The organism is Nocardia grenadensis (genome assembly GCF_050942415.1).
Classification (GTDB): Bacteria; Actinomycetota; Actinomycetes; order Mycobacteriales; family Mycobacteriaceae; genus Nocardia; species Nocardia grenadensis.
In genome coordinates, this window is sequence record NZ_CP192054.1 from 2,060,003 (window position 1) to 2,173,517 (window position 113,515).

The 113,515-nt window shown below is 68.4% G+C and carries 106 protein-coding genes, 3 rRNA genes and 5 pseudogenes; 77 read left to right on the plus strand and 37 right to left on the minus strand.

The window, feature by feature from the left end:
• Window positions 1-113 precede the first annotated feature (113 nt).
• Window positions 114-455 carry a DUF1844 domain-containing protein gene (locus ACQPYS_RS09280; RefSeq protein WP_030523712.1) on the minus strand — a complete coding sequence of 114 codons (342 nt, stop codon included), beginning with the start codon at window positions 453-455 and terminating at the stop codon, window positions 114-116.
• Between the two features lie 9 nt (window positions 456-464).
• Window positions 465-1,013: a DinB family protein gene (locus ACQPYS_RS09285; protein WP_433492300.1), complete on the minus strand. Its 549-nt coding sequence runs from the start codon at window positions 1,011-1,013 to the stop codon at window positions 465-467.
• A 336-nt stretch (window positions 1,014-1,349) separates the two neighbouring features.
• Between ACQPYS_RS09285 and infC the strand changes: the two genes are divergently transcribed.
• From infC to ACQPYS_RS09325, 8 genes are all read left to right on the plus strand, one after another.
• A complete protein-coding gene (infC, locus tag ACQPYS_RS09290) occupies window positions 1,350-1,994 on the plus strand; it encodes a translation initiation factor IF-3 (protein ID WP_063036558.1) in 645 nt (214 codons plus the stop codon).
• A 143-nt stretch (window positions 1,995-2,137) separates the two neighbouring features.
• Window positions 2,138-2,332, plus strand: coding sequence for a 50S ribosomal protein L35 (gene rpmI / locus ACQPYS_RS09295; RefSeq protein ID WP_030523709.1), 195 nt, complete (start codon window positions 2,138-2,140; stop codon window positions 2,330-2,332).
• 113 nt (window positions 2,333-2,445) lie between these two features.
• Window positions 2,446-2,826 (plus strand): 50S ribosomal protein L20, encoded by a 381-nt coding sequence (gene rplT, locus ACQPYS_RS09300; protein ID WP_039823954.1) that lies wholly within the window; start codon window positions 2,446-2,448, stop codon window positions 2,824-2,826.
• 196 nt (window positions 2,827-3,022) lie between these two features.
• Window positions 3,023-3,367, plus strand: a complete 345-nt coding sequence (locus ACQPYS_RS09305) for an ArsR/SmtB family transcription factor (RefSeq protein WP_433492301.1) — start codon at window positions 3,023-3,025, stop codon at window positions 3,365-3,367.
• On the plus strand, window positions 3,357-3,830 hold the full coding sequence (locus ACQPYS_RS09310) for an SRPBCC domain-containing protein (protein WP_433492302.1): 474 nt from the start codon (window positions 3,357-3,359) through the stop codon (window positions 3,828-3,830). The genes ACQPYS_RS09305 and ACQPYS_RS09310 overlap by 11 nt, the downstream gene beginning before the upstream one ends.
• Complete coding sequence (locus tag ACQPYS_RS09315) at window positions 3,827-4,453, plus strand: dihydrofolate reductase family protein (RefSeq protein ID WP_433492303.1); 627 nt, start codon at window positions 3,827-3,829, stop codon at window positions 4,451-4,453. The genes ACQPYS_RS09310 and ACQPYS_RS09315 overlap by 4 nt, the downstream gene beginning before the upstream one ends.
• A gap of 120 nt (window positions 4,454-4,573) precedes the next feature.
• A complete protein-coding gene (locus tag ACQPYS_RS09320; protein ID WP_431941450.1) occupies window positions 4,574-4,759 on the plus strand; it encodes a hypothetical protein in 186 nt (61 codons plus the stop codon).
• 119 nt (window positions 4,760-4,878) lie between these two features.
• Window positions 4,879-5,706: a TrmH family RNA methyltransferase gene (locus ACQPYS_RS09325; RefSeq protein WP_063036391.1), complete on the plus strand. Its 828-nt coding sequence runs from the start codon at window positions 4,879-4,881 to the stop codon at window positions 5,704-5,706.
• Window positions 5,707-5,746: 40 nt separating this feature from the next.
• On the opposite strand, the gene ACQPYS_RS09330 is transcribed toward ACQPYS_RS09325, so the two are convergent.
• Window positions 5,747-6,289 (minus strand): TetR/AcrR family transcriptional regulator, encoded by a 543-nt coding sequence (locus tag ACQPYS_RS09330; protein ID WP_433492304.1) that lies wholly within the window; start codon window positions 6,287-6,289, stop codon window positions 5,747-5,749.
• Window positions 6,290-6,423: 134 nt separating this feature from the next.
• On the opposite strand from ACQPYS_RS09330, the gene ACQPYS_RS09335 reads away from it, so the two are divergent.
• Window positions 6,424-7,866 (plus strand): DHA2 family efflux MFS transporter permease subunit, encoded by a 1,443-nt coding sequence (locus ACQPYS_RS09335; protein WP_433493005.1) that lies wholly within the window; start codon window positions 6,424-6,426, stop codon window positions 7,864-7,866.
• A 78-nt stretch (window positions 7,867-7,944) separates the two neighbouring features.
• On the opposite strand, the gene ACQPYS_RS09340 is transcribed toward ACQPYS_RS09335, so the two are convergent.
• Complete coding sequence (locus ACQPYS_RS09340) at window positions 7,945-9,231, minus strand: glycosyltransferase 87 family protein (RefSeq protein ID WP_433492305.1); 1,287 nt, start codon at window positions 9,229-9,231, stop codon at window positions 7,945-7,947.
• Between the two features lie 168 nt (window positions 9,232-9,399).
• On the opposite strand from ACQPYS_RS09340, the gene pheS reads away from it, so the two are divergent.
• From pheS to ACQPYS_RS09360, 4 genes are all read left to right on the plus strand, one after another.
• A complete protein-coding gene (gene pheS, locus ACQPYS_RS09345) occupies window positions 9,400-10,473 on the plus strand; it encodes a phenylalanine--tRNA ligase subunit alpha (RefSeq protein ID WP_063036388.1) in 1,074 nt (357 codons plus the stop codon).
• Window positions 10,474-10,503: 30 nt separating this feature from the next.
• The gene (gene pheT / locus ACQPYS_RS09350; protein WP_433492306.1) at window positions 10,504-13,005 is read left to right on the plus strand and encodes a phenylalanine--tRNA ligase subunit beta; all 2,502 of its coding nucleotides are present in this window, start codon (window positions 10,504-10,506) and stop codon (window positions 13,003-13,005) included.
• A gap of 68 nt (window positions 13,006-13,073) precedes the next feature.
• A complete protein-coding gene (locus ACQPYS_RS09355; RefSeq protein WP_433492307.1) occupies window positions 13,074-13,586 on the plus strand; it encodes a hypothetical protein in 513 nt (170 codons plus the stop codon).
• Window positions 13,587-13,624: 38 nt separating this feature from the next.
• Window positions 13,625-14,665 (plus strand): hypothetical protein, encoded by a 1,041-nt coding sequence (locus ACQPYS_RS09360; protein ID WP_433492308.1) that lies wholly within the window; start codon window positions 13,625-13,627, stop codon window positions 14,663-14,665.
• A gap of 6 nt (window positions 14,666-14,671) precedes the next feature.
• Here the strand turns inward: ACQPYS_RS09360 and ACQPYS_RS09365 are convergent, their stop codons facing one another.
• Window positions 14,672-14,950, minus strand: a complete 279-nt coding sequence (locus ACQPYS_RS09365) for a hypothetical protein (protein WP_433492309.1) — start codon at window positions 14,948-14,950, stop codon at window positions 14,672-14,674.
• Window positions 14,934-18,326, minus strand: a complete 3,393-nt coding sequence (locus ACQPYS_RS09370; protein ID WP_433492310.1) for an FHA domain-containing protein — start codon at window positions 18,324-18,326, stop codon at window positions 14,934-14,936. Before ACQPYS_RS09370 ends, ACQPYS_RS09365 begins: the two co-directional genes overlap by 17 nt.
• Before the next feature lie 185 nt (window positions 18,327-18,511).
• Here ACQPYS_RS09370 and ACQPYS_RS09375 point away from each other — a divergent pair, with 185 nt between their 5' ends.
• Complete coding sequence (locus ACQPYS_RS09375; protein ID WP_433492311.1) at window positions 18,512-20,185, plus strand: hypothetical protein; 1,674 nt, start codon at window positions 18,512-18,514, stop codon at window positions 20,183-20,185.
• 207 nt (window positions 20,186-20,392) lie between these two features.
• On the opposite strand, the gene mscL is transcribed toward ACQPYS_RS09375, so the two are convergent.
• Entirely contained in the window at window positions 20,393-20,827 is a 435-nt protein-coding gene (mscL, locus tag ACQPYS_RS09380) for a large conductance mechanosensitive channel protein MscL (protein ID WP_063036381.1), read from the minus strand.
• Between the two features lie 246 nt (window positions 20,828-21,073).
• On the opposite strand from mscL, the gene ACQPYS_RS09385 reads away from it, so the two are divergent.
• From ACQPYS_RS09385 to ACQPYS_RS09405, 5 genes are all read left to right on the plus strand, one after another.
• Window positions 21,074-21,430 (plus strand): hypothetical protein, encoded by a 357-nt coding sequence (locus ACQPYS_RS09385; RefSeq protein WP_063036380.1) that lies wholly within the window; start codon window positions 21,074-21,076, stop codon window positions 21,428-21,430.
• Between the two features lie 264 nt (window positions 21,431-21,694).
• Window positions 21,695-22,852 (plus strand): Cmx/CmrA family chloramphenicol efflux MFS transporter, encoded by a 1,158-nt coding sequence (locus ACQPYS_RS09390; RefSeq protein ID WP_433492312.1) that lies wholly within the window; start codon window positions 21,695-21,697, stop codon window positions 22,850-22,852.
• A 324-nt stretch (window positions 22,853-23,176) separates the two neighbouring features.
• Entirely contained in the window at window positions 23,177-23,857 is a 681-nt protein-coding gene (locus ACQPYS_RS09395) for a hypothetical protein (RefSeq protein WP_433492313.1), read from the plus strand.
• A gap of 165 nt (window positions 23,858-24,022) precedes the next feature.
• The gene (gene ppc, locus ACQPYS_RS09400) at window positions 24,023-26,824 is read left to right on the plus strand and encodes a phosphoenolpyruvate carboxylase (RefSeq protein WP_433492314.1); all 2,802 of its coding nucleotides are present in this window, start codon (window positions 24,023-24,025) and stop codon (window positions 26,822-26,824) included.
• 93 nt (window positions 26,825-26,917) lie between these two features.
• Window positions 26,918-27,409, plus strand: a complete 492-nt coding sequence (locus tag ACQPYS_RS09405) for a pyridoxamine 5'-phosphate oxidase family protein (RefSeq protein ID WP_433492315.1) — start codon at window positions 26,918-26,920, stop codon at window positions 27,407-27,409.
• A 13-nt stretch (window positions 27,410-27,422) separates the two neighbouring features.
• Here ACQPYS_RS09405 and ACQPYS_RS09410 read toward each other — a convergent pair whose 3' ends face one another.
• Window positions 27,423-27,746 (minus strand): AzlD domain-containing protein, encoded by a 324-nt coding sequence (locus tag ACQPYS_RS09410; protein WP_063036375.1) that lies wholly within the window; start codon window positions 27,744-27,746, stop codon window positions 27,423-27,425.
• Window positions 27,743-28,435 carry an AzlC family ABC transporter permease gene (locus tag ACQPYS_RS09415; protein ID WP_433492316.1) on the minus strand — a complete coding sequence of 231 codons (693 nt, stop codon included), beginning with the start codon at window positions 28,433-28,435 and terminating at the stop codon, window positions 27,743-27,745. The genes ACQPYS_RS09410 and ACQPYS_RS09415 overlap by 4 nt, the downstream gene beginning before the upstream one ends.
• Here ACQPYS_RS09415 and ACQPYS_RS09420 point away from each other — a divergent pair.
• On the plus strand, window positions 28,434-29,063 hold the full coding sequence (locus tag ACQPYS_RS09420) for a helix-turn-helix domain-containing protein (protein WP_084481811.1): 630 nt from the start codon (window positions 28,434-28,436) through the stop codon (window positions 29,061-29,063). The two genes, ACQPYS_RS09415 and ACQPYS_RS09420, sit on opposite strands and share 2 nt — an antisense overlap.
• 30 nt (window positions 29,064-29,093) lie before the next feature.
• Here ACQPYS_RS09420 and ACQPYS_RS09425 read toward each other — a convergent pair whose 3' ends face one another.
• Window positions 29,094-29,894 carry a crotonase/enoyl-CoA hydratase family protein gene (locus ACQPYS_RS09425; RefSeq protein WP_433492317.1) on the minus strand — a complete coding sequence of 267 codons (801 nt, stop codon included), beginning with the start codon at window positions 29,892-29,894 and terminating at the stop codon, window positions 29,094-29,096.
• A 743-nt stretch (window positions 29,895-30,637) separates the two neighbouring features.
• On the opposite strand from ACQPYS_RS09425, the gene argC reads away from it, so the two are divergent.
• The 6 genes from argC to ACQPYS_RS09455 are packed head-to-tail and all read left to right on the plus strand — an operon-like array spanning window position 30,638 to window position 36,491.
• Window positions 30,638-31,708 carry an N-acetyl-gamma-glutamyl-phosphate reductase gene (argC, locus tag ACQPYS_RS09430; RefSeq protein WP_431941467.1) on the plus strand — a complete coding sequence of 357 codons (1,071 nt, stop codon included), beginning with the start codon at window positions 30,638-30,640 and terminating at the stop codon, window positions 31,706-31,708.
• Window positions 31,705-32,916, plus strand: a complete 1,212-nt coding sequence (gene argJ / locus ACQPYS_RS09435; RefSeq protein WP_431941468.1) for a bifunctional glutamate N-acetyltransferase/amino-acid acetyltransferase ArgJ — start codon at window positions 31,705-31,707, stop codon at window positions 32,914-32,916. The genes argC and argJ overlap by 4 nt, the downstream gene beginning before the upstream one ends.
• Window positions 32,913-33,827 (plus strand): acetylglutamate kinase, encoded by a 915-nt coding sequence (argB, locus tag ACQPYS_RS09440; protein WP_431941469.1) that lies wholly within the window; start codon window positions 32,913-32,915, stop codon window positions 33,825-33,827. The genes argJ and argB overlap by 4 nt, the downstream gene beginning before the upstream one ends.
• The gene (locus ACQPYS_RS09445) at window positions 33,824-35,023 is read left to right on the plus strand and encodes an acetylornithine transaminase (protein ID WP_063042616.1); all 1,200 of its coding nucleotides are present in this window, start codon (window positions 33,824-33,826) and stop codon (window positions 35,021-35,023) included. The genes argB and ACQPYS_RS09445 overlap by 4 nt, the downstream gene beginning before the upstream one ends.
• A complete protein-coding gene (argF, locus tag ACQPYS_RS09450) occupies window positions 35,020-35,985 on the plus strand; it encodes an ornithine carbamoyltransferase (RefSeq protein ID WP_433492318.1) in 966 nt (321 codons plus the stop codon). The genes ACQPYS_RS09445 and argF overlap by 4 nt, the downstream gene beginning before the upstream one ends.
• Complete coding sequence (locus tag ACQPYS_RS09455; protein ID WP_063042612.1) at window positions 35,982-36,491, plus strand: arginine repressor; 510 nt, start codon at window positions 35,982-35,984, stop codon at window positions 36,489-36,491. Before argF ends, ACQPYS_RS09455 begins: the two co-directional genes overlap by 4 nt.
• A 24-nt stretch (window positions 36,492-36,515) precedes the next feature.
• Here ACQPYS_RS09455 and ACQPYS_RS09460 read toward each other — a convergent pair whose 3' ends face one another.
• Together ACQPYS_RS09460 and ACQPYS_RS09465 are read right to left on the minus strand one after the other, a co-directional pair.
• Window positions 36,516-37,982: a serine/threonine-protein kinase gene (locus ACQPYS_RS09460; protein WP_433492319.1), complete on the minus strand. Its 1,467-nt coding sequence runs from the start codon at window positions 37,980-37,982 to the stop codon at window positions 36,516-36,518.
• Window positions 37,983-38,074: 92 nt separating this feature from the next.
• Window positions 38,075-38,221: a hypothetical protein gene (locus tag ACQPYS_RS09465; protein ID WP_169811993.1), complete on the minus strand. Its 147-nt coding sequence runs from the start codon at window positions 38,219-38,221 to the stop codon at window positions 38,075-38,077.
• Window positions 38,222-38,521: 300 nt separating this feature from the next.
• Here ACQPYS_RS09465 and ACQPYS_RS09470 point away from each other — a divergent pair, with 300 nt between their 5' ends.
• Both ACQPYS_RS09470 and argH read left to right on the plus strand, forming a co-directional pair.
• Window positions 38,522-39,724 (plus strand): argininosuccinate synthase, encoded by a 1,203-nt coding sequence (locus ACQPYS_RS09470; protein WP_431941472.1) that lies wholly within the window; start codon window positions 38,522-38,524, stop codon window positions 39,722-39,724.
• Window positions 39,725-39,763: 39 nt separating this feature from the next.
• Window positions 39,764-41,173: an argininosuccinate lyase gene (gene argH, locus ACQPYS_RS09475; protein ID WP_245664828.1), complete on the plus strand. Its 1,410-nt coding sequence runs from the start codon at window positions 39,764-39,766 to the stop codon at window positions 41,171-41,173.
• A gap of 528 nt (window positions 41,174-41,701) precedes the next feature.
• On the opposite strand, the gene idi is transcribed toward argH, so the two are convergent.
• Window positions 41,702-42,283: an isopentenyl-diphosphate Delta-isomerase gene (gene idi, locus ACQPYS_RS09480; protein WP_245664827.1), complete on the minus strand. Its 582-nt coding sequence runs from the start codon at window positions 42,281-42,283 to the stop codon at window positions 41,702-41,704.
• A 166-nt stretch (window positions 42,284-42,449) separates the two neighbouring features.
• Here idi and ACQPYS_RS09485 point away from each other — a divergent pair, with 166 nt between their 5' ends.
• Window positions 42,450-45,386: an AMP-binding protein gene (locus ACQPYS_RS09485; protein ID WP_433492320.1), complete on the plus strand. Its 2,937-nt coding sequence runs from the start codon at window positions 42,450-42,452 to the stop codon at window positions 45,384-45,386.
• 19 nt (window positions 45,387-45,405) lie between these two features.
• Here the strand turns inward: ACQPYS_RS09485 and rffA are convergent, their stop codons facing one another.
• Entirely contained in the window at window positions 45,406-46,542 is a 1,137-nt protein-coding gene (gene rffA, locus ACQPYS_RS09490) for a dTDP-4-amino-4,6-dideoxygalactose transaminase (RefSeq protein WP_063042602.1), read from the minus strand.
• A complete protein-coding gene (locus ACQPYS_RS09495) occupies window positions 46,539-47,693 on the minus strand; it encodes a glycosyltransferase (protein ID WP_084481809.1) in 1,155 nt (384 codons plus the stop codon). Before ACQPYS_RS09495 ends, rffA begins: the two co-directional genes overlap by 4 nt.
• Window positions 47,694-47,859: 166 nt before the next feature.
• On the opposite strand from ACQPYS_RS09495, the gene ACQPYS_RS09500 reads away from it, so the two are divergent.
• From ACQPYS_RS09500 to ACQPYS_RS09510, 3 genes are read left to right on the plus strand one after another with little or no spacing between them, the layout of a single operon-like run.
• Window positions 47,860-50,223, plus strand: coding sequence for a hypothetical protein (locus ACQPYS_RS09500; protein ID WP_433492321.1), 2,364 nt, complete (start codon window positions 47,860-47,862; stop codon window positions 50,221-50,223).
• A complete protein-coding gene (locus tag ACQPYS_RS09505; protein WP_431941477.1) occupies window positions 50,220-50,690 on the plus strand; it encodes a GtrA family protein in 471 nt (156 codons plus the stop codon). Before ACQPYS_RS09500 ends, ACQPYS_RS09505 begins: the two co-directional genes overlap by 4 nt.
• A 5-nt stretch (window positions 50,691-50,695) precedes the next feature.
• The gene (locus ACQPYS_RS09510; RefSeq protein ID WP_063042600.1) at window positions 50,696-50,926 is read left to right on the plus strand and encodes a Trm112 family protein; all 231 of its coding nucleotides are present in this window, start codon (window positions 50,696-50,698) and stop codon (window positions 50,924-50,926) included.
• 9 nt (window positions 50,927-50,935) lie between these two features.
• Here the strand turns inward: ACQPYS_RS09510 and ACQPYS_RS09515 are convergent, their stop codons facing one another.
• The 3 genes from ACQPYS_RS09515 to ACQPYS_RS09525 are packed head-to-tail and all read right to left on the minus strand — an operon-like array spanning window position 50,936 to window position 53,177.
• Window positions 50,936-51,580 (minus strand): TetR family transcriptional regulator, encoded by a 645-nt coding sequence (locus tag ACQPYS_RS09515; RefSeq protein ID WP_433492322.1) that lies wholly within the window; start codon window positions 51,578-51,580, stop codon window positions 50,936-50,938.
• The gene (locus tag ACQPYS_RS09520) at window positions 51,577-52,368 is read right to left on the minus strand and encodes an ABC transporter permease (protein ID WP_433493006.1); all 792 of its coding nucleotides are present in this window, start codon (window positions 52,366-52,368) and stop codon (window positions 51,577-51,579) included. Before ACQPYS_RS09520 ends, ACQPYS_RS09515 begins: the two co-directional genes overlap by 4 nt.
• 44 nt (window positions 52,369-52,412) lie before the next feature.
• Window positions 52,413-53,177 (minus strand): ABC transporter ATP-binding protein, encoded by a 765-nt coding sequence (locus tag ACQPYS_RS09525; RefSeq protein ID WP_433492323.1) that lies wholly within the window; start codon window positions 53,175-53,177, stop codon window positions 52,413-52,415.
• Window positions 53,178-53,312: 135 nt separating this feature from the next.
• Between ACQPYS_RS09525 and ACQPYS_RS09530 the strand changes: the two genes are divergently transcribed.
• The 6 genes and pseudogenes from ACQPYS_RS09530 to ACQPYS_RS09555 form a co-directional block, all read left to right on the plus strand.
• Window positions 53,313-53,942, plus strand: a complete 630-nt coding sequence (locus ACQPYS_RS09530; protein ID WP_433493007.1) for a DNA-3-methyladenine glycosylase — start codon at window positions 53,313-53,315, stop codon at window positions 53,940-53,942.
• Window positions 53,943-54,071: 129 nt separating this feature from the next.
• Window positions 54,072-55,361 carry a tyrosine--tRNA ligase gene (tyrS, locus tag ACQPYS_RS09535; RefSeq protein WP_433492324.1) on the plus strand — a complete coding sequence of 430 codons (1,290 nt, stop codon included), beginning with the start codon at window positions 54,072-54,074 and terminating at the stop codon, window positions 55,359-55,361.
• 528 nt (window positions 55,362-55,889) lie between these two features.
• Window positions 55,890-57,406, plus strand: a 16S ribosomal RNA gene (locus ACQPYS_RS09540).
• A gap of 328 nt (window positions 57,407-57,734) precedes the next feature.
• A 23S ribosomal RNA gene (locus tag ACQPYS_RS09545) occupies window positions 57,735-60,866 on the plus strand.
• Window positions 60,867-60,989: 123 nt separating this feature from the next.
• Window positions 60,990-61,106, plus strand: a 5S ribosomal RNA gene (gene rrf, locus ACQPYS_RS09550).
• The 16S, 23S and 5S rRNA genes sit together here, the layout of an rRNA operon.
• Before the next feature lie 672 nt (window positions 61,107-61,778).
• A pseudogene (locus tag ACQPYS_RS09555) lies at window positions 61,779-62,732 on the plus strand (tetratricopeptide repeat protein); the annotation flags it as partial.
• Between the two features lie 10 nt (window positions 62,733-62,742).
• Here the strand turns inward: ACQPYS_RS09555 and ACQPYS_RS09560 are convergent.
• The gene (locus ACQPYS_RS09560) at window positions 62,743-63,222 is read right to left on the minus strand and encodes a GyrI-like domain-containing protein (RefSeq protein WP_433492325.1); all 480 of its coding nucleotides are present in this window, start codon (window positions 63,220-63,222) and stop codon (window positions 62,743-62,745) included.
• A gap of 464 nt (window positions 63,223-63,686) precedes the next feature.
• Here ACQPYS_RS09560 and ACQPYS_RS09565 point away from each other — a divergent pair, with 464 nt between their 5' ends.
• The 5 genes from ACQPYS_RS09565 to recN are packed head-to-tail and all read left to right on the plus strand — an operon-like array spanning window position 63,687 to window position 68,422.
• Window positions 63,687-64,583: an HAD-IIA family hydrolase gene (locus tag ACQPYS_RS09565; protein ID WP_433492326.1), complete on the plus strand. Its 897-nt coding sequence runs from the start codon at window positions 63,687-63,689 to the stop codon at window positions 64,581-64,583.
• A gap of 13 nt (window positions 64,584-64,596) precedes the next feature.
• A complete protein-coding gene (locus tag ACQPYS_RS09570) occupies window positions 64,597-64,878 on the plus strand; it encodes a hypothetical protein (protein ID WP_063035891.1) in 282 nt (93 codons plus the stop codon).
• Window position 64,879: 1 nt separating this feature from the next.
• A complete protein-coding gene (locus tag ACQPYS_RS09575; protein WP_063035892.1) occupies window positions 64,880-65,701 on the plus strand; it encodes a TlyA family RNA methyltransferase in 822 nt (273 codons plus the stop codon).
• Window positions 65,698-66,672: an NAD kinase gene (locus tag ACQPYS_RS09580; protein ID WP_431941296.1), complete on the plus strand. Its 975-nt coding sequence runs from the start codon at window positions 65,698-65,700 to the stop codon at window positions 66,670-66,672. The genes ACQPYS_RS09575 and ACQPYS_RS09580 overlap by 4 nt, the downstream gene beginning before the upstream one ends.
• Window positions 66,650-68,422 (plus strand): DNA repair protein RecN, encoded by a 1,773-nt coding sequence (gene recN, locus ACQPYS_RS09585; protein ID WP_433492327.1) that lies wholly within the window; start codon window positions 66,650-66,652, stop codon window positions 68,420-68,422. The genes ACQPYS_RS09580 and recN overlap by 23 nt, the downstream gene beginning before the upstream one ends.
• Window positions 68,423-68,533: 111 nt before the next feature.
• On the opposite strand, the gene ACQPYS_RS09590 is transcribed toward recN, so the two are convergent.
• A complete protein-coding gene (locus ACQPYS_RS09590; protein ID WP_063035894.1) occupies window positions 68,534-68,953 on the minus strand; it encodes an SRPBCC family protein in 420 nt (139 codons plus the stop codon).
• A 167-nt stretch (window positions 68,954-69,120) separates the two neighbouring features.
• On the opposite strand from ACQPYS_RS09590, the gene steA reads away from it, so the two are divergent.
• The 14 genes from steA to ACQPYS_RS09660 all read left to right on the plus strand — a co-directional run bounded on the left by steA (window position 69,121) and on the right by ACQPYS_RS09660 (window position 84,301).
• Window positions 69,121-70,338, plus strand: coding sequence for a putative cytokinetic ring protein SteA (gene steA, locus ACQPYS_RS09595; protein WP_433492328.1), 1,218 nt, complete (start codon window positions 69,121-69,123; stop codon window positions 70,336-70,338).
• Window positions 70,339-70,581: 243 nt separating this feature from the next.
• Window positions 70,582-72,309 (plus strand): CTP synthase, encoded by a 1,728-nt coding sequence (locus ACQPYS_RS09600; protein WP_063035896.1) that lies wholly within the window; start codon window positions 70,582-70,584, stop codon window positions 72,307-72,309.
• The gene (locus ACQPYS_RS09605) at window positions 72,306-72,962 is read left to right on the plus strand and encodes an NUDIX domain-containing protein (RefSeq protein WP_063035897.1); all 657 of its coding nucleotides are present in this window, start codon (window positions 72,306-72,308) and stop codon (window positions 72,960-72,962) included. Before ACQPYS_RS09600 ends, ACQPYS_RS09605 begins: the two co-directional genes overlap by 4 nt.
• Before the next feature lie 13 nt (window positions 72,963-72,975).
• Window positions 72,976-73,917: a site-specific tyrosine recombinase XerD gene (gene xerD / locus ACQPYS_RS09610; protein WP_063035898.1), complete on the plus strand. Its 942-nt coding sequence runs from the start codon at window positions 72,976-72,978 to the stop codon at window positions 73,915-73,917.
• A gap of 262 nt (window positions 73,918-74,179) precedes the next feature.
• On the plus strand, window positions 74,180-75,055 hold the full coding sequence (locus ACQPYS_RS09615) for a ParA family protein (RefSeq protein WP_245664547.1): 876 nt from the start codon (window positions 74,180-74,182) through the stop codon (window positions 75,053-75,055).
• A gap of 29 nt (window positions 75,056-75,084) precedes the next feature.
• Complete coding sequence (locus ACQPYS_RS09620) at window positions 75,085-75,957, plus strand: segregation and condensation protein A (protein ID WP_063036298.1); 873 nt, start codon at window positions 75,085-75,087, stop codon at window positions 75,955-75,957.
• Window positions 75,958-76,105: 148 nt separating this feature from the next.
• Window positions 76,106-76,762 (plus strand): SMC-Scp complex subunit ScpB, encoded by a 657-nt coding sequence (gene scpB / locus ACQPYS_RS09625; RefSeq protein ID WP_433492329.1) that lies wholly within the window; start codon window positions 76,106-76,108, stop codon window positions 76,760-76,762.
• 9 nt (window positions 76,763-76,771) lie between these two features.
• Window positions 76,772-78,061, plus strand: coding sequence for a pseudouridine synthase (locus tag ACQPYS_RS09630; protein ID WP_084480611.1), 1,290 nt, complete (start codon window positions 76,772-76,774; stop codon window positions 78,059-78,061).
• Window positions 78,062-78,126: 65 nt separating this feature from the next.
• A complete protein-coding gene (gene cmk, locus ACQPYS_RS09635; RefSeq protein ID WP_063036299.1) occupies window positions 78,127-78,825 on the plus strand; it encodes a (d)CMP kinase in 699 nt (232 codons plus the stop codon).
• On the plus strand, window positions 78,822-80,249 hold the full coding sequence (gene der, locus ACQPYS_RS09640) for a ribosome biogenesis GTPase Der (protein ID WP_063035901.1): 1,428 nt from the start codon (window positions 78,822-78,824) through the stop codon (window positions 80,247-80,249). Before cmk ends, der begins: the two co-directional genes overlap by 4 nt.
• Before the next feature lie 539 nt (window positions 80,250-80,788).
• On the plus strand, window positions 80,789-81,667 hold the full coding sequence (locus tag ACQPYS_RS09645) for an alpha/beta hydrolase fold domain-containing protein (protein ID WP_433492330.1): 879 nt from the start codon (window positions 80,789-80,791) through the stop codon (window positions 81,665-81,667).
• A gap of 206 nt (window positions 81,668-81,873) precedes the next feature.
• Entirely contained in the window at window positions 81,874-83,241 is a 1,368-nt protein-coding gene (locus tag ACQPYS_RS09650) for a hypothetical protein (protein ID WP_431941288.1), read from the plus strand.
• A gap of 91 nt (window positions 83,242-83,332) precedes the next feature.
• Complete coding sequence (locus tag ACQPYS_RS09655) at window positions 83,333-83,827, plus strand: DUF1992 domain-containing protein (RefSeq protein ID WP_433492331.1); 495 nt, start codon at window positions 83,333-83,335, stop codon at window positions 83,825-83,827.
• A 45-nt stretch (window positions 83,828-83,872) separates the two neighbouring features.
• The gene (locus ACQPYS_RS09660; RefSeq protein ID WP_433492332.1) at window positions 83,873-84,301 is read left to right on the plus strand and encodes a nuclear transport factor 2 family protein; all 429 of its coding nucleotides are present in this window, start codon (window positions 83,873-83,875) and stop codon (window positions 84,299-84,301) included.
• Window positions 84,302-84,311: 10 nt separating this feature from the next.
• Here ACQPYS_RS09660 and ACQPYS_RS09665 read toward each other — a convergent pair whose 3' ends face one another.
• The 8 genes from ACQPYS_RS09665 to ACQPYS_RS09700 form a co-directional block, all read right to left on the minus strand.
• Window positions 84,312-85,067 (minus strand): metallophosphoesterase family protein, encoded by a 756-nt coding sequence (locus ACQPYS_RS09665; RefSeq protein WP_433492333.1) that lies wholly within the window; start codon window positions 85,065-85,067, stop codon window positions 84,312-84,314.
• A 23-nt stretch (window positions 85,068-85,090) separates the two neighbouring features.
• Window positions 85,091-85,369, minus strand: coding sequence for a BON domain-containing protein (locus tag ACQPYS_RS09670; protein ID WP_433492334.1), 279 nt, complete (start codon window positions 85,367-85,369; stop codon window positions 85,091-85,093).
• Window positions 85,370-85,954 carry a nucleotidyltransferase family protein gene (locus ACQPYS_RS09675; protein ID WP_063035908.1) on the minus strand — a complete coding sequence of 195 codons (585 nt, stop codon included), beginning with the start codon at window positions 85,952-85,954 and terminating at the stop codon, window positions 85,370-85,372.
• A 32-nt stretch (window positions 85,955-85,986) separates the two neighbouring features.
• Window positions 85,987-86,220 carry a DUF6480 family protein gene (locus tag ACQPYS_RS09680; RefSeq protein WP_433492335.1) on the minus strand — a complete coding sequence of 78 codons (234 nt, stop codon included), beginning with the start codon at window positions 86,218-86,220 and terminating at the stop codon, window positions 85,987-85,989.
• A 5-nt stretch (window positions 86,221-86,225) separates the two neighbouring features.
• Window positions 86,226-86,588, minus strand: a complete 363-nt coding sequence (locus ACQPYS_RS09685; RefSeq protein ID WP_433492336.1) for a CDGSH iron-sulfur domain-containing protein — start codon at window positions 86,586-86,588, stop codon at window positions 86,226-86,228.
• Window positions 86,569-87,228 (minus strand): HemK2/MTQ2 family protein methyltransferase, encoded by a 660-nt coding sequence (locus ACQPYS_RS09690; RefSeq protein ID WP_433492337.1) that lies wholly within the window; start codon window positions 87,226-87,228, stop codon window positions 86,569-86,571. Before ACQPYS_RS09690 ends, ACQPYS_RS09685 begins: the two co-directional genes overlap by 20 nt.
• Complete coding sequence (locus ACQPYS_RS09695) at window positions 87,225-88,235, minus strand: iron-containing redox enzyme family protein (RefSeq protein ID WP_433492338.1); 1,011 nt, start codon at window positions 88,233-88,235, stop codon at window positions 87,225-87,227. Before ACQPYS_RS09695 ends, ACQPYS_RS09690 begins: the two co-directional genes overlap by 4 nt.
• Before the next feature lie 62 nt (window positions 88,236-88,297).
• Window positions 88,298-88,906, minus strand: a complete 609-nt coding sequence (locus tag ACQPYS_RS09700) for a flavodoxin family protein (RefSeq protein WP_433492339.1) — start codon at window positions 88,904-88,906, stop codon at window positions 88,298-88,300.
• A gap of 394 nt (window positions 88,907-89,300) precedes the next feature.
• On the opposite strand from ACQPYS_RS09700, the gene ACQPYS_RS09705 reads away from it, so the two are divergent.
• From ACQPYS_RS09705 to ACQPYS_RS09720, 4 genes are all read left to right on the plus strand, one after another.
• Entirely contained in the window at window positions 89,301-89,633 is a 333-nt protein-coding gene (locus tag ACQPYS_RS09705; protein ID WP_433493008.1) for an STAS domain-containing protein, read from the plus strand.
• Window positions 89,634-89,722: 89 nt separating this feature from the next.
• The gene (locus ACQPYS_RS09710; protein WP_063035911.1) at window positions 89,723-90,394 is read left to right on the plus strand and encodes a PAS and ANTAR domain-containing protein; all 672 of its coding nucleotides are present in this window, start codon (window positions 89,723-89,725) and stop codon (window positions 90,392-90,394) included.
• Between the two features lie 173 nt (window positions 90,395-90,567).
• Window positions 90,568-91,008: an ATP-binding protein gene (locus ACQPYS_RS09715; RefSeq protein ID WP_063035912.1), complete on the plus strand. Its 441-nt coding sequence runs from the start codon at window positions 90,568-90,570 to the stop codon at window positions 91,006-91,008.
• Window positions 90,998-91,816 (plus strand): SigB/SigF/SigG family RNA polymerase sigma factor, encoded by an 819-nt coding sequence (locus ACQPYS_RS09720; RefSeq protein WP_063035913.1) that lies wholly within the window; start codon window positions 90,998-91,000, stop codon window positions 91,814-91,816. Before ACQPYS_RS09715 ends, ACQPYS_RS09720 begins: the two co-directional genes overlap by 11 nt.
• 33 nt (window positions 91,817-91,849) lie before the next feature.
• Here ACQPYS_RS09720 and ACQPYS_RS09725 read toward each other — a convergent pair whose 3' ends face one another.
• Window positions 91,850-92,389 (minus strand): mycothiol transferase, encoded by a 540-nt coding sequence (locus ACQPYS_RS09725; RefSeq protein WP_433492340.1) that lies wholly within the window; start codon window positions 92,387-92,389, stop codon window positions 91,850-91,852.
• A 176-nt stretch (window positions 92,390-92,565) separates the two neighbouring features.
• Between ACQPYS_RS09725 and ACQPYS_RS09730 the strand changes: the two genes are divergently transcribed.
• Window positions 92,566-93,045 carry a nuclear transport factor 2 family protein gene (locus ACQPYS_RS09730; RefSeq protein WP_063035915.1) on the plus strand — a complete coding sequence of 160 codons (480 nt, stop codon included), beginning with the start codon at window positions 92,566-92,568 and terminating at the stop codon, window positions 93,043-93,045.
• Window positions 93,046-93,051: 6 nt separating this feature from the next.
• On the opposite strand, the gene ACQPYS_RS09735 is transcribed toward ACQPYS_RS09730, so the two are convergent.
• Window positions 93,052-93,348 carry a hypothetical protein gene (locus ACQPYS_RS09735; protein WP_433492341.1) on the minus strand — a complete coding sequence of 99 codons (297 nt, stop codon included), beginning with the start codon at window positions 93,346-93,348 and terminating at the stop codon, window positions 93,052-93,054.
• A 22-nt stretch (window positions 93,349-93,370) separates the two neighbouring features.
• Here ACQPYS_RS09735 and ACQPYS_RS09740 point away from each other — a divergent pair, with 22 nt between their 5' ends.
• From ACQPYS_RS09740 to ACQPYS_RS09755, 4 genes are all read left to right on the plus strand, one after another.
• On the plus strand, window positions 93,371-93,517 hold the full coding sequence (locus tag ACQPYS_RS09740; protein WP_433492342.1) for a hypothetical protein: 147 nt from the start codon (window positions 93,371-93,373) through the stop codon (window positions 93,515-93,517).
• Window positions 93,518-93,703: 186 nt separating this feature from the next.
• Window positions 93,704-93,928: a hypothetical protein gene (locus ACQPYS_RS09745; RefSeq protein WP_063035918.1), complete on the plus strand. Its 225-nt coding sequence runs from the start codon at window positions 93,704-93,706 to the stop codon at window positions 93,926-93,928.
• On the plus strand, window positions 93,925-95,223 hold the full coding sequence (locus ACQPYS_RS09750; protein ID WP_063035919.1) for a hypothetical protein: 1,299 nt from the start codon (window positions 93,925-93,927) through the stop codon (window positions 95,221-95,223). Before ACQPYS_RS09745 ends, ACQPYS_RS09750 begins: the two co-directional genes overlap by 4 nt.
• 176 nt (window positions 95,224-95,399) lie before the next feature.
• Window positions 95,400-95,900, plus strand: coding sequence for a L,D-transpeptidase (locus ACQPYS_RS09755; protein ID WP_063035920.1), 501 nt, complete (start codon window positions 95,400-95,402; stop codon window positions 95,898-95,900).
• 237 nt (window positions 95,901-96,137) lie between these two features.
• Here the strand turns inward: ACQPYS_RS09755 and ACQPYS_RS09760 are convergent, their stop codons facing one another.
• Window positions 96,138-96,392 carry a hypothetical protein gene (locus ACQPYS_RS09760; RefSeq protein WP_084480618.1) on the minus strand — a complete coding sequence of 85 codons (255 nt, stop codon included), beginning with the start codon at window positions 96,390-96,392 and terminating at the stop codon, window positions 96,138-96,140.
• A gap of 10 nt (window positions 96,393-96,402) precedes the next feature.
• Window positions 96,403-98,133, minus strand: coding sequence for a sodium:solute symporter family protein (locus ACQPYS_RS09765; RefSeq protein WP_433492343.1), 1,731 nt, complete (start codon window positions 98,131-98,133; stop codon window positions 96,403-96,405).
• 366 nt (window positions 98,134-98,499) lie between these two features.
• Here ACQPYS_RS09765 and ACQPYS_RS09770 point away from each other — a divergent pair, with 366 nt between their 5' ends.
• Together ACQPYS_RS09770 and ACQPYS_RS09775 are read left to right on the plus strand one after the other, a co-directional pair.
• Window positions 98,500-100,815, plus strand: a complete 2,316-nt coding sequence (locus ACQPYS_RS09770) for a hypothetical protein (protein WP_433492344.1) — start codon at window positions 98,500-98,502, stop codon at window positions 100,813-100,815.
• 163 nt (window positions 100,816-100,978) lie between these two features.
• Entirely contained in the window at window positions 100,979-101,734 is a 756-nt protein-coding gene (locus ACQPYS_RS09775) for an SDR family oxidoreductase (protein WP_063035924.1), read from the plus strand.
• 12 nt (window positions 101,735-101,746) lie between these two features.
• Here the strand turns inward: ACQPYS_RS09775 and ACQPYS_RS09780 are convergent, their stop codons facing one another.
• Entirely contained in the window at window positions 101,747-102,199 is a 453-nt protein-coding gene (locus ACQPYS_RS09780; protein WP_063035925.1) for a MarR family winged helix-turn-helix transcriptional regulator, read from the minus strand.
• Window positions 102,200-102,208: 9 nt separating this feature from the next.
• Entirely contained in the window at window positions 102,209-102,844 is a 636-nt protein-coding gene (locus ACQPYS_RS09785; protein ID WP_433492345.1) for a type 1 glutamine amidotransferase family protein, read from the minus strand.
• A gap of 181 nt (window positions 102,845-103,025) precedes the next feature.
• Between ACQPYS_RS09785 and ACQPYS_RS09790 the strand changes: the two are divergent.
• Together ACQPYS_RS09790 and ACQPYS_RS09795 are read left to right on the plus strand one after the other, a co-directional pair.
• Window positions 103,026-103,395 (plus strand): annotated as a pseudogene (locus ACQPYS_RS09790) (cytochrome P450); the annotation flags it as partial.
• A 114-nt stretch (window positions 103,396-103,509) separates the two neighbouring features.
• On the plus strand, window positions 103,510-104,634 hold the full coding sequence (locus ACQPYS_RS09795) for a cytochrome P450 (protein WP_433493009.1): 1,125 nt from the start codon (window positions 103,510-103,512) through the stop codon (window positions 104,632-104,634).
• A gap of 136 nt (window positions 104,635-104,770) precedes the next feature.
• Here the strand turns inward: ACQPYS_RS09795 and ACQPYS_RS09800 are convergent, their stop codons facing one another.
• Window positions 104,771-105,349, minus strand: a complete 579-nt coding sequence (locus tag ACQPYS_RS09800) for a TetR/AcrR family transcriptional regulator (RefSeq protein WP_063035927.1) — start codon at window positions 105,347-105,349, stop codon at window positions 104,771-104,773.
• Between the two features lie 163 nt (window positions 105,350-105,512).
• Here ACQPYS_RS09800 and ACQPYS_RS09805 point away from each other — a divergent pair.
• Together ACQPYS_RS09805 and ACQPYS_RS09810 are read left to right on the plus strand one after the other, a co-directional pair.
• A pseudogene (locus ACQPYS_RS09805) lies at window positions 105,513-105,872 on the plus strand (class I SAM-dependent methyltransferase); the annotation flags it as partial.
• 469 nt (window positions 105,873-106,341) lie between these two features.
• Window positions 106,342-106,545, plus strand: a complete 204-nt coding sequence (locus ACQPYS_RS09810) for a zinc-ribbon domain-containing protein (protein WP_063035929.1) — start codon at window positions 106,342-106,344, stop codon at window positions 106,543-106,545.
• 235 nt (window positions 106,546-106,780) lie between these two features.
• Here ACQPYS_RS09810 and ACQPYS_RS09815 read toward each other — a convergent pair whose 3' ends face one another.
• Window positions 106,781-107,737 carry an endonuclease/exonuclease/phosphatase family protein gene (locus ACQPYS_RS09815; RefSeq protein WP_433493010.1) on the minus strand — a complete coding sequence of 319 codons (957 nt, stop codon included), beginning with the start codon at window positions 107,735-107,737 and terminating at the stop codon, window positions 106,781-106,783.
• Window positions 107,738-107,988: 251 nt separating this feature from the next.
• On the opposite strand from ACQPYS_RS09815, the gene ACQPYS_RS09820 reads away from it, so the two are divergent.
• The 5 genes and pseudogenes from ACQPYS_RS09820 to ACQPYS_RS09840 all read left to right on the plus strand — a co-directional run bounded on the left by ACQPYS_RS09820 (window position 107,989) and on the right by ACQPYS_RS09840 (window position 112,497).
• The gene (locus tag ACQPYS_RS09820) at window positions 107,989-108,498 is read left to right on the plus strand and encodes a DUF1772 domain-containing protein (RefSeq protein ID WP_063035932.1); all 510 of its coding nucleotides are present in this window, start codon (window positions 107,989-107,991) and stop codon (window positions 108,496-108,498) included.
• Window positions 108,499-108,832: 334 nt separating this feature from the next.
• A pseudogene (rox, locus tag ACQPYS_RS09825) lies at window positions 108,833-110,300 on the plus strand (rifampin monooxygenase).
• Between the two features lie 625 nt (window positions 110,301-110,925).
• Window positions 110,926-111,309, plus strand: a complete 384-nt coding sequence (locus ACQPYS_RS09830) for a DUF6924 domain-containing protein (protein ID WP_433493011.1) — start codon at window positions 110,926-110,928, stop codon at window positions 111,307-111,309.
• Complete coding sequence (locus ACQPYS_RS09835; RefSeq protein ID WP_433493012.1) at window positions 111,197-112,006, plus strand: alpha/beta fold hydrolase; 810 nt, start codon at window positions 111,197-111,199, stop codon at window positions 112,004-112,006. Before ACQPYS_RS09830 ends, ACQPYS_RS09835 begins: the two co-directional genes overlap by 113 nt.
• 92 nt (window positions 112,007-112,098) lie before the next feature.
• Window positions 112,099-112,497 (plus strand): hypothetical protein, encoded by a 399-nt coding sequence (locus ACQPYS_RS09840; protein WP_433492346.1) that lies wholly within the window; start codon window positions 112,099-112,101, stop codon window positions 112,495-112,497.
• Between the two features lie 75 nt (window positions 112,498-112,572).
• Here ACQPYS_RS09840 and ACQPYS_RS09845 read toward each other — a convergent pair.
• A pseudogene (locus ACQPYS_RS09845) lies at window positions 112,573-112,820 on the minus strand (short-chain dehydrogenase); the annotation flags it as partial.
• Window positions 112,821-113,515 lie beyond the last annotated feature (695 nt).

Here is a 113,515-nt window from a genome sequence, read left to right on the forward strand (position 1 = left end):
GTTTCGGGGCCCACGCCGCGGCGTGCGGCCGGATCGGCAGCGCGCGTGCCGCGAAGACGGGAGCTTCGTCACCGATCGTGTCGACGAGGTGGTGCCGGGCGCCGTGTTCGGGGTCAGTAGACGGGGCCGGTGTACTTTTCACCCGGGCCGGCGCCGGGTGCGTCGGGTACGGCCGAACTCTCCCGGAACGCCTTCTGCAGCGACTGCAGCCCCTCCCGTAACGGTCCCGCGTGCGGACCGAGGTATTCCACCGAGGCGGTGATCAGCCCGGCCAGCGCGGTGATCACCCGCCGGGCTTCGTCCATATCACGGCGCGGGCTGTTGTCCGGGTCGTCGTCGCCGAGCCCGAGTTTTTCCGCCGCCGAGCTCATCAGCATCACGGCGGCCCGGCTGATCACCTCCACAGCCGGGATCTCGGCCAGTTCGCGCACATCGCCTTCGGGCTGTTCGGTCATGGTCCCAGGCTAGAGAACCGCCGTCGGGGGCCGGTGCACCGGCCCGGCGGCGCGCAGCATGCGCAACTGGCCGATCTCGGTCACGTTCTTCATCAGTTCGGCGTCGACCCACGCGGCCAGGTGCGCGACGGTCAGCCCGGCCTCCGCCGGCCAGGGATAGGAAGTGGCGGCGTCGAGCTCCGTGTCGCCGGCGCGGTCGAGCACCGTGAGCCATTGCTCCCGCAAGGTGTGCAGACGGGCCAGTGCCGCGGCGATATCGCCCGCCCAGTACACCTCGGTGTGCTCGGGTACCGGCCTGCCCTCGGCGTGCGCGACGGCCGAACTCCACCACCAGTCGATATGCCAGGTGAGCCAGCCGATGGTCGGCACCGGCACGGGATCGGGTTCGGTCTCGGCGAAATCCGGTCGCCAGCGGCCGTCGGCGCCGCGGTGTACGGTCCAGCTCACCGCGGCGGATGTCCAGTGCGTATCGTCGTCGGTCAGGGCCTCGAAATGCAGCTGGGCCAACGACCAGACGAAGTCGAATTGCCAGCGCAGCAGGTTACGTCGGCTGCTCATGGCCGTCGAGCCTGGCAGGCCGCCGGCGGCGGGGCAAGCGGTTTACGGTCGGGGGTCCGGGACACGATTCGTCGGATCGGAACCTCGGCTGTTAGAATTTTCGGCGACGACCGCCCCGGTCCTGTCCGGGGCATGAAAGTGGAGCCCGACTCCCACCGTTGCCGGCGAGTGATCGCCTGGTCAAACGGTCCGGTCCTCCGCCCTTCCCGGGTGGGTTGGCGATACCGCTCCGGCGTGATCGCGGCGCAGGCGTGTATGTCCTGCGTGGACCGGTCGACATCGGGCCTCGTGGCGGTGAAATACCGCACCGGGGCCTTTGTGTTGAACAAGGGGTTCATTGCGAGCGGTCGTCGGACGACACCGCTAGACCTAGGAGGCCCCATCAGCACTGAGACCCGCATCAACGATCGCATCCGTGTTCCCGAGGTCCGGCTCATCGGACCCGGCGGTGAACAGGTTGGGATCGTGCGTGTTGAAGATGCACTACGCGTCGCCCTGGAAGCAGACCTCGACCTCGTGGAGGTCGCGCCGGACGCACGTCCGCCGGTCTGCAAGATCATGGACTACGGCAAGTTCAAGTACGAGACCGCGCAGAAGGCGCGCGAGTCCCGGAAGAACCAGGTCCAGACCGTGATCAAGGAACAGAAGCTGCGGCCCAAGATCGACGATCACGACTACGAGACCAAGAAGCGCAATGTGGTGCGCTTCCTCGAGGCGGGGTCGAAGGTCAAGGTCACCATCATGTTCCGGGGGCGCGAACAGTCCCGGCCCGAACTCGGATTCCGGCTGTTGCAACGGCTGGCCTCCGACGTGGCGGAATTGGGTTTCGTCGAGACCTCGGCCAAGCAGGACGGCCGCAACATGACGATGGTCCTCGCCCCACACAAGGGCGCGAAGACGCGGGCCAAGGCCGCCGAGGATTCGGTCCGGTCGCAGCCCGGCGGCGCGGCGCCGAATGCCGGTCGGCCGGTCGCGCAATAACAACGGCGTCTGCCGTGCACACTGCGGCGCGGTGCCGCACAGAACGCGGCGAACGCCGCAGCGGTATTGCGTCGAGCCCGCAATAACGCTGATCAGTACACCTGGTCCGCCCCTGCGCGGGCACGACACAGATTGAGGTTGCCATGCCGAAGATGAAGAGCCACAGCGGCGCTTCGAAGCGTTTCAAGGTGACCGGTAAGGGCAAGCTGCGCCGTCAGCAGGCCAACCGCCGGCACCTGCTCGAGCACAAGCCCACCCGCCGGACTCGTCGTCTGGACGGCACGGAGTCGGTCGCCGCGTCCGACGTCCGCCGTGTGAAGAAGCTGCTGGGTATCTGATCCCCTTCCCGGGACCGATACCGTCCGGTACCGCATCCGCGACCGGACGCCGAAGAACCGACCCACTCGGGTGCGCTCGACCGGGCACCCCCAAGATCGATTAGGACTGACCAGTGGCACGCGTCAAAAGGGCCGTCAACGCTCAGAAGAAGCGCCGTTCCATCCTCGAGGCCTCCAAGGGCTATCGCGGGCAGCGCTCGCGCCTGTACCGCAAGGCCAAGGAACAGCAGCTGCACTCGCTCACCTACGCCTACCGGGACCGCCGGGCCCGCAAGGGTGATTTCCGCAAGCTGTGGATCGCCCGGATCAACGCCGCGGCCCGCGCCAACGACATCACCTACAACCGTTTCGTGCAGGGCCTGAAGGCCGCCGGTGTGGAGGTCGACCGCAAGATCCTCGCCGAACTGGCCGTCTCCGATGCCGAGGCGTTCGCCGGCTTGGTCGCCGTCGCCAAGGCCGCGCTGCCCGAGGATGTCAACGCCCCGGCTGCCTGAGTCGTCGTTCGGGGTCCGGGCCGGTGTGCCCGACCCGCTGGTGTAGAAGGCCCCCTCCTTCCGAGGAGGGGGCCTTTCGCGTTTTCCGGGCTGCCGGTGGGGTCGGTGCGGTGGCGTCCGGCGCCGAGGGGTCCGCGGACTTCGGTGGCGTGGCCGGACTTGCGGTGGGCGGGGGCAGTCGCTAATACTTAGCCATATGGCAAAGTATTTGGAATCGCTGGACGGTGTGTTCGCCGCACTGTCGGACCCTTCGCGGCGCGCGGTGGTCCAGCGACTCGGCGCCGGTCCGGCCAGTGTCGGCGAACTGGCCCGGGATCTGCCGATCACCTTGCCGTCCTTCATGAAGCATCTGCGCGTGCTGGAGAACAGCGGGCTGATCCGGACGATCAAAACCGGACGGGTGCGCCGGTGCGAACTCGATCGCGACCGGTTCGCGCTGATCGACGGCTGGCTGGCCGAACAGCGGCAGGTGTGGGAAGCGCGCACGGATCGACTCGAACAATTCCTGCTGACAACCGAGGAGCCCACCGATGAATCCTGATCTCGACCTCTCCCTGCACCGGGTGATCCGCGCACCGCGTCGCAGCGTGTGGAACGCCTGGACCGACGCCGATGATCTCGCCCGCTGGTGGCTGCCCGCCCCGGCCCGCTGCCGCGTCGAACGGCTGGAGGTCCGCCCGGGCGGCGCCTTCGTGACCAGGATGAGCACCGACGACGGCGAATTCGTCCCGCATCTGGACGCCTGCTTCCTCGTGGCCGAGGAACGGGAACGCCTGGTCTTCACCACCGCGCTCGACAGCGGCTGGCGTCCGGCCACCGGGGAGATCGTGATGACCGCCGAGATCACCCTGCGGGATCATCCGGACGGTACCGATTATCACGTGCTGGTCCGGCACGCTGATCCGGCCACCCGGGCCCGGCACGAAGAACTCGGCTTCGAATACGGTTGGGGCACGGTCACCGGTCAGCTCGCCGAGCTCGTCGAGAGCGAGGTCCGGGCATGAAACTCGTCCTGACCGAGTTCCTCACCCTCGACGGCGTCGCGCAAGGGCCGGGCTCGCCCACCGAGGACAGCAGCGACGGTTTCGATCGGGGCGGCTGGCTGGTCCCGTATCTGGACGAGGTCTTCGTCCGGCGGACCTCCGAATGGCTCGACGCCGCCGACGGGTTGCTGTTCGGCCGTCGCACCTACCAGGCTTTCGCCCGGGACTGGCCCGCCATCACCGATCCCGGCGACCCGTTCGCGGAGCGGATGAACACCCTGCCCAAATATGTGGTCTCCGACACCCTGTCCGACGCGGAGTGGAACCCGACCATCGTGCTACCGGGTGATCCGGTCGCCACGGTCGCGGAACTCTTGCGCCGGCCCGGCCGGGAACTACAGATCCACGGCAGCTCCCGGTTAAGTGACGCCCTGCTCGCCGCCGGTCTGGTCGATACCGTCCGGTTGGCCGTCGCGCCCACCGTACTGCGGACGGGCCGGCGGCTGCTCGCCGGCGCCGGGCCGTCCACGGGGTTGCGCCTGGCCGGGCATGAGGCCACCCCTCGCGGCCTGCTCCTGCTCGAATACGAGGTCACCGGTCCCGCGCCGCTCGCCGAATTCGACGGTGTCGCCCAGTTCGCCTGAGGTGATTCCGGTCCGGTCGGGTCCGGACCCCGGATTCGGGGCATGGGCGCGGCCGGACCGGGTTGATACGGTGACTGCTCGCGACGATGAGGCCGAGGAGTGACTGTGAATCGTAGGGCGTTGAGTATTGTTGCCGCGGGTGTGGTTTCGCTGGCGATCGGCCTGCCGCCGGCCTCGGCGGCCGCGGAGGGGATCGCGGTGCGTCCCGCCCCGCCCACCGAGCGGATCGAAACGACCACGGCACCGTTCGATCCGATCTGCCCGCTGTGCTTCGTCCGCGAATTCCTGGAGACCTTCTCCTCGTAAGGTTTGCGGCGACGCGGTGGCTCGTTGCTCGTTCCGGGACCGGTAACGGGCCTCGGCGGAACGAGGGCCGGTCTCGGTGGGTAGCGGCTCCGGGCATCGGCACCCTCTACGATCTCTTGGTGCCCGACCGATATGAACCCATCGATGTGCGGAATCCCCGTGTGGTCGCCGCCGTCAAGCTCCACCGTGGCGTAGCGCGTAAGCGGGCCGGTAGATTTCTTGCCGAAGGCGCGAATTCCGTCGGTGCCGCGCTCGCGGCCGGTCGGGTCCGCGAACTCTTCTATTCCGCCGAGGGTGCCACCCGGGAGCATGCGCTGATCGCCGGCGCCGAAGCCGACGGGGTACGCACCACCCTGGTCTCCGACCGGGCCGCGCAGGCGCTCGGGGAGACGGTCACGCCGCCCGGTCTGGTGGCCGTCTGTGATCTGGTCGATGTGCCGCTGGACCGGATCGTGTCCACGGCTTCCGGGGCGAGCGTTCCACGCATACTTGCGGTGCCGGTGGCGATCGCCGACCCGGGCAATGCCGGCACCCTCATCCGGGTGGCGGACGCGGTCGGCGTGGACGCCGTGGTGCTGGCCGGTGACAGTGTGGATCCGCACAACGGCAAATGCGTCCGGTCCTGCGCGGGCAGCCTCTTCCACGTCCCGATCGTGCGCGCCCGCGATACCGCCGCGGTGCTGGACCGTATCGAGGCCGCGGGTATCACCACCGTGGCGACCACCGCCGCCGGTGAGGTCGATCTCGAAGACGCCGGTGAACTCTTCACCCGGCCGGTCGCCTGGTTGTTCGGCAACGAGGCACACGGCCTGGACCCGGAAATTGCGCGCCGGGCCCGGCACCGTATCCGGATCCCGATCCGGGGGCGGGCCGAAAGCCTGAACCTGGCCACGGCCGCCGCGATCTGTCTCTACGCGAACTCGCGTACCCGCTTCGGACGCGGCTGATCACGGAGCCGGCCGGTCCGGACCCTCGGGCGGCGAGGATTCACATCCCGTGCTCGTACAGATCGGCGAGGATCTCCTGGGCCCAGTCGGCCGCGATCGCCTCCGGGCCGGTGACCCGCAGCGCGGACATCACGGTGAGCAACATCCCGGTCGAGAGGAATCGCCGGGTGTCGGCGGTCGGAGCGCCGGTGAGTTCCCGGACGAGCCGGTAGATGCGGCCGTACCGGTCGCGTACGACCGGGCCGATATCGGGATCGCCGGCCGCCGCGAAGGCGTGTAGCAGGACCTGGAGCAGGGTGCGCTCGGCGAGGAAGTGGTCGTAGGCCTCCGACAGCGAGTCGAGGGAGGCTTCGGGCCCGGCGCCCGCCGCCGCCTCGGTGAAGACCTCTTCGATACGGTCGCAGACCCGGGCGACCGCGGCGAGGAACAGGCGCTGTTTGGAACCGAAGAGGCGGATTACGTACGGCTGGGAGACTCCCGCCCGGCGGGCGATCTCGTCGGTGCGGGTGGCCGCGTAACCGGCTTCCGCGAAGGCATCGACCGCCGCGGTCAGTACCTGGGCCCCCCGTTCGCCAGCGGTCATCCTGGTCCGGCTCGTCGATTCCGGCATGGTCCTCCTCGTCGTCTCGTGTGCTCTTGACATGTTATCAGTCGATGCATACCGTCGTTGGTGAATTAGTTATCAGTCGATTACAACAAGGACGGAATGTGACCGAGATGCTGAGCTCACCAGCTCTGACACCACCCACCGCCCCGGTGCTCACCTCGCCGGCCGATACCGGCCGGCGGCCGCTCGCCGCGGTGCTGGCCGCGGTCGGTATCCCGATGTTCATGGTCACGCTGGACAACCTGGTGGTCACCAACGCGCTCCCCGTGATCCGCACCGAACTGAACGCCTCGCTCGGCGACCTGCAGTGGTTCGTCAACGCCTACACCCTGTCGTTCGCCGCCCTGCTGCTCACCGCCTCCGCTCTCGGCGACCGGTTGGGGCGCCGTCGCGTATTCCTCGCGGGTATCGCGGTGTTCACCGCCGCCTCGGCGGCCTGCGCACTCGCCACCGATCCGGCGATGCTGGTCGCCGCGCGGGTGGTGCAAGGCTTCGGCGGGGCCGCGGTGATGCCACTGTCGCTGACCCTGCTCTCCGACGCAGTACCGGAGCGGCTGCGCAGTGCGGCCATCGGGATATGGGGCGGCATCGCGGGGCTCGGCGTAGCCGCCGGGCCACTGCTGGGCGGCGCCGTGGTCGACGGATTGAGCTGGCAGTGGATCTTCTGGGTCAATGTGCCCATCGGCGTCCTGGTGCTGCCGCTGGTGGTCTGGACATTGCGTGAATCGCGGGGTGGCGGCGGCCGCCTGGACCCGGTGGGCCTGCTGCTGGCTTCGGCGGGAGTGCTGGCGATCGTCTGGGGCATCGTGCACGGCGCCGACGACGGCTGGACCTCACGCGGCGTGCTCACCGCGCTGCTCGGCGGGGCGGTGCTGTCGGTCGCGCTCATCGCCTGGGAGCAGCGGGCTGCGGCGCCCATGCTGGCGCCCCGGCTGTTCCGGATCCGGGCCTTCGGCGTCGCCAATGTGGTGGCCTTCGCCTTCTCGATCGGCGTTTTCGGGTCGATCTTCCTGCTCGCCCAGTTCTTCCAGGTGGTACAGGGTTACAGCCCGTTCGAATCCGGTATCCGGACCATGCCGTGGACCATGGCGCCGATGGTGGTGGCCCCGCTCGCGGGGCTGGTGATCGACCGCGTCGGCGCCCGGGTCCTGCTGGTCACCGGGCAGACGCTGCTGGCCGTGGCGCTGGCCTGGATGGCCGCGATCACCTCGGTGGACGTCGGCTACGGCATATTCGTGGCGCCCCTGCTGCTCGCGGGAGTCGGGATGGGCCTGACCTTCGCGCCGCTGGCGACCGTGGTGATGGGGGCGGTACCGGAGGCGGACCGCTCGGTGGCCTCGGGCACCAACAACACAGTGCGGGAGGTCGGCGTGGCGGTGGGCATCGCGGTACTTGCCTCGGTGTTCGCCTCGTACGGCGAGTACACCGATCCGCAGAGCTATGTGGACGGCCTGGTACCGGCGGTCTGGGTCGGGGCGGGGATCGTCGCGGCCGGGGTGCTGGCCGCCGCCCTGCTCCCGGGCCGGGTGCGCGAGGCGGAACCGGTGCGCTGAACGCGGACGGTCCGCCGCGGCGGTCGGGCCCGGCACCGGCCGGATCGTCCGGCGGCGCGCGGACCGGCGCGCCGCCGATCAGCGTTCGCGGACCGAGACCAGCGATTCCGTGGCGCCGGCGGGCGCGGCCGGGGCCGGCGTGCGCTGCCGCCGGCTCGCGGTCGCGTACAGCACGACCAGTAGCAGGCTGAACCAGACGTAGCCGTTGCCGATCACCTTGTCCCAGGCCGACCAGTCCAGCTCCCGGCCGTCGTTACCGGGCAGGTCGCTGTGTTTGGCCAGTACGAAGACCACCGCGGTGGCAACTGCCGCGGCATACCAGCCGCGCACCTGCGACCAGGGCCGGGTCGTGGCGTAGCCGATCATCGTCAGCAGGGCGGGCGCCACCCACACCCAGTGGTGCGACCAGGAAATCGGCGAGACGAGCAGCGCCACCACCGCGTTGACCGCCAGCGCGATCATCGGGGGTGTCCCGGTGCGCCGGATGGCCGCCACCGCCACGGCCACCAGAGCGACCGCGGCGAGCAGCCACAGGGCCGTGGCCGGGGTGCCGGTGACCTCGAAGCGGGCCAGCACGGCCTGGATCGACTGGTTGGTCTGGAACTCCGACCCGCTCAGCCCACCGACATTGCCGAATCCGCCGAACCAGTACCGCACCGATTCGTCGGGCATCACCGCGAAACCGATCGCGGTGGCGACGGCACCGCTGATCGCGGCCGTCGCGGCGGCCTTGTAATCCTTGCGGATCAGGAAGAACAGGACGAAGGCCGCCGGGGTCAGTTTGATCGCGGCGGCGATACCGAGCAGCACCCCGCGTGGCCAGCGCGGATTGCGGGTCAGGCAGTCGGCGGCGACCAGCCCCATCAGGATCAGATTGACCTGGCCGAAATCCAGGGTCGACCAGACCGGCTCCAGCAGTAGTGCGAGCGGAGTCGCGGTCGCGGTGACCACCAGTGCGAGTTTGCGCTGGTCCTGGCGGGGCCAGAGCTGTCGGGCCACCAGGAACAGGGTCATCGCCAGCGCGCCGATGGAGACCACCAGATAGGTGATCACCGACGCGGCCCACGGCAGCAGTGCGTAGAGCCCGAGCGCCAGCGCGGCGAACGGCGGGTAGATGAACGGGAGGCTGATATCGGCGGCCGTCTCCGGGAGATGGCCGTAGAGATCGCCGCCGGCCCGCCATTCCTCGACCCCGAGCCGATAGACCTCGAGGTCGATGTACTCGCCGCTGATGCCGCGGAACGGATCGATCGGGCGCGACATACACACCCACGTCACGACCACCGCCAGCAGCGGCAGCAGCCAGACCGCCTGCCGGCGGGCACGTCCGGCGAGCGTCTCGGTGCGGGTCAAGGCGTTCGTCATCGGAGGGGACTTTACCGGTTGAAGGTGTCGGAGTACCGGGCAGTGAGCGGCGGGGGATATCGGCGTGAGCCCGGCGGGGGCCATCGAATACGATTCCACCAGCAGCAATACGGGCGTCGGAGCCGACCGCGCCCGCTCACCGATGCCCAGGGGAGAGACGAGTAGACCGTGGCCGACGACACCGACGCAGGCGCAGCGACCGGCGGGCAGGAATCCGCCCTCACCGAAGAAGCCCTGGCCGCCGCGGCCGCGGCGGCCGAGAAGGACTTCGCGGCCGCCGCCGATCTGGAGGCGCTCGCGGGCGCGAAAACCGAGCATATGGGCGGCCGGTCGCCGATCGCGCTGGCCCAGCGGTCGCTGGGCTCGCTGCCCAAATCGGAGAAGGCCGACGCCGGTAAGCGGGTGAACAAGGCGCGGGCGCGGGTTTCGGAGGCGTTCGAGGAACGGCAGCGGGTGCTGCTCGCCGAACGTGATGCCGCGGTACTCGTCGCCGAGGCGATCGATGTCACGCTCCCGGCGGACCGGCGCCCGGTGGGTGCCCGGCACCCGATCACCGTCATCTCCGAACAGGTCGCCGATGTGTTCGTCGGAATGGGCTGGGAGATCGCCGAGGGACCGGAGGTGGAGACCGAGCACTTCAACTTCGACGCGCTCAACTTCCTGCCCGACCACCCCGCCCGCACCATGCAGGACACCTTCCACATCGCACCGGCCGGTTCGCGCCAGGTGCTGCGCACCCACACCTCGCCGGTGCAGGTGCGGTCCATGCTGGAACGCGACCTGCCGATCTATGTGGTGTGCCCGGGGCGTACCTTCCGCACCGACGAACTCGATGCCACCCACACTCCGGTGTTCTCCCAGGTCGAGGGGCTGGCCATCGATAAGGGACTGACCATGGCGCATCTGCGCGGCACGCTGGACGCGTTCGCGCGGGCCCTGTTCGGCCCCGAGACCACCACCCGGATCCGGCCCAACTACTTCCCGTTCACCGAACCCTCGGCCGAGGTCGATGTCTGGTTCCCGGACAAGAAGGGTGGCGCCGGCTGGGTCGAATGGGGCGGCTGCGGCATGGTCAACCCGAAGGTGCTGATCGCCAGCGGGATCGACCCCGACGAGTACAGCGGCTTCGCGTTCGGTATGGGTCTGGAGCGCACGCTGCAGTTCCGCAACGGCATTCCCGATATGCGCGACATCGTCGAGGGTGATGTGCGGTTCACCCTGCCCTTCGGTATCCGGTCCTGACCTTTTTCGAGCGAGAGAGCGAACGTCACAGTGCGAGTAGCGCAGTCCTGGCTGACCGAAACGATCCGCCGCACCGTCCCCGACTGGGAGGTGACGCCGGAGGAACTCGATGCCGGATTCGTCCGGGTCGGGCTCGAGGTCGAAGAGGTCGACGAGCTGGAACGGGTGAGCGGGGATATCGAACACCCGCTGGTGGTCGGCCGGGTCGCCGAGATCACCGAGCTCACCGAGTTCAAGAAACCCATTCGGTTCTGCAAGGTCGATATCGGCGCGGAGCAACTTCAGGAGATCGTCTGCGGAGCCACCAACTTCGCGGTCGGTGACCTGGTCGTCGTCGTGCTGCCCGGCGGTGTGCTGCCGGGCGGTTTCGCCATCTCCTCCCGCAAGACCTACGGCCATGTCTCCCACGGCATGATCTGCTCGGTCGCCGAACTCGGGATCGGCAAGGACCACTCGGGCATCCTGGTGCTGGAACCCGGTACGGCCGAACCCGGTACCGACGCCAACGACCTGCTCGGTCTCGGCGATACCGTGATCGAACTGAACATCACGCCCGATCGGGGCTACTGCTTCTCGGTGCGCGGCCTGGCCCGCGAACTGGCCTGCGGTTTCGATCTCGACTACGCCGACCCGGCCGTGCGCACCCTGCCCGAGGGGCCCGAGGCGTGGCCGGTGGATGTGGCACCGGAATCGGGCTGCACCCGCTTCGGTGTCCGCCGGGTCACGGGGATCGATCCGCACGCCGTGAGCCCGTGGTGGTTGCAGCGGCGGCTGCTGCTGGCGGGTGTGCGGCCGATCTCCCCGGCGGTCGATGTGACCAATTACGTGATGCTGGAACTCGGGCAGCCGCTGCACGCCTTCGACGCCGCGAAACTCGGCGGCGGCCTGGTGGTGCGCCGCGCGCACCCCGGTGAGACCCTGCGCACCCTGGACGAGGTCGAACGCGAACTCGACGCCGAGGATGTGGTGATCGCCGACGACACCGGGGTGGTCTCGCTCGCCGGCGTGATGGGCGGCGCGTCCACGGAGGTGAGCGCGGAGTCGACCGATATCGTCCTCGAGGCCGCCACCTGGGATCCGCTGTTCATCTACCGCACCGCCCGCCGCCACAAGCTGGTGTCGGAGGCGAGTAAACGATACGAGCGGGTGGTGGACCCGGAATTGAACCTGGCCGCGCTGGACCGGGCCGCGTCCCTGCTCGCGGAGATCGCCGGCGGCACGGTGGAGCCCACGCTCACCGATATCCGGCTGCCGCTGACCCCGCCGGAGCCGATCCGGATGGATATCGATCTGCCCGACCGGGTGGCCGGTGTCCAGTACGCCCCCGGTACGTCCGCGCGGCGCCTCACGCAGATCGGCTGCCATGTCGAGGTGGCGGTCGACGAGACCAGCGGCCACGGTCAGCTGGTGGTGACCCCGCCGAGTTGGCGGCCGGATCTCGCCCAGCCGGCCGATCTGGTGGAAGAGGTGCTGCGGCTCGAGGGCCTGGAACGGATTCCGCTGGTGCTGCCGCAGGCGCCCGCCGGGCGCGGCCTCACCGCGGTGCAGCGCCGCCGCCGCGCGGTGAGCCGGGCGCTGGCCTTCGCCGGCTGTATCGAGGTGCCGCCGCCGGTGTTCCTGCCCGCGGATGTCTTCGATACCTGGGGGCTGGACGCCGACGACCCCCGCCGCACCACCACCCGGGTACTGAACCCGCTGGATGTCGAACGCGCCGAACTCGCCACCACGCTGTTGCCGGGTCTGCTGGAGATCGCGGCCCGCAATATCTCCCGCGGCGCCCGTGATCTATCGCTCTACGGGATCGCCCAGGTCGTCCTGCCCGGCCCGGACACCGCTCCGGTGGCACCGCTGCCGGTGGACCGGCGTCCGACCGACGCCGAGTTCGCCGAACTGCTGGCCTCGCTGCCCGATCAGCCCCAGCACGTCGCGGTGGTGCTCACCGGCCGCCGGGAACCCCGCGGTCCGTGGGGTCCGGGGCGGGCGGCCGAAGCCGCCGACGCGTTCGCGCTCGCCGATGTGGTCGCCGAGGCCGCCGGGGTCGAACTCGTACGTCGGCCCGGCAAACATCTGCCGTGGCATCCGGGGCGGTGCGCCGAACTGACGGTGGACGGTGTGGTGATCGGCTATGCCGGCGAGTTGCATCCCGGGGTGCTGGAACGCTCCGGCCTGCCGCCGCGCACCTGCGCCCTGGAACTGGATCTGGACGCCCTCCCGCTGCGCGAAACGCGGCCCGCGCCGGCCATTTCCCCGTTCCCGGCCGTGTTGCAGGATGTCTCGGTCAGCGTCGCGCACGATGTTCCGGCGGCGGAGGTGGAGACGGCGCTGCGGTCCGGTGGCGGGGAGTTGCTCGAGGATATCGCGCTGTTCGACGTGTACGCGGGTGCGCAGGCCGGTGCAGGCCGTAAATCGCTCACCTACGCGCTGCGCTTCCGGGCCGCCGACCGGACGCTCACCGAGGACGAGGCCAGTGCGGCGCGCGATGCCGCGGTGGCCGCCGCGGCAGACGCGGTGGGCGCGGTGATCCGTTCGTAGGAGAGCCGTTCTCCGCCAACGTGGTCGGTCCGTCCGAACGGGCGGACCGGACGTCGTAGGCTGGTCGCATGACTGAACCCAGCACAGGCGATCCGGGCGCGCTCGCCGCGCGGTTGGCGGCCCTGCCCGACGAGCAGTTGCTGGCCGTCCTGGTGGTGGCCGCCGCGGGCCGCGACAAGCTGGCCCCGCTGTACGAAGCCGCCACTCGGCTGCTGGCGGAAACCGGGCAGAGCGCGATGGCGTCCGGTGTGATTCCCGGCACCCCGGAGTCGCCGGGCTATGGGGCCGAATCCGGCCTCGGTTCGTCCGCGCAGGTGGGCGGGGGTGTCGGCGCGGCAGCCGGGCCGGGCGGGGGAGCGGCCGGTGCGTCCGCCGGCTACAGCGCTTCCGGTGTGCCGACGTTCGGTTCCGTTCGCGATAAGGTCGAGCGGCGTTTCGGCACCGCGTTCGGTGCGCGGGCACTCGGCCGGCAGAGCCCGGTCGGCCGCGGCGCCGACGAACAGTGGGAAGCGCGTGAACAGGCCGCGCGGGAACGTCTGGCACAGATTCGCACCTCCTTGCACGAGGGCGAAGGGTCCTGATCCCGCCCGGCCCGCGCCGGAGCGACAGGGATGGACCCATGACCGACACCGCCGATACCGCACGTGTACTCGCCGGCCGGCTGCTCGACGCCCAGGTGCAGTGGCTGCTCGACGAGGTGAGCGGGGACCGGTTCGCCGAGGTCGTCGCCCGGGACGTGGCAGCCGCGCTTGAGGTCGCGGGTACGGTGCGCGCGGGCGAGGTGGTCGACGTCGAACAGTTCGAGCAGACCGTGGCCACCGTGGTCGACAAGGTCGGCGGCAGCGCGGTCCTGGCGGAGACCGCCGGTCTGTTCGCCGACGCGATCTATGACAGTATCGCCGCCAACGAGGATCACACCCTGGGTGACCTGGTCGAACGCGAACCGGTCGAGGCGCTACTGCAGAAGATCGTGGATATGCACCAGACCCAGGAACGGCTCCTGGAACGATTGACCGACAGTCCTCTGGTGGCCACCGTCGCCTCCAAGTTCGTCGACAAACTGGTCGGCGATTTCGTCGAGGCCAACCGGCAGCGCGCAGAGAAGATTCCCGGTATGGGCACGCTCATGTCGATCGGCCAGTCCGCCGCCGATCGCGCCCGCAAGGTGGCGGAATCCAACTCCATCCTCGGCGATATCGCGGGCAGGGGCGCCCTGTACGCGCTCAAACGCACCAACAACGCGATCCGCGAGATGTTGCGCGAAGCCCCCGTGCACGACGCCACTATGGAGTTCTGGGATCTGCACGCCGACGAACCGATCAGCGGTCTGCGGGAGTACCTGACGAAACAGGATCTCCACGAACTGGTCGGGTTGTGCTACCGGATCGCGGTGACCACCCGGGAGAAGGAGTACTTCGGCCTGCTGGTGGCCGAATGCGTGCAGGTGTTCCATGAGAAGTACCGGGATCACACGCTCGCCGCGCTGCTCGCGGAGGTCGGGCTCACCGGTGACGATATCGTCACCGAGATCCTTCGGTACGGTCCGGCGGTGGTGGAGACCGCCAAACGGGACGGCGTGCTGGCGGGATTGATCCGGAAACGGTTGGAACCGTTCTACTATTCCGATGAAATCTTGAAGATTCTGGCCCCGGCCGGGTAGGCACAGCTACCAGGAATCCGCACCGCGTTCGACGTCGAAACCGGAATCCCGCAGGATGAGCTCGCGGGTTTCTGGATCCACCGGACGCTCTGGTGGTTCCTCCGGCTCGACGGGATTGGACCGCGCGATCGGCAAAAGTTCGTCGTAGCCCTCCTCACCGGGGCGCAGTTCCTCGTACCCGCGGTAGTAGATACCGTTTTCGGTCCTGCCCCGGAGCGGGAGCCGGATGGTGACACCGTCCGGGGCGAGCATGGGCGGGCTGCTGTCGTCAGAGTAAGCGGTCAAAATAGGCTTTCAGTCGGTCGGCGAGGGCTCTGTCACCCAGGGTGAACTCCCTTAGTTTAGAGTCCCCACCATGCATCCAGGCGGTGAAGGCCTCGGCGAATGCTTCCGACCTTCTGTCGTAATAACTGTTCCAACCCCGCTTGACAAAAGGGATCCATCCCCAGCGTCGCATATCCCGCATATCCGAGTGTATGCCGATCCACTCGGCGCTGTCGCTCAGCCGATGTCCGTCTGTCCCGAAGGCGGCATCTGTGGCATGCCCGAACTCGTGCCACACGACGTTGGCACTACCGGAGTTGCCGCCGCTATTGATGATGATCCGCCGCGACTCGGTCAGGTACACGCCTTGGACGGTGTTCCAGCTGGTCCCCGGCTTCCGGCCGTATGGTGTGTGTCCACGCAGCTCGTACCCACCGGGTAGGTCCAGCAACTGTCGATTGCCGATGACGATCCCGCCTGTGGGGACGGCGTTCATATATTCGCTCACCCGCTGGTAGATGGGAGAGGGCACGCGGGTGAGGTTTTCCCGCATCTGCTTCGCCGCGACCGTCTCGTCGATTACGTCGATGAGCGGTCTACTCTCGGGCGCGGTTTCACCGGAGAAGAATTCAGCACTGCCCACCCAGTCCCCGAAGCGGACGGGATCGCCCGACCGCACCGGCACCGGTGGTCCGGCCGGGTCGACTCTCACCCCGTTGAGATAGGTACCGTGCTCGGAATAGTGGTCCCGCAGCATCAGGTTGCCGTATTGATCCCGGAAGATCGTCGCATGCCTCGGCGACACCGAAGGGTCCTTGGAAAACTGTTCGGCCATCGGTGAATTCTGGTCCCGGCCGATAAGTAATTCTTCGCCGCGGCGCAGATGCAGTGGCGGTATGCGCTGGTTGTCGGCGAGACGCAGCGAGAGCGGGCGCTCCTCGCCCACTTCGAGCCGGGATCGCGAACCGCCGAACGACAGACTGTCCTCGGGACCCACATAAGTTTTCTCCCCCGTCGCCAGCGCTCGGTCGTTCACCCGGGTAGGCGGACGCAGTTCCGGCTGCGGGTCGCGTACCCATACCCGGCCGTCCGGATCTCGTCCGACGAAGACGTCGCGTTCCCCGATTCTGGCTCCCTGCGGACCGCCCCCGCGGGCATCCGCTTCGCCGACGATATAGCGCACCGGAACTGCGATTTCCTGTCCCGGTGCCAACCGGATCGGCTCGAGCCGCAGGTGCGGTGCGAAATGCAGGACTGCGGGGGGCTGGTCGGACTCGCGACCGATATGCGCCGTCGCCATGGTGCGGGCACCGAGTGCGTCCTGATCCCCGTCCTTCAGAGGCGCCCGGTGGTCCGAGGAATCGGCGTACGACTCTTTCCTCGGTGCCGTGCCCGCGGTGTGTTCGTCTGGTGCGAAACGTACGTCGACAGTGCCGGGCGGCCGGGTGGATCCGGAGCCACTGGTGCGATCTCCGCGCGAGTGGTTGTCTCCGGTGTCGACTCGGGGCACCGCGCGATCTTGCCGCGCGGGTGGCCGGACCTGGTTGCGCTGGTCTCCGGCCTCGGGCCGGCCGTCCCGCGCCGGGGTCCGGTTGGTGCTCCGATCGGCCGGAACAGGCTGCTGCGAATCCACTGTCGTCGGGCGGGCCTGCCCGGAGACGTCGCCGGGGCCCTGGTGCGGTGGAACGACGAACCCCGAGTCCGCGGGATGTGGGGGCGGGGCTGCGTCCGCCATCCCGTCCAGTCGCTGGACAACTCCTGCGTGCCAGTCGTTGCGCCCCAGAGCGGAGAAAATCGGCTGTAGCTCTTCGACGCGTTGCCGGATCTCCGCCACCTCGGTGCGCGAGTAACCGTGCTCTTTCCACTGCACCGTTCCCTCGGCCGGCCCGTAATCCAGGAACTGCTTCGCGAAGGCGCCGATACGGCCGTCCGGCGCGAAGGCCAGGCTGTGGTCGATGCCCCAGACATCGCCGGTCGGATCGATCATCCAGTTCTCGGCGCCGCGATCGGGGACATCGATCAGGGCGTCGAGCAGGCCGAGCCGGTTCCCCGAGGGCGTTCCGTGGAACTGTGTCTCCGGCGTCCAATCGCCCGGATACGCGTCCTCCGCGTTCTTGCCGGGAACAACCTCCATGTAGACGTGGCGCCCGTCGATGTGTACGGCGGGTACCCGGGCGCCGACCGCGTCGCCGACGACCGAGGCGAGGAATTCCGCGTGCGCGTGCCGCGGGTCGGAGACGACCTTGTGCACCACTCGGGTGCCGTCCGGGAAGGTCAGCACCTCCGCGGTTCTCGCGGAATTCTCCTGAGTGCTGTGTCGTGCCAGGGGTTCCGCGGCCGGGGGCTCGCCCGCGAGCAGTCGGTCGACACGCCTGCCGAAATCCGATTGCCGCCGAGCTATCGGCGGCAGGTCGGTATTCCCGCGCACGCCGTCGACCCCGGCCCGGTGTACCCGCAGCGCGCTGCCGGCCGCGCCGACGAAACCGCCCCCGAAGCCGACGACCGCGGATTCGCGCACCATCTTGAACATATCGCCGAAGTTGTGGATGTCCTTGTGGTGGATGATCAAGGACGGGACCGCGCCCGCGATTCCACCGGTGATGCCACCCGCGCCGCCGATCAGCATGGTGCCGCCGAGATGAGCGGTGAAACGGCCGATATCACTGGTGGCCCGGCCGCCCAGGCGATCGAGTACCCGCGGTGCGGCCCGCCGTCCGACTTCCGCGCCGACAATGCCACCGATGACGCCGCCCGCGACCATCTCGGCCAACGAGCCCATATCGAATTCATCGCGGACCCCGGTCTCGAGATCCCAGACCTGCGCGCCGACACCGATCGCCACGCTGGTGAGGGCGCCTATCTTGGCAGCGTGGATCGCCCCGTGCAGGGCCGCCCGGCGCGCCGCCCCGGCCGCGGCGCGGGTGGCCACGGTGGTCGTCAGTCTCGTGATCGCCGCGCGCATCGCCTGCTCGGCCGCCAGACGGTCGGCCAGTGCTTTGAACCCGCCGCCGTAGAGGAACAGCAGCGCGTCGTAGGCGAGCTGCACACCGAGGACTATGCCGGTGACGATGAGCAGATGTTGCGTCTGCTCGGTGACATCGGCCACGTCATGGCACTGTCGGCCCATGTCCTCGCAGACCGCGGCTTGGTTGCGCATGGTGGCGACCACGGTGCGATTACGCTCGGACAGAGCCGAGCGGGTAGCCCCCCCGACCGACTCTTCGGCGTCCCGGCATTCCGTCTCGTAACTGACCGCCGCCGCACCGAGTCCGCGGCCGGTGTCGAGGTAACAGTCACCACGGGCGCGCATGCGGTCCACGTCGAGTTCGGGCCAATGTCCGATGACCAGGTCGCGCACCGCGGCCGGGACCTCGGCCAAGAGTGCGCTCGTATTCATCCCGGCCCGCCTCCCGGGATCCGTCGGGCCTGCTCAGGTGCCCTCGTCATTACCTGTCAAGAAGTCGATACTCGCATATCGGCCGGGGTGCTGCCTGATTTGCCTGCTTCCTGTCAATTCCTGCGGGTGGGGATATGGCATCATCGGCAATGAATTCATGCGTCGGTCGGAAGGCGGGCCGCATTGTGGGAAATGAATTTCGCGCCGATCCCGACCGGCTACGCGCGAAGGCTCCGGCCTTCGAGCAGCTGGGTGCCGAGGTCGAGGCGCTGGTACAGCGTTTACACGACCTGGTTTCCGCGGATTCCGCTCCCTGGGGCGGTGACGATTCCGGCAAGGCCTTCGCCGAGAGTTTCGTCCCCGAAGAGGAGCGGACGATATCCAATCTGCACAGCCTCACCGAGGTGGTGCGGCAGGCAGGTCCGGATCTGCGGCAGGTGGCTGCGAATTTCGAGCAGCAGGACCTGATGAGCGCCCGGGAGGTGCGGAGGGCCGATCCGGTCCTCTCCTCCCACCCGGATATCGCCTCGGACGGCCCCGCCGCCCCGGTCGGCGATCGAGGATCCGCTACGTCGGCTGCCGCCACCACAACTCCGGCGGCCGATGTCGCGCCGGCCCGCGAACCGGGTAGCGACCTCGCCGGCCCGCGGAGTCGAGAGTCGGCGAACGCACCCGTGGAAGGAGCGGCGGCGCAGCGGTTCCCCCTCGGCGGTTCGGGCTCGCCGGATGACGCATCTGCTGTATCCGATTCGCGGCAGCGGCCGGTCGAATCGGCACAGCACCCCGCCGACCTGGGCCGCGGGAATCGGGCGCAGGCCGAGCGTGACGGCGCGCCTACCGCACCGCACCCGACCGCGCCCCCCGCGGCGGTCGCGGCACAGCCTGCGACCGCGGAAGCGCAGCGGACCCAGGTGCCTCCGCACCGCGCACCCATACCGGCGAAGGCGGCTGTAACCGCACCCTCCGGAACCGTTCCCGCCACCCCGACCTCCCCGTGGTCGAAATCCGGTTCCGGCGGACCCCCTCGGGTCACCGCCCCCGGACCGGGCAGCTCCGATGCTCCGCCGCGAATGCCGAATCGCGCGCCACAGCGACCCGTCGACAAACCCGCGGAACCGGAACGCCGGCCCGGTGAAGCGGCCGTCGAGCCGATTGCTTCGCGCCTGGCGCGGGAACTCGCCGAGCGGCACGGCATTCTGGCTTTCGGATTCGATACCCCCGGGGTCCCCCGGGAGGTGTTGATGGAGATGGTCGCCGCGGTGAACGACGTCCTGCCCCGCCATCCGGCCCTCCCGCTGGGCGCCGTCGGTGTCGATGATCTGCCGGAAGGAACGACGATACGACTGGATTCGGAGCCGGCGGATTCCGGGTCGCGACGGTCGGGCGCTGCGACTACCGGCTACACGGCCCGCATCACCCTGGCGGCTCGGGCGGCCGTCGATCCGGTGGGGCTGGAGCGCGCGGTGCGCGCGGACGAGGCGGCAGGTCTGCTCGCCCCCGGTTGTGCCCAACGGCCCGTGTACTCCTCCGTGGTGCGTGAAATGGGGCGAGCACTCGACGCGGCAGGCGACTTCCGGGCCCGGGCCGCGACCAGGCGCGCGCTCGTCGCCGCCTACCTTCCGCTAACGAGCCGGGACACCGCCGGTTCGCTGGCGCGCACGGTCGCCGGGTTCGCGGTATGGCGAGCGCAGCTGGCCGGTGGTGTCCGGGCCGGTCGATTCGATCCGGAGGCGGCGTTGGCCGAGGCATTCACCGAGGTGGTATTGGACGCGTCCCGGGCCTCTCAGCCGGCCCACACCCTGCACAGGCTGCTGGTCGATACCGCGGACGCTGCGCGGACCCGGTCGGATTCGCCGTGAGCGGCCGGGACACGACCACCGCTCATCGCGGCCGTGACCGTCCGATCCACCGCGTCGACGGCGATATCGCCGATTCTGCCGGTCCGGCCGCAGCACGGTCACCGGCACCATGAAGTCGGTGCGGTCGGCGCCCGACCGTCGATCAGCGGGAACGAGCCGTGTTTCGAGCGGTCGGACGGTCACCGCCGGCACCAGGGCGCCCTGCGGCTAGGAGGAGCGCACCTGCGCGGTGTCCTTCTTGTCCAGTTCGGCACGTTCGGCGAGCAGATCGCGAATTTCGGTGAGCAAGGCGATATCGGCCGGGGTGGCCGGTTCGGCATCCACATTGTTTCGGGCATAGAAGCGTTTCTGCATGGTCTTCATCGGCAGGATGAGCGCGAAGTACAGCACCGCCGCGACCATGACGAAATCGATGGCAGCGCTGATGATCGGACCGAGTGCGATGAAGGTCGCGGGTTTGCCCGCGAGCAGCGTGATACCGAAACCGAACTGGCCGCTGCCGCCGAGTACGGCCAGCAACGGCTCCACCACGCCCTTGGTCACCGAACTCACCACCGCGGTGAACGCGGTGCCCATGACGACGGCGACGGCCAGATCGATGACGTTCCCGCGCATGAGGAAGTCTTTGAAACCTTTGAGCATCAATCCACTCCGTATCGAACGCTGCTGTTCACCGCCGGTCCCGGTCCCGGCCGCTGAGCGGTACCGCGGCGATCGAGGTGTCCGGCGCTACACCGCAGGTGATAGTCGCAGCCGGGCTTGCGCCGCGCAAACCGGCGGCGACCGGATGCGCGCTGTCCCCGCCGGGTGGCGTCGCCGGACCGGCGGCCCGCGCCGAGCCACACTAGAGTCGAGGCAGCTCGGGGGAACAGCTATCAGGAGGAAACCGTGGCATCGACGACACTGCTGGGCCGGGCGGTCCGGGGCTTCAATGCGGGAGTGGTCGCCCTGCTCGACGCGCCGGTGCTCGGCCCGCTGCTGGGTAAGGGGTTCGTGGAGATCGAGTATGTGGGGCGCCGGTCGGGCCGGACGTTCCGGACCCCGGTGAACTACCTGCAGAAGGACGGCGGCCTGCTCATCGGTGTCGCCATGCCCGATAAGAAGACCTGGTGGCGCAACTTCCTCGGTGAGGGCGCGCCCATTGTGCTGCACTTCCGCGACGGCGATCGGCGCGGGCACGCGACCGCCCGGCGTGACGAGAAGGGTCGGGTCGGCGTGCGGGTCCGGTTCGACGAACCGGGCTGAGTCCCGCGCGGGCATGGAGAGCGCGGGCGGATCGTTTCGGGGAGCGCGAGAAACAGGCGTGCGGCAGGACGCGCGAGCCGGTAGTGTTCCGGCCGTGTCGAGCCCGGAGGCATCCAGAGCAGGGCTGCCGGTCATCCCCGTCAGCCCCTGACCTTCCGCTACCCGTTCGCCGTGTCGCCTTCCGGCCGCACGGTAATGCGGTGACTCCCGGGCGCTGACCGGGGTGACGAGATGTTTCCTGTCTCTTCCACCTCGGAGCCCTTCATGCCTTTTGCTCTCTACCTGCTCGCCCTGGCGGTTTTCGCCATGGGCACTTCGGAGTTCGTGCTCGCCGGTCTCGTACCGGATATCGCGGCCGATCTCGGTGTGGGTCTCGGTGCCACCGGCCTTCTCACCTCGGCGTTCGCCATCGGAATGATGGTGGGCGCACCGCTGATGGCGGGTCTCGCCCGGAACTGGCCGATCCGGTCGAGCCTGCTGTGTTTTCTGCTGCTCTTCCTGGCCGCGCATATCGCCGGAGCGGTAACCGGCAGTTTCGCCGTCCTGGTGGTCACCCGGGTGGTGGCCGCCGTCGCGAACGCCGGATTCCTCGCGGTCGCGTTGACCGCGGCCGCGGCGCTGGTCCCCGCCGGACGGCAGGGCCGGGCGCTGGCGATCCTGCTGGGTGGCACCGCCCTGGCCACTGTGGCGGGGGTGCCGGGCGGGGCGCTGCTGGGGACGATGCTCGGCTGGCGGGCCACCTTCTGGGCGATCGTGTTGCTGTGCCTGCCGGCCGCAGCCGGTGTTCTGGCCGGAATCCCCGGGCGCTCGGGGCAGGCCGCCGCCCCCGACCTCCGTGGTGAACTCGCGCAGTTGCGACGTCCGCGATTGCTCACGGTCATGCTGCTGGCGGCGCTCGTGAACGCGGCCACGTTCGGCAGTTTCACCTTCCTCGCGCCGTTGGTCACCGGGACGGGTGAGCTGGGCCCGCTCTGGGTGCCGGTGGTGCTGGTGCTGTTCGGCACGGGTTCTTTCGCCGGCGTGACGGTCGCCGGGCGGTTGTCCGACCAACACGCCGCGGCGGTGATCGCGGTCGGCGGCCCGCTGCTGTGCGGTGGCTGGTTCGCGCTCGCGCTGACCGCCGGCTGTCCCGTCGCCCTGCTCTTCCTGGTGTGCCTGCTGGGAGCGTTGTCGTTCGGGGTGGGGAGCACCCTGATCGCGCGCGTGCTCTACGAGGCCGCGGATGCCCCGACCATGGCGGGCTCCTATGCGACGGCGGCATTGAATGCCGGTGCCGCGGCGGGACCCGCGATGGCGGGGTTCGCCCTGGCGACCGGTTGGGGCGACCGGGGGCCGATGTGGGTGAGCGGTGTCCTGGTGGGAGTGGCGCTGCTGCCGGCGCTGCGGTTCCGCACGATACTCACCGCGGCGGCGGACCGATAGGACTGCAGAGCCGCTGCGCGAGTGTGGTGCACCGGCCGGTTGACAGCAGGTGGTGTAAACGGAACGTAACAGTGTCCAGAGTTCGACAACACACGACCGGGATCGGTGTGCCGACCCCCTGCCGTTCGTTGATCTCACCCCACCATCCGGATCGGCCGAGTGGTGTGGCGCAGCGGCCAGGGGTGATGGAGGTCGAGCGTGTCGCGGGCGGGGCGCGACGGCAACGAATCCGGGGGACCCGGCCGTCCGCGGGGAGAATCCGATGGCCGCGACGGCAGTATCCTGGCCACCGGTCCCGGCCCACCGCGGCCGGAAAGGATTCCCGTGCTCGCCTCCCTGCTCTTCGCAGCACTCGCCGCGGGTCAGCTGGCGCTCGCCGGCCGGTGCGCGCTCCGGTATCGGGTGACCGGTGACCGGCTGCTCCTCGTACCCGCCGTGGTGTGCGCGGCCCTGGCCTACGACAACGGGGTACTCGCGGCGGGCCGCTGGATCGGCGCCGGTGCGACGCTGGAGAGCTGGTCGACGCCCCGGTTCATCGCCCATATCGTGCTCACGCCGCTGTTGATGCCGTGGGCGTGCGCCGCCGCGGCCCGAGCCGGGGTCGGCTGGGCGCGGACCCGGTGGGCGCGGACGACAATCGCGGCGGTGACGGCGGTGGTGATCGTACTGGGGGTGGCCGCCGAACTGACTCCGCTCACGCTGGCACCGCGGGAGTGGGCGGGCACCATGCGCTACACCACCGCGCACGCGTCGGTGGCCGGCCTGTTGTCGCCGGTGGTGACGGTGGTGGTCGTGCTGGTGGCGGCCGTGGCGGTGTGGCGGGCACGGGGCTACCGACTCTGGACCGTGACCACGGTGATCATGACCGTGGTCGCGGCGGCGATACCACCCATGTTGCTCACCAATGGCGCCGAACTGGTGTTCACGGCGGGCGTGGTCGTGACCGCGGTATGGCTGGCGGAGCCGTTCCGGGTGCCCGGTGCCGCCGCGGGTGCTGCGCACTGAGCGAATCCCCCGGGGAGACTTCCCGCGTTTTCTCCCGGCCTGGGCCGAGGGACGGGGTCGGACCTGCGCCGATAGCCGGATTCCGCGCCGTCCGGCGCATACAGTCGGCCCCGGCCGTGTGCGTCGTCACAGCTACCGGTGCGGTGGCCGTCCATACTTCTGATCATGGGCGATGCGCAGACCGCTGAAGGAAACGACGCGACCCTGCCGTTGCGCGAGGACATCCGGTTCCTCGGCGGCGTGCTCGGCGACACCATTCGCGATCACGAGGGCCCCGAGGTCTTCGACCTCGTGGAGCGGGTGCGGGTGGAGGCGTTCCGGGTCCGGCGGGAGGAGGTGGAGCGCAGTGCGGTCGGTGAAATGCTGTCCGGGGTCGACATCACGGTGGCACTACCGCTGATCCGGGCATTCAGCTATTTCGTCCTGCTGGCCAACCTCGCCGAGGACATCCAGCGCGACCGCCGCCGCGCCGCGCACGAGGCGGCGGGCGAAGCCCCGCAGGACTCCTCGCTGGCCGCCACCTACCGGAAAATGGACGCGGCCGCGGTGCCGGGGGAGCGGGTCGCCGAACTGCTGGACGACGCGCTGGTGTCCCCGGTGATCACCGCGCACCCCACCGAGACCCGGCGCCGTACGGTGTTCGACACCCAGGCCCGGGTCACCGAACTGATGCGCCGCCGGCAACGGGCCCCCGAATCCGAACGGGAACAGCTCGAGCTCGAGATCCGGCGGCAGGTGCTCACTCTGTGGCGGACGGCGCTGATCAGGTTGTCGCGGCTGCGTATCCAGGACGAGATCGCCGTCGGCCTGCGGTACTACGAACTCACATTGTTCGATGTCATCCCCGCGATCAACGCGAGCGTGCGTACGGCGCTGGGGTCGCGCTGGCCCGAGCAGCGGTTGCTGCCGAAACCCATGCTGCGGCCCGGCTCATGGATCGGCGGGGACCGGGACGGTAACCCGTATGTGACGGCGGAGGTGGTGCGCACGGCGGCGGCGCAGGCCGCGAGTGTGGCGTTCGCGCGTTACCTGCGTGAACTCGTGCAGTTGGAGAAGACGCTGGCGCTGTCGGCGCGGCTGGTCCCGGTGACCGCGGAACTGCGCGCACTCGCCGACCGCGGCTATCCGGACCCGAAGACCTACGCCGACGAACCGTACCGGCGGGCACTGTACGGCATCCGGGTCCGGCTCACCGCGACCGCGCGGCGGGCCGTCGCCGCGCTGGATCCCGAAGCAGCGGGTCCCTGGGAGTTCGAATCGTCCGCCGCCGGTGAGGGCACCTCCGGCACTCCGTACGACACACCCCAGGATCTGCTCGACGAGCTCGACACCGTCGATGCCTCGCTGCGCGCCGGCGGGGACGCGCTGCTCGCCGACGACCGCCTCGCGGCGCTGCGCTGTGCGGTGGAAACGTTCGGATTCCATCTACAGGGCCTGGATATGCGGCAGAATTCCGAGACCCATGAGCAGGTCGTCGCGGAACTGCTGGCCTGGGCGGGCGTGCATCCGGATTATCCGAGCCTGTCCGAGTCCGAGCGGGTGGACCTGCTCACCCGGGAACTGCGTACCCGCCGGCCGCTGCTGGGGCCCCGGGCGCGGATCGGTGAGCCGGCGGCCAAAGAATTGGGAGTGGTGCGCGCGGGCGCCGCCGTGGTGGCCGCGCTGGGCCCGGACGCGGTCCCCAACTACATCATCTCGATGTGTACCTCCGTCAGCGATCTACTCGAGGCCGCCCTGCTGCTCAAGGAGGGCGGCCTGCTCGATCCCGGGGACGCGGACAGCGGGCCCTCCTGCCCGGCCGGGATCGTGCCGCTGTTCGAAACTATCGAGGACCTCGCGGCCGGTGCGTCGACGCTGGCCGCGGCGCTGCGGGTGCCGGAGTACCGGGAGTTGGTGGCGGGGCGCGGCATGCGTCAGGAGGTGATGCTCGGCTACTCCGATTCGAACAAGGACGGCGGCTATCTGGCCGCCAATTGGGCGCTGTACCGGGCGGAACTGGATCTGGTGGAGCTGGCGCGCGAGCACGGGATCCGGCTGCGGCTCTTCCACGGCCGCGGTGGCACCGTCGGGCGCGGCGGGGGCCGCAGCTATGACGCGATCCTCGCGCAGCCCGCCGGCGCCGTGCGGGGGTCGCTGCGGCTGACCGAACAGGGCGAGGTCATCGCGGCGAAATACGCCGAACGGGGTGCGGCGCACCGCAACCTCGAATCACTCATCGCGGGCACCCTCGAATCGACGCTGCTGGATGTCGAGGGGCTGGGTGCCGACGCCGAACCCTCCTACGCGCTCATGGACGAACTGGCGGGCCGGGCCCGCGCTGCCTATGCGCGGCTGGTACACGAAACCCCCGGGTTCGTGGAGTACTTCCGGCAGTCGACTCCGGTCGCCGAGGTGGGCGACCTCAATATCGGCAGCCGTCCCGCCTCCCGCAAACCCACCAACTCGGTCTCGGATCTGCGGGCCATTCCGTGGGTGATGTCCTGGAGCCAGGCGCGGGTGATGCTGCCCGGCTGGTACGGCACCGGGACCGCACTCGAGGAGTGGATCGACGGCGACCCCGACCGGCTCGCCCGGCTCTCGGATCTGTACCGCCGGTGGCCGTTCTTCCGGACCGTGCTGTCGAACCTCGCGCAGGTGATGGCCAAGAGCGACCTCGATATCGCCGCCCGGTACGCCGAACTGGTCGACGATATCGAGTTGCGCGAGCGCATCTTCGGGATGATCGAGCGGGAGCACGCCCGGACCGTCGCCGTCCATGCCGCCATCACCGGCAATCATCATCTGCTGGCCGACAATCCGTCGCTGGCGGAATCCATTCGCAATCGGTTCCCGTATCTGGAACCGCTGAACCAGATGCAGGTCGAACTGCTGCGCCGGTTGCGGGCCGGGGACGATTCCGAACTGGTGAAACGCGGCATCCTGCTGACGATGAACGGTTTGGCCACGGCACTGCGCAACTCGGGCTGACCCGTGCCGGCCGGGTACCAGTGTGGGCTCTGTTCGTCTCGGATCGGGCTCGGCGCCACCCGCGGCGGCGCCGGTCGTCGTACCGTCGGCTGTATGACGACCTGGAGTGAGTTCACCGCCGAGGCGCCGCGGATCAGCGAGATCTTCCGTCGTCGCCACACCGCGACCAGCAATCTGTGCATGCTCGCTACCCTGCGTTCGGACGGATTTCCCCGGATCAGTCCGGTGGAGCCGCTCCTCTTCGAGGAGAAACTGGTGATCGTCGGGATGCCGGGTACCACCAAATTCCGGGATCTCGCCCGCGATCCGCGCTTCTGCCTGCACACCGCGACCGAGGACACGATGGTGTCGGACGGGGACGCCAAACTGTTCGGCCTGGTGATCGACGACCCGGATACCGCGCTGCACGCCCGTTTCGCCGAGTACCTGTACGAGGACAACGGTCTGGACCTGCGGAACCAGCCGTTCGAGCATTTCTTCGTGGCCGATCTGACCTCGGCGTCGTCGGTCGAGGTCGGCGACGACCTGCTGCGGGTGACCATCTGGAAGCCGGGTGAGGGCGAGCGCGTGGTCGAGAAGCGGTAACTCGCGCACCGGGTCACGGCACGCCCGCCAGTCGCAGCACGGTCGTTGTCGCGGCCGCGGCCCCCAGCGCCGCGGGCAGCGGAGTCCGGAACCGGTAGCACACCCCGGCGACCAGGACCCCGGCCGGGCGCGCGATACCGGCCGCGGCGCCGTCCTCGGTCAGGGCGGTGGTGCACACGAGGGCGGCGAGCACGACGACCGACGCGTTCTCGAGGAAAGCGGTGGTCCGATCGGAGACAGTGATCCGTGACCCGAGCAGGGGTCCGGCGAGGCGGAAGGCGAACGTTCCGGCCGCCAGTGCGAGGGCGGCGCCCATCAGGTATCCGAGGTCGTTCATGGCGATCCCCGTCGTGGGATTGTGAGCGCGGCGGCCACGGCGGCCAGCAGAACCGGCAGGCCCGGCGGCAGCAGCGCGGTCGTGAGCAGCGCCAGAACACCCCCGGTGAGGGCGCCGCGGCGGACCGCGGGCTCGTGCAGTGCGGGCATGATCAGGCCCAGCAGTACCGCCGGGAACACCGCGTCCACCCCGAAGACACCGGGGTCGGGCACCGCGCTGCCGAGTAGCCCGCCCAGCAGCGTCCCGCCGGGCCAGACCACCAGGATGCCTGCTCCGCAGGCCAGATAGGCCGCCCGGCCGTGCGCGGTCGTGCGCTGGGCAAGCGCCACCGCCACGGTCTCGTCGTTGAGCAGGTGGGCGCCGCGCAGACCGCGCAGCCCGGTGCCGATCACCGCGGAGACCGCGAGGCCGTAGCCGATATGGCGAGCGTTGATCAGCAGGCCCGCGACCAGCGCGGCCCACGGGCTGCCGCCCGCGGCGACGATGCCGACGAACAGGAACTCGGAACCGGCGGCCAGGACGAGCACCCCGAGCGCGACGGGGAACCACAGTGGGAAACCGGCCGCGACGGCCGTGGCCCCGTAGGACATCCCGGCCACGGTGACCGCGAGGCAGAGTGCGGCGATCAGTGACCGGGCCGGCGGATCGACCGTTCGCCATAACGAACACATGACTACCATGGTGAACATGGACGCTATCGTTCGTCAAACCGAACAAGGTAATGCCGAACCGAACGAACGGCCGGACGGCCACTCCGGCGGCTTTCCCGGCCGAACCCCACAGCAGGTGATCGCCGCGTCCCTGCGCCGGGAACGCCTGCGCGCGGAGCTGTCGCTGACCGAGGTGGCCCGGCGGGCCGGTATCGCGAAATCGACCCTTTCGCAGCTCGAATCGGGCGGCGGAAACCCCAGCCTGGAGACCCTCTGGGCACTGTGCCTGGCGCTGGAGGTGCCGTTCTCGCGGCTGCTCGATCCGCCGCGGCCGCAGACCCGGGTGATCCGGGCCGCGGAGGGGCCGGCGGTGTTCTCGGCCGAGGCCGATTACCGGGCCACCCTGCTGGCGGTCGGCCCGGCGGGGGTTCGCCGTGATATCTATCGCATCGCCGCCGAGCCCGGGCCGCGCCGGGACTCGCAGCCGCACCTTCCAGGGACCGTCGAGCATGTTCTGCTCGGTGCGGGTCGCGCGCTCGTCGGGACGGCCGGTGAACTCGTGGAACTCACCCCGGGCGACTACATCGCCTATCCGGCCGATGTGCCGCACGTATTCGAAGCCCTCGCGCCCGCGACGGTGGCCACACTGATCTCCGAATACCCCTGACGCGCCGGGCCGGTGCCGACCGGCCGGTCGTCACTGCCCGGTGAACCGAGGCGTGCGCCGCTCCAGCATGGCGCCGACGGCTTCGTCGTGATCGGCGGTGTGGTGGGTGAGGGCCTGCATCGCCGCGGAGAGTTCCAGCAGCGTTTCCAGACTCTGCTGCTGGCCCTCGCGCAACAGCCGTTTGGTCATCCGCAGCGCGTGCGGTGGATTGACCGCGATCTCGGCGGCGAGCCGGTGGGCGGTCTCGAGTAGCCGGTCGGGTTCGACGACCTCGTTGACCATTCCCCAGTCGAGCGCGGTGGCGGCGTCGATGGCGGCTCCGGTGAACGCCAGCTGGCTGGCGCGGGCCATCCCCACCGCCCGCGGCAGCAGCCAGGCGCCGCCGTCGCCGGGAATGAGGCCCAGGCGGACGAAACTTTCCGCGAAGGTGGCGGTGGTGGCGGCGATCCGCATATCGCACATGAGGGCGAGGTCGCAGCCCGCGCCGATGGCCGGGCCGTTCACCGCGGCGATGGTGGGGATCTCGCAGTGGTACAGCGCCTTGGGGATGCGCTGGATACCGTGCCGATAGCCCTGGCGCAGGTCGGCCGGGGCGCCGCCGAACATACCGGCCTTGTCCCGCATGTGTTTGATATTGCCGCCGGCGCTGAATGCGGTCCCCGCTCCGGTGAGGATTGCCACCCGGATCGAATGGTCGCGGTCGGCGGCCCGGACCGCGTTCTCCAGGGCCTCGATCGTCGCCTCGTCGGAGATCGGGTTGCGCTGCTCGGGATTGTCGATGGTCCAGACGACGACGTCGCCGGTGCGCTCCACGCGCACGGGTGCGGTCACGGTAACTCCTCGGGCCACGGTGCTGGGGTCTTCGGCAACAATGCCCGACCGGTTCGGGTGGGGTGAGTGCGAGGTGCGGTTCGGCGCGGCAGCCCGGGCCTCCGCGGGGTGCCCGGCTTCTCGCATGGGTGGGTCGCCGGGAGCTGCCGGGCCCGGCCCGTTCCGGTGGTTGCGCTCATGCGCCAGCCGCGCGGTGAGGCCGACGAGGGTGCGGGTGCGTGACTCGAGCTGTGCGAGTGAGGTGCCGAGTTCGCTGTCCGGGGCCGTGGTGAGGTCGCAGGAGAGCAGTGCGTCGACGGCCTGTTCCAGGGCGCCGAGCCGGTCTCAAAGCCTGCCGTTCGAACACATGTTCTAATGTTAACCAATCGTGGCAGCGGTCCGCCGAGGCGGCGGACCGCTGTTGGAGCGTATCGACGGCGCTGATGCCGGTCGGTGAGTCGCTTCCCAGGTCTTCCTGGGTGGAAAGATATGCGCCGAGACCCAGGGTCCGGTGGAGGTGCCGGATGATGGGATCGATCAGTCGGGCGGAGGGTGGTCGGTCGGCGCATCGGGCTCGCACCTGCCTTCGGATGATTCCCTGTCCCTGTCCCTGTCCCTGTCCCTGTCCCTGTCCCTGTCCCTGTCCCTGTCCCTGTCCCTGTCCCTGTCCCTGTCCCTGTCCCTGTCCTGGGTTGCCGGAATTCGCAGAGCGGACGCGGGGACCGGTTTGTGAATGAGCTTGCATGGTCGTGCATAATCATCACATGGCTGATCTCACGGATGTGCCCGACCGGAACGGACCACTGCGCGTGGCCGTCGCCGGTGCCAGCGGTTACGCGGGCGGGGAAGTGCTGCGTCTGTTGCTGGGGCATCCGGAGTACCGAGCCGGGCGCCTCGAGATCGGGGCGCTGACCGCCGGTAACAACGCGGGCACCGCCCTGGGCGCACTGCAGCCGCAGCTGCTGCCGCTGGCGGACCGGATCCTCGCCCCGACCACCGCCGCCGAACTGGCCGGCCACGACATCGTGTTCCTCGGACTGCCGCACGGGCAGTCGGCGGCACTGGCGGCCGAGCTACCGGAATCCACGGTGATCATCGACTGCGGTGCCGATTTCCGGCTCTCCGATCCGGCCGCCTGGGACCGCTACTATGGCGGGCCCCATGCGGGGAGCTGGCCGTACGGTCTGCCGGAACTCCCCGGGGCGCGGGAGTCGTTGCGGGGTGCCACCCGGATCGCGGTCCCCGGCTGCTATCCGACGGTCAGCAGTCTGGCGCTGGCGCCCGCGGTCGCCGCGGGCATCGTCGAGCCGACGGTGCATATCGTCGCCGTCAGCGGCACTTCCGGGGCGGGCCGCAAACTCGATGCCGGTCTGCTCGGATCCGAGGTCATGGGGTCCGCGCGGGCCTACGGAGTGGCCGGTGCGCACCGGCACACCCCGGAGATCACGCAGAACCTGTCGGCGGTCGCCGATGCGCCGGTCCGGGTGTCGTTCACCCCGGTGCTCGCGCCCATGCCGCGCGGAATTCTCGCCACCTGCACCGCGCCGGTGCGGGTGGCCGCGGCCGAGGCACGCGCCGTCTACGAGAAGGCCTACGCCGACGAGCCCTTCGTGCATCTGCTGCCCGAGGGCGTCCTGCCCCAGACCGGATCGGTGCTGGGCGCAAACTCCGTCACGCTGCAGGTCGCCGTGGACACCGACGCGGGCCTGCTCGTGGTGATCGGCGCGATCGACAATCTGACCAAGGGCACCGCCGGCGGCGCGGTGCAGTCCATGAATCTCGCGCTCGGCTTCGACGAGAGCGCCGGGCTGTCCACCGTAGGAGTGGCACCGTGACCATCGACAAGAACGGAAACCTCGTGCACAACCAGGGCGTCACCGCACCACTGGGCTTCCGGGCCGCCGGGATCGCCGCGGGTATCAAGGCCAAGGGTGGCCCCGATCTCGCGCTCGTCTTCAACGAGGGCCCCGACTACGCGGCGGCCGGCGTGTTCACCAGCAACAAGGTGAAAGCCGCGCCGGTGCTGTGGTCGCAGCAGGTCCTGAAGGGCGGACGGCTGCGCGCGGTGATCCTGAACTCCGGCGGGGCCAATGCCTGCACCGGGCCCGAGGGCTTCCAGGACACCCATCGCACCGCCGAGGAACTCGCCGCGGCACTGAGCAACTGGGGCACCGAAACCGGAGCCGGGGAGATCGCGGTGTGTTCCACCGGCCTCATCGGCGACCGGCTGCCGATGGACAAACTCTTGCCCGCGGTCACCGATATCGTGCACGAGATGGGCGGCGGGATGTCCGGCGGTACCGATGCCGCGCACGCCATCATGACCACCGACACCGTGCCGAAGGAAGCGTCCCTGCACCACCCGGACAAGTGGAACGTCGGCGGCATGGCCAAGGGCGCGGGCATGCTGGCCCCCGGTCTGGCGACGCTGCTGGTCGTGCTGACCACCGATGCCGTGGTGAGCGCCGGACAACTCGACACCGCGCTGCGGCGGGCCACCCGGCTCACCTTCGACCGCCTCGACGTGGACGGCGCCATGTCCACCAACGACACTGTCCTGCTGCTGGCCAACGGCGCCAGCGAGGTCACGCCCACCCAGGACGAACTGGACGCGGCCGTGCTCGCGGTCTGCGACGATCTGGCCGGGCAGCTGATGGCCGACGCCGAAGGTGCCACCAAGCGGGTGCTCGTCACGGTGGAGGGCGCGCGCAGTGAGGACGACGCACTGGTCGCGGCCCGGATCATCGCCCGGGACAGCCTGGTCAAGACCGCTATGTTCGGCTCCGACCCGAATTGGGGGCGGGTGCTGGCCGCGGTGGGCACCGCGCCCATCGATCTGGACCCGGATCTGATCTCGGTGTCGTTCAACGGTTTCCCGGTCTGCGTCGACGGTACGGGCGCGCCCGGCGCGCGCGAGGTCGACCTGTCCGGCGCCGATATCCATGTGGTCGTCGATCTGCGGCTGGGCGACGGCACCGCCACGGTCCGCACCACCGATCTGTCCCACGGCTACGTCGAAGAGAACTCGGCCTACAGCTCATGACCGACGCGCTGCACGAACTGTCCGCGCTGCACAAAGCTCATACTCTCGCCGGTGCGCTGCCCTGGCTGCAGAAATTCCGCGACAAGATCGTGGTCGTGAAATATGGCGGCAACGCCATGATCGATGACGGCCTCAAAACGGCCTTCGCCGCCGATATGGCCTTCCTGCGCACCGTCGGTGTGCATCCGGTGGTGGTGCACGGGGGCGGGCCACAGATCTCGGCCATGCTGAAACGCCTGGGTCTCACCGGGGAGTTCCGCGGCGGGTTCCGGGTCACCACACCGGAGGTGATGGATGTGGTCCGGATGGTGCTGTTCGGTCAGGTCGGCCGGGAACTGGTCGGGCTGATCAACGCGCACGGGCCCTACGCCGTCGGGATCTCCGGTGAGGACGCCCGGCTGTTCACCGCGACCCGCCGCACGGTGTTCGTGGACGGGGCGGCCACCGATATCGGACTGGTCGGCGATGTCACCGATGTGCACCCGGATTCGGTACTCGACCTCATCCGCGCGGGCCGGATCCCGGTGGTGTCCACCATCGCCCCCGACGCCGACGGCGTGGTGCACAACATCAACGCCGACACCGCGGCCGCCGCGCTGGCCGAAGGAATCGGCGCCGAGAAACTGGTGGTGCTCACCGATGTCGAGGGCCTGTATACGAATTGGCCCGACCGCTCCTCGCTGACCAGTGTGATCGATACCGACGCGCTGGCCGACCTGCTGCCGTCGCTGGACGCGGGGATGGTCCCCAAAATGGAGGCATGTCTGCGCGCGGTCCGCGGTGGCGTATCGGGCGCGCACGTCATCGACGGTCGCGTACCCCATTCGGTACTGCTGGAACTTTTCACCGGGGAGGGAATCGGAACCATGGTCACACCGCCGGCGAACGAGGAAGACGGAGTCAGAGCATGAGCACTGCGGAACTGCGGCAACGTTGGTCGAATGTGATGATGCGCAACTACGCCACCCCGGAGGTCGTGCTGACCCGGGGCACCGGCGCGGTGGTGTACGACGCGGACGGCAACCGCTACGTCGATTTCGTGGGCGGAATCGCGGTCAACAGCCTCGGTCACGCGCACCACGCCATCCTGAACGCGGTGATGGACCAGCTCGGCACGCTCGGTCACGTCTCGAACCTGTACGGCAGCGAACCGGTGATCGAGCTCGCCGAACGGCTGCTCGGGCATTTCGGTGACGGGGACGGTCGCGCCTTCTTCTGCAACTCCGGCACCGAGGCCAACGAGGCGGCCTTCAAACTGGCCCGGCTCACCGGTCGCCGCAAGATCATCGCCTGTGACGAGGCGTTCCACGGCCGTACCATGGGCGCGCTCGCCCTCACCGGTCAGCCGTCCAAGCGCGCGCCGTTCGAACCCATGCCGCCCGGCGTGGTGCATATCCCCTACGGCGACGCGCGGATCCTGGAACGCGCGGTCGATGCGGATACGGCCGCGGTCTTCCTCGAGCCGATGCTCGGCGAGAGCGGTGTGGTGGTACCGCCGATGGACTATCTGGTGCGGGCCCGGGAGATCACCGCGCGCGCCGGGGCGCTGCTGATTCTGGACGAGGTCCAGACCGGTATCGGCCGCACCGGCAGAATGTTCGCGCACCAGTCGTTCGGTATCACCCCCGATGTCATCACCCTCGCCAAGGGGCTCGGTGCGGGACTGCCGATCGGTGCGGTTCTGGCCACCGGGCCGGCGGCCGAACTGTTCACGCCCGGTATGCACGGCACCACCTTCGGCGGTAACCCGGTCTGCGCGGCCGCGGCCTTGGCCGTGCTGCGCACGCTCGAGGAGGACGGGCTGCTCGAACACGTCGAATCGGTGGGTAAGCGGCTCAGCGACGGGATCGCGGTGCTCGAGCATCCGTTGATCGCCGATGTACGCGGAGCCGGCCTGCTGATCGGGATCGGGCTGACCGCTCCGGTGGCGCCTCGGGTCGAGGCCCGCGCGCGGGCCGCCGGTTATCTGGTGAACCCGGCCAAACCCGATGTGATCCGGTTGGCGCCGCCGCTGGTGCTCACCGAAACCCAGGCCGACAATCTCGTGCTGGATCTTCCGGCGATCCTCGACGAGGTACTGGCCGAAACGAAAGGACCGCGCGGATGACCGCCTCCCTACAACCGGCCACCGCTGTCCGGCATTTCCTGCGTGACGATGACCTGACCCCCGCGGAACAGACCGAGGTACTGGCGCTGGCCGCCGAACTGAAGAAGAGCCCGTTCGCGCGCCGGCCGCTGGAGGGACCGCGCGGCGTCGGGGTGATCTTCGACAAGAACTCCACCCGCACCCGGTTCTCCTTCGAACTGGGTATCGCCCAGCTCGGTGGGCACGCGATCGTGGTGGACGGGCAGACCACCCAGCTCGGACGTGACGAAACACTGGCCGATACCGGGCGGGTCCTGTCGCGTTATGTCGAGGCCGTCGTCTGGCGGACCTTCGGTCAGCAGCGGCTCGAGGAGATGGCGTCCACCGCCACAGTTCCGGTGGTCAACGCGTTGTCCGACGAGTTCCATCCCTGCCAGGTGTTGGCCGATCTGCTCACCATCACCGAGCACAAGGGCGGTCTGCGCGGTCTGCGGCTGGCCTATTTCGGTGACGGGGCCAACAATATGGCCCATTCGCTGCTGCTGGGCGGGGTCACCGCCGGACTGCACGTCCGGATCGCCGCCCCCGCGGATTTCCTCCCGGCCCCCGCGGTGGTCGAGGCCGCCGAGGCCCGCGCCGCCGAGACCGGCGGCAGCATCGTCGTCACCGAGGACCCGTGGATCGCGGCCGCCGGTGCCGATGTACTGGTCACCGATACCTGGACCTCCATGGGGCAGGAGAGCGACGGACTGGACCGGGTCGGCCCGTTCCGCCCGTACCAGGTGAACACCGAATTGCTGTCCCGGGCCGGTGCCGACGCCATCGTGCTGCACTGCCTGCCCGCGCACCGCGGCGAGGAGATCACCGACGAGGTGCTCGACGGACCGCAGAGTGTGGTCTGGGACGAGGCCGAGAACCGGCTGCATGCGCAGAAGGCGCTGCTGGTGTGGCTGCTGGCACGCGAGGGCGCGCGACGACGATGAGTGAGGCCCGGATACATTCCGCGGGACCGGTCACCGCCGCCACCCGCGCCGGTCGGCAGTCGCGGATCATCGCGCTGCTGGCCGCGCATCCGGTGCGCAGCCAGACCGAGCTCGCCACCCTCCTCGCGGCGGAGGGGATCGAGACCACCCAGGCGACACTGTCGCGTGATCTGGACGAACTGGGCGCGGTGAAACTCCGGGCCGCCGACGGTGGCGCCGGGGTGTACGTGGTGCCGGAAGACGGTAGCCCGGTGCGCGGCGTCACCGGTGGCACCGGGCGGTTGGCCAAACTGCTCGGTGATCTGCTGGTCTCCACTGATTCCAGCGGTAATATCGCGGTTCTGCGCACGCCGCCCGGCGCCGCGCATTTCCTCGCGAGCGCCCTGGATCGGGCGGCGCTGCCCTATATCGTCGGCACGATCGCCGGGGACGACACCATCGCGGTGATCGCGCGTGAGCCCCTCACCGGCGCCGAACTGGCCGCGAAGATCGAAGATCTCGCCTGACCCGTACGGCCCCGGACTCGGCGGTCAGTATCTGGGGCCGCCGGCTCGCTCGGATGTGCGATACGCCAGCCACCGACCGGTGGCACGTGACGCGGCACCGACGAACGCGACCGCCGACAACATCAGCACCGGGCCGGTGAACGCCAGGACGGCCGGCTCGCGCGTGGCGACGGCGGCCACCGACCCGGCGATCGCCGACAGCACGCCGATCACCGAGCTCACCAGCGTCAGCACGCGTCCCGATCGTCTGCCTGCCAGCAACAGTAGGCCGGCGGCGATCCACAGCAGGGAAACGACCCCGGTGAACAACAGCGCGACCGTCGAGTAGACGAGATCCGCGCGCCCGGCGGGAGTGCCCTGGGCGACCGCCCGGGCCGTCTCCACCAGTCCGACACAGAAGACGATCACCGGGAACACCGCGACGAGCAGCGTCGCGAGACCGGCGGTGACGGCGGTCCCGCGGCCCGGTTTCGCTCCGGGTGCCTGCGGCCACGACCGGGCGACCGGCGGGCGCGGATCGGTCACCACCCGCTGCTGCGCCGGCCGCGGTTGTGGCCGGGAGACGTGGCCCGCGCGGAAGTCCGGCGGAGTGGGGGCCGGCGCCGGCTGTGCGACCGGTGCCGGGGTCGCCGGGGTCACCGCCGGGGCCGCGGTATGCCTGCCCTCCAGTGCCTCGCGGACTGCGGTGATGAATTCGCCGCAGCTGCGAAACCGTTCGTCGCGCTGTTTGGCCATCGCCCGAGCCACCGGCGCGTCGACGGCGGTGGGCAGGTCGGGGCGCATGGCGGTGAGTCGCGGCGGTGGTTGCGAGATATGCCCCATCACCACCTGGCCGGGATTCGTGGCGGCGTACGGGGGCCGGCCGGCGAGCACCGCGAACAGGGTGCAGGCCAGCGAGTATTGATCCGATCGGTGATCGACCGCCGCGCCCGACAACTGCTCCGGGGAGCCGTAGGCGAGGGTGGCGGTGAACGCCCCGGTGGCCGTGAGTTTCGTATTGGCGTCGGTGAGCCGCGCGATACCGAAATCGGTCAGCACCGCGTGGGATTCACGCAGCGCTTCGGCATCGGCGATGAGAATATTGGCCGGTTTCACATCCCGGTGCAGCACGCCCCGGCTGTGCGCGTAGTCGAGTGCCGTCGCGGTCTCGCCGAGCAATCGGATCGCGGTCGCCGGCGGATGGGCGCGGGCGTCCCAGGTCGCCGCGTCGGTACCCCGGATGTATTGCATGGCGATCCACAGGTGTCCGTCGTCGGTGCCGCGGTCGAACACTCCGACGATTCCCGGATGCTCCAGCCGGGCGACGACATCGGCTTCCAGCTCGAACCGGCGGGTGAGTTCGATATCGGTACTCACCTCCCGGTTCAGCAGCTTCAACGCGACACTGCGCGGTAGCCGCGGATGGCGGGCGAGATACACCGTCCCCATGCCGCCCTGTCCCAGGACCCCTTCGATGCGGTATCCGGCGAAGGTCGTGCCCACCCCCAGCACCGCCGCTCCTTCCGCTCCCGTCCGAACGCCGTGACGCTACCGTACTTTCGCACGCGGGACCCGGAGGGGGAGTTGCCGGGTATCGGCGGCGCTCAGTGGTTGTTCACCAGGTCCTGCAGGAGCGGGGTGGCCATCTCGATACCCGATTTGCCGAGGCTCAGGGCAGCGTTCCCGAGGGTGACCACGTAGTAACCGATCGTCTCGTAGTTGTCCTGCGCCCACTGCTGCAACGTCTGCACGGTTCGTCCTCCTCTGCCTGTCGAGCGCCGGGCGATGTGATCAGCGTCTCATAGGGCGGGTGGGCGGGGAAGAGGGGAGCGCGGATCGCAATCGATCCCGGGCTCGGCATACTGCCTGGTCGCGGCGGTAGCCACCCCGATTATGAATGAGATTGCATCATCGTGCATAATCATTTGTGGCGGCGGTGTGAGAGCCGAGCCGGCAACGGGCCAGCATACTGCTGAAAAGACGGCGGGCCGAGCACGCAGAACATCACCCACCGAACATCATCCGCACCATCATCCGAGGAGCACCAGAACATGTCCGAACGCGTCGTACTCGCCTACTCCGGTGGGCTGGACACCTCCGTGGCCATCAGCTGGATCGGCAAGGAGACCGGCGCCGAGGTCGTGGCCGTGGCCATCGACCTGGGGCAGGGCGGTGAGGATATGAACGTGGTGCGTCAGCGCGCGCTCGACTGCGGCGCCGTCGAAGCGGTCGTCGTGGACGCCCGTGACGAGTTCGCCGACGAGTACTGCCTGCCCACTATCCAGGCCAACGCGCTCTACCAGGGCGAATACCCGCTGGTTTCGGCGATCAGCCGCCCGCTCATCGTCAAGCATCTGGTGGAGGCCGCCAAGTTCCACGGTGCGGACACCGTGGCGCACGGCTGCACCGGTAAGGGCAACGATCAGGTCCGCTTCGAGGTCGGCATCGGCGCCCTGGCCCCCGACCTCAATGTGATCGCCCCGGTCCGCGACTATGCCTGGACCCGGGAGAAGGCCATCGCCTTCGCCGAGGAGAACAAGCTCCCGATCAATGTCACCAAGAAGTCGCCCTTCTCCATCGACCAGAATGTCTGGGGCCGCGCGGTCGAGACCGGGTTCCTCGAGGATCTCTGGAACGCCCCCACCAAGGATGTCTACGACTACACCACCGACCCGACCGTGAACTTCGAGGCGCCCGACGAACTCATCGTCACCTTCGAACGCGGTATCCCGGTCGCCATCGACGGACGCCAGGTCAGCGTGCTCGAGGCGATCACCGAACTGAACAGCCGCGCGGGGCGGCAGGGCGTGGGCCGGCTCGATATGGTCGAGGACCGGCTCGTCGGTATCAAAAGCCGCGAGATCTACGAGGCCCCCGGCGCCATCGCGCTGATCACCGCGCACCGCGCGCTCGAGAACGTGACCCTGGAGCGGGAGCTGGGCCGCTATAAGCGGCAGGTCGAGCAGCGCTGGGGCGAGCTGGCCTACGACGGCCTGTGGTTCTCGCCGCTGAAGCGGGCGCTGGACGCCTTCGTCGCGGAGACTCAGCAGCATGTATCCGGCGATATCCGGATGGTGCTGCACGCCGGGAACGTCACGATCAACGGCCGTCGCAGCGACCAGTCGCTCTACGACTTCAACCTGGCCACCTACGACGAGGGCGACAGTTTCGACCAGTCGCTGGCCAAGGGTTTCGTGCAGATCCACGGTCTGTCCTCCAAGGTCGCGGCCAAGCGGGATCTGAACCAGAAGTAACGCGCAGCCGGTACAGCCGACCGAGACGTGGGAGAGGTAGTGAGCACCAACGAAGGCGCGTTGTGGGGTGGGCGGTTCGCCTCCGGTCCCGCCGAAGCGATGGCGGCGCTGAGCAAATCGACCCAGTTCGACTGGGCGCTGGCACCGTACGATATCCGCGCGTCCAAGGCGCACGCCCGAGTGCTGAACAAGGCCGGGCTGCTCTCGGAGAGCGATTTGAGTGCCATGCTCGCCGGCCTGGACCGGCTGGCCGCCGATGTCGAGTCCGGCGCCTTCGCGCCCGCGGAATCGGACGAGGACGTGCACGGCGCACTCGAGCGCGGACTCATCGAGCGGGTCGGCCCGGAGCTCGGCGGGCGGTTGCGCGCCGGACGTTCCCGCAACGACCAGGTCGCCACGCTGTTCCGGATGTGGCTGCGGGACGCGGTACGGCGTATCGCGGCCGGGTTGGTGACGGTGGTGGACGCCCTCGCCGACCAGGCCGCGGCGCATCCGGGCGCGGTGATGCCGGGCAAAACCCATCTGCAGGCGGCGCAACCGGTACTGCTGGCGCACCATCTGCTCGCCCACGCGCATCCGCTGATACGCGATATCGACCGGCTGCGTGATTTCGACAAGCGGGCCGCGATTTCGCCGTACGGGTCCGGTGCGCTCGCCGGGTCCTCACTCGGCCTCGATCCCGAGGCCATCGCGGCCGAACTCGGGTTCACCGCCGCGGCCGCCAATTCCATCGATGCCACTTCGGCCCGGGATTTCGCGGCCGAGGCCGCCTTCGTCCTGGCGATGATCGGAGTGGACCTCAGCCGGATGGCCGAGGAGATCATCCTGTGGAGTACGCCGGAATTCGGCTACATCACCCTGGCCGACGCCTGGTCGACCGGTTCGTCGATCATGCCGCAGAAGAAGAACCCGGACGTCTCCGAACTCACCCGCGGTAAAGCGGGCCGGTTGATCGGCAACCTCACCGGGCTCCTCGCCACCCTGAAGGCCCAGCCGCTGGCCTACAACCGGGATCTGCAGGAGGACAAAGAACCGCTGTTCGACTCGGTGGCCCAGCTGGAACTGCTGCTGCCGGCCATCGCCGGCCTGGTCTCCACGCTCACGTTCCACACCGGCCGGATGGCCGAGCTGGCACCCGCCGGTTTCACCCTGGCGACCGATATCGCCGAATGGATGGTCCGGCACGGGGTGCCGTTCCGGGTCGCGCACGAAGCGGCCGGTGCCTGTGTGCGGACCGCCGAGGCGCGGGGCGTCGGACTGGACGAACTGACCGACGAAGAGTTCGCGGCGATAGATCCGGCGCTCACTCCGCAGGTCCGTGCGGTGCTGACGGTGGCCGGCTCCGTCGCGTCGCGTAACGCCCGCGGTGGGACGGCAGGGGAGCGGGTCACCGAACAGCTCGGCGAGATTCGCGCGGCCGCCGACAATGTCCGGCGCTGGCTGGACTGATCCGGCGTCGGGGCGGGGCCCGGCCGCGCAGACCGGCCGGGCCGGTCCGGCCGGTGCGGTAACACCGTCCCGGGTACGCGCGGGCCGGCCACTCGGCTGCCGGTGTCGGCCTCGGGGCCGTTCCGCAATGGGTTACAGCGAAGACATCCCCGGTATCCACTGCGAATGATTCAACTACTCAGATATGCGCATCTATCTATGGAAATCTGAACCGGAGCACGACCAACCGGAGCTTCCGGTCAGAACGCTCCGCGACGAGCGAGTGCGCATTCGGGTCCGAGGGCATCCGGCACGGTCGCATACCGAACAACCTCGCGGCCCGGCGAGGAGACGGCGTGAAGAGATAGGGATAACGGCTGGTCGCCGTCGACCGATGAAGTCGGCATGGAATTCGTACTGGTCGCACTCGCGGTGGCTTATATAGCTGTTTCCGATTTTCTCGGCGGTATCGCGCAGGCGTTCGGCTCGGCCGGGATGTAGAAAACCATGATGTCGTCGACGACCTCCGCTGCAGTGCCGGCAGCCGGCTCAGGCCGGCACCTGCGGCCCGGCGGCGGCGATCTCCAGTACTCCGGCGAGCCAGGGGCTGAACCGCTCCGGGTCCTCCTGTAGCCGGGCGCGCAACTCGTCCGGGCACACCCAGCGGTAGTCGGCGACCTCGGCCGGGTCCGGCTCCGGTCGCGCATCGTCGAGCACGCCCACCAGCACGTGATCCCATTCGTCCTCGACGAACCCGGTGCGCGGGTCACCCGCCCGGTAGCTGTAGACACCGACCTCGGTCAGCGGTACACGCAGACCCATCTCTTCGACCAATCTTGTTCCGGCCGCCTCGGCGACGGGAACGCCGGGGGCGGGATGGCCGCAGCAGGTATTCGACCAGCGCGCGGGAAACCGCGTCTTACCGGGCGCGCGCTGCTGGAGCAGCGTCCGGCCCGCGGTGTCGAAGATCAGCACCGAGAAAGCCCGGTGCGGGCGCCCGGGGGCGCGGTGGGCCTCGGCCACCGGACACGAGCCGACCGTGTTGCCGGCGGAGTCCACCAGTTCGACGGGCAGTGTTTCCCGGTCGGTGATGGCGGCCGGACGGGCCGGCGGGAGGGTCGGGTCGGTCACGATCCTCAGCCTATCGGCGCGGGCGTGGGAGTTCCGCCGAGGTGCCGGGTACATGATGTAGATGTCACAACGGGCCTCACGGGTACGGGGTGCGATATGGCAGGCTTTGTGCATACCGCAGCGTTTGTGAGGTATGCCATGCCACAGGTAGGGCTGGGAGCGGAACGTGAAGTTGAGTGTGCGAGGTCTGGCGGGGTCGGCGCGACGGGTGATGTCCACCGCGCAGAACGGGCTCGAGGTGATCCGCTTCGGCGGACTGGGCAGGGATACCGAGTCCTCGCCGTTCGAGGTCGCCGAGCGGCGGCCCATGTACCGCCTGCGCCACTACTTCCCCGCGGCCCCCAACGGAGGCCCGGTGGTGCTGTTCGTGCCACCGCTCATGGTCAATGCCGATATCTGGGACGTCAACGGCGACGACGGCGCGGTCGGCATTCTGCACCGCAGCGGGATCGACTGCTGGGTCGTCGATTTCGGTTCCCCGTCGGTGGAGGAGGGCGGCTGGAAACGAGATCTCGCCGATCATGTGCTCGCGGTGAACAACGCGATCGATACGGTCTGCGCCGCGACCGGCCGCGATGTGCACCTGATGGGGTATTCGCAGGGCGGTATGTTCGCGTACCAGACCGCGGCCTTCCGGGCGAGCAAGGGGATCGCGAGCATTGTGACCTTCGGCAGTCCGGTCGATATCGTGGCCGGGATGCCGCTGGGCCTACCGCATGCGGCGGTATCGGACCTGGTGGATTTCGCCGCCGACCATGTCGTGCCCCGGCTGCCGATCACCGACCGGATGGTGCGAATCGGGTTCCAGCTCCTCGACCCGGTGAAGACCGCCAAGGCCCGGATCGATTTCCTGCGCCAGCTACACGACCGCGAAGCACTGCTGCCGAAGGAACGACAGCGGCGCTTCCTGACCAATGAGGGCTGGATCGGCTACGCCGGGCCCGCCGCGGCCGATCTGCTCAAACAGTTCGTCGTGCACAACCGCATGATGCTGGGCGGTTTCGTCATCCGCGATCAGCCGATTTCCTTGGCCGACCTGAAATGTCCGATCCTGGCCTTCCTCGGCGAGGTCGACGAGATCGGCCAGCCCGCGGCGGTACGCGGGATCGTGCGGGCCGCGCCGCGGGCGGAGGTCTACGAGTCGACACTGGTCTCGGGTCATTTCGGTCTCGTCGCGGGATCGGTCGCCGGCAAGTTCACCTGGCCTCAGGTGCGCGATTGGGTGGGCTGGGTCGAGGGTGGTAACGCACTGCCGGAACAGATCGTGCCGATGACCGATCATGTCGCCGAGGGGGCGCCCCGTACCGTCCTGCGGCGTGCGGTGCACACCGCGGCCGCGCTTGCCGAGGCCGGCGCCGAGATGGGGCGCACGCTCGAACACCTGGCCGCGAATACGCTGCGGGGATCGGTGGGCGTGGTCGAGGGCGCGGCGCGCACGCTGCCCAGGCTGACCCGTCTGGGCACGATCGAATCGACGACCCGGATCTCCATCGGCCGGCTGCTGACCGAACAGGCCCGCCGGTCGCCGCGCGGCGAATGCTTTCTCTTCGACGACCGGGTGCACACCAATGCCGCTGTCGATATCCGGATCGACAATGTGGTGCGCGGCCTGATCTCGGTCGGGATCCGGCCCGCGACCCGGGTCGGTGTGGTGATGGAGACCCGGCCCAGCGCGCTGGTGACTCTGGCGGCTTTGTCGCGTCTCGGTGCTGTCGCGGTGCTCATGGCACCCGAGAGCGATCTGACCACCGCCCTCGCACAGACCGGGACCACGGTGCTGGTCTCGGACCCGGAGAATGTGGGTCACGCCGTCGCCACCGGGGCTCGGGTATTCGTCCTCGGTGGCGGTGACGCCCGCGGCCTGGCGGTACCCGCGGGCACCGATGTCGTAGATCTCGAACAGATCGATCCCGAGCAGGTTCGGGTGCCGGGCTGGTACCGCCCCAACCCGGGACGCGCGCGGGAACTGGCGTTCATCCTGGTCGCCGGGGTCGGTGACCGGCTCGACATCAAATACATCACCAACCACCGGTGGGCCCTGTCGGCGTTCGGTACCGCCTCCGCGGCCGACCTCGACAACAAGGACACGGTGTACTGCCTGGCGCCGCTGCACCATTCGTCCGGGCTGCTGGTGAGCCTGGGCGGAGCCATTGCCGGCGGGAGCCGGATCGCGCTGGCCCGATCCCTGGACCCGGGCCGTTTCGCCGAAGAAGTCCACCGCTACGGGGTCACGGTCGTGACGTACACGTGGACGATGCTGCGCGATATTCTCGACGCGGACGTGTTCCCGGAGGGACACGCGCATCCCATTCGGCTGTTCATCGGGTCCGGGATGCCCGCCGGTCTGTGGCGGCGCACCGTCGAACAGTTCGCGCCGGCCCGGGTGCTCGAGTTCTATGCCTCGATCGAGGGCGATGTGGTGCTGGCGAATGTGCCGGGGGTGAAATTCGGCTGCAAGGGTCGGCCGGTGCCGGGGACCGCGCGCGTGGAACTGGTGGCCTACGACCCGGTCTCCGGCCGGGTCCAGGTCGACGACAACGGGTACGCCCGGCGCTGCGCCGACAATGAGGTCGGGCTGCTGATCGGTTCGGCCGGGGCGAGCGTGGACCTGTCGCTGGGCGGTTTGCGCGGTGTCTTCGACCCCGAGGACTCCTGGCTGCCCACCGAGAACCTCTTCCGGCGCGACAGCGACGGCGATTACTGGCTGGTCGACCGTATCGACACGGTCATCCGGACCCGCCGCGGCCCGGTGTTCACCCAGCCGATCGTGGATGTGCTCAACGATATCGCCGCCGTCGATATGGAGGTGGCCTACGCCTTGCCCGCGGGTGACCGGGTGCTCGCCGTCGCGGCGGTGAGCGTACGACGGGGGTTCCGCCTCGAACCCGGCGATATCACCGAGGCTCTACGCTCGCTGGCGCCCGACCAGCGCCCCGATGTCGTCCATGTCGTCGACGATATTCCGCGCAGCCCGTCGTTCCGGCCGTCTGCGCATGCGGTCGAAGCGGCGGGCGGGCCGCGGCCGGGCCCGCTCACCTGGTGGTACGAGCCGGAGTCCGAGAGTTACGAGGTACACACCGAGAACGGTCCCGACAGGCTGTGACCGGCCGGCCGCGTCCGGTTCAGCACCGGTACGCGGTGACGGCGTCGAGTACCCGGTGGATCTGTTCCCGGGTGAGCATAGGCCACAGCGGTAACCGGAGGATGCTCGCCGCGAACCGGGCGCTGCGGGTGCACGGATAGGGCGTCCGCCCGTATTTGAGCCCCGCCGCGCTCGAGTCGAGCGGTACATAATGGAACGGCGCCACGATTCCGCGATCGGCGAGGTGGCGGATGAGGCCGTCGCGGGCGTCTTCGGTCGGCATTCGCAGATAGAACAGGTGCGCGGTATGGCGTCGGTCCGGCGGCACCGACATCGGTGTCACCCCGTACTCGGCCGCCCAGGAACCCAGTCCGGCCGCGTAGGTGTGCCACACGCGGTGTCGCGCGCGCTGAATGGTGTGGAATTCGGCGAGCTGGGCGTCGAGGACGGCGGCATTGAGTTCGCTGGGCAGATAACTGGACCCGATGTCCTGCCAGGAGTATTTATCCACCTGACCGCGCAGGAATCGGGCGCGATCGGTGCCCTTCTCCCGGATGATCTCGGCGCGGCCCATCAGGATGTCGTCGGAGAGCAGCAATGCGCCACCTTCGCCGCAGTGCACATTCTTGGTGTCGTGGAAACTCTGGGTGCCCAGCGTGCCGAGGGTGCCGAGCGCACGCCCCCGCCAGGTACCGCCCAGTCCGTGGGCGTTGTCCTCGATGAGCGCGAGACCGTGCCGGTCGGCCAGGTGTTGCAGTGCGGCCATATCGGCGGCCACTCCGCCGTAGTGCATGACCACGATCGCCTTGGTGTGGTCGGTGATCGCCGCGGCGGCGGCCTGCGGGTCGATATTGCCGGTGGTGCTGTCGATATCGACGAATACACAGGTCGCGCCGTGGACCGCGAAGGCCGCGGCGGTGGAGGTGAAGGCGAAACTCGGCACGATAACCTCGTCGCCGGGCCCCAGCTCGAGCAGGAGCGCGGCCAGTTCCAGCGCGTGGGTACAGGAGGTGGTCAGCAGCACGTGCCGGGCGCCGGTGATCGCGGCGAGCTTCGCGGTGGCCGCGGCGGTGAACGGGCCGTCACCGTGACAGTGATCGGAATCGAGTACGGCGGTCACATTCGACAGTTCCGCAGCCGACCGATAGGGCCGGCTGAAGATGATGCGCCCGCTCACCTCGCTGCCGCCTCGGCGGGCCGGTGCCCGGCCGCGGCCGTCCTCTCCTCCGGTGGCCGGGGCGTCGGGGATGCCACCGTCAGATACAGCGGTTTGCCGACCAGGATGTGCAGGACAACCCCGAGGTATTCGGCGATGAGGCCGAGCGAGAACAACACCGCCCCCGAGCACAGCAGCAGCACCACGATAATGGAGGCCCAGCCCTCCGGGTCCGCGTCGTCGCCGGTCAGCGCGGTATAGATGATCACGCCGGCCAGTACCGCCCCGGCCAGCGCCAGCGTCACACCGAGCAGGCTCACCAGCCTCAGTCCGCGGGTTCCGGTGCACAGCACCATCTTCCAGAACAGCGAGAACAGGCGCCGGTAGTCGTACCCGGATTCGGTGCGGCCCTCGGTACGCAACAGCACGGGGACCGTTGCCGTCCGGCCAACGACCCAGGTCAGCGCGACATCGAGGTAGGCGCCGTTGGCCGCGACCTCGGCGAGCCGGCGCCCGATATCGCCGCGGATCAGCCGGAAGCTCTCGAAGCGGGTGGAGGCGGGGAAGGCGAACAGTGTGGCCAGTACCAGTTTCGCGCCGCGCGAGGTGAGGTTGCGCAGCGGGCCGTGCGGCCGGGTGTTGGTGGGCCGTGAGTAGACCAGGTCGGCGCGTTCGCGATACGCCGCGTCCAGGAACTCGGCGAGACAGGCCGGGTCGTGCTGCCCGTCCTCGTCCATGGTGACGACCCAGCGTCCCCGGGCGGCGGCCAACCCGGCGATGGTGGCCGCGTCCTGTCCGTAGTTGCGGCTCAACCAGATCACCCGGACCTGCGGGTATTCGCGGGCCAGCCGCTGGAGTACGAGATCGGAGCGATCGGGGCCGTGATCGTGGACCAGCACGATCTCCGCGACGCGGAAGCCGATCCCGCCGGGGGTCGTGGTGGGTACGCCCAGCGTGTCCAGTTCCCGCACGAGGGCGGCGACGGTCTGTTCGCCGCGGTACACCGGGACCACAACCGAAATACCGCACACCCCGGGCGAATCGGATTCGTAGGCCGGGGGCGGGTGGTCGGTGCCGGGGCGTGGGGCCGCGGTGGCGAGTTCGGGGACGGAGCGGGCCGCCGGTGGCCGATCGGCGGTCCGGGCGGACGCGAAGCTGGGAGAAAACGGCATTGGCGAGATCGACTTTCGACGGTGGATAACGCGTGCCGGGTCTCGATGACGCTGGTGAGCCCGAGAAATGCGAACTCTAGCAGGTGCGGTGCGGACGATGCGGGCAGATCCGAATGCGCGTCGTTCCGGTCGTGGAACCCGCTGCGGGCGGTAGGGTCTGGGACCCGTGGCGGATGGTCGAGCCGAGAGTCGGCGGGATGTGGTCCGGTGGGGTCTGGTGTGCGCGGCGGGGGTGCTCGCCGCCTATCTCGCTGTCCTGTCGGCGAATTCCCGGCACTTCTATACCGACGACACCGAGTCCCAGTACGCGCCGCTGTGGGTGATGACCGGCCGTGCCCTGCGGGAGGGGAGGTTCCCGGTACTGGTGCCGGAGAACTGGCTGGCCGGCAACTACGCGATCGAGGAGACCGGTCTGCTCAATCCGCCGCAACTGCTGATCGATCTGCTCGCGGTCTCGGTGGACGATCTCGCGCTGTACGCGACGCTGGTGAAACTGCTGTTCGCGGTCGTGCTGGGACTCGGCGTCTACCGGGTCTGCCTGGTCTACGGCGGCCGCCCGGCCTGGTCCGCGGTGGCCGGGGTGGCCTTCCCCTGCAGCGGTTTCCTGCTGTTCTTCGACGCCGCCAGCTGGATGACCGCGTTCACCGGAACCGCCTGGCTCGTGCACGCCTGGGCGTCGGGTGTGCGCTACGCCCGCGGCCGCGACGGACCCGTCCCGGTTTTCGTCTTTCTCTACCTGACGATCTCGGTGCAATACGTTTTTCCCGCGGTGGAAGCGGCAGTGCTGTTCGCCACCGTGCTAATCGGCGAATTCGTGTACCGGCGGCAGTGGGCGCCGGTGTTCCGGCTCGCCCTGGTGGCCGGGTGTGCGGCGGCGGCCGGTTTGGCGACCTACCTACCGAGTCTGCTCACCGCGGATGTCACCTGGCGCGGCGCATCGGAGATCCACAACGATCAGTTCCTGACCGTGCCCTGGTCGGAATCGCTGAACGCCAGCCTGCCCAGCACATTGCCTGCCTTCACCTCCTGGTGGGGATATGTGCAGCCGCTGCCCATGGTCTATATCGCCTGGTTCCTGGTCCCGGCGCTGGCTTTCGTCGACTGGAAACGGGCCGTGGACGCGGCGCGGGAGCTGAGCGGGCCCGCCTTGTTCGCCGTGGTGACCCTGCTGTGGACCGCCGGGCCCGGGACCATGGGCCCGCTGCGCTGGCCGGCCCGGGTACTGCCGATGGTCGCGCTGGCGCTGCTGGTGCTGGTGTGCGTCCTGCTCGGCCGGTTCGGCACGGTCGCCGGAACCCGCCGACGCGGTATCGCTGCCGCGATACTGGTCGTCCTGCTGCTGGCGCGTTCCGCCGCGGCCGCGCCGGAGCAGGCGCTCGGTCACCTGATGGCCGCGGCCGGGGTGAGTGCGCTGGGAGCGGTCGTGGTGTGGTCGGGACGGACCCGCGGGCGGGCCGCGGCCTGTCTGCTCACGCTGGCCGCGGTGACGCCGATCGCCTACCTCCAGGTGCACGCGGCCCAGCCCACGCCAATGAGCTGGAATCTGCCCACGAAACGGTCGGAGATGAAGGCGGCCTTCCCCGACTTCCCGGGTACCACCCTGCAACTGGGCGACCGGGCGCTGATCGCCCCCGGCGAACGCACCCTCGACGGCGCCTACGGTTCGCTGGCCTTCGGTAACTACGCGAAGAACCTGGAGGCCGACTATGTGGGCGGCTACACCCCCAACGGTCACTTCTATTTCGGTCATCTGCTGTGTATGCGCTGGGATGTCAGCGTCTGCCCCGACGCCTACCGGCGGGCCTTCGCGCCGGAACCCGAAACCGGGCGGCCCCTGGTGGATCTGATGCTGGTCGACCGCGTGGTCCTCCAGCGTGCGCTGTTCCCCGGGGCCCGGGAACAGTCCGCGCCCGCGGGCTGGAAGTGGGTGGATTATCCGGGGCACGAGCAGTACATCGTGGTGCTCGAACGCGAAACCGGCCCGGTATCGGGGCGCACCGGCCGGGTGGCCCACACCGACGGTGTCACCGCCGGCGCCGCCGTCGAATCGGATACCACCAGCCGGGTCCGGGTCGATTCGCCCGCCGGTGGCCGGATCGTGTTCGCGCGGCTGGGCTGGCCGGGGTACCGTGCCCATCTGGACGGTCGGCAGCTCCCGATCGATGTGGTCGCGGACAGTTTCGTCGCCGTGGATATCCCACCCGGCACCCGCGGGGGCGAACTGGAACTCACCTGGCGTCCGCCCGGCTGGAAGATCGGCGCCGCGCTTGCGGCAGCCGGACTGCTCGGTCTCGCGGTCCTGGCGACCGACCACCGCCACCGACGTCGTACCCACCAGCCCGCTGCGCCATCCGCCGATCCGGCTGCGCCATCCGCCGATCCGGCTGCGCCATCCGCCGATCCGGCTGCGCCACCCGCTGACCCGGTCGCTTCTCCCGACGATCCGACGGATCCGCCCGCCGACCCGGCTGCCCCGCCGCCCGCCGGCCCGGTGGCCGGCGAACCGGGTCCTGTCGCCGCACGCCTGTGAACGAATCCGCCGGACACCAGACCACCCCGCGCGACAGTGTGCTCGCGGAACCCGCCGACCCGGGACCCCTACTCCGGCTCGTGCGTCGGCAGGAACTCGCCTTCGCGGTCGTCGGCGCCGCGAACACAGCGATGGGAATCGGCCTGACCGTCTGGTGGCTGTGGCTGCTCGGTACCGCCGTGCCGCCCTCGGTGGCGGTGGCCGCCGCCTACGCCACCGGCGTCGGAATCGCCTTCGTACTGCACCGCAACCTCGTGTTCCGGGTCCGCGGCCGGATCCTGCGGGATTTCGTCGCGTTCGTGGCCGTCAACAGCGGCGGACTGGTAGCCAACGCGCTGCTGCTCGAACTCGCGGTCACCGTGCTCGGATTTCCCCGGGCACCGGCCGCGGTCGTGGTGATGGGCACGGTCGCGGTCGGCAGCTATTTCGGCCACCGCTCTATCTCGTTCCGCCGACCGGTAGGTTGAAGCCCATGTCGGAGGAAACCATTCTGGACCCCACCCTGCTGAGTCTGCTGGCGTGCCCGCAGGACAAAGGTCGGTTGCATCTGGTGCGCGCCGCCGACGGCGCGGATCTGCTGTACAACCCGCGGCTGCGCCTGGCCTACCCGATCGACAGCGGTATCCCGGTGCTGCTCGCCGACGAGGCCCGCCCGGTCGACGACGCCGAGCACACCGATTTCGCCCGCCAGTACGGGGAGTGACGCCCCGGGTCAGGACTCACCGGCGGCGGTCGAGTCCTGACCCAGATCCCCGGTGAGGTAGCGCTGCACCGTGGGTCCGACGGCCGCGACCAGCTGCGGCAGCGGCAGTCCACTCACCGGCTGCAGCGCCAGGATCTTCCGGGAGATCACCAACCCCGCCATCTGGGAAGCGGCCAACGCCACCCGGAGCCGGCCGTCGTCGGTATCGGTCGCGATGCGCTGCCGCACCCGCTCCAGCACCACCGACAGGAGAAAATCGCGAGCCAGCGAGGTATCTCCGCTCGCCACCAGACTGCGCACCAGCGCCACCGCCCCGGCGCCGGCCGGGGAATCCCACAGCCCCACCACCGCTGCGACAATGGTCTCGCCGAGCCGGTCCAGTGGTACCGCGTCCACCTGCCGCAGCACGATCTCCGGGTCCACCGGGAGTTCCACCACCGCGGCGAACAACTGTTGTTTGGTCCCGAAATAGTGGTGTACCAGCGCTGGATCCACCTCGGCGTCCGCGGCGACCGCCCGGATGGAGGTCTTGTCGAACCCGGATTTCGCGAACCGTTCCCGGGCGGCGGCGAGAATCGTGTCCCGCGTTCCGGACCGGCCGGGCCGCCGACCCGGCCGAATCGGACGGGAGCCGTCGGGTGCGGCCGCACTCATGCGGTACGACGGCGTAGCGTGGCCGCACCCAGGCACAGGGCCACCGTCGCGAACGCCGCGACGATCGCCAGATCCCGCCACATCAACCCGGTCGGGTCGGTGTGCACCGAGACCTCGTGCAGCGCGTCGACCGCATAACTGAGCGGCATGACATTGCTGATCACCTCCAGCCAGCCCGGCAGCTGGGCCCGGGGCACCAGCAGGCCGCACAGGAAGATCTGAGGCGCCGCCAGCAGCGGCATGAACTGCACCGCCTGGAATTCCGTCCGGGCGAACGCACTGCACAGCAGCCCCAACGCGACCCCCAGCACCGCGTCCACCATCGCGATCAGCACGACCCATCCGGGGTTCCCGGCGGCGCCCAGGCCCAGCAGGCCGAACGACACCAGGCAGGCCACCGCGGCCTGGGCGGCGGCCGCCAGGGAGAATGCGGTGCCGTATCCGCCGAGCAGGTCGAGTTTGCTCAGCGGTGTGGTGAGCAGTCGTTCCAGTGTTCCGGAGGTGCGCTCGCGCTGCATGGCGATCGCGGTGATCAGGAACATCACGATGAACGGCAGAATGCCGAGCATGCTGATCCCGATGCGGTCGAACGGGGTCGTGGCCTGCATGGGCGGGGTGGGGACGTCCCGGTAGATGAAGTAGAGCAGGGCCATCAGCAGGGCCGGTACCACCAGGGTCATCGCGACCGTCCAGTGATCGTTGCGCAGCTGCCGCAGAATCCGGGTGGTCGTGGCCAGATACGCCCTGCCAGGGCGGGGTCCACTCGAATAGTGCCCACCCGACCCCATCGGGCCGGTGTCCGGGATCGCGGTCGATGCCGCTCGCTGCCCACTCATACCGGAGCTCCCATTGTGATGAGGGTGAGAAACGCCTGTTCCAGGTTCTGTTCACCGGTGCGTTGCCGGAGTTCGTCGGGACTGAGCCGAGCCAGCAGATCGCCTTCGCGCAGGAGCAGTAAGCGGTCGCAGTGCTCGGCCTCGTCCATCACATGACTCGACACCAGCAGCGTTGTCCCGCCGGCCGCCAGTTCCCGGAACTGTTTCCACAGCTCCACCCGCAGCACCGGGTCCAGGCCGACCGTGGGCTCGTCGAGGACGAGCAGCTCCGGCCCGCCCACCAGCGCGCAGGCAAGCGAGGCCCGGGTCTGTTGCCCACCGGACAGTTCGTCGCCCCGCTGTGACTGATGATCGAGCAGTCCGACCGCGCCGAGAGCGGAGTCGACGGCGTCCCGGTCGGCGCCGGAGAGCGCCGCGAAGTAGGCGACATTGTCACGGACGCTGATATCGGCGTAGATGCTCGGCGTCTGGGTTACGTAACCGATCCGCCGCCGCAGCGCCGCGCTGCCCGCGGGCAGTCCGAGCGCGGTGATCTCCCCGGCCGCCACCAGCTGGGTTCCCACGATGCTGCGCAGCAGGGTGGTCTTTCCGCAGCCGGACGGGCCCAGCACCCCGCTGATCGAACCGCGCGGAATGGTCAGCGAAATATTGTGCAGCACTTCGCGTTTGCCGCGCCGAACAGTGAGGTTGCGCACCTCCACCGCGGCGGTCGTGCCGGTATCGGGCATGGTCGGCCCCTGTTCATCGGGTGTTGAATTCATTCCCTGATGAATTATTCGCCGACCCGCGCCCACCCGCAAGACCCGGGCGTGAGTGATCTGTCGCCCCTGCTTTCCTGTGCCCTGGATCTCGACCGGGGATGCCCCCGCGGCGACTGCGGGGCCCGGGCTGCGACAATCCACGCCGTGAGTGCTGAGGAACTGGCAGTTGATCCGCTGACCGCCGCCCAGCGTCTGCTCGGCGCGATTCTGTGGTCGGGCCCGGTCGGTGCCCGCCTTGTCGAGGTCGAGGCATACGGCGGCGATCCGGACGGCCTCTGGCACGATCCGGCAGCCCATTCCGGCCGCGGCCGCACTCCGCGCAACGCGGTGATGTTCGGTCCGCCCGGTCACCTCTACTGTTATCTGAGCTACGGCATGCACACCTGCGTCAACATCATCAGCGGACCGGACGGCGTGGCCGGCGGCGTGCTGCTGCGGGCCGCCGAGATCGTCGCCGGTCACGAGACGGTGCGCGGCCGCCGGCCGGGTGCCCGCACCGAAGCGGACCTGGCCAAGGGCCCGGGCAACCTGGGCAGCGCGCTCGGCATCGGTTTGGCCGACTACGGCACCGATGTCTTCGATCCCGAATCCCCGATCCGGCTGGAACTGGGCCGCCCGATCGATCCGGTGCGGATCTCCGCCGGGCCGCGCGTCGGGGTGAGCAGCGAAGCCGATCGCCCCTGGCGCGTCTGGCTGCCCGGCTCCCCGGCCGTCTCCACCTACCGTCGCAGCCCGCGCGCCCCCCGTATCGACGAATCCGCCTGACCCGGCGGCCCGCCGCCCGGCCACAGCCTGCCGCGGCTCGCCGAGTTCGTCTCCACCACGTCCGCGCAGTGCGGTAACGATGGCCGCACCGGGCGTTATGTGATTGCGGACGTAGGCGAAGATGGAGCCGTGAGCAGCGACATCATCGACGAATTGACCTGGCGCGGGCTGATCGCGCAGTCCACCGACCTCGACGCGCTCCGGGCGGCGCTGGGCTCGGGCCCGCGCAATCTCTATGCCGGTTTCGATCCCACCGCGGCCAGCCTGCACGCCGGTCATCTGGTGCCGCTGCTGGCGCTGAAACGGTTCCAGCGGGCCGGGCACCGGCCGATCGTGCTGGCCGGTGGCGCCACCGGGCTGATCGGTGACCCGCGTGACGTCGGTGAGCGCACGATGAACTCCGCCGATACCGTCGCCGCCTGGGCGGATCGGATTCGTTCGCAACTCGAGCGGTTCGTCGACCTGGACAATTCACCGACCGGCGCGCTGATCGTGAACAACATGGACTGGACCGGCTCGCTGAGTGCGATCGATTTCCTGCGCGATATCGGTAAGCACTTCTCGGTCAACGTGATGCTCGCCCGCGACACCGTCAAACGGCGCCTCGAGGGGGAGGGCATCTCGTACACGGAGTTCAGCTACATGCTGTTGCAGGCCAACGATTACCTGCAGTTGCGCCGCGCACACGACTGCGTCCTGCAGGTCGGTGGCTCGGACCAGTGGGGCAACATCGTCGCCGGCGTGGAGCTGAACCGGCGGGTGGACGGTGCCGCCGTCCACGCGCTGACGGTGCCGCTGGTGACCTCCGCCGACGGTAAGAAGTTCGGTAAGTCCACCGGTGGCGGCAGCCTCTGGCTCGATCCGGAGCTGACCAGTCCCTACGCCTGGTACCAGTACTTCGTGAACACCGCCGATGCCGATGTCGTGCGGTACCTGCGCTGGTTCACCTTCCTGGACCGCGCCGAACTGGCCGATTTGGAACAGGCCACCGCCGAACGGCCACATGCCCGCGAGGCCCAGCGCCGGCTTGCGGCGGAGATGACGACGCTGGTGCACGGAGAAGAGAACACCCGCTCGGTACAGCTGGCGAGTCAGGCACTGTTCGGGCGCGGCGAGCTCCGGGATCTGGACGAACCGACGCTGGCCGCGGCGCTGCGCGAAGCAGCCGTCGACGGGAAGGTCGCCGAAGTCGTCGCCGGCAATGACACGATCGTCGATCTCCTGGTGGCGTCCGGCCTGTGCGAAAGCCGCGGCGCGGCCCGCCGGGCGGTGAACGAGGGGGGCGCCTCGGTCAACAACGAGCGCGTGAAGGACCTCGACTGGGCTCCGGAAACCAGCGATTACCTGCACGGACGGTGGCTCGTACTGCGCCGCGGTAAGCGGAATTTCGCGGGTGTCCGACGGGCTTCCGGAAATTGATCTTGGTGGGCTGGGTCACATTTCGGTGATCCGGCCCGTCGGATCGCCTCTCGGCAAGCCTCTGAACTGGGCAAACGCGCTGCCGAAGTGGCGATTTGACGTAGCGTTCCCCGCCGCGTAACTTATTCAACGTCAGAGCGACACGGACACCGACCAGGGGCCCGGAGCGAGGCGGAAACGCCGAGCCGGAGGGACCAGGGATAACGAGGTAGTACGAGGAGCGCCTGGCATGATCGGCCGAAGAGCGGAGTTTGACTCTGAGCCACTGGCCGGTTAAGCTAGAAAACCTGCCCCATTGAAGCCCTGGCTGAGTCCAGTCGCTGAAATGTGTGCGTGTGTTCTTTGAGAACTCAATAGTGTGTTGATGAATGTCAGTGCCAAATATTTGATTTGGTTTCGGTTCTTCATACCCCCGTGTGGAGGACTGAACATTTAAGTCAGCTAAATTCCAGCTGGCGATTTGTTTTGCTGGGTTTTCGGACTCTGGTTTGTACTTTTGATTGCGCCTTCGGGTGTGATTGTGAGTCTTCAACGGAGAGTTTGATCCTGGCTCAGGACGAACGCTGGCGGCGTGCTTAACACATGCAAGTCGAGCGGTAAGGCCCTTCGGGGTACACGAGCGGCGAACGGGTGAGTAACACGTGGGTGATCTGCCTTGCACTCTGGGATAAGCCTGGGAAACTGGGTCTAATACCGGATATGACCTTCGGTTGCATGACCGGGGGTGGAAAGATTTATCGGTGCAAGATGAGCCCGCGGCCTATCAGCTTGTTGGTGGGGTAATGGCCTACCAAGGCGACGACGGGTAGCCGGCCTGAGAGGGCGACCGGCCACACTGGGACTGAGACACGGCCCAGACTCCTACGGGAGGCAGCAGTGGGGAATATTGCACAATGGGCGGAAGCCTGATGCAGCGACGCCGCGTGAGGGATGACGGCCTTCGGGTTGTAAACCTCTTTCGACTCCGACGAAGCGAGAGTGACGGTAGGAGTATAAGAAGCACCGGCCAACTACGTGCCAGCAGCCGCGGTAATACGTAGGGTGCGAGCGTTGTCCGGAATTACTGGGCGTAAAGAGCTTGTAGGCGGTCTGTCGCGTCATCTGTGAAAACTTGGGGCTCAACCTTAAGCTTGCAGGCGATACGGGCAGACTAGAGTACTTCAGGGGAGACTGGAATTCCTGGTGTAGCGGTGAAATGCGCAGATATCAGGAGGAACACCGGTGGCGAAGGCGGGTCTCTGGGAAGTAACTGACGCTGAGAAGCGAAAGCGTGGGTAGCGAACAGGATTAGATACCCTGGTAGTCCACGCCGTAAACGGTGGGTACTAGGTGTGGGTTTCCTTCCACGGGATCCGTGCCGTAGCTAACGCATTAAGTACCCCGCCTGGGGAGTACGGCCGCAAGGCTAAAACTCAAAGGAATTGACGGGGGCCCGCACAAGCGGCGGAGCATGTGGATTAATTCGATGCAACGCGAAGAACCTTACCTGGGTTTGACATACACCGGAAACCTGCAGAGATGTAGGCCCCCTTGTGGTCGGTGTACAGGTGGTGCATGGCTGTCGTCAGCTCGTGTCGTGAGATGTTGGGTTAAGTCCCGCAACGAGCGCAACCCTTATCTTATGTTGCCAGCGCGTAATGGCGGGGACTCGTGAGAGACTGCCGGGGTCAACTCGGAGGAAGGTGGGGACGACGTCAAGTCATCATGCCCCTTATGTCCAGGGCTTCACACATGCTACAATGGCCGGTACAGAGGGCTGCGATACCGTGAGGTGGAGCGAATCCCTTAAAGCCGGTCTCAGTTCGGATCGGGGTCTGCAACTCGACCCCGTGAAGTTGGAGTCGCTAGTAATCGCAGATCAGCAACGCTGCGGTGAATACGTTCCCGGGCCTTGTACACACCGCCCGTCACGTCATGAAAGTCGGTAACACCCGAAGCCGGTGGCCTAACCCTTGTGGAGGGAGCCGTCGAAGGTGGGATCGGCGATTGGGACGAAGTCGTAACAAGGTAGCCGTACCGGAAGGTGCGGCTGGATCACCTCCTTTCTAAGGAGCATTTCTCCACGGACACCCGAATAGTCGGGATGGTAAACGTCTTGTGGCAGAGGCCATTTCGGAAGCGAATGTTTTCCGATGGTTGCTCATGGGTGGAACGCTGACAATCTCCATCACGTATGGCCGCAGCCGAGTCTGTGGTGCTGGTGGATATATCAACACACTGTTGGGTCCTGAAAGAACAGACGTTCTTTCCAGGCAAAAAATACGATCTGCTCGGATTTTCTGAGATACTGCCGGTTTGGCCGGTGAGTCCTGATGTTCGATTCGAGTGGGTGTGTTGTTTGAGAACTGCACAGTGGACGCGAGCATCTTTGTTTTGTAAGTTTTTAAGAGCGTACGGTGGATGCCTTGGCACCAGGAGCCGATGAAGGACGTAGGAGGCTGCGATAAGCCTCGGGGAGCTGTCAACCGAGCTGTGATCCGAGGGTGTCCGAATGGGGAAACCCAGCACGAGTGATGTCGTGTTACCCGCACCTGAATATATAGGGTGTGTGGAGGGAACGTGGGGAAGTGAAACATCTCAGTACCCACAGGAAGAGAAAACAACATGTGATTCCGTGAGTAGTGGCGAGCGAAAGCGGATGAGGCTAAACCATGCGTGTGTGATAGCCGGCAGGCGTTGCACGTGTGGGGTCGTGGGGCTCACTTTCTTGTCACTGCCGTGGCGAGCAACAGTCAGAAAAGTTCGTGTTAGCTGAATTGGTCTGGGACGGCCAACCGTAGACGGTGAGAGTCCGGTAGGCGAAAACATGTTCTCTGTTGTAGTGGGTGCCCGAGTAGCAGCGGGCCCGTGAAATCTGCTGTGAATCTGCCGGGACCACCCGGTAAGCCTGAATACTCCCTGGTGACCGATAGCGGACTAGTACCGTGAGGGAAAGGTGAAAAGTACCCCGGGAGGGGAGTGAAATAGTACCTGAAACCGTGCGCTTACAATCCGTCAGAGCCTCTGCACAGCTTGCTGTGGGGGGTGATGGCGTGCCTTTTGAAGAATGAGCCTGCGAGTTAGTGGCATGTGGCGAGGTTAACCCGTGTGGGGTAGCCGTAGCGAAAGCGAGTCCGAATAGGGCGTGTGAGTCGCGTGTTCTAGACCCGAAGCGGAGTGATCTACCCATGGCCAGGGTGAAGCGACGGTAAGACGTCGTGGAGGCCCGAACCCACTTAGGTTGAAAACTGAGGGGATGAGCTGTGGGTAGGGGTGAAAGGCCAATCAAACTCCGTGATAGCTGGTTCTCCCCGAAATGCATTTAGGTGCAGCGTCGCGTGTTTCTCACCGGAGGTAGAGCTACTGGATGGTCTAGGGGGCCCACAAGCTTACCGAAATCAGCCAAACTCCGAATGCCGGTGAGTGAGAGCGCGGCAGTGAGACTGCGGGGGATAAGCTTCGTAGTCGAGAGGGAAACAGCCCAGATCGCCGGCTAAGGCCCCTAAGCGTGTACTAAGTGGAAAAGGATGTGGGATTGCGCAGACAGCCAGGAGGTTGGCTTAGAAGCAGCCACCCTTGAAAGAGTGCGTAATAGCTCACTGGTCGAGTGATCCTGCGCCGACAATGTAGCGGGGCTCAAGTACACCGCCGAAGCCGCGGCAGTCGCACAATACATCCACATCGGATTACGGTCTGGTGTGCAGTGGTGTGGCTGGGTAGGGGAGCGTCGTGTAGCCAGGGAAGCAGCGGGGTGACCTAGTTGTGGAGGCTGCGCGAGTGAGAATGCAGGCATGAGTAGCGAAAGACGAGTGAGAAACTCGTCCGCCGAATGACCAAGGGTTCCTGGGCCAGGTTAATCCGCCCAGGGTGAGTCGGGACCTAAGGCGAGGCCGACAGGCGTAGTCGATGGACAACGGGTTGATATTCCCGTACCCGTGTATCCGCGCCCAATGGCGAATCATCTGTGCTAAGTGCCCAAAACCTGATGGACCTCCTTCGGGAGGCCGGATGGGGCTGCGCACGACCCTGGGTGTAGTAGTCAAGCGATGGGGTGACGCAGGAAGGTAGCTGGGCCAGTCAGTGGTTGTACTGGTGTAAGCCTGTAGGGCGTTGTGTAGGCAAATCCGCACAACATACAGCCTGAGAGGTGATGCGTAGCCGATTGAGGCGAATTCAGTGATCCTATGCTGCCGAGAAAAGCCTCTAGTGAGTTGGTACACGGCCCGTACCCCAAACCGACACAGGTGGTCAGGTAGAGAATACTAAGGCGATCGAGAGAACTGTGGTCAAGGAACTCGGCAAAATGCCCCCGTAACTTCGGGAGAAGGGGGGCCCGAGCTGGTGACCGGCTTTACGCCGTGAGCTGGTTTGGGCCGCAGAGACCAGAGAGAAGCGACTGTTTACTAAAAACACAGGTCCGTGCGAAGTCGTAAGACGATGTATACGGACTGACGCCTGCCCGGTGCCGGAAGGTTAAGAGGACCGGTTAGCGCTTCGGCGCGAAGCTGAGAATTTAAGCCCCGGTAAACGGCGGTGGTAACTATAACCATCCTAAGGTAGCGAAATTCCTTGTCGGGTAAGTTCCGACCTGCACGAATGGCGTAACGACTTCTCTGCTGTCTCGACCACAGACTCGGCGAAATTGCATTACGAGTAAAGATGCTCGTTACGCGCGGCAGGACGAAAAGACCCCGGGACCTTCACTATAGCTTGGTATTGGTGTTCGGTACGGTTTGTGTAGGATAGGTGGGAGACTGTGAAACGGGCACGCCAGTGCTCGGTGAGTCGTCGTTGAAATACCACTCTGATCGTATTGGACCTCTAACCTCGGACCATGATCTGGTTCAGGGACAGTGCCTGGTGGGTAGTTTAACTGGGGCGGTTGCCTCCCAAAATGTAACGGAGGCGCCCAAAGGTTCCCTCAGCCTGGTTGGCAATCAGGTGTCGAGTGCAAGTGCACAAGGGAGCTTGACTGTGAGACAGACATGTCGAGCAGGGACGAAAGTCGGGACTAGTGATCCGGCACCGGCAAGTGGAAGCGGTGTCGCTCAACGGATAAAAGGTACCCCGGGGATAACAGGCTGATCTTCCCCAAGAGTCCATATCGACGGGATGGTTTGGCACCTCGATGTCGGCTCGTCGCATCCTGGGGCTGGAGTAGGTCCCAAGGGTTGGGCTGTTCGCCCATTAAAGCGGCACGCGAGCTGGGTTTAGAACGTCGTGAGACAGTTCGGTCTCTATCCGCCGCGCGCGTTGGAAACTTGAGGAAGGCTGTCCCTAGTACGAGAGGACCGGGACGGACGAACCTCTGGTGTGCCAGTTGTCCCGCCAGGGGCACGGCTGGTTGGCTACGTTCGGAAGGGATAACCGCTGAAAGCATCTAAGCGGGAAGCCTGTTCCAAGATGAGGTTTCCCACCACCTAGAGTGGTTAAGGCCCCCTACAGACCATGGGGTTGATAGGCCGGAACTGGAAGCACAGTAATGTGTGGAGGTGACCGGTACTAATAGGCCGAGGGCTTACCAAACGAAGATTGCTACGCGTCCACTGTGCAGTATCTGAAACAACACACAGATACAGAAGACACCACGCAAACCAGGAAACAATACTGGGGAGTGTGGGTGGCTCTCTGTGGATAGTTTCATAGAGTTACGGCGGTTATAGCGGCAGGGAAACGCCCGGTCCCATTCCGAACCCGGAAGCTAAGCCTGCCAGCGCCGATGGTACTGCACTCGACAGGGTGTGGGAGAGTAGGACACCGCCGGAACATACTTTTAAGATAGGGGACCCATTCGTGGGTCCCCTATCTGCGTTTCTGCCTACAGTGATATGGCCCGTAAACTTGGTGTGAGCACAATCCACCATTGTCGGCGGTTCGACCGTATTGCCGTCGCAATCCGTTGATCCAGTCTGGTAACCGAGAGAGGGACCCGCCGTGCCGGAACAGAACAATGGCCGGAAACCGTTCCGGCGCACTTCTTCCGGACCCGACGCCGGCTTCCGGCGCGGCGAGGGCGCCGCTGACGGCAGCCGCTCGGGTGGCGATTCCGGGGGTACGGGAGAAGGCGGCCGTTCGGGTAACCGGGGCGGATTCCGCCGAGACGACGATCGCGGCGATGCCCGCCGCACCCGCGAATCGGATGTCCGGGGCGCGGGACGTGACCGGCCAGGGTCCGGCGGTAGCGGATTCGGTGGTGACCGGCCACGCGGTCCGCAGCGGCCCGATCGATCCGGCCGCGAGGAGCGGACCGGGTCTCCGGGGCAGCGCGACCGCGGTGCCGACCGGTCAGGATTCCGGAGTGAAGGGACACGGTCGAATTGGGAGGACAATCGTTCCCGTGGTTCACGACCGCAGTCGCGTCCGGACGGTGACAAGCGGGAGTACGGCACGCGCGAGCGCGGGGACTTCCGGTCGCAGGGAGGCGCTGCTTCTTTCGGTGATTCGGATCGAGGGCGGGACAATCGCGGCGGCGGACGCGGGGACAGCCGGGGCGGTGGCCGCCCGTCCGAGCAGTCCGCTCGTGGTGCCGATGAGCGTCGTTTCGGTGGACGGGGTGGATCCGACCGGCCCGACCGTGGGGCCGACCGGCCGCGCCGGGACGGGGTGGGACCGGCGGAGAGCGGCAGCGGTCCGGGGTTTTCTCGCGGTGGCGACGCCGGCGGACCCCGGCGCCGGGGCGGTGAGGGTGGGGGCCGTGGGGCCGATCGTCGCCCGCCGCGGCCCGACGAGCCCGATCTGCCCGATGAGGTCCAGGCCGGGGATCTCGATCCTTCGATCCGGCGCGATCTGCTGAGTCTGGACAAAGGCAATGCGGAAACTGTCGCCCGGCATCTGGCGATGGCGGTGCAGGTTCTCGACGACGACCCGCAGCTGGCATTGGCCCATGCGCGGGCCGCGCGGCAACGGGCCGGACGGATCGCCGTCGTGCGGGAGACCGCCGGCGTTATCGCCTATCACGCCGGAGAATGGGCCGAAGCCCTATCCGAGCTGCGTGCGGCGCGGCGGATGGCGGGCGGGTCCGGCTTGCTCGCGGTGATGGCCGACTGCGAACGTGGTCTCGGCCGGCCCGAACGCGCCATCGAGATCGGTCGCAGTGACGAGGGTCGCGCGCTGACCGGTGACGAGGCGATCGAACTGCGGATCGTGGTCGCGGGCGCGCGGATGGACCTCGGCCAGTACGACCAGGCCGTGGTGACCCTGCAGACTCCCGACCTCGACCCGTCCCGCACCGGTTCGGGTCCGGCGCGGCTGTTCTATGCCTACGCCGACGCGCTGGTCGCGGCCGGGCGTACCGATGAGGGACAGACCTGGTTCTTCAACGCGGCCGCCGCGGACCTCGACGGCGAAACCGATGCCGAGGAGCGTGCGGCCGAACTGACCGGCGAGGCCTGATCCGCGGCGGTCAGGACCGGGTGACCGACCAGTTGAGCTCGGTTCGCAGATCGGCCGGGTCCATCTCCGGGTTCGGTTCGGTGAGGTAGACCTCCCAGCGGTCGGCGCCCGGAACCAGGCCCTGTTCGGTGATCCAGCCGTGCAGGCGGTCCCAGGTGACGCCCAGCGCGTCGAACGCGCCATAATGCACCACACGAGCGATCGGGCCGGCCGGGAGCACACCGGGGACGACGTCGCCGTCGAGGCTGATGCGCCGGTCGACGGGGAACCCCACCTCCAGTTCCGTGGCCTCCTCGGAAGCGGCTCCCCACCGGGCGAGAGCCGGGCCGGTGATCAGGGCCTCCTGCGCGGCGAGGGCCGGCGGGAGGATGCCGAACGAGGTGTCGAAGAACGAGATCGTCTGCGCCGGCGCCACCCGGCCGCGCACCACGGCGGTGAGGGTCTCGGCGATCTCGAGCAGTTCGGGTTCGGCTGTGCGTTCGGCAGTCACGGTTCTCCTCGATGCAGTCGTCGGTCGGCCGCGGCAGGTCGGCCTCTCTCCGGTTCCGACGGGTCACGGCGCGGGAATTCATCGGGCGTCCGCACATCGCGTCACCGCGGCCGGACGCGGCGGATGGGAGTCTGCCACCAACGGTGTGGAGATATGGCCGGTACCTGGCCCGGACGCCGGTAGCGACTTGCTCCGTTGCCGAGTTCCACGGCACCTTCGGTGGCTCTCGGCGCGGTCGGGGCGCACTTCTGGCGGCAGCCCTCGAAGTCCAACGAGGCGGCTACCGGCAACCCCATCCATGCCTGCCACCGCTGCGTAAGCGCTATCCGAGAATGCCCGGGTGCGAATATCGCACCGCGCTCCCCGGCCCAGGACGTCGGTCGCCTGTCCATCGGGGTGGCCGGGTGGGCGACGGGAGACGGCTGGGTGTCCGGGGCGTCGGGGACAGGACGTAGGGTCCGGGTGTGCGGGAAGCGAGTGAGACACGGTTGCGGGACAGGTACGAGGCGCTGCTGCTGGATCTGGACGGAACCCTCTACCGGGGCGCCGATGTGATCGACGGTGCGCCCGAGGCGCTGGCGGGCGGGACCCAGCGATCGGTGTATGTCACCAACAACGCGAGCCGGGCGGCCGGCAGTGTGGCGGCCCATCTGGCCGAGCTGGGGTATCCGGCGACGGAGGCGGATGTGGTGACCAGCGCGCAGGCGGCCAGCCGGTTACTCGCCGAGCGGCTGGCGCCCGGCGCCGAGGTGCTGGTCGTCGGTTCCGACGATCTGGCGGCGGAGATCAAGACGTCCGGTCTGCAACCGGTACGCCGGGCGACGGAGACGGTGGCGGCGGTCGTCCAGGGACATTCGCCACAGACGGCCTGGCCGGACCTGGCCGAGGCGGCCTACGCGTTGCGGGCGGGGGCGCTGTGGGTGGCGGCCAATACCGATCGGACGCTGCCGAACGAGCGCGGACTCGCGCCGGGTAACGGCGCGATGGTCGCGGCGCTGCGGGCCGCCACCGATCTGGAACCCGTGGTGGCCGGCAAGCCGTATCCACCGCTGCTCGAAGACGCGCTGATCCGGGCGGAGACACGCGCGGCCCTGGTCGTGGGCGACCGGCTCGACACCGATATCTCCGGTGCGCAAGCCGTGGATCTGGATTCGCTGCTCGTACTGACCGGGGTCAGTACCGCCGACGAACTCATCGGTCTGCCGGAGGCGGACCTGCCGACCTATGTCGCCGACAGTCTGGACGCCCTGCGGCAGCCGCCGGTGCCGGGCCTTGTCGCCCCGGAAGAGGTGCGCGCGCAGCTGCGGGCACACCCGGGCCGGGCGCTGACGGTGCGCGCGCCCCGTTCGGAAATCCGATAGCGTTGAGCTCACGATGACTACCCCGACCCCTCGCCCGAACACTCCCGGCACCGCCCGCTCCGGGCCGCTGCCCGGCCGGCATCTGCCCGGGGCCGCCGGGCACGGTGAACCCGCCGATCCGGACCGGATCCGCGCCGAGGTCCGCGACCTGCTCGCCGAACTCGGGCCGGTGCCGGATACCGGAGGCGCGACCGGGGACGATTCCGTCGGCACCGATCTGGCCCGCCGTGCGCATATCCTGGACCAGGCACACGAAGTGCTGGTACAGGCGCTGGCCACGGTGGACAAGATCTGAGGTGGCCAGGCGGGCGCGGGTGGACGCGGAACTGGTCCGCCGTGGTCTGGCGCGGTCACGGGAACACGCGGTGGAGTTGATCGGCGCCGGGCGGGTGCTGATCAACGGCACGGTGGCGGTGAAACCGGCGACCGCGGTGGAGACCGGTACCCCACTGGTGGTCAAGGAACAGGTCGACGAGGTCGCCTGGGCCTCGCGTGGGGCGCACAAACTGCTGGGTGCGCTGGAGGTGTTCGAAACGCGGGGTCTGTCGGTCGCGGGTCGGCGCTGCCTCGACGCCGGGGCGTCGACCGGCGGTTTCACCGATGTGCTGCTGAGCCGGGACGCGCGCGAGGTGGTCGCGGTCGATGTGGGCTACGGCCAGCTGGTGTGGCGGTTGCGTACCGACGACCGGGTGCGGGTGCACGACCGGACCAATGTGCGGAGCCTGACCGTCGACGATATCGGCGGGCCGGTGGAGCTGGTGGTCGCCGATCTGTCGTTCATCGCGCTGACGTTGGTACTGCCCGCGCTGGCGGGTTGCGTGCTGCCGGGCGCCGATCTGCTGCCGATGGTGAAACCGCAGTTCGAGGTCGGCAAGGATCGGGTCGGATCCGGCGGGGTGGTGCGGGATCCGCAGCTGCGGGCCGACGCGGTGTGTTCGGTCGCCGCCGCTGCCGCGGAGCTCGGGTTGCAGACCCGGGGTGTGGTGGCCAGTCCGTTGCCCGGTCCGTCCGGCAATGTCGAATACTTTCTGTGGCTGTGCCGGGACGACTCGGCGAGCTACACCATCGACGAGGTGGGGGAACTGGTGCGGCGGGCAGTCGAGGAGGGGCCACAGTGAACACGGAGGCATCCCGGCCGCGGGAGATCCTGCTGGTCTCCCATCCCGGACGGGCCGAGATCAGCGAGACGGCGCATCGGGTCGCGAAGATCTGCGCGGAAGCCGGAATCGGGTTGCGGGTGCTGGCCGACGAGGCCTACAGCACTCGATTCGACGCCGATGCCGAACCGATCGCCGACCCCTGCGGATATCCGGTGCAGGTGGTCGCCCACGAACCCGAGGCGGCGCGGGGTTGCGAGATGGTGCTGGCGCTCGGCGGTGACGGCACCCTGCTGCGCGCCGCGGAACTGGCCCGGCAGGTGACGGTTCCGGTGCTGGGCATCAACCTGGGGCGGATCGGGTTTCTCACCGAGGCCGAGGCGGAGAACCTGGACGAGGCGCTCGCCCAGGTCGTCCGGCGCGACTACCGCGTCGAACGGCGGATGACTCTGGACGTCAGTGTCCGGCTCGACGACGAGATCATCGAACGGGGGTGGGCGCTGAACGAGGCCAGTATCGAGAATGCGGCCCGGATGGGTGTTCTCGAAGTGGTACTCGAAGTCGACGGGCGACCGGTCTCCTCCTACGGTTGTGACGGAATCCTTGTCGCGACCCCTACCGGATCGACGGCGTATGCTTTCTCCGCGGGTGGGCCGGTGGTGTGGCCGGAACTGGAAGCGCTGCTGGTGATTCCGAGCAACGCGCACGCTCTGTTCGCCCGGCCCCTGGTCACCAGCCCGGATTCACGAATCGCGGTCGAATCCGTTGCCACCGGCCACGATGCGATAGTTTTCCTGGATGGCAGGCGCACCCTCGCACTGCCGCGGGGCGGCCGGGTCGAAGCGGTCCGAGGTGCCGAGCCGGTGCGGTGGGTGCGGCTGGATTCCGCGCCGTTCGCGGATCGGATGGTGCGCAAGTTCGAGCTGCCGGTCACGGGTTGGCGGGGCCGGCGGCGAACGGAGGGCACACGTGCTGACAGAGATAAGAATTGACGGACTGGGCGTCATCTCGACGGCCACCGCGCAATTCCACGAAGGGCTGACTGTGCTCACCGGGGAAACCGGAGCGGGCAAGACGATGGTGGTCACCAGCCTGCACCTGCTGAGCGGTGCGCGCGCCGATGCCGGGCGGGTCCGGCTGGGCGCGAATCGCGCGGTGGTGGAGGGCCGGTTCACCCTGGAAGAGGTGAACGAGTCGGCGCGCGCCGAAGCGGAACGGGTGCTGGAATCGGCGGCGGCCGTTGCCGACGACGACGGTACGGTGATCGCGATCCGCACCGTCGGCAGCGACGGGCGGTCCCGGGCGCATCTGGGCGGCCGTGGCGTACCGGCTTCGGTGCTGGCCGATTTCACCGCGCCGATGCTCACCGTGCACGGTCAGAACGACCAGTTGCGATTACAGCGTCCCGAACAGCAGTTGCACGCGCTGGACCAGTTCGCCGACGCGACGGTGGGGCCGCTGCTGCGGGACTACGTGGAACACCGCCGTGCCTGGCTGGATGCCCGGACGACGCTGCTGGAACGCACCGCGCGCGGCCGGGAGATGGCGGCCGAGGCCGAGCGGCTGACCCAGTCGCTGGCCGAAATCGACGCCGTCGCACCGGAGCCGGGGGAGGACGAGCGCCTGGTCGCGGAGATCAGGCGGCTCAGCGACCTGGATTCGCTGCGGGAGGCGGCGGCGACCGCGCACGAGGCGCTCGCCGGTCCGGCCGATAATCCCGGCGAAGGGGTCGGGGCGCTGGACGCGCTCGGCGTGGCCCGCTCCCGGGTGGAGGGCGCCGAGGATCCGGCGCTGGCGGCGCTGTCGCCGCGGCTGGCGGAGGCGATCGCGGTGGTGGTGGATCTGACCACCGAGCTGAGCGGCTATCTGTCGGGTCTGCCGTCGGACCCCGGGGCGCTGGAATCCATGCTGTCGCGGCAGGCGGAGTTGAAATCGCTGACCCGTAAATACGCACCCGATATCGACGGGGTGATCGCGTGGGCGGACGAGGCGCGGACCCGGCTGGACTCGCTGGATGTCTCGGAGGAGACCCTCGCGGCGCTGACCGCCGAGGTCGAGGCGGGTGCGGATCGGGTGCGGGCCGCGGCAGTGAAACTGTCGCAGGCGCGCACCGCCGCCGCGGGTGATCTGGCGGCGGCGGTGACCGAGGAGCTGAGCGGGCTCGCCATGGGCAAGGCGCGGCTGGAGGTCGAGGTGCGGCCGTTGCCGGCCGGTACGCAGGATTCCGCGCCGCTGCTGGTCGACGGTGTCGAACTGCACGCCGGTCCGGCCGGGGTGGACGAGGTGGAGTTCCGGCTGGCCGCGCATTCCGGTGCGCAGTCGCTGCCGTTGAGCAAGAGCGCGTCCGGTGGTGAGCTCTCGCGGGTGATGCTGGCCCTGGAGGTGGTGCTGGCCGGTGCCGAGCACGGGGCGACCATGGTGTTCGACGAGGTGGACGCGGGTGTCGGCGGCCGGGCGGCGGTGGAGATCGGGCGGCGGCTGGCCCGGCTGGCACGTACCCATCAGGTCATTGTGGTGACCCATCTGGCGCAGGTGGCGGCATTCGCCGATACCCATCTGGTGGTCAACAAATCCGATGACGGCGAGGGTGCCGTGAATTCGGGGGTCCGGGCGCTGACCCAGGACGAGCGGATCGTGGAGCTGGCCCGCATGCTGGCCGGGCTCGACGATACCGAGACCGGTCGCGCGCACGCCTGGGAGCTGCTGAACACCGCCCGCGCCGAGCGGATGGCGGCATACTGACCCGTCGTGCGACACCCGGGACGCTGATCGGTACCGGTGCCGGAGGGGGCCGGTCGCCGGCCGGGTATCTCACCCGGCGCGGCCACCCGGCTCCGGCCTCGTGCCGGCAGGTCAGTCGACAGCTTTGCGCGCGGCGGAGATGAACTGGTTGATCAGGCCTTTGAGGCCGATCTCGAGCACTTTGGCCGGCACGGGGAGCGAGGGGTCGGAGGTCATCGTGTAGGTGACCCGGGTGCCGTTGTCGGCGTCGGCGAAGGTGATGACGCCGGTATGACTTTTCACCGGGGCGCCTTTGACGATCTTGTACTCCATCCGCTCGTTCGGTATCAGCGCGGTGATCTCCTCGACCACCCCGACCGGGCCGATACCGATCTTGTGCCGGGCGCCGACGCCCTCTCGTTCGGTGGTGCCCGGTGTGACGAGCGTGACGTTCACCGCGAGGAACGGATCAATGCTCTCGCGGTCGGCGAACAGCCGGTACACGGTCGCGCGCGGGGCGGCGATCACGGTATCGACGGTGGTGCTGGCCATGGAGACTCCTCTTCGTATAGCTGTTCCGGGCAGCTTACGGCGCACGGCAGTGGATTTCGCCCGTCGCTACGCCGCGCGGAGCTCCCGATAACCGGTCGATAGCCGTTGAGTATCGACTCGCGGCGTGTCTCCACCAATGGTTGAGGGTTTGCGGCGATTATCACTGCATGAGGATGCTGGCGCTGCTGTCGAAGAATCCGGAGACGTTGCCCGGCCGAACCGGCACCGCCCGGGTCGACCGCGATACCCGGCGGCTACTCGAACGGGTGGAACCCGGTGATATCGCGGTCCTCGACGAAATGGACCTGGACCAGGTCACCGCGGATCGGTTGCTCGCGGCCGGGGTGGCGGCGGTGGTGAACAACTCGCTGTCGATCTCCGGGCGCTATCCCAATCCGGGGCCCGAACTCCTGGTGGCCGGCGGCGTGCTGCTGCTGGACACGGTCACCTCCGACGCCTTCGGTCGGATCAAGGACGGCGCGAAGGTGCGGATCGAGAACGGGGTCGTCTACGCCGACCGCCTCACCCGCCGGGAACCCGAGGTGCTGGTCGAATGCCTCGAACTCGACGAAACCGCGGTGGCCGACCGGCTATCGGAAGCGCGCAACGGTCTCGCCGGTCATCTCGAAGCCTTCGCCGGCGGCACTCTCGATTTCATCCGGACCGAATCATCGCTGCTCATGGATGGTATCGGGGTGCCCGAACCGGACCTGGACCTGAACGGTTGCCAGGTGGTGGTGGTCGGGGACGGGCCCGGGCATGCCGAGGACCTGAAGAAGCTCAAACCCTTCATCAAGGAGTACACCCCGGTCATGATCGGGGTGGGACAGGGCGCCGAGACCGTCCGGCGCGCGGGCTACCGGCTGGATCTGATCGTCGCGAACCCCGAGCAGCTCCCCGCGAAAATCCTCACCGGTAGCGCCGAGTTGATCGTGCCGGCGGAACTGGACGGTTATGCGGAGGGCCTGGACCGGGTCAAGGAGCTGGGGATCGGCGCGATCACCTTCCCGTGCTCCGGGACGCCCGCGGATCTGGCGTTGCTGCTCGCGCACCACCGCGGCGCCGCGCTCATCGTCACGGCGGGCGCGCCCGCGTCCCTGGAGGAATTCTTCGACCGGTGCCGCCAGGACAGCAACCCCGCGACATTTCTCACGCGCCTGAAGGTCGGGGGCGCGCTCATGGACGCGACCGCGGTGGCCACGCTGTACCGGAGCCGGGTGTCCGGGGCGCTCATGGCGCTGATGGTGCTGGCCGCGCTCGTCGTGCTGATCGTGGCGGTGCTGGCCGCCGGCCACGGGAGTGAGGTGCTCGCGCCGGTGCAGGATCTGCTGCACCGCGCCGATCTGTGGGTTCGGGAGACGCTGAGCCGGCCCGGGGCGAGCTGAGCACCGCGGCCGACGCCCGGATATGAGGCGGTCCACGCAATCACACAGCATCGTGTGGGGCGGGCGGTGCCGCGACGACTGTGCGCCGAACTGTGAGAGAAGTGGCCGGTGGTGTCCCCGGGGCGGGGGTGGTCGATTTTCGCTCGGCCCACCATCCCGATTCCGCCGCCGATGCGGCGATCGGGTGGTTAACCGGGGGTGGCGCTCGATCGTCGCCCGGGTTTCGTGTTACCGTGAAGACCCGTGGGTCATACACGGATTCAGGCGCGGGCAGCCACCAAGCATATTTTCGTCAGCGGTGGCGTCGCCTCCTCACTCGGCAAGGGTCTCACCGCCTCCAGTCTCGGTCAGTTGCTGACCGCGCGGGGGCTACGGGTCACCATGCAGAAACTCGACCCCTATCTGAACGTCGATCCCGGCACCATGAATCCGTTCCAGCACGGCGAGGTGTTCGTGACCGAGGACGGGGCCGAGACCGACCTCGATGTGGGGCACTACGAACGTTTCCTCGACCGGGAACTTTCCCGGGACGCCAACGTGACCACCGGTCAGGTGTACTCGTCGGTGATCGCCAAGGAGCGGCGCGGCGAATATCTCGGCGATACCGTGCAGGTCATCCCGCACATCACCGACGAGATCAAGGCGCGCATCCTGGCCATGCGCGGGCCGGACCTGCAGGGGCAGGAACCGGATGTGGTGATCACCGAGATCGGCGGCACGGTAGGAGACATCGAATCGCAGCCGTTCCTCGAAGCGGCCCGGCAGATCCGCCACGATATCGGCCGCGACAATGTCTTCTTCCTGCACGTCTCGCTGGTTCCGTACCTGGCCCCCTCGGGCGAGCTCAAGACCAAACCCACCCAGCACTCGGTGGCCGCGCTGCGCAGTATCGGTATCCAGCCCGACGCGCTCATCCTGCGCTGTGACCGCGAGGTACCGGCCGGCCTGAAGAACAAGATCGCGCTGATGTGCGACGTGGACGCCGACGCCTGTATCTCCACCCCTGACGCGCCGTCGATCTACGACATCCCCAAGGTGCTGCACCGGGAGGCCCTCGATGCCTACGTCGTGCGCAAACTCGGGCTGCCGTTCCGGGATGTGGACTGGACGATCTGGGGTGATCTTCTCGACCGCGTCCACGCGCCGCGGGAGACGGTGGAGGTCGCGCTGGTCGGCAAGTACGTGGACCTGCCCGACGCCTACCTGTCGGTCACCGAGGCGCTGCGGGCCGGTGGTTTCGCGCACCGGGCAAAGGTGAGCCTGCGCTGGGTACAGTCCGACGACTGCGCGACCCCGGCCGGCGCGCAGGCCGCCCTGCGCGATGTGGACGCGGTCCTCATTCCCGGCGGATTCGGGATCCGGGGGATCGAGGGCAAGGTCGGCGCCATCCATTACGCCCGTACCCGGGGGCTGCCGCTGCTCGGGCTGTGCCTGGGCCTGCAGTGCATGGTCATCGAGGCCGCACGGTCGGTGGGCCTGACCGACGCCAACTCCGCCGAGTTCGAACCGGAGACCGAGCACCCGGTGATCTCCACCATGGCCGACCAGGAACAGGCCGTGGCCGGGGAGGCCGATCTGGGTGGCACCATGCGGCTGGGTGCCTACCCGGCGGTCCTGGAGAAGGGTTCGGTGGTGGCCCGGGCCTACCAGGCCACCGAGGTCTCCGAACGGCACCGGCACCGCTACGAGGTGAACAACGCCTACCGCGACAAGATCGCCGCCGGCGGGCTGCGGTTCAGCGGTACGTCTCCGGACGGGCATCTGGTGGAGTTCGTCGAACTGCCTGCCGATATCCATCCCTTCTTCGTCGGCACCCAGGCCCATCCGGAGTTGAAGAGCCGGCCGACCCGGCCGCATCCGCTGTTCTCCGAGCTGATCGCCGCCGCGTTGCGGTACAAACTGGCCGAACGGCTGCCGGTCGATATCCCCGGCGAAGAAGAACTGGCCGGTACCTCCGAGCGGGTGTCGTGACCCCGGCGAACCCGGCGCCCGGCAGCCACGCCTTCGCGACGGTCGACAGCCGGGTCGTGTACTCGGGTGCGATTCTGGCGCTGCGGGTGGACCGGGTGGAGATGCCGGACGGGCGGGTCGTGGAACGCGAGGTCGTCGAACATCACGGTGCGGTGGCCGTGGTCGCGGTCGACGACGACGGCCGGGTGGTGCTGATCCGCCAGTACCGCCACCCCCTCGGGGAACGGCTGCTCGAACTCCCGGCGGGCCTGATCGATATCCAGGGCGAGGATCCGCTGGAGGCCGCGCGCCGCGAACTCGCCGAGGAGACCGGGCTGGCCGCCCGGGACTGGTCGGTGCTGGTGGATGTCGCGCTGTCGCCGGGTTTCACCGACGAGGCATTGCGGGTGTATCTGGCGCGCGGGCTCGGTGAGACCGAACGACCGGACCCCGAACACGAGGAGGCCGACCTCGAGCTGGTGCGTATGCCGGTCGCCGAGGCGGTCCGCGCGGCGCTGGCCGGGACGATCGTGAACGCCACCGCCGTCGCCGGTCTGCTGGCGTTGAGCGCGGCCGAGGCCGCCGGCCTGCCGCTGCGGCCGGCCGACGCGCCGTGGCCGGGGCAGCCGGACGCACTGCTGCGCCGCCAGGCCGCGCAGCGGGACGCGGACTGACCGGGGGCCGCCGGTGCGGGAGGTCGATATCTTCCTGGACCATCTGGCCGTGGAGCGGGGTGCCGCGCGCAGCACCCTCTCCGCGTACCGCCGGGATCTGTCCCGCTACCGGGAGTTTCTGAGTGCACGCGGCCGCACCGACCTGGCCTCCGTCGTGGAGCGCGATATCACTGAGTTCGCGGTGGCTCTGCGGGCCGGCGACGCGCCGCATCCCCCGCTGGCGCCGGGCTCGGTGGCACGGGCCCTGATCGCGGTGCGGGGGCTGCACCGGTTCGCGGCCGCCGAAGGGCTGACCGGCGCCGATGTCGCGCATGCCGTCAAACCACCGATGGTGGGCCAGCGGCTGCCCAAAGCGCTCCCGGTGGATCAGGTGTTGCGGCTGCTGGACGCGGCGGATGCCGGCGCCGGGACCGGGGGGGAAGCCGCGGCGCGGGGGCTGCGTGACCGGGCGCTGCTGGAACTGCTGTACTCCACCGGCGCGCGGATCTCGGAGACCGTCGGACTCGATATCGACGACCTCGACCTCGACGACCGGGCGGTCGCCCTGCGCGGTAAGGGCGGTAAACAGCGGATCGTGCCGATCGGCCGCCCCGCGCTGGCCGCGGTGGACGCCTACCTGGTGCGGGGCCGGCCCGCCCTCGCGGCCCGCGCCCGCCGGTATATACCCGGCGCGGCGGCCGCGGTGTTCCTGAACGTGCGCGGCGGACGGTTGTCCCGGCAGAGCGCCTGGCAGGTGCTCCAACGCGCCGCCGAGCACGCCGGGATCACCGCCACGGTGTCCCCACACACCCTGCGGCATTCGTTCGCCACCCATCTGCTCGACGGTGGCGCCGATGTGCGGGTCGTCCAGGAACTACTGGGCCACGCGTCGGTGACCACCACCCAGATCTACACATTGGTCACGGTGGGGACGCTGCGCGAGGTCTGGGCGACGGCCCACCCGCGGGCGCGGTGAGCGGGTGTGTGCTCGGCGTGACGCCGCAGGCCACGCCGTGAACACCAACACGCCGCGGATACACGCGGCGCTCGAGCGGGGTCAACCGGTAGCGTCTAGGACTAGCCGGACCGTGGCGAAAGCGAGACCGTGCCTTGATCGGCCTCGTTACGCTCTACGAGGTGACGGACGGGTAGGAACATATAAGGAGCAGCGGATCGTGACGACAGCCGGATCGGCGGACTCGCCCAAGGGCGCCGAGAGCGACGATCGCGCCGCGTCTGTGTGGGGCGCGGGCCCCGAACCCGTTCCTGCCGACGCCGCGCTCGGGCCGACGGGCCGGCCCCGGCGTGCGGTCCCGGATCCGCCCGAGCCGTCGCACGAGGGCAATGCGCTCATCGTGGCGATGTGCAATCAGAAAGGCGGGGTGGGTAAGACCACTTCGACCATCAATCTCGGTGCGGCGCTGGCCGAATACGGCCGCCGGGTACTGCTGGTGGATCTCGATCCGCAGGGCGCGCTGTCGGCGGGGCTGGGTGTGGCACACCACGATCTGGACCTGACCGTGCACAATCTGCTCATCGGGGCGCCGGTGAGCGCCGATGACGTGCTCATGCAGACCAAGGTCGAGAATCTGGATCTGCTGCCCAGCAATATCGACCTGTCGGCGGCCGAGATCCAGTTGGTGAACGAGGTCGGCCGCGAGCAGTCGCTGGGCCGTGCGCTGGAACCGATCCGCGACCGCTACGACTACATCCTCATCGACTGCCAGCCGTCGCTGGGCCTGCTCACCGTGAATGCGCTCGCCTGCTCCGACGGGGTGATCATCCCGATGGAATGCGAGTACTTCTCGTTGCGCGGGCTGGCCCTGCTCAACGACACCGTGGAGAAGGTCCGGGACCGGCTGAACCCGCGGCTGAGTCTGTACGGCATCGTGGTGACCATGTTCGATGCCCGGTTGCTGCATTCCCGCCAGGTGATGGCGCGGGTGGTGGAGGTATTCGGGGAACTGGTCTACGACACCGCGATCGCGCGGACGGTCCGGTTCCCGGATGCCAGCGTCGCCGGTGAACCGATCACCACCTGGGCGCCGAAATCCAGTGGCGCCGAAGCGTATCGGGCGATGGCACGGGAAGTCATCCACCGGTCCGGTCGGTGAGCGGGCCGTCCCGGCCGGCATCGTCGACGATCAGCGAATCCGCCGCGCCCGCGGATCCGGCGGGGCCGGCAGCGGAGAAGTCGGGTTTCCATCTGCGGTTGAGCAATTTCGAGGGCCCGTTCGACCTGCTGCTCCAGTTGATCTCGCAACGCCGTCTCGATGTGACCGAGGTGGCGCTGCACAAGGTCACCGACGAATTCATCGCCTACACCAAAGCGTTGACCGCCGGATTGAACCAGCCGGGCAGTTCGCTGCGCACGGACAAGATCCTGGATCAGACCACCGAGTTCCTGGTGGTCGCGGCGACCCTGCTCGATCTGAAGGCGGCTCGGCTGCTGCCGTCTGGCGAGGTGACCGACCCCGACGATCTGGAGTTGCTCGAGGCCCGGGATCTGCTGTTCGCCCGGCTGCTGCAATACCGGGCGTTCAAGCAGGTCGCCGAGCTGCTCGGGGAACTGGAGGCGGCCGCGTTGCGCCGGTATCCGCGCAGTGTCGGCTTGGAGGAGCGGTTCGCGAGCCTGCTGCCGGAGGTCACCCTCGGGGTGGAGGCAGCCGGGTTCGCCGAGATCGCGGCGGCGGCGTTCCGGCCGCGGCCGGTGCCGACCGTGGGCCTCGACCATCTGCACGCGCACGCGATATCAGTGGCGGAGCAGGCGACGCTCGTGCTGGAGCGGCTGCGCGCACGCGGCGTGGGGGTATGGACCACGTTCGCCGAGTTGGTGGCCGATTGCGCGGCGCCGATCCAGATCGTGGCGCGGTTCCTGGCTTTGCTCGAGCTGTATCGGGGTAAGACGATCGAGTTCGACCAGCCCGATCCGCTGGGGCCATTGGCGGTGCGCTGGATAGGTGACGACGTGGACGGCGGTGCCGCGCCGGTGACCATAGAAGAGGACTACGGATGAGCGAGCCGGGCCCGAAGGCGGGCGTGTGGCACGGCCGGGCGGGATCCCGCACACATCCGCGGCGAACAGAGCACGGATGGGCCGGGACCGGAAGGCGGGAGCGTGACGTGACCATCTCGGGCTCTCGCGCGTACGTGGAGGACGGAGCATGACCGAGGCTGTGACCGATATCGCGCCCGAGCCGCTGGATGACGACGAATTCCGGGCGGCACTCGAGGCGCTGCTGCTCGTGGTGGACACTCCCGCGCCGGTGGAGCAGCTGGCCGCCGCGCTGGCGGAGGCCCCGCAGCGGGTGGAACGCGCCCTGCGGGAGATGTCGGCGGAACTGGCCGCCCGGCGTAGCGGAATCGATCTGCGTTTCGCCGGGGATGGGTGGCGCTTCTATACTCGCAGCGAGTACGCACCGTATGTGGAGCGTATGTTGCTCGACGGCGCCCGGTCGAAGTTGACCAGGGCGGCTCTGGAGACGCTGGCGGTGGTGGCATACCGTCAGCCGGTGACCCGGGCCCGGGTCAGCGCGGTGCGCGGTGTCAACGTCGACGGTGTGATGCGCACCCTGCTGGCCAGGGGGTTGATCACCGAGGCGGGCACCGACCCGGAAACCAACGGCACGCTGTACGGCACCACCGAACTGTTCCTGGAACGGATCGGTTTGGCGTCGCTGAGCGATCTGCCGCCATTGGCGCCCCTGCTGCCGGGGGTGGACCTGATCGATGAGATCAACGACAGTCTGGAGACGGACCCCCGCTACACCAGGCTGCGAAAACCCGCCGAGGAAGATCTGAACCTCGGCGCCGAGGATTGACAGGAAAACGTGAAGACACCCGCTCGCCGAGACGGCATACCGGATCGTAAGAAAAGTGGCGACCAGGCCGGTCGCGGCCGCGGCGCCCCCCGGACGGGGGATGCTCGCCGCGGTGGCGGTGATACGCCTCGCACCGCCCGCACCGGAGGACCGCGCAGTACCGAACGCGGAGCCCGCAGCGACCAGCTGCCGCGCTCCGGGCGTGCCGCGGGTGCGGAATCGCCGGCCGGCGGACGCGGTGCCCGCACCGGTGGCGGTCGCGGTGGTTTCGCGACACCGGGCCGCGCGGGTGCGGCCGGGACCGGTCGCGGCGGCCCCGCGGGATCGTCCCGGGCCGGATCCGCGGGCCGCGGTGGTTCCGCGGGGACGGGCCGGGGCGGCTCGACCGCGGCGGGCCGCAGTGGCGCCGCCGGATCGCGGACCGGTGGCCGCCCGGCCGGCGGTACGGCCCGTCGGGCACAGAGCGCTCGTTCCGGGAGCAGCGCCCCGCAGCTGAACAATGCGAAACCGGCCCGGCATCAGCATGTGGAACCGGGTGAATCCGGTCACGTGAAGTTGCCGTGGGGAGAAGGCGAACGCCTGCAGAAGGTGCTGGCCAAGGCCGGGGTGGCCTCCCGCCGGGCCGCCGAGGAGATGATCGAGCAGGGGCGCGTCGAGGTCGACGGCATCATCGTGCGCGAACAGGGCCTGCGCATCGACCCGGAGAACGCCGTGGTGCGGGTGGACGGGACCCGGGTGGTGGTGCGCGAGGAACTCGTGCACCTGGCCCTGAACAAGCCCAAGGGCTGGCAGTCCACCATGTCCGACGATCTGGGCCGGCCCTGTGTCGGCGATATCGTCGCCGAGCGGGTCGCGGCCGGGCAACGGCTGTTCCATGTCGGCCGGTTGGACGCCGATACCGAAGGGTTGCTGCTGCTCACCAATGACGGCGATCTGGCGCACCGGCTGATGCACCCCTCCTTCGAGGTGTCCAAGACCTACCTGGCGACCGTGCAGGGCGAAGTGCACCGTTCGATCGGCAAGATCCTGCGCGAGGGCGTGGAGCTCGACGACGGACCGGCCAAGGTGGACCGCTTCCAGGTGCTCGAGGTCGACGAGGGACGTTCGCTGGTGAAGGTGGTGTTGCACGAGGGGCGCAAACATATCGTGCGGCGGCTGCTGGACGCGGTCGGGCATCCGGTGACCAGGCTCGTCCGCACCCATATCGGCCCGGTCGTCCTGAACGACCAACGTCCGGGCACGCTGCGCGTGCTGGGGCGCGATGAAATCGGCAAACTCTACGAGGCGGTGTCTTTGTGAACGGTGTGGAAGCTCCGGTGGGGGTCGTTGTGGATCCGGCCCGCGACCGGTCCCTGGTCGTCGCGATGGACGGTCCTTCGGGGACCGGTAAGTCCAGTGTGTCGCGGCGGCTGGCGGTACGGCTTTCGGCCCGCTACCTCGATACCGGCGCCATGTACCGGGTTGCCACGCTGCAGGTGCTGCGGGCGGGCGTCGACCCGGCGGATTCCGCCGCGGTGGCCGCGACGGTCACCGATATGCCGTTGCGGATCGGTACCGATCCCGACCGGGAACTGATCGAACTCGACGGTGACGATGTGCGTAGCGAGATCCGCGGAGCCGAGGTCACCGCGGCCGTGTCGGCGGTCTCGGCGGTGCCGGAGGTGCGGGAGCAGCTGGTGGCGCTGCAGCGCGAGATCGCGGTGAGCGCGGGCCGTATCGTGGTCGAGGGCCGGGATATCGGTACAACCGTCCTGCCCGACGCCGACGCCAAGATCTATCTGACCGCGTCCGCGCAGGCGCGCGCCCATAGGCGTAATCAGCAGAACATCGCCGAGGGCCGCGGGGACGACTACGCCGGGGTCCTCGCCGATGTAGAGCGCCGTGACCGCCTCGATTCGACGCGTGCGGTGTCGCCGCTGCGGCGGGCCGAGGACGCGGTGCAGGTCGACACCAGCGAACTGACCATGGACGAGACCATCGAGGAGCTGTACCGCGAGGTCGGCCGGCAGTTGGACCGGCCGCGGGATCGTGCCGCGGCGCGCAGCCGGGGAGTTGCCGGATGAGCGGGGACACCGTGAGTGACGTACTCGCCGGCGACGGCGTCTGGAGCGACGAATCGGAGTGGGAGCTCACCGATATCGCCGGTGACGGCGAAGCCGCCGATCATGTGCCGATGCCCACCCTGGCCGTGGTCGGCCGCCCGAACGTCGGTAAATCGACGCTGGTCAACCGCATTCTGGGCCGCCGCGAAGCCGTGGTCGAGGATGTGCCCGGGGTGACCCGGGACAGGGTGTCCTACGAGGCCAACTGGGCGGGCCGCCGCTTCTGGGTGCAGGACACCGGTGGCTGGGAACCCGATGCCAAGGGCTTGCAGCAGTCGGTGGCTCGGCAGGCGGAACTCGCCATGCGCACCGCCGATGCCATTGTGCTGGTGGTCGACGCGGTGGTCGGCGCGACCGCCACCGACGAGGCCGCGGTCAAGGTGCTGCGGCGGGCGAAGACACCGGTCATCCTGGTCGCCAACAAGGTCGACGACCAGCGCCTGGAGGCCGACGCGGCCGCCCTGTGGTCGCTGGGGCTCGGGGAGCCGCGCATGGTTTCCGCCGCGCACGGCCGCGGCACCGGTGATCTGCTCGACGATGTGCTCGATGTGCTGCCGGAGACCCCGCGGGAACTCGGCGGGCCCGGCGGCGGGCCACGCCGGGTGGCGCTGGTCGGGAAACCGAATGTCGGTAAGTCGAGCCTGCTGAACAAACTGAGCGGTGACGAGCGGTCGGTGGTGCACGATATCGCCGGCACCACCGTCGACCCGGTGGATTCACTGGTGGAACTGGGCGGCAAGGTCTGGCGTTTCGTCGATACCGCCGGGTTGCGGCGGAAGGTCGCCAACGCCAGCGGTACCGAGTACTACGCCTCGTTGCGCACCAAATCGGCGCTGGAGGCCTCCGAGGTGGCGATCATGCTGATCGACGCCGCGCAGCCCATCACCGAACAGGACCTGCGGGTGATCAGCCTGGTCGCGGACTCCGGGCGAGCTCTGGTGCTGGCGTTCAACAAATGGGATCTGGTGGACGAGGACCGCCGCCTGCAACTCGAGCGCGAGGTCGATCGCGATCTGGTGCGGGTGCCGTGGGCGCAGCGGGTCAATATCTCCGCGCAGACGGGCCGGGCGGTGCAGAAGCTCGTCCCGGCCATGGAGACCGCGCTGGAATCCTGGGACAAACGGATTTCGACCGGCCGTCTGAACACCTGGTTGAAAGAGGTGGTCGCCGCGACACCGCCGCCCATGCGCGGCGGTCGGCTGCCCCGCGTATTGTTCGCCACCCAGGCGACTACCAGGCCGCCGACCTTCGTCCTGTTCACCACCGGGTTCCTGGAGGCGGGCTATCGCCGGTTCCTGGAGCGGCGGCTGCGCGAGGAGTTCGGTTTTGCCGGTTCGCCGGTGCGGATCTCGGTCCGGGTCCGGGAGAAGCGCGCCAAGAAGTGAACCCCGGTGCTCATCCGCCGCGGAAGCGGGTGAGCACCGGCGTTTCCGGCCCGTGAGGCCCGCCGGCAGCGGGGGGATGCGTGCCACGGGTCGCGGCGGGACCGGATGCCGGCCGGTGGTAGCACGTGCCGCGCGCCTCTTCACGGCGGAGCTCGGCGCGGGTGCCCGGACGGAACTTCGGCTCCCGGCCGCAGCCGCAGCTGTCGTATCGCGTCCCGGCGCTCAGTACTGCGGCGACCACCGACCAGGTGGTGCGGTCGTTTCGCCAGACTGGGGCGAAGTCCGTTCCGGCGCAGTGCATTTCGTTTCCACGATGGGGGCAACCGTACCGTACGGCCGAGCGCGGACCCGCCCCGGGCCGGCGATTTCAGCGCTGCTGCGATATCCGGCACGACGGGCAGACGTAGTGCGCCCGGTACCGATATGACCTGTCGTCGCATACGCGGGTGAGAATAGCGGGCCCGCGCCGGAATATGCTCCGGAGAGCCGGGGCCGGTCCGGTTCCGTCCACCGGGGCGGATACGGAGGGAGTAGACATCATGGTCAGTCGCCGCGCCCGGGCGCTGTCGATGTTTCTGCGGGTCACCCGCAAACGCGCTATGGCGACCGCCGCGAAGGCGCGGGCCGCCATGGCCGAACCCGCCGGCACCCACACTCCGCCGCGGCGGTTGCGGCGGCGGCACCGGGTCGAAGAGCGCCTCGTCGACGGATTTCCCTGCTATCGCGTGACTCCCCGGACGGCGCCGGAGTCCGGGAAAGTCGTCGTCTATCTGCACGGCGGTAGCTTCTTCCGGGAGATCAGCTGGTGGCACTGGCGGTTCATCGATCGGTTCGTCACAGCCGGGCATCGGGTCGAGGTGCCGATCTATCCGCTGGCGCCGCGGTACACCTACCGATCGGCTCGGCCGTATCTGCTCGCGGTGTACCGGGAGGTGATCGGTGCGGTGGATCCCGGGCGGGTGCTGCTCGCCGGGGATTCCGCCGGTGGCACCCTGGCGTTGCTGCTCGCCCAGGCACTGCCGGATGCCGGGCTGCCCGGCCCGGCGCGGCTGATCCTGTTCGCGCCGTGTCTCGATATGCGCCTGTCCGCGCCGGAGATCGACCGGGTGCAGGCGGACGACCCGTGGCTGGCGCGGCCCGGCCTGCTCGAGGCGGGACGCGTCTGGGCCGGCGGGGACGACCTCGGGCTGCCGGAACTGAGCCCGATCAACGGTCCGGTGGACGGGCTACCGGAAACGGATCTCTTCGTGGGCACGCACGACATTCTGTACCCCGACGCGCGCGCGTTCGCCGAACGTGGCGGCGCGCGGGTGCGTCTCGTCGCCGAACCCGGTCTGTTCCATGTGTATCCGCTCGCTCCGGTCCCCGAGGCACGTCCCGTGGTGAAAGCGGTCCTGACCACATTGAATGCGCTGTGAGCGGCCGCGCCGGCCGCCGTCGCCGGAGCGTGGCGCGCGCCGCGGACGCGGAAACGCCGGGCCGCCCGGGGAACTCGTGAACAGCCTGTGAACGCCTACGGAATTCGGCTGATTCGACCGTGACGATGCATCGCGGAGCAAAGGCCGGTACCGTACCCGGGCGTGACTACTTGTCTGCCATCGAATCACCCGAGGCGGGAGCCGTAATGACTGTCGAACCGCCACTCGAGGACGATGTCACGCAACTGGCTCAGCGCGTCGAACATGCTCGAGGTCGGCTGGCCTACCAGTTCGACCCCGCCCTCACCGAGGCACTGTCGGAATCGGAGTTGCGCGCCGAACGTGATCTCGCCGAGCGCATCCGCGAACAGGAGCGGGGGCAGCGCTGGAAGGAGATCCAAGCGGTCGCCTCGGCCAACGATCGGGCCAGACAGACCACCGAGCAGATCGAGAAGGCGGATATGCGCGACCTCTTGCTCGCCCGTAAAGCCATCGCCGCTCAGCGCCGGGAGTCCAGTCCGCACGCCAAACTCGCATCGCTGTACCGGCATCGGTCCTGGTCGTTGCGTGCGCTGGCCGGTGTGGTCGGTGCGGGGATGCTCTGGTCGGCCGTCAATGTGCAGCAGAACATCGCTCCCACCGGTGCGTCCGATCCGCTGTTCTGGTTCAGCTATCTGCTGGAAGCGATGATCAGTGTCTGCCTGATCATCATCATGATCGGCACCAACAAGGTCGCGGAGTGGGGGGTGATCAACAACCGTAAACAGGTGGCCGCCGCCGAGATCGCGCTGCTCACCCTGACCGTCGGACTGAACACCTACCCCTATCTGAGACTCGGCGAATGGTACGACGCCGCCGTGCACGCGGTCGCCCCGGTGATGATCGGTGTCGCGCTGCTCATCCACGACGCGGCGAGCAGCCGCTACGGTATGGCGATTCTGCGGGCCACCGAACAAGTCCGCGTGTTGCCCGACCCGGCGGATCAGATCCGCAACAATCTGCCTCGGGTGAGCCTGCGGCTCGATCACGCGAAGCCGGCCACCGAAATTCCGGCCGTCGAATCCGAGGCCAAACCGGCCGCGCTGGAACCGGCCGGTATGAAGACATCGGGGTCCGCATCGAGCGGTCCGGCCTTCCGGTCGGACAGCAAGGGCGGTGATACGGGAAAACGCCGGTCGGGGGATCTGGCGGAGGTCACTTCCGGGTTGATCGGGCGGACCAGCTCGCTGCTCGATGAGATGGCGGCCAATTCGCCCCTGTTCGAAGGGGATTCGGCCACCACGAAAACCGCCGATACCACCGACAAACTTCCGGTGACCAAGCCCAAGAAGCTCTCGGGGTTGGGTAAGGGCTCCGCCGACAGCGCCCGGAACGGCTCCGGGGAGGGCAAGGGCAAGTTGTCCGGAGACAAGGAGACCGACGAGTTCCTCGACGTCGTGCGCTCCTCGGACGGCTACGACACCGGCCAGTTCCGGGTCGCCGATATTCTCGAACAGGAGCTCGCCGACCTCCAGGCGGAGCGCCGCCGGGCCCGTTCCGGCCGTGCCCGCAGCACCTCCACCAACGGGGCCTGAGCCTGCTGGTGACCCGCGCCTCGCACGGGTCACCAGCGGTGCCGCGGTCAGGGGACAGCGATACCGTGGTGGGAGACGGTGAGGAGGCACGATGACCGAGCGCAAACCCGTGGGTGTCGACTTCGAGTCCTGGGTCGATCGCAAGATCCGGGAAGCCACCGAACGCGGCGACTTCGAGAACCTCGCCGGCGCCGGTGAACCGCTACCGGGCGCCGGGAACCCCTACCACGACGAGAACGCGTGGTTACGTGACTATCTGCGTCGCGAAGGAGTGAGCGGCGACGCCATGCTGCCGCCTTCGCTGCTGCTGCGCCGTGATGTGGAGCGGTTACCGGAGGCGGTCCGCGACGCCGAGTCCGAAGATGAGGTACGGGAGACGGTCGCCGAGCTCAACCGGCGCATCGTCGACTGGTTGCGGATGCCCACCGGTCCGCAGGTGCCGGTCGCGCCGGTCGACGCGGACGCGGTCGTCCGGGACTGGCGGGAGCGGGCCACCCGGGTGGCCGCTGCCCGGCGCCCGGCTATCGCCCGCCCCGGCCCCGCACCCGGCGTGCCCTGGTGGCGCCGGATCTTTCGTGCCCGCTGAGACCGAACCCGCCCGGACACCGCGGCGGTGCGGTTGTATGGAGGGATGGATCCAGCGACCCTCGCCGATCGGCTCGAGATCACCGATCTGCTCACCCGCTACGCCACCGCCGTCGACAGCAAGGACTGGGCGCTGTACCGGACGGTATTCACCGCCGACGCGCAGATCGACTACAGCACGGCCGGCGGTCCGGTCGGCGATGTCGACACCGTGGTGGCCCGGCTGGCCGAACAGCTGAACCTGTTCGCCCGCACCCAGCATTTCATCTCCAATATCGCGGCGGACCTCGACGGCGATACCGCGAAGGTGCGGGCGATGTTCTTCAACCCGATGATCGTGTCCCCGGGTAAACAGTTCACCTGTGGCGGCTGGTACAACCACGACCTGATCCGGACTCCCGACGGCTGGCGCAGCATCCGGCTGCTGGAGGAGGCCGCCTGGTTCGACGGTATCGAGGCCGCGTTCGCCCAGTAGGCGGCCACGGTCAGCCGGTCAACGCGCTCTCGCTGTGCTCGCGCACATGCGTCTGTCGTGGATGCAGTTCGTACACCGCGAAGGCCGAGTGGATGACCGGCTGGGCGACATTGCGGACGCGGATACCGCCGGGTGTGGTGCCGCGTTCGCATCCGGCGTGCGCGTGCCCGTGCAGCGCCAGATCCGCCCGGTGGGTGTCGATGGGCTCACCGAGAAGATAGGAACCCAGGAACGGGTAGATCTCCCGCGGTTCCCCGTGCAGGGTGTCACTGACGGGGGAGTAGTGGGTGAGGACCACCGTGATATCGGTGTCCAGCGCGGCCAGCGCGGTATCGAGCCGGGTGGCCAACTCCACGGTATGCCCGGCGAACTCGCGCATCAGGTGTTCGCCGAACACGCTGGCGCATTTTCCGGCGAAACCGCCGCCGAAGCCCTTCGTCCCCGCGACACCCAGGGTGCGGTCACCGATCGTGAGCGTGGTGGCCTCACCCTCGAGGACCGTGATCCCGGCCACGGCCAGCATCTCGGTGATCTCGTCGGAGAGATCGCTGTGATGGTCGTGATTGCCCAGGACCGCGATAACCGGGACGCCGACATCGGCGAATTCCGTGGCCACCACCTCGGCTTCGGACAGGGTCCCGTGATTGGTCAGATCACCGGCCAGCAGCAGTACATCGGCGTGTTCCGGTAGATCGCGTAGCGCGGGACGCAGCATGCCCCGCGAATCGGTCCCCAGATGGACATCCCCCACAGCGGCGATCCGCATCGGTGCACTCCTTCCGCCCGGTGTCAGTCACCGAGGTTCTCGCATTCGCCCGGGCCGGGCGTCGCGGTCACGTGTACGTCGTTGTGGATCTGTGCGTCCGGGGCGATCTCGTGTACCAACTCCTCGAGCCGGCGTCGTCGCTCCGCGGTACCCACTTCCCCGTCGAGTACCACCACGTCGCCCCGGATCCGCACCCGCACGCCCTGTTCGGCGCAGCGCGGGTCCTCGGTCAAAGCCCGGTGTAGTTCGGCGGCCAGGTACTCCGGTGGCCGGCCCGGCGGACGGTTCTGGGTTTCCGACATCTATCCGGCCTTTCCTGAGGTTCGATCATCGGCCCGGGTATCGGCGATGCCGAGATCGTCGATCAACCCGAGGAACGCCCGCGCGTAGGGCGAATGTTCGGTCTGGACGCGCACCGACGGCCAGTCCACCTGTTCGCGAAGATCGCGGGAGATACGGAGGAGCGGGCTCAGGTCCAGCCGGTGCGCGTCGAAGACCAGCAGTTTGTCGACCAGCAGGTCGGTGCCGTGTACCACCGGCGCCATCGTCGGACCGACCCGCATGAGCTCCGCCCGGGCCAGCAGGGCATCGTCGACTTCGCGGTTGTTGGGCCGGTGGATGACATCGATGAGGGTGTCGCCGTCATAGGCCTTGGTGAGCCAATCCTCGGCCGCGTCGGCGATTCGCAGTCCCGCCCGGGCCAGTTCGCTGCGCGCCCGGCCGCAGTCGGCGGGTTTGACGAAGAGGTCGACGTCGTGATCCGAGGGTGGTCCGCCCCGGGCATAGACCGCGCAACCGCCCGCCACGGCGAAGGGGACGTCGTGGTGCGTCAGCGCATTCGCGGCTCGCGTCAGCGCATGCAGCAATTGCTGATGGGTCGGAGCCATACCGGGCGGCTACCCGGAAAAGGCGCCGCCAATCAGCTCACGACCGTGATCACCAGGGCCACCGCCACCACCGCGAACGCCGCTACCAGGGCGATCGTCAGCACCACCGCCAGGACTCCGGTCGGGGGGAAGTGATGCCGCGTGGCCGGCTCCGCCGCGGACAACCCGGATGTCTGCGGGGTATCGGGCGGTGTGGAACCCGGCGGTACTCCGCCGCCCGGTTCCAGATCGGGGGTTTCGGCGGGGTCGGGGTCCATGGACGACATACCTTCTACCTCCCTTCTCGATCATTTCCGGAGCGCCTGGCCCGGCGGCGATGGCTGGTATCGCACAGCGGGTAGCTACCGGAACGTTTGCAGGTACACAGCGCGACCAGGAAACGGTCGGCGAGGATGCGGTCACCGTCCGGGGTAACCACCTCCAGCGGGCCCTCCACCAGCGCCGGACCCTCCGCGGTGAACGTGATTCGGCGTACCGGGTCCGCCGCGTCCGGTGGGGTGGGGGCCGGGTGGGGCCGGGGATGGGGAGCGGCGTCCACCATCGCCCCGTCGTTCGCCGCGGCGGGGTCGGCGGGGCGGATCGCGGCGAGCAACTCGTCGGGACCGGCCGGTGTATCAGCGGGTTCGGTCGGCACGGATCACCACCAGTTCCTCGTGCTCTTGTTCGGGCTGGATCAGCCCGCGTTCGCGCAGCCACTCCTGCCGGCCGCGCATCACCGGCCCGAACGGGATGACGGTGCGGGCCACCACGTTCGCCTTCAGCCCGCCCGCACGCAAACGGGTGAGGGTCGCGGCGATACCCGAGACAGCGGAGTGCACGATCAGGGCGGTACCGCCGATGGCGAGCACCCGCGGCATCATCTCGCACAAGGGGTCCAGCAGATGGCGGCCGTGCCAGCCGGCGTCCCAGGCGCGCGCGGGGCCGTCCTCCGGCGGGCGGGTTTCGCTGGGTACATACGGCGGGTTGGCGACCACCACGTCGAATGTGCGGCCCTCGACCACCCGGGTGACGTCTCCGCACAGTAACTCCAGCCGCACTCCGTAGAGCCGGCTGTTAAACCAGGCCGAGGCCAGCGCGGCCCGCGACAGGTCCACCGCGGTGACCGTCGCCGCCCCCGACCGTGCGGCGTGGATCGCCAGCGCACCGGTTCCGGTGCACGCGTCCAGTACTTGCGCGTCGCGCGGTAGGGCAGCGTCGGTCATCGCCCGGGCGAGTAGCCGGGTATCCGGCTGAGGACGATAGACGCCGGGCACACGGACCAACACCGGACTCACCGTTCCGTCGTCCGCAGCGAGCTCTCGCCCACGCGCCAGCGGTCGAGCATCTGGTCCGCGCACCGGTCCTCGAGGAGGTTGGTCGCCTGGATGCCGAAAACCACCGATTCGGCCAGTCCGGGTTCACGGGAGAGCAGGTCGTCGAGTACCTCCCGGCGCACCACCTGTTCGTGGACGGCGTCGGCGGTCACGTGCTCGCTGTAGAACCGGACGCAGTCCGGGTGTGCGGAGAACCGCTGTAGCGCCTCGACCATCAGTTTCGAAGCCGGTGAGGAGGTGATCTCCACCGCCGCGAAGTGGCCCACGACCGCCCCTCGCAGTGAACGGCGCAGGCCGAACAGCGACATCATGTCGACCAGGGCGAGCATGGAGGCGGGGACGACGTCCACATAGTGCAGATAGCCGTCGGACAGGCCCGCGCCGCGCAGCAGGTCGGCGTAGAGCCGGGCGTGGATGCGGTCCCCGTGCCCGCCGCCGAACTCGTCGAACTCGATCGCCACCAACCCGGCCTTCGCCCGGCCGCGCAGGCGGGGAATCACCCAGGCCACCGGATCGGCCTCCTTGTGGTGGTATATCGAGCGCTGGACGAAATACTCGCGTATCTGCCACCAGGAACCGTCGTCGCGCAGCCGGCCCGGGACACCGCCGGCTACCGGCACGGTGAGCAATCGCTCCAGTTCCGCGGTGACATCGGTACCTCCGGGTACCTCGGCGCGCAGGGTGGCGAGGAACCGCCGCTCGAGCTCCGTGCGTATCCGCAGCAGCCCCGTATCCCACTCCCAGTCGGCGTCCACGCCACGGAAACCCTGATAGTGCAGCTCGTAGCAGGTGTGCAGGGTCAGCTGGAAATCGTCACCGTAGGGGTCGAGGTCGTCGGGGACCTCGGGTACCGGCCGGCCGGGCGCGTCCCGCACCAGTGTCAGCACGGCCTCCGACAGCGGGCCGCGGGCCACGGGGAGCGGCGGCGCGGTGGCGGCGGTCTCGCGCGGGGTGAGTGTTTCGACCATGGTCCGCCTTTCGGAGGCATCGAACTTCGGAACCCGGGGAGGGCAGCGGGACGCGCCGCGCGTCACCCGGCCGGATAGGGCGCTCCGCGCAGGGCGCGGGCGAGGTGCGCCGCATTCCGGGCGGCGGTCGCGTTGGTGGAGGCGACTGCGCTGGGGACCTCGTCCAGATCCAGATAGTCGACGCCGCTCATGGCTTCGCCGTTCCAGTAGGTCCCGCCCTGGGCGGGCAGGGTGTAGCCGATATCGTTCAGGCCCTGGAACAGGTCGGCGGTGATCTTGTGGGCGCCGTCCTCGTTTCCGACCACCGCAGTCAGGGCGACCTTGCCGAACATGGCGGGTCGTCCGGCGTCGTCGGTTTCCGACAGTTCGGCGTCGAGTCTTTCCAGTACGCGCTGCGCCACCGACGACATATGGCCGACCCAGGTCGGGGTCGCGATGAGCAGGATATCCGCGCCGGTGATGCGGGCCCGGACCGCCGGCCATTCGTCGCCGTCGCCCTCGTCGGCGCTGACGCCCGGGCGGATATCGTGATCGACGACCCGGATCACCTCGCCCGTCACATCGTGTTCCGCGAGTTCGTCGAGCACCTGCCGGGCCAGCAGATCGCTACTGGATCCGGCCGGTGAGCTCTTCAGCGAGCACACCAGCGCCACCGCGGTCAGAGAAGCCATTCCGGAACCTCCGCCCCTGTTCGGTCGACCGGTCCGACCCGGCCCTGTGCCTGTGCGCAATAGCCGATGGCACGGGGGATAAACATCTCTATCCAGCCGCACGGTGGTGTGTACGACAGGATATTCCGGGGTCGGCGGCGGTGTACACCGTCGGCCGACCGTGCCAGAATGGTCGGCAGGTTGAAAACATGCAGCCGATCCCGGTACCGCGTATCCCTTCGGTGCTCGGGTTCGATGAGCGGGACCGGCTCCCGTTCCGATATCCGCCCGTAGCGCGTACGCCAACCGGAAATCCCCACCAGCAAGGGATGGGATTGATATGTCGGTTACCACCGCCCGGTACCAGGTCGATCAGCAACGGAAACGCGACCCACGACCGGTGACCACCGGCCGTATGTGGTCGCGACGTAGTACCGAACACCCTGAATGTGTGATCGCCCGTGTCGAAGGCGAGTTGGATGCCGTGATGCACGACGAACTGCGCGATCTGCTCGAGCGGTGCCGCGCCGGCCTGTGCCACGCCGTGGTGCTCGACCTGCGTGCCACCACGTTCATGAGCATTCGCGCCGCCGTCCTCCTCACCGAAGCCAAGGCCGCCGCGTGGCGGGCCGGGGTGGAACTTCGGGTGGTCAGCGGCCGAAAGGAAGTGGAGCGGGCGCTCGAGGTCGCGGGTGTCCGGCCTCAGTTCCGGTATTTTCCGAGCCTGAGCAGCGCGCTCGCGAGCTGACCCGCGTTCGTCCAGGAGACACCGCCCCGGCTGCGCGCGCAGCCGGGGCCGGTGTCGCTTTCCGCGCGGGAGCGGTCGATACTCGAGGCGTGTCGCTAGAAGACGGCGTTGTCGCCGAGGAACTACTGGACTCGATCGGAAGCGTCTCGCAGTGTGCGGGCGCCTTCCGCTTCTGGTTCGCCGACCAACGCTGGGAATGGTCGGAAGCCGTCGCCGAGATGCACGGTTACCCGGCCGCGCCGCTGACGCCCAGCACCGAGCTGCTGCTCGGCCACATGCACCCCGATGATCGCGCCCAGGTGGCGAACGCCCTGGCGAAATCGGTGGCCGAAGAGACACCGTTCTGCAGCAGGCATCGCATAGTCGACCGCGCCGGCCGAGACAAGCAGGTGATCGTGGTGGCCGATGTGATGACCGATGAGCAGGGCACCGTCATCGGTTCCACGGGCTATTACATCGACCTCACCGAGACGCTGGCCGAAGAGCGGGAGGAGGCTCTGCACGACACACTGCCGGGTCTCTACGCGGCACGAGCGGTGATCGAGCAGGCCAAGGGCGCGTTGATGGTCGTGTACGGGATCAGTGCCGACCAGGCGTTCCGGGTGCTGATCTGGCGTTCCCAGGAGACCAACACCAAACTCCGGGCGCTGGCCGCGCAGTTGGTCGCCGAACTGCCCACGGTCGATCACGCCGCGCCCGCACTGCGCACCGAATTCGATCATCTGCTGCTGACCGTCCACGAACGGATCGACCACACGTGAACTGGGCGGGGTTTCGGCGATTCCGGCCGGGGTATGTGCGCATGTGACAATCAGGCCGACATCCGAGATAAAGATGAACCGCGGCGTCACCGACGGTCACGGGCACCGACGGGGCCCGGCGGGCGCCCCCCGCCCGCCGAGGTGCGGGCGGTAGGAACGAGGTGGTGATGCGCATGGGGGAGAGTGTCTCCGATTCCGTGTATACGACATCGGCGGATACGACGGTGGGCGTACGGATTCCGGCCCGGCACGAGCAGCTGGTGATGCTGCGCGCGCTGGCCGAGACCGTATCGCTGATTGCCGATTTCGGTCTGGACGAGGTGACCGATATCCGGCTCGCCCTCGACGAGGTGGCTACGTCGTTGATTGCGGCGGCTGTTCCCGATTCGAGTCTGACCTGCGATTTCGATTACGACGAGCATCGCATGACAGTGCGCGTAACCTCGATCTCGGAGGTCGACTCGCTCCGCGATCAGGAGGGATTCGGCTGGCATATCGTGCGGACGCTGACCCGCTCGGTCAGTGTGGAACAGCATCCCTACGACGTGGCGAGTGGTGGTTACCCGACCGATGTCGAGTTCAGCTGGTTCCGAGGAGGCGCCGATGGCGCGTGAAGGAGCACGGGCGGATCCCGGGCCTTCACGCCGCCATCGCGGCCACGACACTTACGACAATATCGAGCCGTTGTTCGGCAAAGCGGCCGCCCTCGCGGAGGGTGACCCCGCCCGCGCCGATCTGCGCGCGGAGATCATGCGGCGGTGTCTTCCGCTGGCCGAGCATATCGCCAGGAAGTTCTCCGGACGCGGCGAGAACTACGACGATCTGCTCCAGGTGGCTCGGCTGGGTCTGGTGAACGCGGTGGACCGCTTCGATGTCTCGCGTGGTTCGTCGTTCCTGTCCTTCGCCGTCCCGACCATCATGGGTGAGGTTCGCCGGCATTTTCGCGACAACACCTGGTCGGTCCGGGTGCCGCGCCGGGTGAAGGAACTACAGCTCAACCTGGGCCCCACCATCGAGATCCTCTCGCAGCGGCTGGGGCGGGTGCCGCGGGCCAAGGAGATCGCCGCCGAACTCGAGATCGATGTGGTGGAGGTGACCCAGGCCCTCATCGCCGGTAATGCCTACCAGGCGTCCTCGCTGGACGCGCCCGCCACCGGGGAGGACAGCGACAGTTCGGCATTACCGTTGGTGGAATCGCTGGGCGCCGACGAGCCGTCCTACGGCTGGCTGGAGGATTACCTGGCCATCGAACCCCTGCTCGACGAGTTGTCCGAGCGGGAACGCCAGGTGCTGCGTATGCGGTTCTTCGAGTCCTGCACCCAGTCGCAGATCGCGGAGGAGTTGGGGGTCTCGCAGATGCATATCTCGCGGATACTCTCGCGCACTCTCGGCTGGCTCCGCGAACAGGCGCTGCGCGACTGACCGGCACCGCCGGCCCGGCGGCCGGAGCCGGGATCAGCCGGTCGCCGCCGGATCCGTCCGGTCGGCGGGAGCGCGGGAAAGGATGCCGCGGACGAAGGCGGCCTGGCCCGCGTGCTGGAGGTCGTCGGCGATCACGCTGACCAGGCGTACACCCATGGTGACCGGCGGATCCCAGTTCGTGTCCACGACCGCGTCCAGGTCCCGGTCGTCCAGCGCGGCCACGAACCAGGCCGTCCGCGCGTGTACGGCGTCGTGGTATCCGGTGAGCAGTTCGGGCGGAGCGCTGATCAGGGCTACCTCGGCGGGGGTGTCACCGTAACCGGTTGCGTCCCGGTCGATCGGTAGGTCGAAGCGCTCGAACCAGCCGCGGCCCGTCCACAGTGATTCGGCGCCCTGTAGTTCCGCCAGATGCTCGTCCTGTACCCGAGTGAGGTGCCAGACCAGCCACGCGATGGAATTGGCCGCCGGATCGAGACGGTGGGTCAGGGCCTGCTCGTCGAGTCCGTCCACCGCTTCGTGGACCGCCCCGCGGATTCGATCGAAAGCTTCGGTCAGTAGATCGGCACTGTTCATCGCTGTCTCCGTCGCTGCTGGATAGCGCGGCAACGCCGACGCGACGGGCCGGGTGCCGCGAGCTGTCGTCCGGTATCGGCGCATTACCACGATCCGGGCCGCGCAAACGGGGGCGGCGCGACGAGAAAATAGAACATGTTCTTGCCGCGTTCGGGTCGCCGTGCCATGGTGGCTCCATGGATCTGCAGGCACTCGAACTTCTCCGTGGCCTCAAGTACCGGTACTTCCGCACTCTGGATCTGAAACAGTGGGACGATTTCGCCGCCACGCTGGATCCGGAGATCGAAGCCCGCTACGGCACCCACGCCATGGGTAAGGAACTCACCCTCGACGGGCGCGACGCGGTGGTCGGTTTCATGCGCGAGAACATGGGCCCCGGCATCGTCACCACCCATGTGGCCAATCATCCGGAGATCACCGTGGACGGTGACACCGCGACCGGTAGCTGGCTGTTCGAGGACACGGTACTGGCCACGGATTTCGGGGTACTGATTCGCGGCGCCGGATATTACACCGACCGCTACCGACGCGGCGCCGACGGGGTCTGGCGTATTCACGCCACCTCCTACGTCCGGATCTACGAATCCTCGCAATCGCTGGCCGATACCCCCAGCCATACGCTGCTCAGCAATATGTGGGCGACCGACTCGAAGTGAGCCCGCTCAGGGCACCGGAACCGCGCGACCGCGGATCCTGCCCTGTTCGAGCAGTTCGTAGGCGCGCCCTCCTTCCAGCGGGAACCGCTGGGGGCGCGCGGCGATCAGGCCTTCGCGGGCCGGCGCGATACTGTCGATGAGATCGCGTTTGGTGCCGCCGTAGAATTTGCGCACTGTCGCGCCCCAGGGCAGCCCGGGGCCGCCCGCGGGACCCGCGGTGATACCGGGATCGCCTTCGCTCGTCCCGATCATCCGGTAGGCCCCGTCGGATCCGACCGATTCGACCGAGAGTCGGGCGGCCACCGGGCTGAACCTGCCCGTCCTCGTGCAGATCGCCGATTTCGATCGCGGCGCCCCCACCCGGCCGGGCAACCCGTTCTTCGACTCCGCCGTGGCCTACCAGCTGCTGTTCCTGCGTCGGCATCTGGCGGCGGCACGGAACGGGGACACTACCCCGGCCGTGAGCCGCTGATACCGGACCCGGCCTGCGGTAGCGTCTGCGGCACCCCGACGGTGTCCCACAGCACAAATCGCAGGCAGGTAACACCAGCTGTGAATGCCCTTACGTTCACGACGATTCGGCATATCGTCGGGCGGGTAATTCCCGGTGTCGGCGGTTGTCGCGGCCGCCGGCCCCCGATCGATACACAGGAGCAGAATGAGTGCCAAAACCGAACTCGTCCGCGAACTGAACGGACCCACTGCCGCGTCGGAAATGCTCTCCGACTCCGAGATCGAGGATCTGCTCGGATTGTTCCGCAGTGCCCAGCAACAGGAGAAGGACCTGCTCATCGAAGCTGTCAACGGAATGATCCGGTTCTTCCCCCCGCCGTTCCGGACGATCACCCGCCGGATCATGTTCGGGGACAAACTCGAAGGATGAGCGATCTGGTCACCCGCGCGCAGATGATCCTGCTCGCGCGCACGCTACACGTGCCTGTCGAACGTATCGCCTACCTCGAACGTCTGGGCGCCGAACACCTGCACGAACTCGAACAGCGGATGTCGGGCCGGATCTTCGAGTACCACGGCGAGATGTTCAAACGGATCGGGCGCCTGATCCCGATTATTCCCCTTACGGTGTCCCTGCCCCTGGTCCAGCGGATCGTGCCGCCCATGATGACCGGCCGAGCGGCCGGAGCGGTCGGCGTCGAGTACCCCGATGCGGCCGCCGAGACGCTCACCATGCTCAAAACCGAGTACGCCGCGGACTGTACACCGTATGTGGATCCCAAGGCGCTCGGCGAACTGGGCGACATCATGGCTTCCGAGCCGTTGGTCGCCATCGTGAACGAGGTCCTGCGCCGCAAAGACCACATCACCGTCGGGCCGTTTCTCGAGTACGCCAAACCGAAATTCGTCGAGGCGGTCGAGTACGGGACGCTGGATGACGAGGGCATCATCTTCTCCGCCGCCTACGCGTACTCCGCGCCCGCCATCAGCAACATACTGCGCCAGTTGCTGAACGGCCGGTCGAATCGGATTCCGCGAATGATGGAGACGGTGCTGGCCGGTTCGCCGGAACTGAAGGAGGCGGCGATCTCGGTGATGTCGCGGGCGTCCCGGGACGTGGTATCCGAGATCGGGGATATCCTGCTCGCGATCGCCGGTCCGGAAGCGCTGAGCAAACTCGCCGCCCACGTCATCCAGAAGGGCGCCGCGCCGGAACTGATGACCTTCATCTCGAAGCTCGGTCACCCGGCCCTGCAACGGATGGCGATGAACCCGATCTTCGCCAATACCGCCGCGCTCACCGCGATCGTCGAATCCCTGGTGATCGCGTTCTATCCCGGGCCGTGGCGGGGTCTGCTGCTGCTGGCCGAACGTACCCATCCCGATGTGCAGCGCTTTATCGTCGGCCTGCTGGTGCGGATGCCGGTGGAGCGGATCGCCGAACTGCCGGAGATCGCGAACGCCGACGACCTGTGGCCGGAACTGCTCCGGCTGGTGGCTCTCGCCGATCATCCCTCGCAACGCCGGATCGGCGCGATCTGGGCGGGGTTGCCGGCGGAGCGGCGGGCCGGGCTGCACCGGCGGATCGCCGAGCTCCGGCTGGACGCGCGATTGGCCGGAATTGTCGAGCAGGTGCCCAACATATCGGTGGAGGAGGTGTTCTATCAGCGTCGGCGCCGTGGGCGGCGCCGCGGCTCGACCCCCGATAGCTGGAGTGTCGCCTGATCGCCTGCAGTTTGCCGAACAGCCGCCGGGTCGGGTCTCGATTCGATGCAGCTACGGTGTCGATCGCCCACAGCCCGGCATATTCGGTTACCTTCGTGTAGGTCTCTGATTTCGCTCGGAATTTGCTATCCCTCGCCGGATGCGGCGGCAAATCGACGAAAAGAGGTCGGCACGAGATGAGCAACGGACAGTTCCTCCATCGGATATGCCGTACGGCCGTACTCGCCGGTATCACGGCGGCCGTGCTGGCGCCCACAACGCCCGCGCTGGCCGAACCACTCTGGCCGAACGGACCGGACGTCCCCGGCGCACCGGCCGTCATCCCGACCCAGGCGCCCTGCTCGACGGCGGCCCGGGCCTGCCTGCGGCTGTCCAGCAACGAGGTCTGGTTGATGGACGACGGCAAGGTCGTCTACGGGCCGACGCCGATGTCGCACGGCATGGAGGGCTTCGAGACCCCGCCCGGCGTCTTCCGCGTCGCGTTCAAAGAGCTGTACCACTGGAGCACCATGCACAACGCCCCGATGCATTACGCGGTCTTCTTCAACGGCGATATCGCGTTCCACATCGGGCCGGTGGAACACAAATCGCACGGGTGCATCCGGCTGACCGAACCCGGCGCCGTCGCGGTCTACCACTACCTGAACCCGGGTGATGTGGTCGAGGTCGTGCCCTGATCTCCGGCCGAGCCGGTCCGGGCCGCGGCGCCCGGACCGGCGACCCGGTCCCCGGGGCGCGCGTCCGGTTTCGTACGCTTGCCCCATGTGGATCATCGTGGCTGTCGCCGTCATCAGTTGCCTGCTCATCGCGATCGGCTTCGCGCTGGGTCTGCCGGACTGAGCTCCGCCGATCCGCGGAAGAGCCCGCCCGCTTCGCCGCGGACGGGCGCTTTGTATCGTCCGGTGTTCGGCCGATCAGTCGGCGCCGGTCGTAGTGCTGTCCGCCGTCGATTCACGATCGGGCCGGTCGACCGCCACCGGGCGCAGTAGCGCCCACGTCACGAAGGCCACGGCGACCACCAGCAGAGCCAGGCCGGCCCAGAGGTTCACATTGATCCCGCCGGTCTTCGCCTCCTCGTCGACGGTGTCGTGCACGAGTCCGGTGATCGCCAGGATGATGCCGTAGAGGCCGAGCAGGCTGCCCACAATGGTGCGGATATCGAAGAGCACGATGGTTGTCCTATCCGGTGACGATATTGAGGACGATCACGAGCACCAGCGCGATACCCGCCAGCAGGACCGGGCGCTGATACCAGGGCAGGGTGGCGGCCTCGGGGTCTGTGCGCAGTTCGCGCGGTGTCTCCGAGTAGACCAGCCCGACCAGCTCGGCGGCCGGTTTCGGTGCGGTCACCAGCGTCACGGCCACGCTGACCAGAATATCCACCACGAAGGCGGCGCCGGCGGCGACGAAGCTCACGCCCTGGCCCGAGAGCGAGAACACCCCCGTCTGGTTCAGGACGAAGATGGTCACCGCCACCGCGGTGCCCGCCACCAGGCCGGTCCAACCGGCCGTGGGAGTCATCCGTTTCCAGAACATGCCCAGGATGAAGGTGGCGAACAGGGGGGCGTTGAAGAAACTGAACAGCGTTTGCAGGTAGTCCATGATGTTGCTGAACCCGCCCGCGATGAAGGCGGTGAAGACGGCGGCGATGGTGGCGCCCACCGTGGCCAGCCGGCCCACCCGCAGGTAGTAGCCGTCGGATTTGCCCTTGACCACGTACTGCTGCCACAGGTCGATACTGAACACCGTGTTGAAGGCCGAGACATTGGCCGCCATCCCGGCCATGAAGGCGGCCAGCAGGCCGGCCAGGCCCACCCCGAGTAAACCGTTGGGCAGCACTTCCTTCATGAGGTAGAGCAGCGCCTGGTTGTAGGTGACGTCGCTTTCCACGTCCGGGTTCGCGGTGACCGCCGCTTTGTACTGGGCCATCTGCGGGACCAGTACCGCGCTGATCATGCCGGGGATGATCACGATCAGCGGAATGAGGATCTTCGGGTAGGCGCCGATGATCGGGGTGCGGCGCGCGGCGGCGATGGAATGGGTGGCCAGGGCGCGCTGCACCTCGACGAAGTTGGTGGTCCAGTACCCGAACGAGAGCACGAAGCCCAGGCCGAACACGATGCCGAGGATGGACAGGAAATCATTGGCGAAGCCCGACAACGCGTTACCCGGCCAGGAGTCCAGCTGTGCGGGGCCGCCGGGGGAGGCAGCCACTTTGTCCTGCAATCCGTCCCAGCCGCCTACCCGGTGCAGACCGATGAGGGTCAGCGGGAGCAGCGCGGCCACTATGACGAAGAACTGCAGCACCTCGTTGTAGATCGCCGCCGACAACCCACCCAGGGTGATGTAGGAGAGCACGATGATCGCCGCCGCGATCACCGCCACCCATAGTGGCCAGCCCAGCAGGACATTGAGGATGGTGCCGAGCAGATAGAGGTTGACCCCCGCGATGAGGACCTGGGCCAGCGCGAAACTGAGCGCGTTCACCAGATGCGCGCCGGTACCGAAGCGGCGGCGCATGAACTCCGGCACGCTGCGCACCTTGGAGCCGTAGTAGAACGGCATCATCACCACACCCAGGAAGAGCATGGCCGGGACCGCACCGATCCAGAAGTAGTGGAAGGCGGGGAAACCGTATTCGGCGCCGTTGGCCGACATGCCCATGATCTCGACCGCGCCGAGGTTGGCCGAGATGAACGCGAGCCCGGTGACCCAGGCCGGTAGGGACCGTCCGGAGAGGAAGAAGTCCATACTCGACGACACCCGTTGCCGGGCCAGTAGCCCGATACCGAGGACGAAGACGAAATAGAGGACGACTATCGCGTAGTCGACGGGCTGGGCATCGAGCCGCAGTACCTCGCCTTCCGCGACCAGTGAAACGACCTCGTGGGATAGCTCGTGCTGCGACATGCGACGTTCTCCTCGAAGCGGTCCCGGACAACCGCGTGCAGCTCGCGTCACCGCTTCTACCGATGGCTGGCCGCACTACCAGACCGGCTCTGGTGTATAAAACGTACCGCGCTGGTCGGCCGTCCGGGTGCTGTCCGGCGGAATCGGGCGTGTCCGGTGTGAGGAGAGTCCCGGTGGCCGGTCTCCGCCCGACTGCGAGCGCAGTGATGCGGGCGCAGCCCCTCGTGCGCCGTCCTGTGTGTTGCTACCATGGACGACGGCGCATCCAATCGCACTGTGCGCCAGGGAGATTCGAGTGTCCCTGGCGCCCCTGTGGTGTGCGCGGGTTTCGTGGTCGCCGAAGTAGGGGTCGCCGTGATTGTACGCGTGCAGAGCACCGAATTGTCGGGTGTTCAACGTTTCGTCCGGCGACTCGTCTCCGATTGGGGCCCCGGCGCCGGCCGGACGGGCGGTGTGGCACTGCTCGGTTCGCCGCAACAGCGTTCGCGCCGCCGGTCCGCGCCGGACACCGACCTGCTGATCTGGACGCCGTACACCTGCACGCTGGTGGTACTGGCCGATTTCGGTTCGGTCCAGCACGGTGTGCTCACCACCGGACCCACCGGGCGCTGGCAGCTCGGTGACGGCGTCGCGGATCTGCGCACCGGGAAGTCCACGCCGAATCCGGTGCTGCGCGGGCGCAAAGTGCGCAGCGAACTGACCGCGCTCTTCCGGCGGCACGGTCTCTCCGAACATATCGATGTACTCGTGGTATTGATCCCCAAGACCGGTTCGCGGATCACATGGACACCGCCGCCGCCGGAGGACGGTATCGAGACCGTCCTGGTCCGGATCGGTCGATCCGAGGGATTGACCGAGTATTTCGAGCGATCGGCTACGGGCCCGATGCGCTGGCGCGGCGAGGACATCGAGCGGGCCTTCGAGATCCTGGGAGCGACACGATATCTGCCCGATCCGGACGCACTCGGCCAGGAGGGGTTCGCTGTCGCGCCCGGCAGCACTGCCGGTACTCGTGCCGCTTCGGGCGGGTCAGCGGAGCCGGTGGCCTCGACTGAACCGGGCCCTGTCGCAGCGCTATCCACGACGTCCGGCCTACCCCGGGAAGGACACGTCACCGAAGAATTCATGGCTGCGCCACCCGGTGCTTCCGTGGAACAGGATGACCCCTCCGGCCCGCCGCTCCGGTATTCGAGCGCCCCACCCGCACCGATGGCCGCTCCGGACGCGCATCCTGAGCGCGGTGAGATCACCCGTGGAATCGATACGGGCCCGGCCGATTCCGGCGAGCTGCGGAGCGGAGACGAGCGCCCGGTGGCGAGCGATGCGGCGAACTCGGCCGGTATGCGGGACATGGTTACCTCGGCTCGTGATCGGACCGGCTCGGATCAACGGTTGCCCGGTCCGGATGCCGGGGTGGAGGACGGCGCCGGGCGCCCGGCCGCGCGGGAATCCGGTGTCGGGGAAAGGGTTACCGGCGATGAGCGCGACGATGGTGTTTCCGCTGGTATGGCGGTGGAAACACTGCCGCGGCGGGGGGGTTCGGAACGAGAGGCCGGCCCGGAGCCGGTGGCGCGGACCGGCTCGCCGGCGGCATCGGTCGAGCCCGGCGCTCCGATGGCACCCACGGCCGTGCGCGATGATCCGGCCGCTGCCCTGGTCGAGCACGGTGGTCCAGCGGCGGCAACAGCGGGGCACGGCAGTGCGGCGCCGGCAACGGCCGGGTACGGGAGTGCGGCCGAGTCCGGCTTACGGGCAGTGCCGGATCCGGCGGTGTCGCGCGAATTCGCCGGCTCGCAAGGGGACGACGAGCCGGCCGGCCCCGCCCGTATCGGGTCCCGTTCACCCGGGCACGGCGGCCGGGACTTCCCCGGGGCGGCGCCTGCTTCCGAGTCCGATGGTGGCCCCCGGATCGGTGACCGCGTCCCGGCGCCGGCGCGGTGGGGTCTCGCCGGGCTCCGGGCGATTCCGGCGCGGGCGCGCCGGGCCGCGTCCGGTCCGCGCCCGGCGGCCCGGCCACCCCGGGAGCCCTGGGAGGGTCGCGCCCACGGCGGATCCGCGCGCCGCGGGAAGGACCTGCGGTATCCAGCGGTACTGGGGTTGGCCGGGGTGGCGCTCGCGGCCGTGACGGCGACAGTTTTCGCGGCGTCCGGCTTCGCCCGATTCGATGTCACCGAATACGGTGACCTGTGCGCGGGCGGTGAGGGGAATCCCGCCGCCGCACCGTATTCGGCGGCCGGGCCCAGTCCGGTGTATCTCGGCGAGGAACTGGCCGAGTACACCGCGTTCGGGCCCTCGGCGGTATGGCGGCCGATCGATTCCGGTGCGGTGCAGCTGGTCGCGTGCGTGGGACAGGAACGCCGTGGGGAACTCGTGCACACCTGCCAGTACCCGCCCGCACCCGGACAGCCGGTGGGCCGCACCCTCAACCTCTTCACGGCGGTCTATCGCCTCACCGTGTACGAGGCCCGCACCGGGAGCCGGGTGGCCGCGATGGAGATCACCGGCGATGCGTTCGGTACGGATCCCGCTGCCGCGGTGCCGGATCCGTGTCGCGCGGCCACCGGCGCGCCCGAGGACGGACTTCCGGGACGCCGGTACAGCCGGCCCTCGCACCAGCAGATCGAACAGGCCCTCACCCCGTTCGTGGCACCGGCGTCGCAGCGGGTCCGGGCCGCTCGCTGAGTCGGTACCGGCGACCGTGCCGAGTCCGGTCGCCTGGTGCGGCGCGTCGCCTGTCCGCGCCGGAACCGACGGTGGGCGTCCGCGCAGCCGTTAGGCTCGGGGCACCGCCGATCAACGCCGCACCCGGCACCGGTGCCGGCCCGAACGCAGGAGACGCAGCACAGTGGGCAAAGGTTCGATCCTCATCACCGGTGCGAGTTCGGGTCTGGGCGCCGAGATGGCGCGGCAGTTCGCCGCCGTCGGCTACGACCTGGCCCTGTGCGCCCGGCGCACGGAGCGGCTCGGCGAGCTGGCCCGGGAGATCGAGGCGGCGCATCCCGGGACCCGGGTGCGGGTCGCCGAACTGGATGTCACCGATTTCGACGCGGTGCCCGAGGTTTTCGACGGTTTCGCCGCCGACCTAGGCCGGATAGACCGGGTGATCGTCAATGCCGGTCTCGGCAAAGGGGTGCCGTTCGGGAAGGGGGGCGAACGCCCCAACCGGCAGACCGTGCAGACCAATTTCCTCGGCGCCATGGCTCAGCTGGAGGCGGCCATGAAGATCTTCCGCGCGCAGGGCGGCGGTCATCTCGTGGTGATCTCATCGATCTCCGCGGTCCGCGGTATGCCCAAGACGATGACCGCCTACGCCGCGAGCAAGGCCGGGGTGGCCGCGCTGGCCGAGGGCATCGCCGCGGAACGGGTCCCGGGGGTGGATGTCTCGATCATCTATCCCGGCTATATCGCTTCGGAGATGAACGACAAGGCCGCGCATCCGCCCACCTTCCTGGTCGATACCCGCACCGGGGTCCGCTCCATGGTGTCGGCGATCGAGAAGCGTCGGTTCAAGGCCTACTGCCCGGCGTGGCCGTGGGTACCGCTGGCCTACGCGATGAAGGTGCTGCCACTGTCCATCGTGCGCCGGCTGGCCGGTATCTGAGCGGTACCCGGCTCATTCGGGCGGTTCGAGCACTGTCACGGCCGTGGAGAGGTCGGTGAGCGCGGCCACTATCTCGGTCAGGCGCTCGATACCGAGTTCGGCCGTGAGCCGGGCAGCGAACTCGGCGTGCCGCGGCGTGATCCGGGTCACCGCGGCGTGACCCGCGTCGGTCATCGCGACCAGTTTCGCGCGGCGGTGCGCCGGATTCGGCCGGTATTCCGCGAGGCCGCGTTCCACCAGCAGGTCGGCGATCCGTTGGACCCCCTGCCGGGTGACACCCATCGCCCGGGCGATGCCGGCCACCGGGAGCGGTTCGTGCAGTACGGCGCCCAGCACCTGCCACCAGGCGGCGGTGAGACCGGCAGGCCCGGCCAGGTCCTCGGCGATCGCGAGGAACTGGCCGTTGAGCCGAAAGGAGGTGAGGGCGGCCGTACTGAACAGCTGCTGCTCGGAATTCTGCACGATGCCCGGACCTCAGACCGCTGCCTGCCGCGCCTCGTACTCGGCCAGGGCCGCGTAACCCGCCGGATCTCCCGCGCCGAACAGGCGGTACCAGCCGTCGAGTACCTCGGGTTCGTAGATCTCCAGGGCGGCCAGCACTTCGCGCGCGAATTCGAAGGGCGCGGTGGAATTCGCCGTGATCACCCCGCGATCGGTGACCGCCGGTTCGTCGACGTAGTGGTCGCCACCCGCGTACCCGCTGGCGGCCAGGAATGCGGCGACATTACTGGTGTGCCGGCGTTCGTCGAGCAGACCCGCCCGCGCGAGGCCGAAGGTCGCGCCACAGATCGCGGCGACCGGGACGCCGGCCGCGGCGAATTCGCGGGCCTTCCGGGTGAAGGCGTCGAGCTCACCGCGTTCCCAGCCGGTGGCGCCCGGCAGGATGAGCATGGCGCTGTCGGCCGGGGCGAGTTCGGTCAGGGCGATATCGGGCACGATGCGCATACCACCCATGGTGGTGACGGGCTCGGTGCTCATGCCGACGGTACGGGTGCGGTAGGCGCCGGGTTCGCGGTGCCAGGCGTCGTTGTTGATATGCGCGGTCGCCGCGCCCACCTCCCAGTCGGCGAGGGTGTCGAAGACGGCCACGTGCACGAATTTCGGGATCATGACAACATCCTGTCAATGCGACATCATGCTGTCAATGTGGATCAGAAGCGTGGTGTCCCGCCCACCACCCCGTCGCGTTCGAGAGCGGCCACCTCCGCCGTGCTGTATCCGAGTTCGGCCAGTACCGCGTGGTTGTCTTGACCGAGTAGCGCGGCGTGGGCGCGGTGGTAGCGGCCGGGACGAGGAGCTGCTGCGCTATCTCAGCATCATCCAGAACGGTCAGCGCCGAGTCGCGCTCGACGATACCGAGATCGGCGCTCAGACGATCCCGGGGCCGGTGAGGGCCTGATCATCGACCTCGCCCCGGCCAACTGGAATCTTGCCCAGTTCCCCGAGCCCGACAAGCTCGACCTGACCCGCCCGGCCCGCTCGCACGTCGGCTTCGGTTTCGGCCCGCACCAGTGCGTCGGCCAGCAGCCGGCCCGGGGGGATTACAGATCGTCTTCGAAACCCTGCTGCGGCGGATTCCCGCCATGCGCCTGGCGATTGCGGCCGAGGATGCCGAGTTCGAACACGACAAGCTCGCCTTCGGCGTAAACCGCTACCTGTGACGTGATGACCACGCCGCACAACTCCCGGAGAGGAAACGACCTGTGACGACCAGTCCGCCCGGCAACATCTACTACGACCCCTACGATGTCGAGCTGAACGCCGACCCGTATCCCATGTTCAAACGGCTCCGCGACGAGCGACCGCTCTACTACAACGAAACCCACGATTTCTACGCACTGAGCCGGTTCGCCGACGTCAATGCCGCCCTGATGGACCAGGAAACCTTCAGTTCGGCGCGTGGCGCGATCATCGAACTCGTCCAGACGAATACCGAAATCCCGCCGGGTGTGCTGCTCTTCGAGGATCCACCCGTCCACGCCATGCACCGCAAACTGCTGTCGCGCATGTTCATCCCGCGCAAGATCTCCGCGCTGGAGGAGAAGGTGCGCGGGTTCTGCCGGCGCAGCCTCGACCCGTTCGTCGGCACCGGCCGTATCGATTTCATCGCCGACCTGGGCGCGCAGATGCCCATGCGGACCATCGGCATGCTGCTCGGCATTCCCGAAGAGGAACAGGAGGCGGTCCGGGATCGTGCCAACGACCTGACACGCACCGAAGAGGGCAAGCCGATGCAGTTCTCGGCGGAGAGCCTGGCCGGTGAATTTTTTGGGAAGTACGTCGACTGGCGGGCCGACAACCCCTCCGATGACATCATCTCCGAACTGCTCGATGTCGAATTCGAAGACGAGACCGGCACCCTGCGCCACCTGACCCGCGCCGAGGTGCTCGCCTACATCAATTTCGTATCCGTGGCCGGTAACGAGACCACCAGCCGGCTGATCGGCTGGGCGGGCAAGGTCCTCTCCGAACACCCCGACCAGCGCCGCGAACTCGTCGAGAACCCGTCTCTCATTCCCGCCGCCATCGAGGAACTGCTGCGCTTCGAACCCCCCGCGCCGCACGTGGCCCGCTATGTGACCCGGGATATCGAATTCCACGGCACGACGGTGCCCGCGGGCAGCGCCATGATGATGCTCATCGGCGCCGCCAACCGCGACCACCGCCAATTCGCGCCTGACGGCGATGTCTTCGATATCCACCGGGAGGCCAAACCGCACCTGGCCTTTGGCGTGGGCACTCACTTCTGCATGGGTTCGGCGCTGGCGCGATTGGAAGGCCGGATCGCACTGGAGGAGATCCTGAAACGCTTCCCGGAGTGGGAGGCCGACGCGTCCGACGCCCAACTCTCATCGACCTCCACAGTGCGCGGCTGGGAGAGTATGCCGGCCACGTTCTGAGGGGAGCCGACGGCAGGGGCGGCGTAATAGGGGGACTATTCCGCCCGGCCGTCGACTCGTCATCGGTTGCCCGGCCGTTCGGCCTCCAGCGCTTTCCTCTTTCCCGGGGACACCGCCCGTTTCGGGCTCGGTGGTCTCAGAGGGTCATTACGTGTCGTTCCAGTACGGTGAGAATCGTCGCGCGGTCGACGGACCCGTGCGGCGTGACCGCGTCCAGCGACAAACCGGAGATCAGCGCGGCAAGATGCGCGGCGGCCGAAGCCGGGTCGGCGGTGCCGGTCGCGGCCACCGCGTCGGTGAGTACCTGTCGCAGATCCGCGGCCATCTGCCGCACCACCGGCCCGAACGCCGGGTCGAGCCGGGATGCGGCGATGATCTCCAGCAGGACGACCGCTTCCCGGTGGCGTTCCTCGTCCAGCGGTACCAGTTCCGCGAGCACGGCGAGCAGGTGCCCGCGGGCCGCCCCGCGGTCCCCGTTCCCGGGTGCGGGGTGACGGGTGAGGCGTTGCCCCATCCGGTTGCCGACCTCGGCCGCCACCGCCACGACCAGCGATTCGTGGTCGGCGAAGTAGTGCCGCACCGACCCCACGTTCAAGTCGGCCTCCACCGCGACCTTTCGGAAGGTCGCGGCGGCGATACCGCCGCGCACGATCAGGCGCAGCGCGGCGTCGACGATATGGCGGCGGCGCGCCTCGGCATCTACTCGGACCGGCACCGGTCCAGTCTAGAAAATCGGTTCAGGTTTGTATCACGGGTGTGATAAAAAGGTCGCCCGTGCTACCGACCTGTGGAAAGGACCGATGATGGACGAGGCCGCGGCGATTGCCGCCAACCGGGCGAACTGGGACGACCGGGCCGAGGTCCACCGGCGTTCGCGCATGTACGACGTGGATGCCTTCGTGGCCGATGCCGAACGGATCTCTCCGGTGGTGCGCAATGATCTGGCGGTGCTGGCCGCGCATCTGCCGGAATCCGGAGTACGGGATCGGTCCCTGTTGCATCTGCAGTGTCATATCGGCATCGACACACTCTCCTGGTCCCGCCTGGGCGCGGTCGAAGTGCACGGGCTCGATTTCTCGCCCAACTCGCTGAGGCACGCCGCGCGGATCGCGCAGGCCGCCGGTCGCGGGATCACCTTCGTGGAAGGCGACGCACGATTCGCCTCGGCAGTGCTGGACCGCCGGTTCGACCTCGTAGTCACCAGTGCCGGAACCATTGTATGGCTACCCGAACTGGACGACTGGGCGCGGTCGATCCACGACCTCCTCGAACCCGGCGGGCTATTCCTGATCCGCGACGACCATCCGATCCTCGGATCCATGGAATTCGAGCCCTGGCAGATCACCGACGATTATCTGGGCGGCGGCGGTCACCGCATCTACATCGAATCCGGTAGCTATACCGAGGACTCGTCCGGGCAGATCGCGCACGACAACCGTGTCCGAGTGGCGGCACGGCCTGGGCGAGGTGGTCGGCGCGCTGCTCCGGGCGGGGCTGCGGATCGCCGCGGTGGAGGAACTGCCCGCCATGGACTGGCCTGCCTTCCCCGGCCTGGTGTTGTGCCCGCAGGGGTGGACGCTGCCGCCGGAAGCGCCGCGGATCCCACTGAACTTCGCCGTCGTGGCCACGCGACCGGACTGACCGTGCCGCCCCGCCCGCTCGGCCGGTTCGATGGGGCGGGTCCCGTCTCCCCTCTACGCTGGGTTGATGTTCTTCATCTTCGGTTTCGGCACCAAGCGGCGGAACCTCGGCCCCGGCGGAACCCGGACCTGCCCACGCTGCCACAACACGACGCAATGGCTGCGGGTACAAGAGTTCAAACAGCTCACGGTGTTCTTCGTCCCGGTCGCGCGCTGGAAGCGCCGCTCACTCGAGGTGTGCGGAATCTGCGGCACCGCGATCGAAGCCTGAGCCGAGGCGCCGGCCTCGTTCTCCGGCGCCACGAGGTTCACCGAACCCTGTCCGACGGTCGACAGCTCGGCCGAGGAACATATCCGGGATCGGGTTCGTGCCGCCGCCGTATTCCGACCAGGCCGGTCCGGCCGGATTCGATGAGGGCGGTGGCGTCGAAATAGCAGTTGCCGGTGTTGTATCGCGCCTCACGGGACAGGATTTCCGCGGCGGCGTCACCCATGATCCGCGCCCGTCAGGAGGCACCCGGCAGATGGACCCGCGCGGCCAGGGCGCGATGGTCCGCGCCGGGTAGTCCGACGGTTTCCACCGCGACCGCGCGAGCGTCCGCGAGAACGATGTGGTCGATACCGACCACCGGCGGCCACCATTTGTCGGTCGGGTAGGTGACGAGATGTCCGGCGCCCGCTTGTTCGGCCGCGTCATGGAAACGCCCCGATATCAGCGCGCGGAATCGCGAATGGTCGTGGGTCGCGTTGAAGTCGCCGCCGGCGATCACCGGCCGGCCGACCGGCGATCGGCCGAGAGTATCGCGCAGCCGGGACAATTCGTCGGCCCATACCTGCGTGCCGTAGACCGGTGGCACCGGATGGAACGCGTACACCGTGACCGGCCCGACGCCGGGGATATTCGCCGTCGCCGCGAGCTGGTTCAGGACGAAGCCGTCGTATTCGACGGTCTCCGACAGCGGGTAGGCGCTCCAGATCCCCGTGCCGGCCGCGGTCCGGCCGGGGGAGAGGTACCGGTACGGCAACACCTCGTCGAGGCCGGCCCGGCCGAGATCCGCGACCGCCGCCGGCGTGAGTTCGTTGACGGTGAGCACACCGACCTTCCGGTCCCGCACCTCCTGGATAAGGGCCCGGGGGTCGGCTCCGTCGAACAGGAGATTGGCCTGCATCACTGTCAGTTCGGGGCCGTCGGCGGTACCCGGGTGGCCGAAATACAGCGGACCCTGGGTCCATGCCGCGGCGGCGGCAACGAGGGCTGCCACTGCCACGCCGTGCCACTGCCGCACGGCCACCCACACCGCCAGGGCGACCGGTGCGGAAGCCATCAGGTACGGCGCAATGGAAGCGCCCAGGACCAGCGGTTGCGCCGACGAGCGGCTGAAGTGCAATCCGACCCCGACCGAACCTGCCAGCGTCGCGGCCCAGGCGAGAGCCTGGATACCGGCGCGGACCGACTTCGACATCACAGGTGACAGACAAACACACCTGTCCGCACGGTCGACAGTTCGGAGTTGGGGGCGGGCTTCGCTTCCGACAGTTCACCGACGCAGATCACACCTTTCGCCGGCCGGCGGGGTGATGGCGAAGCGATGTGGGAGGACCCTCGTTTTCAGCACTGGTGGGTGCGGGTGGCCGCCGGTACCGTTGCCCTGTTCAGGGCTGCCTCTGCGGGTCTCGAACGGGAATCGGGACTACTCGAACGAGGTGAGAAGAGATGGACGGACTCCGGACCGTCGTACTGATCGCGGCCACCGTGGCCACCGGCCTGATGGCGGGAGTGTTCGGCATCTACGCGGTGGCGATCATGCCCGGCCTGCGGACGACCGACGACCGCACCTTCATCGGTGCGTATCAGGCGATCGACCGCGCGATCATCAATCCGCTGTTCCTGGCCACCTTCCTGGGGGCCCTGATCCTGTCGATCGCGGCAGCGCTGCTGAACTTCGGCGGCGACAGCCGCTCGGTGCTGTTCTGGGTGGTGGCCGCGGCAGTGCTCTACCTGGTGGCGGTGGTGATCACCTTCGCCGTACATCTGCCGCTCAACGACGCGTTGAAGGCCGCGGGCGCGCCCGCCGACCTGGCCGATCCGGCAGCGGTACGGGAGGCATTCGCCGAGGCGCGGTGGGTGGCCTGGAATATCGTGCGCACAATGACGAGCACGGCGGCGTTCGTGTGCCTGGGCTGGGCGCTGATCGTCTGGGGCAAGGTCCGGACTGCGAGCTGACCCGGAGCGGGGCGTAAGTCGGTCCCGGCCCGCGACCTGGGAGGACTGGCACGTCGGTCGAGCGTGTGGTGCAGCAGCGGCTACCGAAGAGGATCAACGGCTGCACCGAAGGCTCATCCGTGATGCTCCGCCGGTGTTCCCAAGTCTCCGATCGGTGGTCGTGTACCCCTTCCCCTTTCAACATATATCGCACAGGGGGACTTGCGGCAAGGCCCGGGACATGGCGCAGAATATCCGGCCGAAGGCCAGGACCTGCGAAAACGCGGGGTTCGAACTGTGTGTGAACAGTGTGAGCATCTGGTGGAACTCCGAACTCTCAGTGGATGGGGGGCTCATGTTCGATGTGATCATTGCCGGCGGTGGCCCGACCGGTTCGATGCTGGCCGGGGAACTGCGCCTGCACGGTGTGCGCGTGGTCGTACTGGAGAAGGAGCTGCAGCCGCCCGCGTTCGTCCGTTCGCTGGGTCTGCATGCGCGCAGTATCGAGGTGATGGATCAGCGGGGTCTGCTGGAGCGGTTTCTCGCGCGCGGCCGTAAGCACCCGCTCGGGGGATTCTTCGCCGGTATCGCCAAGCCCGCCCCCGAAGGTCTGGACAGTGCGCATGCCTACGTTCTCGGAATTCCGCAGACTGTCACCGAGCCCTTGCTGGCCGAGCACGCCGCCGAACTCGGGGCGGAGATCCGGCGGGGCAGCGAGGTGGCCGGTCTGAGCCAGGACGAGCACGGGGTGGACGTCGAACTGGCCGATAGTACGAGATTGCGCGCGCGGTACCTCGTGGGTTGCGATGGCGGCCGCAGTACGGTGCGCAAACTGCTCGGTGTCGATTTCCTGGGCGACCCGTCCTACCACGACACGCTGGTGGGCGAAATGGAGCTGACCGAGGACCCGGCCACGATCAGCGCCACCGTCGCCGAGGTTCGTAGGACGCAACTGCGTTTCGGCTTGGGCCCGCTGGGCGACGGGGTGTATCGGGTCGTCGTACCCGCGGCCGAGGTGGTCGAGGACCGTTCGGTCACCCCGACTCTGGAGGAATTCGCGCAGCAGCTGCGAGTGTTCGCCGGCGCCGATTTCGGTGTGCATTCGCCGCGGTGGTTGTCCCGTTTCGGCGATGCCACCCGGTTGGCCGAGCGGTATCGAGTCGGACGGGTGCTGCTGGCCGGCGATGCGGCGCACGTCCATCCGCCGATGGGTGGACAGGGGCTGAACCTGGGCATTCAGGACGCGTTCAACCTCGGCTGGAAACTGGCTGCCGAGATCAACGGCTGGGCGCCGGAGGGGTTGCTGGACAGCTATGAGAGCGAACGGCGGCCCGTGGCCGTCGACGTGCTCGACAACACCCGCGCGCAGGCCGAGCTGATGTCCACCGAACCGGGCCCGCGGGCGGTGCGCCGGCTGCTGTCGGAATTGATGGATTTCGAGGAGGTGAACCGTTACCTGATCGAGAAGATCGTCGCGATCGGTATCCGCTACGACTTCGGCGAGGGGCACGAGCTGCTCGGCCGGCGGCTGCGTGACATGCGATCGGGGCCCGCTCGCCTCTACGAGTTGATGCACGCGGGCCGCGGCCTGCTGCTCGACCGGACCGGGCGGCTCTCGGTCACCGGGTGGACGGATCGGATCGACCACGTCGTCGCCGTCGACGCGGAACTCGAGGTACCTGCTCCGCCCCGACGGCCACGTGACATGGGTCGGCGACGAACAACAGGATTTGCTGGAGCACCTGCCGCGCTGGTTCGGCGCCGCCGGCACAGATCGGGGCGAGCGGTCACCTCGTCCGGCAAGTTCGGGCCGATCGGGCTAGGTCGGGCTGTACAAGGACCGGCGGAGGACCGAGCGAACGTGTCGGGGGCCGAGGTCGATCCGACCGCCGGGGATCTGAACATGACCACGGTCGGGGCCTGATGGGTGAGGGCCGAGGCCGATCCCGCACGCGGCGGGCTTCCGGTTCGCTGCGCGGTAGGCACGATCTGCTCGGCGAGATCATGGGCGCGGGGCCGGTTTCGTGCGCGAAGGCGACCCGGGCTGGGCGCGTGGCACCACCGACCTGTTCGGCGGCGGTTGGCGCGATGGTGAACACCGGTACCGCAGGCGCAGACGCCAGGTGTCGGTATGGTGCCTTACCGTCGCCGAATGTCGTTCACCCTGCGCCAGTGGCATACCGATGCCGGCGAACCCGAGCCGGACCCCTCGATACAGCAAACGTCGGTAGTACACCGAGAGGCTCTCGGTCCCTGGACATTCGAGGTCCGCAGCGATATCCCACTGTCGCCGACCGATTGTGAACGGATCATCGCCTCCATCGCTCGCCGGACGGGGATGAACAGGACCCCGGCGGCATCCCGGATGATGCGGCCGTGCGGGCGGATGCGGCACTCACCGAAGCGCTGGGCACGGGGCGCAGTCTGGACGACTACCTCGACGACGACGTGTCGCTGTTCATCCGGACCGACTTCGGTGACGACGAGGCGTGGCGGGTGGTGGCCGCATTGGCGATGGCCCCCGGCACGGGCGAGGATGCCGAGTTCGTCGCCACGCTGACCTGCATCGACAACTCGGGTAGCCGTCGCGGACCGGCGGATCTCGGCCGGTTGTGGCGGGGCGCGATGAGTTCTCGGCCCGGATGGCGTCGTCACCGGTATGTCGACGCATACTCTCGAAACCACCGGTGCCGATATCGTCTACGACGTGCACGGCCCGCTGCCCACCGCCGGGGGACGGCCGCCGCTGTTCATGATCGGTCAACCCATGGCAGCAGCCGGCTTCCGGGCCCTTGCCACATATTTTCCCGACCGCACTGTTGTCACCTATGACCCGCGGGGCATCGGACGCAGTGTCCGCAAAGACGGCCGCGTCGATCACGAACCGGAGGTCCAAGCGGAGGATGTGCATGCCGTTGTCGAGGCGCTCGGTGCCGGTCCCGTCGAGATGTTCGCGAGCAGCGGCGGTGCGGTGACCGCGCTCGCGCTCGTGGCGGCCCACCCCGGCGACGTGATCACCCTGGTGGCGCACGAGCCGCCGCTGATTCCGGTGCTGCCCGATGCCGCGGCGGCCGAACGTGCCCGGGTGGCCGTGCGTGACACCTACGAGGCAAAGGGTTCCGGTGCCGGGATGGCGGCCTTTCTCGCGATGACCTCCTGGCAGGGCGAGTTCACCGACGAGTACTTCGCGCAACCGGCCGCCGACCCCGCCCTGTTCGGGATGTCGGCCGAGGACGACGGTTCGCGAGACGACCCGCTGCTGTCGGATCGCTCCCGGGCGGTCACCAGCTATCGGCCCGACCTCACCGCGACGGCCGCCGCGCCGACCCGCATCGTCATCGCGGTAGGAATGGAAACAGGGAATACGTTCACCGGCCGCACCGCGACAGCCACCGCGGAATTGCTCGGTCAGCGCGTGACCGTGTTCCCCAGTCATCACGGCGGATTCCTCGACGGAGAATTCGGATATGCGGGGCAGCCCGAGGAATTCGCGCACAGGCTGCGGGAGGTTCTGGACGGTCAGGGGTGAGCCCATAGCGGCCGACGAGCAGCGTCGAGACGCCGCCGATGTGCTGAAGGCAAAGCGATCGGAGCCATCTCTGTGACCACTCCGACGGGCCCTTGGCCACCGCCCTGCAGAACCCTTGGTTGCTCGACCTCACCATTACCACGCTCCACGACAGCCCGGACACCGCCGCGCGGCTCACCACCTGCACCGATACCGATACCGTCCGTGAACTCCTCTTCGCGGCGCAGATTCCCGCCGCCGTCGCAACAACCGGCGGTAGTGCGAAGTACCGTGACTACACCAGCGACAACGTCGGACTCGCATTCGGGCTCGGGGGCGGGCTCTTGTACGGGGTCGCGACAGGCCGGTTCTACGTGGCCGCAGTCGTTTTCCGATTCACGAAGGTGTTTCCGAAGAAGCCTGGCTTGTTCCTCGACTGGGCCCGCCGCAATGGCCTGCTCCGGGTCAATGGCATTGCCTATCAGTTCCGGCACGAGACCTATCAGCAATAGATCCACGCCGGCGCCCGGCCCGGCGGAGCCTGGGAGCTCGGCGGTGGCGGCGACGCCATGGCTGTGCAGCCGGAATCACGGTGTGACGAGCAGGGTTTCCGAGCCTTGGACGGTAGCCGTGATGCCGGTACAGTCCTGCGCCGCGAGTAGTGCCGCGGCCCGACCATCGTTTCCGGCGGTTCCGCCATATCGGCCGGGACCTCGCCACCACCGGCGACCTGTCAGCCCTCGGTGAGTACTATCCGGGAGGGGCTCAGACAGTTCACCGCGATATCGTCCGGCCGCAGGTCGGCGGCCAGGCCCAGGTAGAGGACACCGGCAGCGCCCATCCGCCCGCAGCGGTTATCCGTCCGGCCACGTCATGGATGGTGCCGGGAGCCCGGCTTGCCTCCTCGGTGCCGGCCGCCACCGCGACGGACGCGCCGTGCGCGGCCGGCGTCGAAGCTACGCGGCGCTGATGCCGCGACTGGCCCGGCCACGAAGGCGACCTTGCCCGTCAGCGGTCTTCCGTCGCGGAGGGTATCGCCGCCGGCCCGGTCGTCCTTGGCCGGGGATCGCGCGGACGACGCGGACGGTCCCGCGCCGGTCGGCCCGGACACCGCACGACCATGCCTACACCGCCGTCGATCACCTGCTGCGGCCGGTCGGTGCCGGGGACCGGCCCACCACCACCGGCGTCGCCGCCGAGTGATTCGCACAGAGCTGTGGGGCAGGTCGAACAGGTGCGTGGCCGGTCCAGCGCTCGGCCGCTCTCACTGTGGAGGCGATGCCTGGGGTACGCCGGATTGCTCGGTGTACCGGACTACCGGTCTTCCTCGATCGGCGAAGTGTGTCGTAATGCTCCGGCACCATAGGTCTGTGTCGGCGCCGACAGCCGGTCGATGACCGACGGGCGACCTCGCCGGACAGCCGACGCCGGCGACCACAGCGATGGGGGTTTTCACTGTGCTACTGGAAAATCGTGGCGATACGGTCGAAGTCGAAACGCGTGCCCGCCGGGCGGCCGAGGTAGGTGACG

Bases quoted from the DNA above. Each gene is read 5' to 3' on its own strand.
- ACQPYS_RS09645 (WP_433492330.1), top strand. From the start codon at position 80,789: ATGGTCAGTCGCCGCGCCCGGGCGCTGTCGATGTTTCTGCGGGTCACC.
- ACQPYS_RS09340 (WP_433492305.1), bottom strand. From the start codon at position 9,231: ATGACGAACGCCTTGACCCGCACCGAGACGCTCGCCGGACGTGCCCGC.
- ACQPYS_RS09650 (WP_431941288.1), top strand. From the start codon at position 81,874: ATGACTGTCGAACCGCCACTCGAGGACGATGTCACGCAACTGGCTCAG.
- ACQPYS_RS09280 (WP_030523712.1), bottom strand. From the start codon at position 455: ATGACCGAACAGCCCGAAGGCGATGTGCGCGAACTGGCCGAGATCCCG.
- ACQPYS_RS09695 (WP_433492338.1), bottom strand. From the start codon at position 88,235: ATGGTCGAAACACTCACCCCGCGCGAGACCGCCGCCACCGCGCCGCCG.
- argC (WP_431941467.1), top strand. From the start codon at position 30,638: ATGGCTGATCTCACGGATGTGCCCGACCGGAACGGACCACTGCGCGTG.
- ACQPYS_RS09330 (WP_433492304.1), bottom strand. From the start codon at position 6,289: ATGACCGCTGGCGAACGGGGGGCCCAGGTACTGACCGCGGCGGTCGAT.
- ACQPYS_RS09655 (WP_433492331.1), top strand. From the start codon at position 83,333: ATGACCGAGCGCAAACCCGTGGGTGTCGACTTCGAGTCCTGGGTCGAT.
- ACQPYS_RS09715 (WP_063035912.1), top strand. From the start codon at position 90,568: ATGGGGGAGAGTGTCTCCGATTCCGTGTATACGACATCGGCGGATACG.
- ACQPYS_RS09455 (WP_063042612.1), top strand. From the start codon at position 35,982: ATGAGTGAGGCCCGGATACATTCCGCGGGACCGGTCACCGCCGCCACC.
- ACQPYS_RS09410 (WP_063036375.1), bottom strand. From the start codon at position 27,746: ATGAACGACCTCGGATACCTGATGGGCGCCGCCCTCGCACTGGCGGCC.
- mscL (WP_063036381.1), bottom strand. From the start codon at position 20,827: ATGCTCAAAGGTTTCAAAGACTTCCTCATGCGCGGGAACGTCATCGAT.
- der (WP_063035901.1), top strand. From the start codon at position 78,822: ATGAGCGGGGACACCGTGAGTGACGTACTCGCCGGCGACGGCGTCTGG.
- ACQPYS_RS09810 (WP_063035929.1), top strand. From the start codon at position 106,342: ATGTTCTTCATCTTCGGTTTCGGCACCAAGCGGCGGAACCTCGGCCCC.
- ACQPYS_RS09680 (WP_433492335.1), bottom strand. From the start codon at position 86,220: ATGTCGTCCATGGACCCCGACCCCGCCGAAACCCCCGATCTGGAACCG.
- ACQPYS_RS09360 (WP_433492308.1), top strand. From the start codon at position 13,625: ATGACCGACACCGCCGATACCGCACGTGTACTCGCCGGCCGGCTGCTC.
- ACQPYS_RS09445 (WP_063042616.1), top strand. From the start codon at position 33,824: ATGAGCACTGCGGAACTGCGGCAACGTTGGTCGAATGTGATGATGCGC.
- ACQPYS_RS09495 (WP_084481809.1), bottom strand. From the start codon at position 47,693: ATGCCGTTTTCTCCCAGCTTCGCGTCCGCCCGGACCGCCGATCGGCCA.
- ACQPYS_RS09405 (WP_433492315.1), top strand. From the start codon at position 26,918: ATGACGACCTGGAGTGAGTTCACCGCCGAGGCGCCGCGGATCAGCGAG.
- ACQPYS_RS09415 (WP_433492316.1), bottom strand. From the start codon at position 28,435: ATGTTCACCATGGTAGTCATGTGTTCGTTATGGCGAACGGTCGATCCG.
- cmk (WP_063036299.1), top strand. From the start codon at position 78,127: ATGGACGGTCCTTCGGGGACCGGTAAGTCCAGTGTGTCGCGGCGGCTG.
- rpmI (WP_030523709.1), top strand. From the start codon at position 2,138: ATGCCGAAGATGAAGAGCCACAGCGGCGCTTCGAAGCGTTTCAAGGTG.
- ACQPYS_RS09510 (WP_063042600.1), top strand. From the start codon at position 50,696: ATGTCGGAGGAAACCATTCTGGACCCCACCCTGCTGAGTCTGCTGGCG.
- argF (WP_433492318.1), top strand. From the start codon at position 35,020: ATGACCGCCTCCCTACAACCGGCCACCGCTGTCCGGCATTTCCTGCGT.
- ACQPYS_RS09750 (WP_063035919.1), top strand. From the start codon at position 93,925: ATGAGCGATCTGGTCACCCGCGCGCAGATGATCCTGCTCGCGCGCACG.
- ACQPYS_RS09315 (WP_433492303.1), top strand. From the start codon at position 3,827: ATGAAACTCGTCCTGACCGAGTTCCTCACCCTCGACGGCGTCGCGCAA.
- ACQPYS_RS09765 (WP_433492343.1), bottom strand. From the start codon at position 98,133: ATGTCGCAGCACGAGCTATCCCACGAGGTCGTTTCACTGGTCGCGGAA.
- ACQPYS_RS09420 (WP_084481811.1), top strand. From the start codon at position 28,434: ATGGACGCTATCGTTCGTCAAACCGAACAAGGTAATGCCGAACCGAAC.
- ACQPYS_RS09335 (WP_433493005.1), top strand. From the start codon at position 6,424: ATGCTGAGCTCACCAGCTCTGACACCACCCACCGCCCCGGTGCTCACC.
- ACQPYS_RS09520 (WP_433493006.1), bottom strand. From the start codon at position 52,368: ATGGGGTCGGGTGGGCACTATTCGAGTGGACCCCGCCCTGGCAGGGCG.
- ACQPYS_RS09305 (WP_433492301.1), top strand. From the start codon at position 3,023: ATGGCAAAGTATTTGGAATCGCTGGACGGTGTGTTCGCCGCACTGTCG.
- ACQPYS_RS09730 (WP_063035915.1), top strand. From the start codon at position 92,566: ATGGATCTGCAGGCACTCGAACTTCTCCGTGGCCTCAAGTACCGGTAC.
- ACQPYS_RS09665 (WP_433492333.1), bottom strand. From the start codon at position 85,067: ATGCGGATCGCCGCTGTGGGGGATGTCCATCTGGGGACCGATTCGCGG.
- ACQPYS_RS09700 (WP_433492339.1), bottom strand. From the start codon at position 88,906: ATGGCTTCTCTGACCGCGGTGGCGCTGGTGTGCTCGCTGAAGAGCTCA.
- ACQPYS_RS09570 (WP_063035891.1), top strand. From the start codon at position 64,597: ATGACTACCCCGACCCCTCGCCCGAACACTCCCGGCACCGCCCGCTCC.
- ACQPYS_RS09720 (WP_063035913.1), top strand. From the start codon at position 90,998: ATGGCGCGTGAAGGAGCACGGGCGGATCCCGGGCCTTCACGCCGCCAT.
- ACQPYS_RS09285 (WP_433492300.1), bottom strand. From the start codon at position 1,013: ATGAGCAGCCGACGTAACCTGCTGCGCTGGCAATTCGACTTCGTCTGG.
- ACQPYS_RS09815 (WP_433493010.1), bottom strand. From the start codon at position 107,737: ATGTCGAAGTCGGTCCGCGCCGGTATCCAGGCTCTCGCCTGGGCCGCG.
- argB (WP_431941469.1), top strand. From the start codon at position 32,913: ATGACCGACGCGCTGCACGAACTGTCCGCGCTGCACAAAGCTCATACT.
- ACQPYS_RS09370 (WP_433492310.1), bottom strand. From the start codon at position 18,326: ATGAATACGAGCGCACTCTTGGCCGAGGTCCCGGCCGCGGTGCGCGAC.
- steA (WP_433492328.1), top strand. From the start codon at position 69,121: ATGAGGATGCTGGCGCTGCTGTCGAAGAATCCGGAGACGTTGCCCGGC.
- ACQPYS_RS09515 (WP_433492322.1), bottom strand. From the start codon at position 51,580: ATGAGTGCGGCCGCACCCGACGGCTCCCGTCCGATTCGGCCGGGTCGG.
- ACQPYS_RS09310 (WP_433492302.1), top strand. From the start codon at position 3,357: ATGAATCCTGATCTCGACCTCTCCCTGCACCGGGTGATCCGCGCACCG.
- ACQPYS_RS09670 (WP_433492334.1), bottom strand. From the start codon at position 85,369: ATGTCGGAAACCCAGAACCGTCCGCCGGGCCGGCCACCGGAGTACCTG.
- ACQPYS_RS09745 (WP_063035918.1), top strand. From the start codon at position 93,704: ATGAGTGCCAAAACCGAACTCGTCCGCGAACTGAACGGACCCACTGCC.
- ACQPYS_RS09820 (WP_063035932.1), top strand. From the start codon at position 107,989: ATGGACGGACTCCGGACCGTCGTACTGATCGCGGCCACCGTGGCCACC.
- ACQPYS_RS09785 (WP_433492345.1), bottom strand. From the start codon at position 102,844: ATGATCCCGAAATTCGTGCACGTGGCCGTCTTCGACACCCTCGCCGAC.
- ACQPYS_RS09675 (WP_063035908.1), bottom strand. From the start codon at position 85,954: ATGGCTCCGACCCATCAGCAATTGCTGCATGCGCTGACGCGAGCCGCG.
- ACQPYS_RS09755 (WP_063035920.1), top strand. From the start codon at position 95,400: ATGAGCAACGGACAGTTCCTCCATCGGATATGCCGTACGGCCGTACTC.
- scpB (WP_433492329.1), top strand. From the start codon at position 76,106: ATGACCGAGGCTGTGACCGATATCGCGCCCGAGCCGCTGGATGACGAC.
- ACQPYS_RS09660 (WP_433492332.1), top strand. From the start codon at position 83,873: ATGGATCCAGCGACCCTCGCCGATCGGCTCGAGATCACCGATCTGCTC.
- ACQPYS_RS09725 (WP_433492340.1), bottom strand. From the start codon at position 92,389: ATGAACAGTGCCGATCTACTGACCGAAGCTTTCGATCGAATCCGCGGG.
- ACQPYS_RS09390 (WP_433492312.1), top strand. From the start codon at position 21,695: ATGCCTTTTGCTCTCTACCTGCTCGCCCTGGCGGTTTTCGCCATGGGC.
- ACQPYS_RS09355 (WP_433492307.1), top strand. From the start codon at position 13,074: ATGACTGAACCCAGCACAGGCGATCCGGGCGCGCTCGCCGCGCGGTTG.
- ACQPYS_RS09590 (WP_063035894.1), bottom strand. From the start codon at position 68,953: ATGGCCAGCACCACCGTCGATACCGTGATCGCCGCCCCGCGCGCGACC.
- ppc (WP_433492314.1), top strand. From the start codon at position 24,023: ATGGGCGATGCGCAGACCGCTGAAGGAAACGACGCGACCCTGCCGTTG.
- ACQPYS_RS09470 (WP_431941472.1), top strand. From the start codon at position 38,522: ATGTCCGAACGCGTCGTACTCGCCTACTCCGGTGGGCTGGACACCTCC.
- ACQPYS_RS09795 (WP_433493009.1), top strand. From the start codon at position 103,510: ATGTTCAAACGGCTCCGCGACGAGCGACCGCTCTACTACAACGAAACC.
- ACQPYS_RS09525 (WP_433492323.1), bottom strand. From the start codon at position 53,177: ATGAATTCAACACCCGATGAACAGGGGCCGACCATGCCCGATACCGGC.
- ACQPYS_RS09705 (WP_433493008.1), top strand. From the start codon at position 89,301: ATGTGGTCGCGACGTAGTACCGAACACCCTGAATGTGTGATCGCCCGT.